Origin of the sequence: Streptomyces sp. DG2A-72 (genome assembly GCF_030499575.1) — a bacterium.
In the GTDB taxonomy this organism is placed as follows: Bacteria; Actinomycetota; Actinomycetes; order Streptomycetales; family Streptomycetaceae; genus Streptomyces.
The window spans coordinates 507615-619347 of sequence record NZ_JASTLC010000001.1; the positions used below are offsets into that span (position 1 = coordinate 507615).

At 70.4% G+C, this 111733-nt stretch carries 104 protein-coding genes and 16 pseudogenes (2 of these 120 only partly in view); 51 read left to right on the plus strand and 69 right to left on the minus strand.

Translation table 11 applies throughout. The features are described from left to right. Positions 1-493, plus strand: the 3' portion of a protein-coding gene (locus tag QQY66_RS02685) for an MBL fold metallo-hydrolase (RefSeq protein ID WP_301977392.1). The gene continues 254 nt to the left of window position 1, outside the view; 493 of the gene's 747 nt are visible here — the last part of the coding sequence; its start codon lies off the left edge, out of view; it ends in the stop codon at positions 491-493. Positions 494-503: 10 nt separating this feature from the next. After that, a complete protein-coding gene (locus tag QQY66_RS02690) occupies positions 504-1736 on the plus strand; it encodes a DUF4032 domain-containing protein (protein ID WP_301977393.1) in 1233 nt (410 codons plus the stop codon). A 1-nt stretch (position 1737) separates the two neighbouring features. Here QQY66_RS02690 and QQY66_RS02695 read toward each other — a convergent pair whose 3' ends face one another. After that, positions 1738-2610, minus strand: coding sequence for a universal stress protein (locus QQY66_RS02695; RefSeq protein WP_301977394.1), 873 nt, complete (start codon positions 2608-2610; stop codon positions 1738-1740). Positions 2611-2697: 87 nt separating this feature from the next. Between QQY66_RS02695 and QQY66_RS02700 the strand changes: the two genes are divergently transcribed. The 5 genes from QQY66_RS02700 to QQY66_RS02720 all read left to right on the plus strand — a co-directional run bounded on the left by QQY66_RS02700 (position 2698) and on the right by QQY66_RS02720 (position 9748). Then, entirely contained in the window at positions 2698-3054 is a 357-nt protein-coding gene (locus QQY66_RS02700; protein ID WP_301977395.1) for a VOC family protein, read from the plus strand. 123 nt (positions 3055-3177) lie between these two features. After that, positions 3178-4854 carry an FAD-dependent oxidoreductase gene (locus tag QQY66_RS02705; protein ID WP_301977396.1) on the plus strand — a complete coding sequence of 559 codons (1677 nt, stop codon included), beginning with the start codon at positions 3178-3180 and terminating at the stop codon, positions 4852-4854. After that, a complete protein-coding gene (locus QQY66_RS02710; protein ID WP_301977397.1) occupies positions 4851-6308 on the plus strand; it encodes an ATP-binding protein in 1458 nt (485 codons plus the stop codon). The genes QQY66_RS02705 and QQY66_RS02710 overlap by 4 nt, the downstream gene beginning before the upstream one ends. Beyond that, positions 6305-6658, plus strand: coding sequence for a UBP-type zinc finger domain-containing protein (locus QQY66_RS02715; protein WP_301977398.1), 354 nt, complete (start codon positions 6305-6307; stop codon positions 6656-6658). The genes QQY66_RS02710 and QQY66_RS02715 overlap by 4 nt, the downstream gene beginning before the upstream one ends. 147 nt (positions 6659-6805) lie before the next feature. After that, on the plus strand, positions 6806-9748 hold the full coding sequence (locus tag QQY66_RS02720; protein ID WP_301987127.1) for a helix-turn-helix transcriptional regulator: 2943 nt from the start codon (positions 6806-6808) through the stop codon (positions 9746-9748). Between the two features lie 259 nt (positions 9749-10007). Here QQY66_RS02720 and QQY66_RS02725 read toward each other — a convergent pair whose 3' ends face one another. The 3 genes from QQY66_RS02725 to QQY66_RS02735 all read right to left on the minus strand — a co-directional run bounded on the left by QQY66_RS02725 (position 10008) and on the right by QQY66_RS02735 (position 14299). Beyond that, positions 10008-11801, minus strand: coding sequence for a M4 family metallopeptidase (locus QQY66_RS02725; protein ID WP_301977399.1), 1794 nt, complete (start codon positions 11799-11801; stop codon positions 10008-10010). Between the two features lie 306 nt (positions 11802-12107). Continuing rightward, positions 12108-13445, minus strand: a complete 1338-nt coding sequence (locus QQY66_RS02730) for a sugar ABC transporter substrate-binding protein (RefSeq protein ID WP_301977400.1) — start codon at positions 13443-13445, stop codon at positions 12108-12110. After that, positions 13442-14299: a DUF4239 domain-containing protein gene (locus tag QQY66_RS02735; RefSeq protein ID WP_301977401.1), complete on the minus strand. Its 858-nt coding sequence runs from the start codon at positions 14297-14299 to the stop codon at positions 13442-13444. Before QQY66_RS02735 ends, QQY66_RS02730 begins: the two co-directional genes overlap by 4 nt. A 312-nt stretch (positions 14300-14611) precedes the next feature. Here QQY66_RS02735 and QQY66_RS02740 point away from each other — a divergent pair, with 312 nt between their 5' ends. From QQY66_RS02740 to QQY66_RS02765, 6 genes and pseudogenes are all read left to right on the plus strand, one after another. Further along, positions 14612-16048: a CAP domain-containing protein gene (locus QQY66_RS02740; RefSeq protein WP_301977402.1), complete on the plus strand. Its 1437-nt coding sequence runs from the start codon at positions 14612-14614 to the stop codon at positions 16046-16048. A 70-nt stretch (positions 16049-16118) separates the two neighbouring features. Continuing rightward, positions 16119-16793: an AIM24 family protein gene (locus tag QQY66_RS02745; protein WP_301977403.1), complete on the plus strand. Its 675-nt coding sequence runs from the start codon at positions 16119-16121 to the stop codon at positions 16791-16793. A gap of 54 nt (positions 16794-16847) precedes the next feature. After that, positions 16848-17165, plus strand: a pseudogene (locus tag QQY66_RS02750) (hypothetical protein); the annotation flags it as partial. Further along, a pseudogene (locus tag QQY66_RS02755) lies at positions 17162-18204 on the plus strand (polyprenyl synthetase family protein). The pseudogenes QQY66_RS02750 and QQY66_RS02755, both read left to right, overlap by 4 nt. Before the next feature lie 83 nt (positions 18205-18287). Continuing rightward, entirely contained in the window at positions 18288-19256 is a 969-nt protein-coding gene (locus tag QQY66_RS02760) for a threonine/serine dehydratase (protein ID WP_301977404.1), read from the plus strand. A 156-nt stretch (positions 19257-19412) separates the two neighbouring features. Then, complete coding sequence (locus tag QQY66_RS02765) at positions 19413-21047, plus strand: serine/threonine-protein kinase (protein ID WP_301977405.1); 1635 nt, start codon at positions 19413-19415, stop codon at positions 21045-21047. On the opposite strand, the gene QQY66_RS02770 is transcribed toward QQY66_RS02765, so the two are convergent. Then, a complete protein-coding gene (locus QQY66_RS02770; RefSeq protein WP_301977406.1) occupies positions 21039-22469 on the minus strand; it encodes a serine hydrolase in 1431 nt (476 codons plus the stop codon). The genes QQY66_RS02765 and QQY66_RS02770 overlap by 9 nt on opposite strands. A 163-nt stretch (positions 22470-22632) precedes the next feature. Between QQY66_RS02770 and QQY66_RS02775 the strand changes: the two genes are divergently transcribed. Beyond that, on the plus strand, positions 22633-23658 hold the full coding sequence (locus QQY66_RS02775; protein WP_301977407.1) for a hypothetical protein: 1026 nt from the start codon (positions 22633-22635) through the stop codon (positions 23656-23658). A 24-nt stretch (positions 23659-23682) separates the two neighbouring features. Here the strand turns inward: QQY66_RS02775 and QQY66_RS02780 are convergent, their stop codons facing one another. The 6 genes from QQY66_RS02780 to QQY66_RS02805 all read right to left on the minus strand — a co-directional run bounded on the left by QQY66_RS02780 (position 23683) and on the right by QQY66_RS02805 (position 30451). Next, a complete protein-coding gene (locus QQY66_RS02780; RefSeq protein ID WP_301977408.1) occupies positions 23683-24186 on the minus strand; it encodes a DUF6328 family protein in 504 nt (167 codons plus the stop codon). A gap of 90 nt (positions 24187-24276) precedes the next feature. Beyond that, positions 24277-25260 carry an aldo/keto reductase gene (locus QQY66_RS02785; protein ID WP_301977410.1) on the minus strand — a complete coding sequence of 328 codons (984 nt, stop codon included), beginning with the start codon at positions 25258-25260 and terminating at the stop codon, positions 24277-24279. Positions 25261-25431: 171 nt separating this feature from the next. Beyond that, positions 25432-26889 (minus strand): GH1 family beta-glucosidase, encoded by a 1458-nt coding sequence (locus QQY66_RS02790; RefSeq protein ID WP_301977411.1) that lies wholly within the window; start codon positions 26887-26889, stop codon positions 25432-25434. Between the two features lie 91 nt (positions 26890-26980). Beyond that, positions 26981-27922, minus strand: a complete 942-nt coding sequence (locus QQY66_RS02795; protein ID WP_301977412.1) for a carbohydrate ABC transporter permease — start codon at positions 27920-27922, stop codon at positions 26981-26983. 13 nt (positions 27923-27935) lie between these two features. Next, positions 27936-28865 (minus strand): carbohydrate ABC transporter permease, encoded by a 930-nt coding sequence (locus QQY66_RS02800; RefSeq protein WP_301987128.1) that lies wholly within the window; start codon positions 28863-28865, stop codon positions 27936-27938. Between the two features lie 272 nt (positions 28866-29137). Then, positions 29138-30451, minus strand: a complete 1314-nt coding sequence (locus QQY66_RS02805) for an extracellular solute-binding protein (protein WP_301977413.1) — start codon at positions 30449-30451, stop codon at positions 29138-29140. 283 nt (positions 30452-30734) lie between these two features. Here QQY66_RS02805 and QQY66_RS02810 point away from each other — a divergent pair, with 283 nt between their 5' ends. After that, positions 30735-31751: a LacI family DNA-binding transcriptional regulator gene (locus tag QQY66_RS02810; RefSeq protein WP_301977414.1), complete on the plus strand. Its 1017-nt coding sequence runs from the start codon at positions 30735-30737 to the stop codon at positions 31749-31751. A gap of 71 nt (positions 31752-31822) precedes the next feature. Here the strand turns inward: QQY66_RS02810 and QQY66_RS02815 are convergent, their stop codons facing one another. Continuing rightward, complete coding sequence (locus QQY66_RS02815) at positions 31823-32512, minus strand: ribonuclease H (protein WP_301977415.1); 690 nt, start codon at positions 32510-32512, stop codon at positions 31823-31825. Positions 32513-32558: 46 nt separating this feature from the next. Next, positions 32559-33356, minus strand: a complete 798-nt coding sequence (locus QQY66_RS02820) for a VOC family protein (RefSeq protein WP_301977416.1) — start codon at positions 33354-33356, stop codon at positions 32559-32561. 174 nt (positions 33357-33530) lie between these two features. On the opposite strand from QQY66_RS02820, the gene QQY66_RS02825 reads away from it, so the two are divergent. The 5 genes and pseudogenes from QQY66_RS02825 (at position 33531) to QQY66_RS02845 (ending at position 37245) form a co-directional block, all read left to right on the plus strand. Beyond that, positions 33531-34580, plus strand: a complete 1050-nt coding sequence (locus tag QQY66_RS02825) for a zinc-binding alcohol dehydrogenase family protein (protein ID WP_301987129.1) — start codon at positions 33531-33533, stop codon at positions 34578-34580. A gap of 246 nt (positions 34581-34826) precedes the next feature. Then, positions 34827-34931, plus strand: a pseudogene (locus QQY66_RS02830) (winged helix-turn-helix domain-containing protein); the annotation flags it as partial. Further along, positions 34927-35256 carry a response regulator gene (locus QQY66_RS02835; RefSeq protein ID WP_367666959.1) on the plus strand — a complete coding sequence of 110 codons (330 nt, stop codon included), beginning with the start codon at positions 34927-34929 and terminating at the stop codon, positions 35254-35256. The pseudogene QQY66_RS02830 and the gene QQY66_RS02835, both read left to right, overlap by 5 nt. A 76-nt stretch (positions 35257-35332) precedes the next feature. Continuing rightward, positions 35333-36235, plus strand: a complete 903-nt coding sequence (locus QQY66_RS02840; RefSeq protein WP_301977418.1) for an SGNH/GDSL hydrolase family protein — start codon at positions 35333-35335, stop codon at positions 36233-36235. A gap of 119 nt (positions 36236-36354) precedes the next feature. Beyond that, on the plus strand, positions 36355-37245 hold the full coding sequence (locus QQY66_RS02845) for an aminoglycoside phosphotransferase family protein (RefSeq protein ID WP_301977419.1): 891 nt from the start codon (positions 36355-36357) through the stop codon (positions 37243-37245). 50 nt (positions 37246-37295) lie between these two features. On the opposite strand, the gene QQY66_RS02850 is transcribed toward QQY66_RS02845, so the two are convergent. Beyond that, on the minus strand, positions 37296-37778 hold the full coding sequence (locus QQY66_RS02850; protein ID WP_301977420.1) for a VOC family protein: 483 nt from the start codon (positions 37776-37778) through the stop codon (positions 37296-37298). 123 nt (positions 37779-37901) lie between these two features. Between QQY66_RS02850 and QQY66_RS02855 the strand changes: the two genes are divergently transcribed. The 3 genes from QQY66_RS02855 (at position 37902) to QQY66_RS02865 (ending at position 40514) form a co-directional block, all read left to right on the plus strand. Beyond that, positions 37902-39110, plus strand: coding sequence for an epoxide hydrolase family protein (locus tag QQY66_RS02855; RefSeq protein ID WP_301977421.1), 1209 nt, complete (start codon positions 37902-37904; stop codon positions 39108-39110). A gap of 146 nt (positions 39111-39256) precedes the next feature. Continuing rightward, positions 39257-39910, plus strand: coding sequence for a ClpP family protease (locus tag QQY66_RS02860; RefSeq protein ID WP_301977422.1), 654 nt, complete (start codon positions 39257-39259; stop codon positions 39908-39910). A 1-nt stretch (position 39911) separates the two neighbouring features. After that, positions 39912-40514 carry a ClpP family protease gene (locus QQY66_RS02865; RefSeq protein ID WP_301977423.1) on the plus strand — a complete coding sequence of 201 codons (603 nt, stop codon included), beginning with the start codon at positions 39912-39914 and terminating at the stop codon, positions 40512-40514. 13 nt (positions 40515-40527) lie between these two features. Here the strand turns inward: QQY66_RS02865 and QQY66_RS02870 are convergent, their stop codons facing one another. Then, positions 40528-40914 carry a RodZ family helix-turn-helix domain-containing protein gene (locus QQY66_RS02870; RefSeq protein WP_301977424.1) on the minus strand — a complete coding sequence of 129 codons (387 nt, stop codon included), beginning with the start codon at positions 40912-40914 and terminating at the stop codon, positions 40528-40530. A 441-nt stretch (positions 40915-41355) separates the two neighbouring features. On the opposite strand from QQY66_RS02870, the gene QQY66_RS02875 reads away from it, so the two are divergent. After that, complete coding sequence (locus tag QQY66_RS02875) at positions 41356-42240, plus strand: RNA polymerase sigma factor SigF (protein WP_301977425.1); 885 nt, start codon at positions 41356-41358, stop codon at positions 42238-42240. A 27-nt stretch (positions 42241-42267) separates the two neighbouring features. Here QQY66_RS02875 and QQY66_RS02880 read toward each other — a convergent pair whose 3' ends face one another. Next, complete coding sequence (locus QQY66_RS02880; RefSeq protein WP_301977426.1) at positions 42268-42723, minus strand: ATP-binding protein; 456 nt, start codon at positions 42721-42723, stop codon at positions 42268-42270. Between the two features lie 42 nt (positions 42724-42765). Further along, a pseudogene (locus QQY66_RS02885) lies at positions 42766-43983 on the minus strand (DUF6777 domain-containing protein). Between the two features lie 158 nt (positions 43984-44141). Between QQY66_RS02885 and QQY66_RS02890 the strand changes: the two are divergent. Beyond that, complete coding sequence (locus tag QQY66_RS02890) at positions 44142-45401, plus strand: streptophobe family protein (protein ID WP_301977427.1); 1260 nt, start codon at positions 44142-44144, stop codon at positions 45399-45401. A gap of 80 nt (positions 45402-45481) precedes the next feature. On the opposite strand, the pseudogene QQY66_RS02895 reads toward QQY66_RS02890, so the two are convergent. The 4 genes and pseudogenes from QQY66_RS02895 to QQY66_RS02910 all read right to left on the minus strand — a co-directional run bounded on the left by QQY66_RS02895 (position 45482) and on the right by QQY66_RS02910 (position 49813). Further along, a pseudogene (locus tag QQY66_RS02895) lies at positions 45482-46454 on the minus strand (serine/threonine-protein kinase). Further along, entirely contained in the window at positions 46444-46929 is a 486-nt protein-coding gene (locus QQY66_RS02900) for a hypothetical protein (protein ID WP_301977428.1), read from the minus strand. Before QQY66_RS02900 ends, QQY66_RS02895 begins: the two are co-directional and overlap by 11 nt. A 57-nt stretch (positions 46930-46986) precedes the next feature. Beyond that, a pseudogene (locus QQY66_RS02905) lies at positions 46987-49287 on the minus strand (FHA domain-containing protein). A 115-nt stretch (positions 49288-49402) separates the two neighbouring features. Next, positions 49403-49813 (minus strand): hypothetical protein, encoded by a 411-nt coding sequence (locus QQY66_RS02910; protein ID WP_301977429.1) that lies wholly within the window; start codon positions 49811-49813, stop codon positions 49403-49405. A gap of 340 nt (positions 49814-50153) precedes the next feature. Between QQY66_RS02910 and QQY66_RS02915 the strand changes: the two genes are divergently transcribed. Next, positions 50154-50537, plus strand: coding sequence for a nuclear transport factor 2 family protein (locus QQY66_RS02915; RefSeq protein ID WP_301977430.1), 384 nt, complete (start codon positions 50154-50156; stop codon positions 50535-50537). Between the two features lie 71 nt (positions 50538-50608). Next, a complete protein-coding gene (locus tag QQY66_RS02920; RefSeq protein ID WP_301977431.1) occupies positions 50609-50896 on the plus strand; it encodes a DUF1905 domain-containing protein in 288 nt (95 codons plus the stop codon). 142 nt (positions 50897-51038) lie between these two features. On the opposite strand, the gene mgrA is transcribed toward QQY66_RS02920, so the two are convergent. Continuing rightward, entirely contained in the window at positions 51039-52031 is a 993-nt protein-coding gene (gene mgrA / locus QQY66_RS02925) for an L-glyceraldehyde 3-phosphate reductase (RefSeq protein ID WP_301977432.1), read from the minus strand. Positions 52032-52148: 117 nt separating this feature from the next. Between mgrA and QQY66_RS02930 the strand changes: the two genes are divergently transcribed. Then, the gene (locus QQY66_RS02930) at positions 52149-53036 is read left to right on the plus strand and encodes a LysR substrate-binding domain-containing protein (RefSeq protein ID WP_301977433.1); all 888 of its coding nucleotides are present in this window, start codon (positions 52149-52151) and stop codon (positions 53034-53036) included. 27 nt (positions 53037-53063) lie between these two features. Continuing rightward, positions 53064-53573, plus strand: coding sequence for a DUF664 domain-containing protein (locus QQY66_RS02935; protein WP_301977434.1), 510 nt, complete (start codon positions 53064-53066; stop codon positions 53571-53573). Here QQY66_RS02935 and QQY66_RS02940 read toward each other — a convergent pair. From QQY66_RS02940 to QQY66_RS02950, 3 genes are all read right to left on the minus strand, one after another. Beyond that, on the minus strand, positions 53561-54625 hold the full coding sequence (locus tag QQY66_RS02940; RefSeq protein WP_301977435.1) for an adenosine deaminase: 1065 nt from the start codon (positions 54623-54625) through the stop codon (positions 53561-53563). The genes QQY66_RS02935 and QQY66_RS02940 overlap by 13 nt on opposite strands. Positions 54626-54659: 34 nt before the next feature. Continuing rightward, the gene (locus tag QQY66_RS02945; RefSeq protein WP_301977436.1) at positions 54660-55052 is read right to left on the minus strand and encodes a VOC family protein; all 393 of its coding nucleotides are present in this window, start codon (positions 55050-55052) and stop codon (positions 54660-54662) included. Positions 55053-55169: 117 nt separating this feature from the next. Then, on the minus strand, positions 55170-56498 hold the full coding sequence (locus QQY66_RS02950) for an aspartate aminotransferase family protein (protein WP_301977437.1): 1329 nt from the start codon (positions 56496-56498) through the stop codon (positions 55170-55172). Between the two features lie 102 nt (positions 56499-56600). Between QQY66_RS02950 and QQY66_RS02955 the strand changes: the two genes are divergently transcribed. After that, on the plus strand, positions 56601-57527 hold the full coding sequence (locus QQY66_RS02955; RefSeq protein WP_301987130.1) for a LysR family transcriptional regulator: 927 nt from the start codon (positions 56601-56603) through the stop codon (positions 57525-57527). Positions 57528-57604: 77 nt separating this feature from the next. Here the strand turns inward: QQY66_RS02955 and QQY66_RS02960 are convergent, their stop codons facing one another. Then, a complete protein-coding gene (locus QQY66_RS02960; protein ID WP_301977438.1) occupies positions 57605-59134 on the minus strand; it encodes an FG-GAP repeat protein in 1530 nt (509 codons plus the stop codon). 609 nt (positions 59135-59743) lie between these two features. Between QQY66_RS02960 and QQY66_RS02965 the strand changes: the two genes are divergently transcribed. From QQY66_RS02965 to QQY66_RS02975, 3 genes are all read left to right on the plus strand, one after another. Next, entirely contained in the window at positions 59744-60112 is a 369-nt protein-coding gene (locus QQY66_RS02965) for a BlaI/MecI/CopY family transcriptional regulator (protein WP_301977439.1), read from the plus strand. Further along, a complete protein-coding gene (locus tag QQY66_RS02970) occupies positions 60109-61023 on the plus strand; it encodes a M56 family metallopeptidase (RefSeq protein WP_301977440.1) in 915 nt (304 codons plus the stop codon). The genes QQY66_RS02965 and QQY66_RS02970 overlap by 4 nt, the downstream gene beginning before the upstream one ends. Before the next feature lie 146 nt (positions 61024-61169). After that, positions 61170-62198, plus strand: coding sequence for a C40 family peptidase (locus tag QQY66_RS02975; protein ID WP_301977441.1), 1029 nt, complete (start codon positions 61170-61172; stop codon positions 62196-62198). Positions 62199-62467: 269 nt separating this feature from the next. Here QQY66_RS02975 and QQY66_RS02980 read toward each other — a convergent pair whose 3' ends face one another. The 4 genes and pseudogenes from QQY66_RS02980 to QQY66_RS02995 all read right to left on the minus strand — a co-directional run bounded on the left by QQY66_RS02980 (position 62468) and on the right by QQY66_RS02995 (position 64901). Further along, positions 62468-63052, minus strand: a complete 585-nt coding sequence (locus QQY66_RS02980; RefSeq protein ID WP_301977444.1) for an antibiotic biosynthesis monooxygenase — start codon at positions 63050-63052, stop codon at positions 62468-62470. Positions 63053-63221: 169 nt separating this feature from the next. Further along, positions 63222-63459, minus strand: a pseudogene (locus QQY66_RS02985) (multicopper oxidase domain-containing protein); the annotation flags it as partial. 651 nt (positions 63460-64110) lie between these two features. Continuing rightward, positions 64111-64659, minus strand: coding sequence for a hypothetical protein (locus QQY66_RS02990; protein WP_301977445.1), 549 nt, complete (start codon positions 64657-64659; stop codon positions 64111-64113). Beyond that, positions 64656-64901: a hypothetical protein gene (locus tag QQY66_RS02995; RefSeq protein WP_301977447.1), complete on the minus strand. Its 246-nt coding sequence runs from the start codon at positions 64899-64901 to the stop codon at positions 64656-64658. The genes QQY66_RS02990 and QQY66_RS02995 overlap by 4 nt, the downstream gene beginning before the upstream one ends. A 125-nt stretch (positions 64902-65026) precedes the next feature. Here QQY66_RS02995 and QQY66_RS03000 point away from each other — a divergent pair, with 125 nt between their 5' ends. Both QQY66_RS03000 and QQY66_RS03005 read left to right on the plus strand, forming a co-directional pair. Then, positions 65027-65614, plus strand: coding sequence for a TetR/AcrR family transcriptional regulator (locus tag QQY66_RS03000; protein WP_301977448.1), 588 nt, complete (start codon positions 65027-65029; stop codon positions 65612-65614). A gap of 161 nt (positions 65615-65775) precedes the next feature. After that, the gene (locus QQY66_RS03005; RefSeq protein WP_301977449.1) at positions 65776-66672 is read left to right on the plus strand and encodes a DUF5134 domain-containing protein; all 897 of its coding nucleotides are present in this window, start codon (positions 65776-65778) and stop codon (positions 66670-66672) included. Between the two features lie 66 nt (positions 66673-66738). Here QQY66_RS03005 and QQY66_RS03010 read toward each other — a convergent pair whose 3' ends face one another. From QQY66_RS03010 to QQY66_RS03060, 11 genes are all read right to left on the minus strand, one after another. Next, positions 66739-67617, minus strand: a complete 879-nt coding sequence (locus tag QQY66_RS03010) for a F510_1955 family glycosylhydrolase (protein ID WP_301977450.1) — start codon at positions 67615-67617, stop codon at positions 66739-66741. Positions 67618-67747: 130 nt separating this feature from the next. Then, positions 67748-68428: a DUF305 domain-containing protein gene (locus QQY66_RS03015; RefSeq protein ID WP_301977451.1), complete on the minus strand. Its 681-nt coding sequence runs from the start codon at positions 68426-68428 to the stop codon at positions 67748-67750. A 90-nt stretch (positions 68429-68518) separates the two neighbouring features. Beyond that, positions 68519-68992, minus strand: coding sequence for a hypothetical protein (locus QQY66_RS03020; protein WP_301977452.1), 474 nt, complete (start codon positions 68990-68992; stop codon positions 68519-68521). 398 nt (positions 68993-69390) lie between these two features. Then, on the minus strand, positions 69391-70812 hold the full coding sequence (locus QQY66_RS03025; protein ID WP_301987132.1) for an NADH-quinone oxidoreductase subunit N: 1422 nt from the start codon (positions 70810-70812) through the stop codon (positions 69391-69393). 5 nt (positions 70813-70817) lie between these two features. Continuing rightward, positions 70818-72326, minus strand: a complete 1509-nt coding sequence (locus tag QQY66_RS03030) for a NuoM family protein (protein ID WP_301977453.1) — start codon at positions 72324-72326, stop codon at positions 70818-70820. Positions 72327-72331: 5 nt separating this feature from the next. Continuing rightward, positions 72332-74182, minus strand: a complete 1851-nt coding sequence (locus tag QQY66_RS03035) for an NADH-quinone oxidoreductase subunit L (RefSeq protein WP_301977454.1) — start codon at positions 74180-74182, stop codon at positions 72332-72334. Then, positions 74179-74484, minus strand: a complete 306-nt coding sequence (nuoK, locus tag QQY66_RS03040; protein WP_301977455.1) for an NADH-quinone oxidoreductase subunit NuoK — start codon at positions 74482-74484, stop codon at positions 74179-74181. The genes QQY66_RS03035 and nuoK overlap by 4 nt, the downstream gene beginning before the upstream one ends. Further along, positions 74481-75044, minus strand: coding sequence for an NADH-quinone oxidoreductase subunit J (locus QQY66_RS03045; RefSeq protein ID WP_301987134.1), 564 nt, complete (start codon positions 75042-75044; stop codon positions 74481-74483). The genes nuoK and QQY66_RS03045 overlap by 4 nt, the downstream gene beginning before the upstream one ends. Before the next feature lie 13 nt (positions 75045-75057). Then, positions 75058-76002: an NADH-quinone oxidoreductase subunit H gene (locus tag QQY66_RS03050; RefSeq protein ID WP_301977456.1), complete on the minus strand. Its 945-nt coding sequence runs from the start codon at positions 76000-76002 to the stop codon at positions 75058-75060. Beyond that, a complete protein-coding gene (locus QQY66_RS03055; RefSeq protein ID WP_301977457.1) occupies positions 75995-77428 on the minus strand; it encodes a hypothetical protein in 1434 nt (477 codons plus the stop codon). The genes QQY66_RS03050 and QQY66_RS03055 overlap by 8 nt, the downstream gene beginning before the upstream one ends. Beyond that, on the minus strand, positions 77419-77769 hold the full coding sequence (locus tag QQY66_RS03060) for an NADH-quinone oxidoreductase subunit A (RefSeq protein ID WP_246884715.1): 351 nt from the start codon (positions 77767-77769) through the stop codon (positions 77419-77421). The genes QQY66_RS03055 and QQY66_RS03060 overlap by 10 nt, the downstream gene beginning before the upstream one ends. A gap of 139 nt (positions 77770-77908) precedes the next feature. On the opposite strand from QQY66_RS03060, the gene QQY66_RS03065 reads away from it, so the two are divergent. Next, positions 77909-78127, plus strand: a complete 219-nt coding sequence (locus QQY66_RS03065; RefSeq protein ID WP_301977458.1) for a heavy-metal-associated domain-containing protein — start codon at positions 77909-77911, stop codon at positions 78125-78127. A gap of 675 nt (positions 78128-78802) precedes the next feature. On the opposite strand, the gene QQY66_RS03070 is transcribed toward QQY66_RS03065, so the two are convergent. Then, the gene (locus tag QQY66_RS03070; protein WP_301977459.1) at positions 78803-79288 is read right to left on the minus strand and encodes an MFS transporter; all 486 of its coding nucleotides are present in this window, start codon (positions 79286-79288) and stop codon (positions 78803-78805) included. A gap of 43 nt (positions 79289-79331) precedes the next feature. After that, positions 79332-79496: pseudogene (locus tag QQY66_RS03075) on the minus strand (MFS transporter); the annotation flags it as partial. Positions 79497-79762: 266 nt separating this feature from the next. Between QQY66_RS03075 and QQY66_RS03080 the strand changes: the two are divergent. After that, positions 79763-80656, plus strand: a complete 894-nt coding sequence (locus QQY66_RS03080; protein ID WP_301977460.1) for a phosphorothioated DNA-binding restriction endonuclease — start codon at positions 79763-79765, stop codon at positions 80654-80656. A 29-nt stretch (positions 80657-80685) separates the two neighbouring features. Here the strand turns inward: QQY66_RS03080 and QQY66_RS03085 are convergent, their stop codons facing one another. The 7 genes and pseudogenes from QQY66_RS03085 to QQY66_RS03115 all read right to left on the minus strand — a co-directional run bounded on the left by QQY66_RS03085 (position 80686) and on the right by QQY66_RS03115 (position 87769). After that, positions 80686-81921, minus strand: a complete 1236-nt coding sequence (locus QQY66_RS03085) for an acyltransferase (protein ID WP_301977461.1) — start codon at positions 81919-81921, stop codon at positions 80686-80688. Between the two features lie 296 nt (positions 81922-82217). Then, positions 82218-82467, minus strand: a pseudogene (locus tag QQY66_RS03090) (TetR/AcrR family transcriptional regulator); the annotation flags it as partial. Positions 82468-82552: 85 nt separating this feature from the next. Continuing rightward, positions 82553-83473, minus strand: a complete 921-nt coding sequence (locus tag QQY66_RS03095; RefSeq protein WP_301977462.1) for a helix-turn-helix domain-containing protein — start codon at positions 83471-83473, stop codon at positions 82553-82555. Positions 83474-83511: 38 nt separating this feature from the next. Further along, entirely contained in the window at positions 83512-84555 is a 1044-nt protein-coding gene (locus tag QQY66_RS03100) for an ABC transporter permease (RefSeq protein WP_301977464.1), read from the minus strand. Then, on the minus strand, positions 84539-86083 hold the full coding sequence (locus QQY66_RS03105; protein WP_301977465.1) for a sugar ABC transporter ATP-binding protein: 1545 nt from the start codon (positions 86081-86083) through the stop codon (positions 84539-84541). The genes QQY66_RS03100 and QQY66_RS03105 overlap by 17 nt, the downstream gene beginning before the upstream one ends. A gap of 20 nt (positions 86084-86103) precedes the next feature. Further along, complete coding sequence (locus tag QQY66_RS03110) at positions 86104-87513, minus strand: amidase (protein WP_301977466.1); 1410 nt, start codon at positions 87511-87513, stop codon at positions 86104-86106. 31 nt (positions 87514-87544) lie between these two features. After that, positions 87545-87769: a hypothetical protein gene (locus tag QQY66_RS03115; RefSeq protein WP_301977467.1), complete on the minus strand. Its 225-nt coding sequence runs from the start codon at positions 87767-87769 to the stop codon at positions 87545-87547. Between the two features lie 70 nt (positions 87770-87839). On the opposite strand from QQY66_RS03115, the gene QQY66_RS03120 reads away from it, so the two are divergent. Then, on the plus strand, positions 87840-89021 hold the full coding sequence (locus QQY66_RS03120; protein ID WP_301977468.1) for a substrate-binding domain-containing protein: 1182 nt from the start codon (positions 87840-87842) through the stop codon (positions 89019-89021). Between the two features lie 461 nt (positions 89022-89482). Here the strand turns inward: QQY66_RS03120 and QQY66_RS03125 are convergent, their stop codons facing one another. The 8 genes and pseudogenes from QQY66_RS03125 to QQY66_RS03160 all read right to left on the minus strand — a co-directional run bounded on the left by QQY66_RS03125 (position 89483) and on the right by QQY66_RS03160 (position 93946). Continuing rightward, entirely contained in the window at positions 89483-89911 is a 429-nt protein-coding gene (locus QQY66_RS03125; RefSeq protein WP_301977469.1) for a hypothetical protein, read from the minus strand. Between the two features lie 2 nt (positions 89912-89913). After that, on the minus strand, positions 89914-90108 hold the full coding sequence (locus QQY66_RS03130; protein ID WP_301977470.1) for a hypothetical protein: 195 nt from the start codon (positions 90106-90108) through the stop codon (positions 89914-89916). 230 nt (positions 90109-90338) lie between these two features. Then, on the minus strand, positions 90339-90941 hold the full coding sequence (locus QQY66_RS03135) for a TetR/AcrR family transcriptional regulator (protein WP_301977471.1): 603 nt from the start codon (positions 90939-90941) through the stop codon (positions 90339-90341). Positions 90942-90989: 48 nt separating this feature from the next. After that, a pseudogene (locus tag QQY66_RS03140) lies at positions 90990-91682 on the minus strand (fumarylacetoacetate hydrolase family protein). Continuing rightward, positions 91675-92031: pseudogene (locus QQY66_RS03145) on the minus strand (catechol 1,2-dioxygenase); the annotation flags it as partial. The pseudogenes QQY66_RS03140 and QQY66_RS03145, both read right to left, overlap by 8 nt. 4 nt (positions 92032-92035) lie before the next feature. Beyond that, positions 92036-92523 (minus strand): annotated as a pseudogene (locus tag QQY66_RS03150) (acetoacetate decarboxylase family protein); the annotation flags it as partial. A gap of 2 nt (positions 92524-92525) precedes the next feature. Next, the gene (locus QQY66_RS03155) at positions 92526-93755 is read right to left on the minus strand and encodes an NAD(P)/FAD-dependent oxidoreductase (protein ID WP_301977473.1); all 1230 of its coding nucleotides are present in this window, start codon (positions 93753-93755) and stop codon (positions 92526-92528) included. Beyond that, positions 93752-93946 (minus strand): ferredoxin, encoded by a 195-nt coding sequence (locus QQY66_RS03160; RefSeq protein ID WP_301977474.1) that lies wholly within the window; start codon positions 93944-93946, stop codon positions 93752-93754. The genes QQY66_RS03155 and QQY66_RS03160 overlap by 4 nt, the downstream gene beginning before the upstream one ends. 322 nt (positions 93947-94268) lie before the next feature. Between QQY66_RS03160 and QQY66_RS03165 the strand changes: the two genes are divergently transcribed. Further along, positions 94269-95624 carry a glutamine synthetase family protein gene (locus QQY66_RS03165; protein ID WP_301977475.1) on the plus strand — a complete coding sequence of 452 codons (1356 nt, stop codon included), beginning with the start codon at positions 94269-94271 and terminating at the stop codon, positions 95622-95624. Positions 95625-95641: 17 nt separating this feature from the next. Then, complete coding sequence (locus tag QQY66_RS03170; RefSeq protein ID WP_301977476.1) at positions 95642-96928, plus strand: cytochrome P450; 1287 nt, start codon at positions 95642-95644, stop codon at positions 96926-96928. 162 nt (positions 96929-97090) lie between these two features. Here the strand turns inward: QQY66_RS03170 and QQY66_RS03175 are convergent, their stop codons facing one another. Further along, positions 97091-97225 (minus strand): hypothetical protein, encoded by a 135-nt coding sequence (locus QQY66_RS03175; RefSeq protein WP_301977477.1) that lies wholly within the window; start codon positions 97223-97225, stop codon positions 97091-97093. Between the two features lie 306 nt (positions 97226-97531). Here QQY66_RS03175 and QQY66_RS03180 point away from each other — a divergent pair, with 306 nt between their 5' ends. Both QQY66_RS03180 and QQY66_RS03185 read left to right on the plus strand, forming a co-directional pair. Further along, complete coding sequence (locus QQY66_RS03180) at positions 97532-97723, plus strand: pentapeptide repeat-containing protein (protein ID WP_301977478.1); 192 nt, start codon at positions 97532-97534, stop codon at positions 97721-97723. Between the two features lie 163 nt (positions 97724-97886). Continuing rightward, a complete protein-coding gene (locus QQY66_RS03185; RefSeq protein WP_301977479.1) occupies positions 97887-98471 on the plus strand; it encodes a GNAT family N-acetyltransferase in 585 nt (194 codons plus the stop codon). 89 nt (positions 98472-98560) lie between these two features. Here QQY66_RS03185 and QQY66_RS03190 read toward each other — a convergent pair whose 3' ends face one another. Next, complete coding sequence (locus QQY66_RS03190; RefSeq protein ID WP_301977480.1) at positions 98561-98956, minus strand: DUF6223 family protein; 396 nt, start codon at positions 98954-98956, stop codon at positions 98561-98563. Between the two features lie 283 nt (positions 98957-99239). On the opposite strand from QQY66_RS03190, the pseudogene QQY66_RS03195 reads away from it, so the two are divergent. Further along, positions 99240-100366: pseudogene (locus QQY66_RS03195) on the plus strand (sensor histidine kinase). After that, positions 100363-101022, plus strand: a complete 660-nt coding sequence (locus QQY66_RS03200) for a response regulator transcription factor (RefSeq protein ID WP_301977481.1) — start codon at positions 100363-100365, stop codon at positions 101020-101022. Before QQY66_RS03195 ends, QQY66_RS03200 begins: the two are co-directional and overlap by 4 nt. A 233-nt stretch (positions 101023-101255) precedes the next feature. Here QQY66_RS03200 and QQY66_RS03205 read toward each other — a convergent pair. After that, positions 101256-101500: pseudogene (locus QQY66_RS03205) on the minus strand (YciI family protein); the annotation flags it as partial. A 98-nt stretch (positions 101501-101598) separates the two neighbouring features. Between QQY66_RS03205 and QQY66_RS03210 the strand changes: the two are divergent. After that, entirely contained in the window at positions 101599-102636 is a 1038-nt protein-coding gene (locus tag QQY66_RS03210) for an acyl-CoA dehydrogenase family protein (RefSeq protein WP_301977482.1), read from the plus strand. Positions 102637-102639: 3 nt separating this feature from the next. Here QQY66_RS03210 and QQY66_RS03215 read toward each other — a convergent pair whose 3' ends face one another. The 3 genes and pseudogenes from QQY66_RS03215 to QQY66_RS50210 all read right to left on the minus strand — a co-directional run bounded on the left by QQY66_RS03215 (position 102640) and on the right by QQY66_RS50210 (position 104175). Then, positions 102640-103782 carry an LLM class flavin-dependent oxidoreductase gene (locus QQY66_RS03215; protein WP_301977483.1) on the minus strand — a complete coding sequence of 381 codons (1143 nt, stop codon included), beginning with the start codon at positions 103780-103782 and terminating at the stop codon, positions 102640-102642. 12 nt (positions 103783-103794) lie between these two features. Next, positions 103795-103958, minus strand: a pseudogene (locus QQY66_RS03220) (SfnB family sulfur acquisition oxidoreductase); the annotation flags it as partial. Between the two features lie 133 nt (positions 103959-104091). Then, entirely contained in the window at positions 104092-104175 is an 84-nt protein-coding gene (locus QQY66_RS50210) for a putative leader peptide (protein WP_356032329.1), read from the minus strand. 136 nt (positions 104176-104311) lie between these two features. Between QQY66_RS50210 and QQY66_RS03225 the strand changes: the two are divergent. Next, positions 104312-104494, plus strand: a pseudogene (locus tag QQY66_RS03225) (LysR family transcriptional regulator); the annotation flags it as partial. Between the two features lie 273 nt (positions 104495-104767). Beyond that, positions 104768-105208, plus strand: coding sequence for an SPW repeat protein (locus QQY66_RS03230; RefSeq protein ID WP_301977484.1), 441 nt, complete (start codon positions 104768-104770; stop codon positions 105206-105208). 66 nt (positions 105209-105274) lie between these two features. On the opposite strand, the gene QQY66_RS03235 is transcribed toward QQY66_RS03230, so the two are convergent. Beyond that, entirely contained in the window at positions 105275-106042 is a 768-nt protein-coding gene (locus QQY66_RS03235; RefSeq protein ID WP_301987136.1) for a metalloregulator ArsR/SmtB family transcription factor, read from the minus strand. Between the two features lie 269 nt (positions 106043-106311). Here QQY66_RS03235 and QQY66_RS03240 point away from each other — a divergent pair, with 269 nt between their 5' ends. After that, positions 106312-106575: a GlsB/YeaQ/YmgE family stress response membrane protein gene (locus QQY66_RS03240; protein ID WP_301977486.1), complete on the plus strand. Its 264-nt coding sequence runs from the start codon at positions 106312-106314 to the stop codon at positions 106573-106575. Positions 106576-106710: 135 nt separating this feature from the next. Here QQY66_RS03240 and QQY66_RS03245 read toward each other — a convergent pair whose 3' ends face one another. Continuing rightward, positions 106711-107667 (minus strand): NAD-dependent epimerase/dehydratase family protein, encoded by a 957-nt coding sequence (locus QQY66_RS03245; RefSeq protein ID WP_301977487.1) that lies wholly within the window; start codon positions 107665-107667, stop codon positions 106711-106713. Positions 107668-107796: 129 nt separating this feature from the next. Here QQY66_RS03245 and QQY66_RS03250 point away from each other — a divergent pair, with 129 nt between their 5' ends. Next, the gene (locus QQY66_RS03250) at positions 107797-108504 is read left to right on the plus strand and encodes a TetR/AcrR family transcriptional regulator (protein WP_301977488.1); all 708 of its coding nucleotides are present in this window, start codon (positions 107797-107799) and stop codon (positions 108502-108504) included. A gap of 26 nt (positions 108505-108530) precedes the next feature. Here QQY66_RS03250 and QQY66_RS03255 read toward each other — a convergent pair whose 3' ends face one another. Then, positions 108531-109307, minus strand: coding sequence for a GNAT family N-acetyltransferase (locus QQY66_RS03255; protein WP_301977489.1), 777 nt, complete (start codon positions 109305-109307; stop codon positions 108531-108533). Between the two features lie 40 nt (positions 109308-109347). Further along, the gene (locus QQY66_RS03260; RefSeq protein ID WP_301977490.1) at positions 109348-109731 is read right to left on the minus strand and encodes a MerR family transcriptional regulator; all 384 of its coding nucleotides are present in this window, start codon (positions 109729-109731) and stop codon (positions 109348-109350) included. Between the two features lie 60 nt (positions 109732-109791). On the opposite strand from QQY66_RS03260, the gene QQY66_RS03265 reads away from it, so the two are divergent. Then, complete coding sequence (locus QQY66_RS03265; protein WP_301977491.1) at positions 109792-110991, plus strand: MFS transporter; 1200 nt, start codon at positions 109792-109794, stop codon at positions 110989-110991. Positions 110992-111032: 41 nt separating this feature from the next. Further along, positions 111033-111518, plus strand: coding sequence for a nucleoside deaminase (locus tag QQY66_RS03270; protein WP_301987137.1), 486 nt, complete (start codon positions 111033-111035; stop codon positions 111516-111518). A 57-nt stretch (positions 111519-111575) separates the two neighbouring features. Here the strand turns inward: QQY66_RS03270 and QQY66_RS03275 are convergent, their stop codons facing one another. Beyond that, positions 111576-111733 carry the end of a chaplin gene (locus QQY66_RS03275; protein ID WP_301977492.1) on the minus strand. Its footprint extends 487 nt past the window's final position, so the window shows 158 of its 645 coding nt (coding positions 488-645); its start codon lies off the right edge, out of view; the stop codon is at positions 111576-111578.

The window sequence follows — 111733 nt, forward strand, 5'->3', positions numbered from 1 at the left end:
CGTCTACCTGCACGAGGCCGAAGTGCCGCACGCCCGCCGTGATTTCCTGCACCAGGTGTCCGTCGGCCAGGTCCTCGGGAACGGCTGGCGTCCGGGCGTCCTGCCGTGGGCCGTGCATGCCCTGCGGGTCGGCGGCACCGCCCATGTCCCCGTCGCCGAACCGCAGCCGTTCCCGGCGCAGGGGCCGCTCGACCTGCCCGGCCGCCCCGTCCCCGTACACACGCCCGGCCATACGCTCGGCCACACCGCCTACCACCTCCCGGGCACCGGAGTGGTGATCTCCGGCGACGCCCTGGTCAGCGGCCACCCCACCTCGCGCGCCACGGGGCCCCAGCTGCTGCCGGGCATGTTCCATCACGAACGCGCCCGCGCCGTGACCTCGCTGGAGACCCTGGAGGGCCTCGACGGCGACGTCCTGGTCCCCGGGCACGGGCCGGTGCACCGCGGTCCAGTACGTGAGGCGGCACGGCACGCACGGGAGCGCGCACTCTAGAGTTCTGGCCATGGCATTGCAGATCAGCGCGACCAACCCGGAGCACCCCGCGCTCCTCCTCGAGCTGCCGTGGGACGTGCCCCTGGAGAAGTGGCCCGAGGAGTACCTCGTCCCGCTGCCGCGCGGCATCTCCCGCCACGTGGTGCGCTACGCCCGGGCCGGCTCCGAGGTCATCGCCGTCAAGGAGCTGGCCGAACGGCCCGCGCTGCGCGAGTACGAGCTGCTGCGCGACCTGGACCGGATCGGCATCCCCGCGGTCGACCCCCTCGCCGTGGTCACCGGCCGCGCCGACAAGGACGGGGCGCCGCTGGAACCGGTGCTGATCACCCGGCATCTGGGCGGCTCGATGCCGTACCGCTCGATGTTCGAGACGACGATGCGCCCGGCCACCATGCACCGCCTCATGGACGCCCTGGCCGTGCTGCTCGTCCGGCTGCACCTGGCCGGGTTCGCCTGGGGCGACTGCTCGCTGTCCAACACGCTCTTCCGGCGGGACGCGGGCGCCTACGCCGCGTATCTCGTGGACGCCGAGACCGGTGATCTGCATCCGCAGCTCAGCAGCGGACAGCGCGACTACGACCTCGACCTCGCCCGGGTCAACATCAGCGGCGAGCTGCTGGACCTGGAGGCGTCGGGGGCGCTGCACCCGTCCGTCGACCCGATCGAGTTCGGCACCGAGATCTGCGGACGCTACCGGGACCTGTGGGACGAGCTGACCCGCACCTCGGTCTACCCGGCGGGCAAGTACCACTACATAGAGCGCCGGATACGCCGCCTGAACGAGCTCGGTTTCGACGTGGCCGAGATGCAGATCGAGCACAACTCCAACGGTGACACGGTCACCTTCGTGCCCAAGGTCGTCGACGCGGGCCACCACCAGCGCCAGCTGCTCCGGCTGACCGGCCTCGACACCGAGGAGAACCAGGCGCGGCGGCTCCTGAACGACCTGGAGAGCTGGATGGCCACCCAGGACGACTACGCCCCGGGCGACCCCCTCGGCGCCCGCCCCGAGGTGCTCGCCCACCGCTGGGTGCGGGACGTGTTCCGTCCCACCGTGCGCGCGGTGCCGCCGGAGCTGCGCGGCTCGATGGACGCGGCCGAGATCTACCACGAGCTGCTCGAACACCGCTGGTACCTGTCCGAGCGTGCCCAGCACGACATCGGGCTGGACACGGTGGTGGCGGACTACGTGAAGAACATCCTGCCCAAGACGCGCGAGACGCTGCAGCCGACAGGCGAGTGACTCACGCGGGCGGGACCACGGCCACCGGGCAGTCCGCGTGATGCAGGATCCCGTGGGCGACCGAGCCGATCCGTGCGCCGACGGCGGTACGGCGGGCCCGGCGGCCGACGACCATCAGCTGGGCCTGCCCGGCCACCTCCAGCAGCACCTGCCCGGCGCTGCCCATCTCCACGTGCTCCACCACCGGGACGTCCGGGAAGCGGTCCCGCCACGGCTGCACCGCCGCGGCCAGTGCCTTCTTCTCGTACGGCTCCAGGCCCCCGGCCTCGTCGAGCAGCTTCAGCGAGGCCGGGCTGTAGGAGAACACCGGCGGCAGCGTCCAGGCGCGTACGGCACGGACGGTCGCCCCGCGCGCGGCTGCCGTCTCGAACGCGAACCGCAGCACGGCGGCACTGTCGTCCGGGTCGCCCTGCTGGCCCACGACGACCTGACGGCCCGCGGCCTCGGCGGCCGGCTCGTCCTCCGCCCGTACGAGGACGACGGGACCGGTGGCCCCGGCGATGACCTGCTGTCCGACCGAGCCGAGCAGGAAGCCGACGACCCGGCCGTGGCCGCGCGAGCCGAGCACCAGCATCTCGGCGTCGGCCGCCGCGGCGGCCAGGGTGTCGACCGGGCCGCCTTCGAGGACGTCGGTCGTCACGTCGAGCTCCGGGTGCCGCTCGGTGACGGTCCGGGCGGCCTCCGCCACGGCCGTGCGCACCCATCCGGCCTGGCTGTCGGCGTCCCCGGCGTCGATCGCCTCGTGCGGCTGGAACCGCCAGGCGTGCACCACCCGCAGCGGCAGCCCGCGACGGACCGCCTCGCGGGCTGCCCAGGCCAGCGCGGCGTGGCTCTCCTCCGTACCGTCGACCCCTGCCGTGATCGGGCGTGTCATGCGGCTGCCTCCCTGTATTGCGGTCGCTGTATTGCGGTCGCTGTATTGCGGTCGCTTCGTCGGAACAGTCTTCACTACGCTGCCCGGATGGGCCTCGAATGGGAGCAAGTCAACGTCGACGCGGCCGACGCGGTTGCCCTGGGCCGCTGGTGGGCCGAGGCGCTGGGGTGGGTGGTGATCAACGATTCGCCCGAGGAGTTCGAGATCCGGCCGCGGGAGGACCGCCTGCCCGGGCTGATCTTCGGCCCGGTTCCCGAGGGCAAGACGGTCAAGAACCGGCTGCACCTCGACTTCCGCCCCGACGACCAGGAGGCCGAGGTCGCCCGTTTCCTCGCGCTCGGCGCCCGGCACGCGGACGTCGGCCAGACAGGCGAGGAGAGCTGGGTCACCCTTGCCGACCCGGAGGGCAACGAGTTCTGTGTGCTGAGCTCGCGGCGCCGCTGACGGGCTCCGGCCTCCCGCATGCCTGAGCGAAGCGGGACGATCGAACATACGATGGGCGGGAGCCGGCGCGGCGGGACGGGGTCGCCGTACCGCGAATCCGAACGCTCTCGGGGTGGGAGACGTATGGCACAGGCCGCCGACGCAGCGCGGACCGTCATCATGACCGTCGACGACGACCCGGGAGTCTCCCGCGCCGTCGCCCGCGACCTGCGGCGCCGCTACGGCGGTTCGTACCGGATCGTGCGCGCGGAGTCCGGCGAGTCCGCGCTGGACGCCCTGCGTGAGCTGAAGCTGCGCGGCGATCTGGTGGCCGTGATCCTGGCCGACTACCGCATGCCGCAGATGAACGGCATCGAGTTCCTGGAGCAGGCCCTGGACGTCTATCCGGGCGCACGGCGGGTGCTGCTGACCGCGTACGCGGACACGAACGCGGCGATCGACGCGATCAACGTCGTCGACCTCGACCACTATCTGCTCAAGCCGTGGGATCCGCCCGAGGAGAAGCTCTATCCGGTCCTCGACGATCTGCTGGAGGCCTGGCGGTGCAGCGACTACCGGCCGGTGCCCAGCACCAAGGTGGTCGGGCACCGCTGGTCGGCGCGTTCCTCGGACGTACGGGAGTTCCTGGCCCGCAACCAGGTGCCGTACCGCTGGTACTCGGCCGACGAACCCGAGGGGCGGCGGCTGCTGGCTGCCGCCGGTCAGGACGGGCAGCGACTGCCGGTGGTGATCACCGCGGACGGCACGCTCCTCGTCGAGCCGGACGCGCCGGAGCTCGCCGCCCGTGTCGGGCTGGCGACCACGCCGACGGCCGACTTCTACGACCTCGTCGTGATCGGGGGCGGTCCGGCCGGGCTGGGCGCGGCGGTGTACGGAGCCTCGGAGGGGCTGCGGACGGTGCTCGTGGAGCGGTCGGCGACCGGCGGGCAGGCCGGGCAGAGTTCGCGGATCGAGAACTACCTGGGCTTCCCGGACGGCGTCTCGGGGGCGCAGCTCACCGACCGGGCCCGGCGGCAGGCCGCCAAGTTCGACGCCGAGATCCTCACCGCGCGCGAGGTGACGGGGCTGGAGATCAGCGGCGCGGCACGGGTCGTACGGTTCTCGGACGGGTCGGCGATCGCCGCGCACAGCGTGATCCTGGCGACGGGAGTGTCGTACCGGCAGTTGCAGGCGCCGGGCACGGCCGATCTGACCGGGTGCGGGGTGTTCTACGGTTCGGCGCTGACCGAGGCGGCTTCCTGCCAGGGGCACGACGTGTACATCGTCGGCGGCGCCAACTCCGCCGGGCAGGCGGCGATGTACCTGGCCAGGGGTGCCAAGTCGGTCACCCTGCTGGTGCGCGGAACGGACCTGTCGGCGTCGATGTCGTACTACCTGACCCAGCAGATCGACGAGGCGCCCAACATCTCGGTCCGCACCTGCACCGTCGTGGAGGCCGCGCACGGTTCGGAGCGCCTGGAGCAGCTGACCCTGCGGGACACGGAGAGCGGGCGGACCGAACTCGTCGACGCGCAGTGGATGTTCGTGTTCATCGGCGCGGCTCCGCTCACCGACTGGCTGGACGGCACCGTGCTGCGGGACGAGCACGGGTTCATCCTGGCCGGGCCCGATCTCTCCCCGGACGGGCGGCCGCCGGCGGGCTGGGAGCTGGACCGGCCGCCGTACCACCTGGAGACCAACATCCCCGGCGTGTTCGTGGCGGGCGACGCGCGTGCCGAGTCCGCCAAGCGCGTCGCGTCCGCCGTCGGAGAGGGAGCCATGGCCGTGATGCTCGTCCACCGGTATCTGGAGCAGTCGTGAGCGGGCAGCCGATGCCGTGCAGCCCCGCGGAGATCGGTTCGCTGTTCCTGTTCGAGAAGCTGTCCGCCGATCAGCTCGGGCAGCTGTGCAGTGCGGGGCGGGTGGAGAAGTTCGAGCCCGGGCCCGTGTACACCGAGGGCGAGCCGGCCACCTGCTTCTACGTGATGATCGAGGGCACGGTGGTGCTCTCCCGCCGGGTCGGCGTCGACGACGTGGAGGTCACCCGCACCTCGCAGCGCGGGGTGTACGCGGGGTCCATGCAGGCGTATCTCGGGGACCGGGTGCGCCAGGTCTACAACAGCTCCATGCGGGTCACGGAGCCCACACGTTTCTTCGTGGTGCCCGCCGAGGAGTTCGCGGCCTTCATGCAGCAGTGGTTCCCCATGGCGGTCCACCTGCTGGAAGGGCTCTTCTTCGGCTCGAAGAACACCCAGCGGGCCATCGGGGAGCGCGAACGGCTGCTGGCGCTCGGGTCGTTGTCGGCCGGTCTGACGCACGAGCTCAACAACCCGGCCGCGGCGGCCGTACGAGCCACCGCGACGCTCCGGGAGCGGGTGGGCAAGATGCGGCACAAGCTCGCCGTCATCGCCCAGGGCTCCTACTCCCCCGAGGTCATGGCGAACCTCATCGACATCCAGGAACGCACCGCCGAACGCGTCGCCAAGGCACCAGTGCTGACTCCCCTGGAAGCCGCCGACCGGGAAGACGCCCTCACCGACTGGCTCAACGACCACGGCATCCCGGAGGGCTGGCGGATCGCGCCGACCTTCGTGCAGGCCGGTATCGACACCGACTGGCTCGACCAGATCGCGGCGGCCGTGGACGAGGAGATCCTGCCGAACGCGATCGGGTGGCTCAACTACACCGTCGAGACCGAGCTGTTGATGGACGAGATCAACGACTCCACCAACCGCGTCTCCCACCTCGTCGACGCCGCCAAGCAGTACTCACAGCTCGACCGGGCGCCCTACCAGGTCGCCGACGTGCACGAACTCCTCGACAGCACACTGCTGATGCTCTCGGGCAAGATCGGGGAGCGGATCAAGGTCGTCAAGGAGTACGACCGTACGCTCCCGAAGATCCCGGCGTACCCGGCGGAGCTCAACCAGGTGTGGACCAACCTGATCGACAACGCGGTCCACGCGATCAACGACGCGGGCGACGAAGGGACGTTGACCGTGCGGACGGCGCTCCAACACGAACGGTTGCTGGTGGAGTTCCGTGACACCGGGCCGGGCGTGCCCAAGGAGATCCGCAGCCGTATCTTCGACCCCTTCTTCACCACCAAGCCGGTGGGCGAGGGCACCGGGCTCGGCCTGGACATCTCCTGGCGGATCGTCGTCAACAAGCACCACGGCACGCTTCAGGTCGAGTCCGAGCCGGGCGACACGCGCTTTCAGGTGCTGCTTCCGCTGGTCGCGTCCGCGAACGACCTGCCCGAGGAGGCCGTATGACGAGCGACAACATGATCGACCCGACTGTTCCGCCCAGTGGCATGGGGTGTGTGGAGTGCGACGAGGTCGGCGGGTGGTGGTTCCATCTGCGGCGGTGTGCGCAGTGCGGGCACATCGGTTGCTGCGACTCGTCGCCGGCGAAGCATGCGACCGCGCATTTCCGGGAGACCGGGCATCCTGTGGTGCGTAGTTTCGAGCCGGGTGAGGAGTGGTTCTGGAACTATGCGACGTCCGAGATGTATGAGGCGGGGCCGGAGCTCGCACCTCCGGTGAGTCATCCGGCTGATCAGCCGGCGCCGGGCCCTGCCGGGCGGGTGCCGGAGGATTGGGCGCGGGTGTTGAAGGGCTGAGCGCCTACGAGCTCGGGGGGTTCTGTTTGGCGGCGGCTGCGGGTTGTTTGTGGCTGGTCGCGCAGTTCCCCGCGCCCCTTACGGGGCGGACCAGTCAGCCCTGGATTCAGAAGTGCTGTCAGTGGGTCGTGCCAGGATGGGATTGTGCTGCAGACCACCGCGTTTACCTCGCCCATCGTTGGCCGGGAGGATGAGCTTGCTCGTCTTTCCGGTGTGCTGGAGCGTGCCCGGGGTGGTGAGGCTCGGGCTGTTCTGATTGCCGGGGATGCCGGGGTCGGGAAGACGCGGGTGTTGGATGAGGTGTCGGCGCGGGCTGCTGGCGCTGGGATGACGGTGCTGACCGGGCATTGTGTGGATCTCGGTGACGTGGGGCTGCCGTATCTGCCGTTCAGCGAGGTGCTGGGGGTGCTTGCCGCTGACGAGCGGTTTGCGGCCGTGGTGGCGGCGCATCCGGCGGTGGAGCGGTTGCTGGGTGGCGGGTCGGACGACGGTGGGCGGGTGCGGCTGTTCGAGGGTGTGGCGGGGCTGCTGGCCGATCTGGCGGATGTCGCTCCGCTGCTGCTCGTGCTGGAGGATCTGCACTGGGCGGATCAGTCCTCGCGGGATCTGCTGCGGTTCCTGCTCAGCCGCGGCATCCTGCAGCGGGCCGCGGGCGGTGCGCCCACGCATCGGCTGGCGGTGCTCGCTTCGTACCGGGCGGACGATCTGCATCGGCGGCATCCCTTGCGTCCGCTGCTCGCCGAGCTGGTGCGGCTGCCCGCTGTCGAGCGGCTGGAGCTTCGGCCCATGGCCGATCCCGACGTGGCCCGGCTGGTGCGCGGGCTGCGGGAGCGTCCGGTGCCGGACACGACGGTCCGCCGGATCGTGGAGCGCGCCGAGGGCAACGCCTTCTACGCGGAGGAGCTGCTGGCCGCCACGGACGCGGAGGCGGGCGGGGTGCCCAGCGGGCTGGCCGATGTCCTCCTCATCCGTTTCGAGCAGCTGACCGACACGGCCCAGCAGGTGCTGCGTACGGCCGCCGTCGCCGGGCGGCGGGTCGAGCACGATCTGCTGCGGGACGCGGTCGGGCTCCCCGAGGACGAGCTGGAGTCGGCGCTGCGGGAGGCCGTGGAGCGGCAACTCCTGGTCTCCGGGGGCGGCGACACGTACTCCTTCCGCCATGCCCTGGCCCGGGAGGCGGTGTACGCCGATCTGCTGCCGGGTGAACGGGCGCGGCTGCACGGTGCGTTCGCCCGGCTGCTGTCCCGCCGGGGGCACCGCGCGGAGACCGCGGCCGAGCGCGCCCACCACTATCGCGCGAGTCATGATCTGGCCGAGGCCCTGGCCGCGTCGCTGGAGGCCGCCGACCACGCCCATCGGCTCGGTGCTCCCGCCGAGGAACTCCGGCACCTGGAAGCCGCGCTCGACGTGTGGTCGTCGGTGGACCCGGCCGCGCGGCCTTCCGGCGAGGGCATCGACAGGGTGACGCTGACCTTGCGGGCCTCCGCCGCGGCGGCGCACGCCGGGGAGACGCACCGCGCGGTCTCCCTCACCCGTGCCGCGCTGGCGGGCATCGGCCAGGACGCGGACTCCGAGCTCGCCGCCCGGGTGCGCTACACGCTCGCCGGGAACCTGATCAGCGTCGACAACCTGACGGCGGCGTTCGCGTACAGCAGCGAGGCGCTCGCTCTGATCCCCGCCGAACCCGCCTCGCGGACCTGGGTGTGGGCGGCGGCCACCCATGTGATGGCGGCCCGCCAGGTCGGAGAGACCGAGATCGCGCTGCGGGTCGCCCGCCAGGCGCTGGGCATCGCGGAGCAGTTGCGGGTGACCGACGCCCAGGCCGACCTGCTGATCTCGCTGGCCACGCTCGAAGGCGGCCGCCGACGCACCCCCGAAAACCGCGCGCGGCTGAAGGAGGCCCGGGAGCTGGCTCGGAGGTCGGGCAACGCGCCGGTGGAGTTGCGTGCCCTGTTCAACCTCGCCATGGGCTTTTTCGAGTCCGGCGATCTGGAGGAGTGCCTGCCCTGGCTGACCGAGGGCCTGGACCGCGCCCGCCGCGCCGGTCTGCTGTCCTCGCCGTATCCGCTGGAGATGCGCTATCTGCACCTGCTGGTGCTGTACACCCTGGGCCGCTGGGACGAGTGCCTGCGCGCGGCGGCGAGTGACGCCGCGGTGCTGCCGACGGCCGGCGGCTATACGGCGGGTCCCGCGCTGAACGTCGCCTTGGCGCGCGGCGACTTCAAGGCAGCCGACCGTGCGCGCGCCCTGCTTCAGGGGCCGTTCGACTGGATGGCCACGCTCGTCGCGGGAATCGTGCTGACGGACACCGCCGCGCTGCTCGGCGATGCGGACGAGGCCGTGGCGCAGATGCGGTCCACCGTCGCGGCGCTCACCGATGACGCGGGTACGCCGCCCGACGTGACGGTCCGGCTCGCCGCGCTCGCCCTGTCCGCCGTCGCCGACTCGGCCGTCGATCTGCGCCGCACCGGCGACGAGGCGGGGGCCCGCCGCCGGGCGCAGACGGCGGGCGAGTTGGTGGAGCTGGCGCGAGATGTGGCCGGGCACGGCGACGACGGCATTCCGCAGGGTCCGGAGGGGCAGGCCTGGCTGGCCCGGGCGGAAGCGGAGTGGGCGCGGGCCGTGTCCGGTCCGGACGCGGAGGCGTGGGGGAAGGCGGTGGCCGCGTTCGACTACGGCGACGCGTATGAGCGGGCGCGCTGCCGACTGCGGTTCGCCGAGGCCCTGTTGGCGGCCGAGCGGCGCGAGGAAGCGGCCGTCGAGGCAGGCGCGGCCCGGGAGACGGCCGCCGAACTCCGCGCCACGCCGCTGTTGGAGCGGGCGGACGCCCTCATACGCCGCGGCAGGCTGTCGGACCGGGACGACCACGGCACGTCCCTGCTCACCTCCCGCGAGCAGGACGTCCTGCGGCTCCTCGCCCTCGGCCGCAGCAACCGGCAGATAGGCGAGGAGCTGTTCATCACCGGCAAGACGGCGAGCGTCCACGTCTCCAACATTCTCGGCAAGCTGGGCGCCGCGAGCCGCACCGAGGCCGTGGCGATCGCCTACCGCCGGGGCCTGATCACCCCGGAGCCGACGGCATCCGGCTGACCAGCCCGGTCAGCCGACCAGCAGGGCCAGTTCGGTGCCGCCCAGCAGGAAGGCGCCGACACCGAAGTCCGCGGTGCTGTCGTACGTCACGGGCTGGCCGGACTCCGGGCGGTCGCCGACCTTCTGGACGTACCCGAGGAAGCCGTCGGGGTGGACGGCGGTGGTGCTGGATCTGTTTTTCCGTCGTCAAGAGAAGAAGCAGGCTTGGGGCCGTGGGACCCGGCAGCCGGGCGTGCGCCGCGCGGCTGCCGGTGTCGCGTCAGTGCCTTTCGGCCGGTGTGTTGGCCTTGGTCACGTTGACGGCGGCCCAGGCCCGGTTCACCGTCTTGTACTCCGTGCTGTTCAGCCCGTGGAGGTCCTTGGCCGCCTTCAGCGTCGCGGTGCGCGCGTCGTGGAAGTCGGTCGTGGAGACCATGTAGCGGGTCAGGGCGCGGTAGAAGATCGCCGTGGCCTTGGCGCGGCCGATGCCCTTGACCGGCAGGCCGTCGTAGGTCGGCGAGTCGTAGGTGACGCTGCCGATCTTCTTGCGGCCGCTGCCCTCGGCGAGGAGGTAGTAGGCGTGCGAGGACACACCGGACCCGGCGTGCACCTCGGCGTCGTAGACGGCCGGTGACCAGTAGTCGATCGCGCCCTCGAGCACGTCGAGGGAGGGGCGGTCGAGGCGGCGCAGGAACTTCTGGTCCAGGCCGAGCTTCTCGCCGACGAGGTAGTTGGGCGGGTTCTTGGGGTTGTTGGCGCTGAACTCCACGGCGGAGCCGAAGATGTCGGCGAGGGACTCGTTGAGGGAGCCCGGTTCGCCGTACTGATTGCCCTGGGCGTCCACGCGGGTGGGCTCCAGGCGGGCGGTGGCGTCGACGACGCCGTGGGTGAGTTCGTGGCCGGTGACGTCGAGGACGACGAGCGGTTTCTTGAACATCTCGCCGTCGCCGTCGCCGTACAGCATGCAGCCGCAGGAGGGGTCCCAGAACGCGTTGGCGACCTTGTTGCCGAAGTGGACCAGGGCGCGGGCGCCCTTGCCGTCGTTCTTGATGCCCTTGCGGCCGAAGGTCTTCTTGTAGAAGTCCAGGGTCTTGGTGATGCCGTACTGGGCGTCGACGGCGGCGCTGGCGCGGTTCGAGACGGTGCCGTTGCCCCACTTGTTGGTGGTGCTGGTGAACGTCTTGCCGCGGGCGAAGCTCGTCGGCTCCCCGCCCTTGGCGTCCCGCGTCTCGGTGCCCCAGCGGCTGGGGTCCTTGAGGACGTAGCTGGTGCGGGCGGTCCGGGTGGTGGTCAGGGCGACCTTGCCGGCGAAGAGGGACGTGCCGGTGCCGGTCGCCGGTGCCGGGTAGCGGGCCGCGCCCGGCGCGGGGGTCGCGGCGAGGCCGGTCGGCTCCGGGGCGGTGCCGGTGGCGGGGTCGAGCGTCTCGCCTCGCTCGCGCAGTGTGTCCACCAGGTCCGGCGACAGGAACTCTTCGCTGTCGGGCGTGTTGCTGCGGACCTTGCCGGTGCGGGCATCGATGACGACGGTCCGGGAGCCGCCGCCGTCCGCGGTGCCGCTGCCGCCGACGTGCACCTCGTAGGCGAGGGCCGACGCGCCACGGCGGGCGTCGACGACGAGTTCGACACTCTTCACCGACCCCTTGGCGACATCGGCGGCCTTCTCCTCCGCCTGGCGGCCGGTCACTTGGGCCTCGGAGGCAGCGGGCGCGACGCTGTGGTCCGCGGCCCGGGTGACACCGGCGTACTTCAGGCGCTCGGTGAGGTGGACGACGAGGTCGCCGCCGAGCACCGGCATCCCGCGGTGGGCCCGGACGAACCGCACGTGCCGTGCGCCCTCCGGGTCGAGCAGCACGTCCTGGGCGCGCAGTTCGTCGCCCGGTGCGACACCGGTGGCCCTCGCGTGAGCGAAGGCGGCGGCGCGGGCCGCGTCGACTATGGAGGAGGCGGAGGAGACGGAAGCGGAGGTGGGCTCGGTCCCCGTGACCGGGCCCGCGAAGGCCGTTCCGGTGAGCCCCGTCGCGGCGGTCGTCACGGCGACGGCGACCGCCAGGCTGCGTATGTGAGCTCTACGCACTTGAGGGTTCCTTCGTGCGAAGGCGGCCGGGGTCACCAACCGCCCTGAGGCATGGCGCAGTTGAGACGCCATGGGGGCTGGTCGGGCCCCCGGTGCACAACCCTTCCGGATGAGTCATGTCCATGTAAAGCATGAATCGTCGATTACACGCATTTCATGGCGATACCGCCCGCATCCGTACTGCTCAGTGATCGGTCGGCGGTCAACTGTGCGTCGACAGTGGAGAGGTGACGGGACGCACGGAGGTTGCCCGGCTTCGGTGTGACCGATGTCGCATCGACCGCGAGCGCGTCCTTCGCCGGCGTCTCAGTCCCGGTAGCCGCCGCCCTCGACCACGTCGTTCGCGAAGAGTTGGGCCTTCTCCAGCGCCTCGTCGACCGACTGCCGGCCGGCGATCGCCGCGGAGATCTCCTTGGCCACCCGGCCGCCGAGGCCCGCGTACTCCGGGATGCCGACGTACGAGGTTCCCGTCCACGGCTGCTTGTGCAGGCCGGGCCGGGTGAGGTTGACGGCGTTGAGCGCGTCCAGCGTCGGCTGCAGAAAGGCCTTGGCGGCCTTCCTGTACGGAGGAAGGCGGTACGTGGACAGCCGGCTGCCGGGTGGCACTCCGACCCAGCCGAGCCTCTTGCCGTAGAGCTTCAGATACCGCTTCGACGTGGCCCAGGAGGCGAAATCCCACGCGGCCTTCGGGTGCTTGGACGTGACGGGGATCGCCAGCGCCCAGGTCCACAGCCATCCCGAGCTGCCGGTGCGCATCACGGGCGCGGGAGCGTAGCCGAGCTTGCCGGCGACCTCGCTGATCCTGGGGTCCTCGAGACCACCGGCGAAGGAAGTGGTGTCGTACAGCATGGCCGCCTTGCCCCGCAGCATCGTCGCCTGGCACTGGGCGGGCCCTGCTTCGTGCGCCCGAGGCTCGCCGGAGCTACGGACCAGGTCCACGTAGAACTTCACCGCCCGCCTGGTTTCGGGGGAGGTGAATTGGGGGTTCCAATGCTCGTCGAACCACCGGCCGCCGAAGGTCAGGATCACGGTGTTGAGAGACACCAGGTTCAGCCAGACGGGACCGCCGCGCAGGCAGATTCCGGCGATTCCGCGCCGGGGATCGTGGAGTTCGGCCGCCAGTTCGGCGACCTGCGACCAGGTCGGGCGTTCCGGCATGGTCAGCCCGGCCTTGTCGAACAGGTCCTTGCGGTACATCAGGAAGGACGACTCCCCGTAGTAGGGCACCGCGTACAGGCCCTTTCGGTAGGACAGCGCCGTACGCACCACGGGAATGAAATCCTCTACGTCGTAGTCACCCCGGCTCGCCAGGACATCGAGTCGGGTGAGCCATCCTCGCGAGGCCCAGATCGGCGCCTCCCACGGGCCGATGGAGACGACGTCGTAGCGGCTCTCCTCGTCGGCGACGTCCTTGGACAGCCGATTCCGCAGCACCCTCTCGGGGAGAAAGACGAACTTCACACGGATACGGGGATGGGTGCGCCGGAAGTCGTCGACGAGCTTCTCCATATCGCGGGTGAAGTCGACGGACGCCACCGTGATCGTCGTGTCCTGCTCGTTCCCGGCGCAGGCAGCAGTGCCGAGCGCAAGTGAAGCGAGCAAGGCTCCCACGACGGGGATACGGGTGAGCCGTGTGATGTTCACTGCGGAAGCTGCTCCGAGCTGGCGAACGAAACGTAGTCGGCCACGTCCAGGAGGCAGCCCGGCACCCGCTCCCTGCTCGACACCCCGAAGTACGTGGTGATCTGCTCCTGTCCCTCGGGAGGCACTCCCATTCCTTGCGTCAGCGCGACCTTCCAATGCGTCAGGTCGATCGCGTTGCTGTCCTGGAGAGGGTGATCCAGCGCGATGATCAGGGTGATGAACAAGCCGATGAAGAACGACAGCAGGCCGGTCAGGGCCACATGGTCGATCATTCTGACGCCGACCAGCGCCCAGGTCGCCGCAATGGTCACGAACGCGCCGCCGAAGAGGACGAGATACAGCACCGGCAGCAGCCCGATGCTCACCTCGCCCTGCCGTTCACGGCGAAGGTTGTTGTAATCGTTGAAGGCTTCGAGGGTGACGGACTGCGCGTTCGACTCCTCTTCGTTCTGCGGTTCATAGAACATCAGGGATTCGAATACGGCGTCCAGCCGCCCTTGGTCCTCGACGATCTCGCCCCGCTGCTGTTGCGGCCAGACCTCGTTGATCACATTCTCGGCGTAGTTCCGCACCTGGGACTGAATACGGCATCTACGGCTGTTGGGAAACGCCTCACCGGCGCGATAGACCGTGGTGAGCTGCGAAGCCTCCTCATTGACAAGCTTCTTCACCTCCACATAGTGGTCGTACGCCCCCACGGCAACCAGCCCGATCAGCAAGGCGTAAAAGCCTCCGACGACTTCGACCAGGAATTTGACGCGTTCGTTGTGCTCGGGATCTTCGCCGAACCAATCGCGGATCCGGGCTCGTACGAGCAGGCCGCTGAGGCCGAAGGCGAGGAATCCGCCCACCATCAGCAGAGCCTGGGACCAGATCGGCACATGCGAGAACCAAGCAGGCATCCGCCGATCTCGCCCCCTGTCCGCCCTTCACACCCCAGTTCACATCCCACTGCGATGGTCCTCACCTGACCGCTGTCATCACCAGGGCGCGCGGGGCCGGCAAAGAGCAGTCACCACCCCACGGCACACACACATCGCGCATGCGTACGCCACCCAGCGCCACCTGGTACGACGAACGCCCCCGAGGGGGAACCCGCGGGCCCTGGTGGACGTTTCCCGGACAACCCCGACCGGGGCCGGATCCACGACCATCAGGGCGGCGTCATGAGCGAGTTGGTCCCCGGAGGCAATCTGCCCCTCCCGGGCGGCGCTGTGAGCGTCCAGGTGCCCGGCCCCTTCGACGTGTCCGCGCTCATCACCGACGACAGCGGGAAAGTCCGGGGCGACGCCGATTTCGTGTTCTACAACCAGCCTTCCGCACCGGGCGCCCGGCTGCACGGCCACACGCTCACCGTCGACCCGTCCGGCCTGCGCACCGGCGCCACCAAGGTCACCGTGGTCGTCAGCCCCGCCGACCCCGGCACTCCCCTGGGCCGCCTGCCCGCCCCCACCCTCCTGGTCACCGGTCAGGGCGGCCGGCTGATCGCCCGGTTCGCCCCGCCACGCCCGGGGCAGGAGACGGTGCTGCTGCTCGCGGAGATCTACCGGCGCGGCAGCGGGTGGAAGCTGCGTGCGCTCGGGCAGGGGTACGCGGACGGACTGGCCGGGCTCGCCCGTGACTTCGGGGTCGACGTCACCGAGGACAGCGCGGCCACAGCGGCGCCGCACGCCCGCTCCGGCGCGGCGCCCGCGTCGCCCTTCCCCGCGCCGCAGCGTCCCGCCACCGCACCACACCAACGCGCTGCCGCGCCGCCCACCCCTTCCACCACGCCACAGCATCCGTCCACCGCGCCCCGCCGACCCACTGCCGTGCCCTCCACGCCCGACCCCGACGGCTTCCTCGGCCTCGTCAACTCCGCCCGCGCCAGGGCCGGTTCACCCCCCGTCTCCCTCGACGCCCGCCTGACGTCCGCCGCGCGAGCCCACGCCTGCGCCATGGCCGCTGAAGGACAGCTCGGTGTCGAAGGCCGGGACGGTGTCTCCGTCTACCAGCGCGTCACCGCGACCGGATTCACCTATGTCACGGTCGGCGAGCACCTCGTCTCCGGCCCGCGCACGCCCGCCGAGTTCGTGGACTACTGCCTGGGTTCGAGGGAGCCCAGCCGCACCCTGCACGACCCGGCGTTCACCCACGCGGGCCTGGCGTACGTCACCGGGGGCCGCTCCGGCGACACGTACTGGACCGCGCTGTGGGCGAGGCCGCTGACGCCTCAGGCGCTGGCGCGGACGGCGGCCGACGTCGTCGACCTCACCAACCGGGAGCGTGCCGGGGCAGGTCTGCCGCCCCTGGCCGTCGACCCGGTCCTCACCGCCGCGGCGCAGGCACACAGCGCGGACATGATCGCCCGCGCGTTCTACTCGCACACCTCGCCCGACGGCAGCCAGCCCTGGGACCGGGCCGCCGCCGCGGGCTCCACCCGGCGCTCGATCGGCGAGAACATAGCCTGCGGCCAGCGCTCCCCGGCCGAGGTGGTGGAGGGCTGGATGAACAGTCCGGGCCATCGGGCCAACATCCTCAAGCCCACGTTCACCCACATCGGCGTCGGCTTCGCGGGCGGCGGCGCGGCGGGCACGTACTGGACGCAGCTCTTCGGCGCCTGACGGAAAGCCGTGGAAGACCCGTTGCCCCGCGATCTTGGCGGAAGGACCCGCTCCGGGAAAGGATGCCGATATGAAGGGTGATCTGTTTTCCAGCGAGCACATGGTCCAGCCCGCCGCGGCGCCGGGCATGACGATCGAGAACTCCAAGTGCATCAAGTACGCGGTGAACGGCGAGATGATGGCGCGTCAGGGCGCGATGATCGCCTATCGCGGCAACCTCCAGTTCGAACGCAAGGGCCAGGGCGTGGGCGGGATGCTCAAACGCGCGGTGACCGGCGAGGGGCTCCCGCTGATGGCGGTGCGCGGGCAGGGCGAGGCCTGGTTCGCGCACGAGGCGCAGAACTGCTTCGTCGTCGATGTGAACCCCGGTGACGAGTTCACGGTCAACGGCCGCAATGTGCTGTGCTTCGATGCCTCGCTGTCGTACCGGATCGCGACCGTGAAGGGCGCGGGCATCACGGGCGGCGGCCTGTTCAACAGCGTCTTCTCCGGACAGGGCAGGCTGGGCCTGGTGTGCGACGGAAGCCCGCTGGTCATCCCGGTCTCGCCGCAGTATCCGGTGTACGTCGACACGGACGCGATCGTCGGCTGGACGGCCGGCCTGCAGACCTCGCTGCACCGTTCGCAGTCCATCGGGTCGATGCTGCGCGGAGGTTCCGGGGAAGCGGTGCAGCTGATGCTGCAGGGCCAGGGCCATGTGGTCGTACGACCGAGCGAGCTGACACCGCAGAAGGCGCAGCACTGAGAAGTCCAGTGAAGTGATCTGCGCCTCACGGGCAACCTGGTCGGTCCTGCCGACGTCAAGCTGTCGAGCGCGCTGGCCTACAACCACAAGATGCGCGACAACGTCCTGTACCGCGCCGGGCGTTACACGCAGGCCCGGGATCTCTACGAGGAGGCGCTCGCCGAGTTCCGCGCCATGAGCGAGCCCCGCGAGGAGGCCCTGTCCCGGCTCGGCCTGGTCAAGTCGCTGGCGCACCTGGGCCGCGACCGTTCCGAAACGGCGGCCGAACTCGCCGAACTGGCCCGGGAGTTGGAGCGGACAGGGCTGCGGCACGCGCGGGAGATGGTGGCTCGGGCGCAGCAGGAGTTCGGGGTCGCGGAGGGCGTACGGTGACGGCGCACGGCTTGGCGGTGCAGTCACCGCCCTCGGCGGCCGAAGTCCTCGACCGCTGCCGGGGGTTGGTGCGCCCGGCGCTGCGGGAGGCCGTGGGCCGGCTGCATCCGTGGGTGGGCGAGATGGCCGCGTACTCCTTCGGCTGGTGCGAGGTGGGCGGCACTCCGGTCGTCGCGTCCGGCGGGAAGGGCGTCCGGCAGGCGCTGGCCGTGCTCGGCGCCGAGGCGGCGGGTGCGCAGGGGCGGGCCGGCGTGCCCGCAGCCGTGGCGGTGGAGCTGGTGCACATCTTCTCGCTGCTGCACGACGACATCATGGACGGCGACACGGACCGGCGCCGCCGCCCCACCGTGGAAGGCGTACGGCACGGGTCCCGCGGTCCTCGCGGGCGACGCGCTGTTCGCCCTGGCCGTCGGGACCCTTGCCGCCGTGCCGCAAAGACCGCAAGGACCGCAGACCGTACGCCTGTTGTCGGTCGCGCTCGGCGACCTGGTGCGTGGACAGGCGGACGACCTGTTGTTCGCCGCCCGGCCGTGGACGGGACCGGGGCGGGTGCGCCCGGACGAGTACCGGCGGATGGCCGAGCACAAGACGGGCTCACTGCTGGGCTGTGCGGCGGCGCTGGGCGCGGTGCTCGGTGGAGCCCCGCCCACGGCGGTCGCCGCGCTCGACCGGGTCGGCCGGCATCTGGGAATCGCCTTCCAGATCGTCGACGACGTCCTGAGGATCTGGGGCGATCCCGCGGTCACCGGCAAGCCCGTGCACGGCGACTGCGGGAGCGGAAGAAGACGTTCCCGGTGCTGGCCGCGCTGGACTCCCCGCTACCGCGGCGAGCCGGCTCGCCGCACTCCTCGAAGCCGACGGCGAGCCCGCCGAGGCGGCCGCGCTGATCGACGCGGCGGGCGGCCGGTCGGCGGCCCTGGCCAAGGCCCGCCGGCATCTGGTCGCGGCGGAGGTCGCGCTCACGGACGTACTTCTGCGGCGCGGCGCCGTCGACGAGCTGCGGTCATTGATCGACTTCCTGGTGCGGCGCGACCTTTGATACCGAGTTGACCTGCCGCCTCCTCTCGGGTCAGGGTTCGATGCGGACGCGGACTCAGTCACCCGCGCCGAAAGGTGATGGTCATGATCGGGATCACGGACATCGAGGCCGTCGAGGCCGCCGCCGCACGGATCGCCGGACACGTCGTCCGCACCCCCACCGTGCCCAGCCCGGGCCTGTCCGCGCTGCTCGGCGCCCCGGTCACCGCCAAGCTCGAACTCCTGCAGCGCACCGGGTCGTTCAAGGCCCGCGGCGCGACGGCGAAGCTGCTCTCGCTGAGCGAGGCCGAGCGGGCCGCCGGGGTCGTGGCGGTCAGTGGCGGCAACCACGGCATCGCGCTCGCGGTCATGGCCGCCGCCCTCGATGTGAAGGCCACGGTCGTGATGCCGCGCTCGGCGCCGGCCCGTTCCATCGAGATCGCCCAGGACACGGGTGCGTTGGTGCGGCTGACCGATGACATGGACGGCGCGTTCTCGCTGGTGACGCGGCTCAGGGACGAGGGGCTGACGCTGGTCCACCCGTTCGACGACCCGGTGGTGATCGCCGGACAGGGCACCGTAGGGCTGGAGTTCGCGGAGGACGCCGGAGAACTGACCGATGTCCTGGTGAGCGTCGGGGGCGGTGGGCTGATCGCCGGTGTGGCGGCGGCGCTGCGTGCGCGCCGGCCCGGCGTGCGGGTGTGGGGCGTGGAGACCGAGGGCGCGCAGGCGATGTCCGAGGCGCTGGCGGCGGGCGGACCGGTGCCGGTGGCGCTGTCGTCGATCGTGACCACGCTCAGTGCCCCGTCCGTGTCGCAGCTGACGTACGACCATGTGTCCGCCCTGGTCACCGAGGTGCTCGTGGTCCCGGACCGGGAGGCCGTGCAGGGCGTTCTCGACCTCGCCGACCACGCCAAGCTGTGGACCGAGCCGGCCGCCGGATGTCTGCTGCCCGCGGCCCGCCGGGTCCTGGAGCGGGTGGGCGAAGGGGCACGGCTCGGTCTGGTGGTGTGCGGCGGCAACGCGACGACCGGGGACGTGATGGAGTGGACGGAGCGCTTCGGTCTGCGCTGAGCTGAGTCTCGGTCGAATTCCTCGTCGAATACGGCCAGTTCCGCACACCTCGGGCACAAGCCGAAAGAAGGTCACCGGAGTTGCGGATTCGTTGAACGCACACCATTGCACCCGTCGTACCTCTGGGAAAGGTGAGAGCCAGGGGTTCAGCGAGGGATGACCATGGTCAAGGCGCACGTCTCCACGCACGAGTTGGTAGCCGGAAGGTACCGCCTGCTGGAGGTCCTCCATCGCGAGACGAACCGCATCTGCTGGTACGGCGAGGATGTCGAGGCCTCACGGCCCTGTCTCCTCACGCAGACGGTGCTCCCGGCCGACTCCGACGGGGAGACCGTGCGGCGGGCCACCGCCCGGGTGATCCGCATGTCCGAGACCATGGGGCTGCTGCGTCCGGGCAAGGTGGCCACGGTCGTCGACGCGATCGAGGAGAACGGCACCCTGTGGACCGTCACCGAGTGGATCGACGGCATTCCACTGGGGGAACTCCTCGCGCAGGAGGGCACGTTCAACCATGCACGGGCGGCGCGGATCGGCCTGGAGCTGCTCGATGTGCTGGAGGCGGCGCACGGCGAGGGCATCACGCACGGCGAGCTGAGTCCGGGGCAGGTGTTCGTGCGGGAGCAGGGGCCCCTGGTGGTCACCGGCTTCGGCCTGGCCGGCGCGACCCTCGTGCCACGCGTGACGGCACCGTCGTACGCCTCCCCGGAACAGGCCCGTGACGAGCGCATCGGACCGGCGGCCGACCTGTGGGCCCTGGGTGCGCTCCTCTACACGATGCTGGAGGGCCGCCCGCCCTTCCGTGAACGTGACCGGCCCGAAACGACGTTGAAGGGCGTCGACCGGCTTCCGCTGCGCACACCGCTGCGCGCCGGACCGCTCACCCAGCTGGTGCAGGGGCTGCTCCGCAAGAACTGCCGGGAGCGGCTGACCCGGCCGGTGGTCCGCGAGGCACTGGTCCGTGTCCTCAGCGAAGACCCCGAGATGGTCGCACGGTCGACGTCGCGGCCCCGGCTGCGCGGGGTGTACGCGGCGGCCCTGCACGCGCGTGAGGGGTGGAGCCGGCGCACCATGGTCGCCGGGACGGCGCTCGCCGTCGTCACCGTGTCCGTCGCCGTCCTCGCCGTGTCCCGCCAGGTCTCCGACAACGACAGCACGTCCGAGGCCGGTACGGCACCCCGGCCACCGGCTTCGGCGTCCGCCCCGGGGGAGCAGACCCCCTCGCCGTCCGTGACACCCTCCCCCTCCCCCACCCCCACCCCGACGCCGACACCCACGCCCACGCCCACTCCGACGTCGGCGTCCCCCTCCCCCACGGGCACGCCCCTGCCGCCCGGCTTCAGCCGCTACCAGTCCCCCAAGGGGTTCTCGCTCGCTCTCCCCCAGGGCTGGAAACCGCTGCAGACCACCCGCCAGGCCGATCTGGCCTACCGGGTCGTACTGGGCAAGGACGACGACCCTCGCACGCTCGCCGTCACCTACAGCGAGGCGGTGGGCCCGGATCCGGTCGCCGTGTGGCGGGACGACGTCGAGCCCGAGTTGAAGCAGGGCCACGACTACCGGCGGATCGGCGACATCCGCGCGACGACGTACCAGGGCCGCGAGGCCGCCGACATCGAGTGGCTCATCGATGTCGACGGCAGGCGCGTGCGCACCTTCGGGCGCGGTTTCCTCATCGGCGAGCACCGGGGCTTCTCACTGCGCTGGACGACCCCCGCCGCCGACTGGGACGACGCCGCCAACCGTGAGGCGCTGGACACCTTCCTGCGGACCTTCCGGGTGCCGTCAGAGTGAGGCGCGGGGTGCGCGCATCCTGCGCAGCGCACCCTGGTGCAGCGGCTGCATGAGCCACCGCGCGGTGAACGTGCCGTCGGTGAGCGAGCACGTGACGACCAGGTGGTGCGGTGTCTCCAGGAAGGCGATGTCCACGACGAGGGTGTCCGCTTCGCTCCACCCCCCGCTCACCGCGATGGGGACCGGTTCCTCGATGACGGTCCAGCCGTCGTTGCCGATCGGCACCTGCAGCGGCTGCCCGTCGTCGATCAGCGCCAGGTTCCGGCCCTCCGTGATGTGCACCGCGGTCAGTGTCGGCTGGGCCTCGCACACACCGCCGTGCGGCGTGAAGTCGACGGCGGACCAGGCCTCCGCACGCTCCGGCGGTGCGGGCTTGCCCGCGGCCGGCGGCAGTGCGAGCCGCGCCAGCCGCGCGGCGAGGGCGGTGTCGCGCTCCTCGTGGGCGGACAGCGGCGTGGGCCCGAACGCGGGCAGCAGATGGTCCCAGACCAGGTTCAGCAGCTTCTGCATCTGCTCGGTCGCCGCGGTCGTCGCGATCACCGCGTCGTGCTCCGGCAGCACCAGGCAGTACTGTCCGTACGCGCCATCGCCGCGATAGCCGTGCCGGGACATCCAGAACTGGAAGCCGTAGCCCTGCTGCCAGTCGGTCCCGCTCATCTCGAACTCGGCGGTGGAGATCTGCGCCCGCGTGGCCTCGGCCACCCACTCCTCGGGCAGCAGCCGTTCGCCCTCCCACACGCCGCGCTGCAGATACAGCTGGCCCAGCCGGGCGACGGCGTCGGTGGTGGCGTGCAGTCCGCTGAAGCCCAGCTCGGCCCCTGACCCGTCACGCAGCCACGCCGTCTCGCCGGTGCCGAGCGGATCGAACAGCCGGGGCCGCAGATAGTCAGTCAGCGACCGACCGGTGACGCGCCGCACGATCGCGCCGAGCGTGTACGTGGTGGGCTGGTTGTACGCGAACACGGTCCCCGGATCACGGTCCGGCGGCAGCAGCAGGAAGCCGCGCACCAGGTTCTGGTGGTCGAGGGCGAGAGCGGGGTACAGGGTGTCGGTCCCATGGCCGCTCGCCATGGACGCCACATGCCGTACGAGCATCGCGCGGCTGCGCGGATCGGTGATGTCGGCCTCGAACTCCGGGAAGTACGAGATCACCGGGGCGTCGAAGTCGAGCAGCCCCTCGGCGGCGGCGAGCGCGGCGGCCGCCGCCGTGAAGCTCTTGCTGAGCGAATAGAGGAGATGCGGGCGGTCTTCGGTGTACGGCGCCCACCAGCCGGACGCCACGAGGTGGCCGTGCCGCATGATCATCAGGCTGTGCGGCTCGATGTCCGGGGCGGCGTCGAGGGCGTCGAGGAAGGCGTGGACGCCGGATGCGTCGACGCCCTGGGCGGCGGGGGTGCTCAGAGGCAGGGGGCGAACACTCATGCCCGCATCCTCTCCCGGCCGGCCGTCATGATCGAGGGGTCGGCCGGCGAACGGGAGGAGAAACACACGGATCCGAGGCCGGGAAAAGCCTCGTCATGAGCCCCTATAGGCTTCCTGTCGCACCTGTTCCAGCCCCCGGCAACACCTTTCAGGAGAGTCACCCGTGACCCTGGCGACCGTCCCGTCCGAGACGTCCCCCGTGCCCCTGTCCGATCTCGTGGCGCGGGACGCCCGCGAGTTCGGGGTCTATGCGCGGACCGGAGGCTGGGCCTTCGGCCTGATGGTGGCGCGCAGCGTACGGCCGGGCGGTCAGGGCGCGGACGAGACGCCGAAGGTCTCCGCGAAGGAGTTCGCCGAGCTCGCTGGCTGTTCCGCCGACCGCGTCATGCGCTACTACAAGGCCTGGGACCGGGCCGCCGACGACGGTCTCGTCCCGCACTTCGAGGAGCTGGCGCCCGGCCAGGAGGTCGAGCTGCCCGACGCGGACGTCTGGCTCAGCTACTACGTCTCACGTAACGGCGCCGCCTCGGAGCGCGGCACCGCCATCACCGAGGCGGCCGAGGCCGAGGGCATCCGGCCGACGAAGGCCCTCGAAGTCGCGGAGAACCCCACCGCACTGCGCGCGGCGATCCTCGCGGACCCCTCCACCGCCCTGGCGGCCCGCCGGGCACTCCTGGACCGAGTCCGCGAAGACCCGGAACTCCAGGCCGAGTTGGCCCGTGACATCGTGCGCACCGACGACCTGAAGAAGGCCGTCGCCGCCGAGAGCAGGGCTGCCGACCGGATCGGATACGTCCGCCAGATCGCCGAGTCGGGCCAGATCAAGACCCCCGCCGGGCAGACCGTCGACGCGCCGGTCGACGTACGCCAGGAGGCCGAGCGGCATCTGTCCCTCATCGACGAGCTGGACGAGGCGGAGGACCCCGGCGAGTGGGCCGGCGAGGCCTACGACACCATGAAGTCCCTCGTCGCCGAGACCGTGGAGGCCGACCCCGAACTGCGCGTGCAGGAGCGGCGGACGAAGTTCTACAGCAGTCTCCAGCGGGCGACGAAGGTGTTCGAGGAGCTGACCTTCGACGACGCGCAGGACTTCTACGAGGACGACATGGTCCAGCAGCTGGAGGAGCTTCAGCAGGCGATCAGCACATGCATCGTGGCGCTGCGCGGGGCCCGTGGCGACACTGACTGATCACACCGGGTGACACGCGCGATCTCACCGTGACGAGTGGCGGTGCCGTGTCCACCACGGCACGCCGAACCAGCACAGCAGGTACCACGCCACGATGCCGGCGACGAGCCACGGCACGTAGTCGTCGTGGCCCGTCGCGACCCTGAGGATCAGCAAAACCGCGGCGGTCATCGTGGCCAGCAGCAGCAACAGGCCGACGAGGGTCAGCCGGGAGGCCCATTCCACTGCCTGCGGCTTGATGCGCCGACCGGACACGAGCCGGTGCAGGGACACCGGGCCGATCAGTGCCCCGGTCGAGGCGGCGCCCAGGACGACGGTGACGATGTAGATGTTCTCGTCCGTGGCGTCCAGATCCACGAACCTCGGGGCGAACACGACCGTCAGCAGAAAGCCGAACAGGATCTGCACCCCGGTCTGCGCGACCCGGACCTCCTGGATCAGCTCGCCCCACTTCCGGTCGGCCCGCTGCTCCGGGGTCTCACCGCGACCCCAGTCCTCGGTGTCCGCACTCTTTCCCGTGACCGACAAGGTTCCTCCCTGATCGATCGAACCCGCATCTGTCTCGGCCCCGAGTGCCCAGATTCGCGCGGTTCGATCGGTCAGGGCGGCACGCCCCTGCTACCAGCGGCTCTCCACCTGGTCCTTGATCCGGCGGTCGTAGAGATCCCGGATCGCGGTGAGCGTCTCGTCGGACAGCTCCGGCAGCTTGGCGGCGGCCGCGTTGGCGCGGGCCTGCTCGGGCGAGCGGGCGCCGGGGATGACCGTGGTCACGCCGGGCTGCCGGATGATCCAGCGCAGCGCCAGCTGGGCCGGCGTGTACCCCTCCGGGGCCAGCGCGGAGAACTCGGCCGCGGCCTCCACGCCCGTCTCGAAGTCGACGCCGGAGAACGTCTCACCCTGGTCGAAGGACTCTCCGTGCCGGTTGAAGGTGCGGTGGTCGTTCTCGGCGAAGACGGTGTCCTTGGTGTACTTGCCGGAGAGCAGCCCCGAGGCCAGCGGAACCCGGGCGATGATGCCGACGCCCGCCTCCCGCGCCGCCGGCAGCACCTCGGCGAGCGGCTTCATGCGGAACGGGTTGAGGATGATCTGCACGCTCGCCACGTTCGGGCGGGCGATGGCGGTCAGCGCCTCGGCGCAGGTCTCCACGCTCACTCCGTACGCGGCGATCCGCTCCTCGGCGACCAGCGTGTCCAGGGCGTCGAAGACTTCGTTGGTGGAGTAGACGGGCGTCGGCGGGCAGTGCAGCTGCACCAGGTCGAGGCGGTCGACGCCGAGGTTGCGGCGGGAGCGGTCGTTCCAGGCGCGGAAGTTGTCCAGGACGTAGTTCTCCGGGATCTGGTCCACACGGCGGCCCATCTTGGTGGCGACCAGGACATGCAGATCGGGGCGCCCGCGCAGGAACGTGGCGATGGTCTGCTCGCTGCGTCCGTCGCCGTACACGTCGGCGGTGTCGAAGAACGTTACCCCCGTCTCGGCCGCCGCCTCCAGCACCGCCAGGGCTTCCTTGTCGTCGACGTCTCCCCAGTCGGCACCCAGCTGCCATGTGCCGAGACCTACGACGGATACCTGCTGACCCGACCTACCGAATACGCGCTCGTCCATGGTGTCAGTCTGTCATCCGTGATCCGCGCACGCGGAGCGGGCCGGCCCGTCCCCACCCTGCATCCGAGGAGAGCCGCCACGCACCTGACGGCGGCGTGCCACCTCGTGCCGCGCCCGTTACGGTGCGCGGGACGGCGTGCGTCCCGCGCACCGTAACGGGTTGATCATCTGTCACTTCCCGCCGCTCTCCTCCAGCAGGGTGCCCGTGCGGGCCACGTCGGCGTACCACCGCGCGCTGGCCTTGGGGATGCGCTTGCCGGTCGGATAGTCGACGTAGACGGCACCGAAGCGCTTGCTGTAGCCGTAGCCCCACTCGAAGTTGTCCAGCAGGGACCACAGGAAGTAGCCCCGGACGTCGACGCCGGCCACGATCGCCCGGTGCACGGCCGACAGGTGGCCGTGGAGGTAGGCGATGCGATCGGGGTCGGCCACCTCGCCCTCCGGGTTGACGTAGTCGTCGAACGCGGCCCCGTTCTCGGTGATCATCAGAGGCATCGCGGGGAAGTCCGCCTTGAGCCGCATCAGCAGGTCGTACAGACCGCTGGGGTCGACCGCCCAGCCCATCGCGGTGGTGCTGCCCGGCGGCCGGTGGAAGGCGACGTTGTCGGCGCCCGGCCAGGGGCTGTGCTCGCTCATCCCGTGTCCGTCGGAACCGTGGCTGGCCTCGCCGGTGGCGGCGGAAACGAGGGTGGGTGTGTAGTAGTTGACGCCCAGGAAGTCCAGCGGCTGGTGGATCGTGGCGGTGTCACCGTCCCGTACGAAGGACCAGTTGGTCAGGCTCGCCGTGTCCTGGAGGAGATCCTGCGGGTACTGGCCTTCCAGCAGAGGGCCGGTGAAGACGCGGTTGGCCAGTGCGTCGATCCGGCGGGCCGCGTCGAGGTCCTCGGCAGCCTCGGTCAGCGCACGGACATGGTGAATGTTGAGTGTGATGGACGCCTGCGCGCGGGCGGGCAGTTCGGCGCGCAGTGCCTGAACGGCCTTGCCGTGGGCGAGGTTGAGATGGTGCGCCGCGCGCAGGGCCGCGACCGGGTCGGTGCGCCCGGGCGCGTGGACACCCGAGCCGTATCCGAGGAAGGCGCTGCACCAGGGCTCGTTGAGGGTGATCCAGGTCTTCACCCGGTCCCCCAGCGCACGTGCCGCCAGGGCCGCGTAGTCGGCGAACCTGTCCGCGGTGGCGCGCTCCGGCCAGCCGCCGGCGTCCTCCAACTCCTGCGGCAGGTCCCAGTGGTACAGCGTGACGACCGGTTCGATGCCCTTTTCCAGCAGTGCGTCGGTCAGGGCGCGATAGAAGTCGAGACCCTTCTCGACGGCCGGGCCGCGGCCGGTCGGCTGCACACGCGGCCACGACAGGGAGAACCGGTACGCGCTCACCCCCAGGTCGGCCATGATCGCGACGTCCTCGCGCCAGCGGTGGTAGTGGTCGGTGGCGATGTCACCGGTGTCGCCGTTGCGCACCCTGCCGGGTGTGTGCGAGTAGGTGTCCCAGATCGAAGGGGTGCGTCCGTCCGCGGAGGCGGCACCCTCGATCTGGTAGGCGGCGGTCGCCGTGCCCCAGGTGAATCCCTGCGGGAACCTGATGGCGGTGGTGTTCTCCGAGGCGGGCGCGACACGTCGGGTTGCGGTGGTCACGTGGGTCCTTCCAGATGTACTGCGGGGCGGAAGCGGCGAAGTGGGATGGCGGGCGTCGAAGGGCCGCGGCAGCGGGGGGACGGTGGGGCGCTCATCCCTTGACCGCTCCCTGCATGATTCCGCCGACGATCTGACGGCCGAAGACGACGAACAGGGCGAGCAGGGGCAGCGTGCCGAGCAGCGCGCCCGCCATGATCAGCGACTGGTCGCGCACGTATCCCGCGCTGAGCTGGGTGAGGGCTACGGGGACCGTCGGATTGGTCATGTCGAGCACGATGAACGGCCAGAAGAAGTCGTTCCAGGCGTGCACGAACGTGATCATGAACAGCACGGCCATGGGAGGCCGGGCGATCGGCAGCACGATGCTCCAGAAGATGCGCAGCGAGTGCGCACCGTCCACCCGCCCGGCCTCGACGAGTTCGTCGGGCAGCGCCTCGGACAGGTACTGCCGCATGAAGAACACGCCGACGGCGCTGACGAGCGTGGGGAAGATGACGGCGGGCAGCTTCTGGCCCCAGCCCAGTTCGGTGATCATCATGAACAGTGGTACGACGCCGAGTTGGGGCGGCACCATCATCGTGCCGATCACGAGCATCAGCAGGATGTTGCGGCCCTTGAAGCGGAGTTTGGCGAACGCGAAGCCGGCGAGGGTGGCGAACAGCACCGTGGACAGGGCGATCACCCCGGCCACGATCAGGCTGTTGAGCATGGCCTTGCCCAGCGCGGCGTCCTGCCAGGCCTTGCCGAGGTTCTCCAGGAGGTGAGGTCCCGGCAGGAACGGCGGAGGCGTCTGGGTGACGCGCGTGTTGTCGGTCGACGCCGCCACCATCGTCCAGTAGAGCGGGAAGAGCGAGAACAGCGCCGCGATTCCCAGCAGGATGTAGGCGACGGGACCCGCGTGGTGCTGACGTCCGGCACCCGGGTGCCGGAACAGTTGGCGGCGCCGTCCGCCGGACGGGGTGGCTTTGCGGGCCTTCCGCGCGGTCCCTGGGCGTGCGTCGGCCGTCTGGACCGGGATGCTGTCTGTGGTCATGGAAACCTCCCGGTCAGGCCTTGCGCGCCAGGACGCGCTTGACGACTCGTTGGACGACGAACACGAGGATGAGCACCAGGAACATCGCCCAGGCGACCGTGGCGGCCCGGCCCATCTGGTAGTTCTTCCAGCCCTCCTCGTACAGCAGCAGACCCAGCGTCTGGTACTGGTTGTCCGCTCCCCCGGTGATGCCGTTCGGGCCCTGGCCGAAGATCAGGGGCTCACCGAAGAGCTGGGTGGCGCCGATCGTGGACAGGACGATGGTGAACACGATGGTGGAGCGGATGCCGGGGACGGTGACCTTCAGGAACTGCTGCCACCGCGAAGCGCCGTCGATGGCCGCGGCTTCGTAGCGGTCGCGCGGGATCGCCTGCATCGCCGCGAGGTAGAGCAGGGCGTTGTAGCCGGTCCAGCGCCAGATGACGATCGAGGAAATCGCCGTCTGCGCGGCCCACTTGTTGTTCTCCCAGTCGATGTTGTCGACACCGACCAGGCTCAGCATCCAGTTGATCATGCCGAAGTCGCGTTCGAAGAGCATCGTGAACACCAGGGCCGCGGCACCGACCGACGTGGCGTACGGCGTCAGGGCGGCGACGCGGAAGAACGTCGAGCCGCGCAGCCGGTAGTTGAGCAGGTGCGCCAGTCCGAGCGCCATCAGCAGCTGCGGCACGGTCGACAGGACGCCGATGGTGAAGGTGTTGAACAGCGCGTTCCAGAAGCGGTCGTCGTCCCACAGCGCCGTGTAGTTGTCGAAGCCGACCCACTCCATGAGGTTCAGGGTCGACAGTTCTACGCGGTGCAGCGAGATCCACGAGGTGTAGATGAGCGGGTAGAAGCTGAAGGCGGCGAAGACGACGAAGAACGGGGCGACGAAGGCGTACGGCGCGCCCCGGACGTCGAGACGGTGCAGCAGCGTACGGCGCCGCTGACGCTCCGCGCCGATGCCGGGCGCACCGTCTGGTGGTGTCGAGGTGGAGATGGCCACCGGAAGGCGTCCTTCCTGGAGGGTGAGAGAGGCGAGCCGGAGCCCGGCGGCCCACACGGGCCTTGCGTGGGGCGCCGGGCGGCGGAGGCGCCCCAAAGGGGCGCGGGGCTGTATCAATATGCGGCTCCGCCGCGATGGGGGTCCCCCCGCTCGAGCGAAGCCGAGAGTGGGGGAGCGACCAGCCACGACGGACCCGCGGCCGACGCACCGGACTTCCAGCGAAGCGCCAGTCAGCCGGCGGCCTTCTCGATGCGCTCGTCAGTGGTCTTCCACGCCTCGTTCGGGCTCTTGTTCTGCGCCTCGATCAAGGTCAGACCCTGCGAGAAGATGTCCTTGATGGTGCCGTCCTTACGGCCGAGTACCTGCTCGTCGGGGATCTCCTGGGCCGCGGCGCCGAAGATCTGCCCGATGGGCGCGCCGCTGAAGTAGTCCGACTTGGCATCGACCACTTCGGGCATCTCCAACGCGGTCTGCGACGAGGGGAGGTTGCCGAGCTTCTTGAAGATGTAGGCCTGCTGCTCAGGGGCGGTGAGCCAGGCTACGAGCTCCTGCGCCTCCTTCTTGACGGGGCTCTTCTCCATGACGCCGAGGAACGCTCCGCCCCAGTTGGCGCCCTTGGGCGCCTTGGCGACGTCCCACTTGCCCTTGTTGTTCGGGCCCGCCTTCTCGCTGATGTGCGCGAGCATCCACGCCGGGCAGACGGTGCTGGCGAAGGTGCTGTTGGCCAGGCCGGGGTCCCAACCGGGCTGGAACTGGCGGAGCTTCGCGGTCAGATCGGACGTGGCCGCCTCGGAGGCCAGCTTCCACGCGTCCTTCACGACAGGGTTGGTGGCGTAGATCAGCTCGCCCTCCTTGTCGTAGAACTGCTGGGAGTCGCCGTAGATCATGGCGTTGAACAGCCCGCTGGAGCTGTCCATGAAGGCGACCTTGTCGTCCTTCGAGTTCTGCTTGAACCGCTTGCCCGCGTCGACGTACTTCGACCAGTCGCCCTCCCACAGCTTGGCGACCTCGTCGCGGTCGGTGGGCAGGCCGGCCTGCTCGAAGAGGTCCTTGCGGTAGCAGACCGCCATCGGGCCGATGTCGGTGCCGAGGCCGATGACCTTCTTGTCCTCGGTGGTGACCTGGCTCTGCTTCCACGGAAGGAAGTGTTCCGTCCCGGCCACACCGGCCAGATCGACGAACTTGTCCTTCTGCGTGTCGGACAGTTCCTTGGCCCTACCAATCTCTATGCCCTGGATGTCCTTCAGCCCGCTGCCGGCGGCCAAGTGGGTCTGCAGGGCGGTGTAGTAGGTCTGCTCGTCGCCCGCGACGTCCGCCTTGATGGTGACGTTCGGGTGCTCCTTCATGTACTTGTCGAGCAGATCGGTCTCCTTGAAGCCCATGACGCCGAACAGGCCCATGGTGATGGTGACCTTGCCGTCCTTCTTCCCCCCACCGGTCCCCCCGTCACTGCTGCCCCCGCAGCCCACGACCAGACCGAGAGCCGACGCGGCCGATACTGCGGCCACGACTCTCATACGCAACTTCCTTCGTAACTTGTCCATTTCGTCCTCCAAGCGGCGGCGCTGACGCACCGGAGTTCGAGCCCCACGGACCGCTCCGCAGGCACGATTTGTCCGGTGGGTACGTTCCCAAACAGCGATGGGAACGTACCCACCCAGGAGCCCGCAGCCTCGCCGCCGCGGAAGGCGTCTGTCAAGAAGTTGAATCCACTTCGTTGCGGAAAGATGTCGTGAGCCCGCGCTCGGACCCTGCGGGCGCTCTCCTCGGATCTGGCACAATGCGCAGGTGAAAGCCGTCCGGGCAGCGCCGAGCTAGGGAGGCGTCATGGGGGACAGACAACTCCCGACCATCAAGACCGTGGCCGCGCGCGCCGGTGTCGGACGCACCACGGTTTCACGAGTCATCAACGGCTCCGAGCTCGTCAGCGAGAAGGCCAGGGCCGCCGTGCTCGCCGCGATCGCCGAGCTGAACTACGTCCCGAACTCGGTTGCCCGGGGGCTGGTGACGAGCAGGACGAACTCCGTGGCCCTGGTGATCCCCGAGTCGGAGAGCAGACTGGGCTCGGAGCCCTACTTCTCGGCGGTCATCCGCGGGGTCAGCACTGCCCTCGCGGAGACCCGCACGCAGCTCCAACTGGTGCTTGTCCGCGACCAGGCCGAGCGGGACCAGCTCACCCAGTCGGTTGCGGAACGCCGTGTCGACGGAGTGCTCCTGGTCTCGGTGCACGAGCACGACCCGCTGCCGGGCCTGCTGGAGGACATGGGGCTGCCCACGGTGCTCGCCGGGCGCCGTTCCCCCGACGAGTCGCTCAGCCATGTGCACTCCGACAACGCGGGCGGGGCCGCGGCGGCCGTCGATCACCTCCTCACGCGAGGGCGGCGAACCGTCACCACCATCAGCGGACCGCTCGACATGGACGTGGCGCGCAGCAGGCTCCAGGGCTGGCGCGAGGCCCTCGATAAGGCGGGCCACGAGGCCACGGACCGGCTCGTGGCCTCGGCCGACTTCACCGAGGAGGGCGGCAAGGCGGCGATGCGTTCACTCCTTGAACACGTCCCCGAGCTCGACGCCGTGTTCGTCGCCTCGGACGTCATGGCGGCGGGGGCACTGGCGGAGCTGCGCAGGCGAGGGAGGAGCGTCCCCGGCGACGTGGCCGTGGTCGGATTCGACGACTCCATCATCGCCCGGCACACCAATCCGCCCCTCAGCACGGTTCGTCAGCCCGTCGAGGAGATCGGCAGCATGATCGCCCACATCCTTCTGGAGGAGATCGGCGATCCCGAGGAGCCGCGTCGGCGCGTCACGCTTCCCACTGAGCTCGTCGTACGCGAATCGTCATGAGTCCGGACGCCCCGGACGTCATCGACATCAACGAGACGATGAAGCCGTGGCAGGACGTGCGGCCGGTCTGATCAGGCGTCCGCCGTACGGCACTCCGGGTGGCCCCAGCCCTGCGCGTTCTTGGCGATGGGCTCCCCGGCGGCGTAGGAGCGGCCGCACAGGCAGCGGCCCGCGAACTTCGCCTTGATCGTGCGGGAGGAGCCCCCGCCCTTGCGCGGCCGGGCCGCGGCGGCGGCCTTGCGGCGCGGGGCGCCGGCGGCCGGAGTGTCGGGCGAGGGCGGCGGCTCGGGTGAGCCGAGGTCGCTGCCCGCGGGCTCCTGGACGATCGCGGCCTGGCTGGCGGCCCGGTCGGCGAAGTCGTTGAGCGGGTCGCCGTCGACCTGGTGGGCGGGGACGTAGCGGAAGTCGACCTTGCGGCCGTCGAGGAGTTCGTCGATGCGGACGACGAGATCCTGGTTGGCGACGGGCTTGCCGGCCGAGGTCTTCCAGCCGTTGCGCTTCCAGCCGGGCAGCCAGGTGGTGACGGCTTTCATGGCGTACTGCGAGTCCATCCGGATCTCCAGCTGCACGTCCGGGTCGACAGCCGTCAACAGGCGTTCCAGCGCGGTGAGTTCGGCGACGTTGTTGGTCGCCTTGCCGAGCGGCCCCGCCTCCCAGCGGCTCGGGGTCTCGGCCCCGTCGGCGACCACCCAGGCCCAGCCCGCCGGTCCGGGGTTTCCCTTCGAAGCCCCGTCGCACGCGGCCACCAGTCGTTCACGCATGTGCCGATCATGCCATGGACGGGCCGGGCCCTGAATGTGGTGTGGGTCAGACGTCGGTGAGCTTGGGCATCTCACCCTGGATGTTCGTGGTGTCGATCACCGAGAAGTTCGCGCCCTGCGGGTCGGTGAGGGCCGCGAACCGTCCGAAGGGGCTGTCCATCGGCCCGAACCGCAGGATCGCGCCGAGCTTGGTGGCCTTGGCGACGGCGTCGTCGCAGTCGGTGACAGCGAAGTAGACGTTGATGTACGGCGGCACCTCGGGCGGGAATTCCTCGGTCATCTTCATCCGGCCCAGGGCGGGGTTGCCTCCGACGTTGTAGACCCGGAAGTCCATCGCGTCGTCGTCCATCTGCTGGGACGTGTACGGGAAGACGGCGGGGAAGAACGTGTCCGACTTCTCGGGTTCACGGGTGAAGATCTCCGCCCAGCAGAACGCGCCCGGCTGGTCCATCGGCGCCTCGAACCCCTCGTGGGTGCCCGCCTGCCACACGCCGAACACGACGCCGCCGGGGTCGCTCGCCAGGCACATGCTGCCGAAGTCGCTCACCGCCATCGGCTCCATCACCACCTGGCCACCGTTGTCACGGATCTTGGCCGCGGTGGCGGCCACGTCCGGCGACGCGAAATACAGACACCACTGGGACTGGTCTTCCTGGCCGGGCATCGGCGGTACGACGGCGGCGACCGCCTTGCCGTCCACGTAGGCCTGGGTGTAGTTGCCGTACTCCGTCGCCTCTTCGCCGAACGTCCAGCCGAGGACGTCGCCGTAGAAGCTCTTCGCTCCCTCGACGTCGCTGAACATCGCATCGGCCCAACAGGGGGTTCCCTCAGGTTGTACCGCCATGACTGCGGCCCTCTCGGTGTGTTGGCTTGTCCGAATCGGGTGGGTTGGCTGTCCGGATTCTCACGCTAGCCACCCCTCGGCCGGACCGCGCGCCGAATGCGTGACTCCGTTCCAGACTGGAGGGGGACGGGGGCGGACTTCGGGCGGACGGGGTGCGGGATGGCGGACGGGACGATGCGGGCGTGGGCCGTGGTGCGGCCGGCGCCCGTCGAGGAGGGGCCCCTCAGGTTCGTGGAGAGACCGGTGCCGGTGCCAGGGGACGACGAGCTGCTGGTGCATGTGCGCGCGTGCGGGGTGTGCCGGACCGACCTGCACGTGGCCGAGGGAGACCTGCCGGTCCATCGGCCGGAGGTGACGCCGGGGCACGAGGTCGTCGGCGTGGTCTCGGCGGTCGGGGCGGCGGCGAGCGCAGCGAGATGGGGGTCCCCCCGGCCGAAGGCTGGGGGAGGGTTCGCGGTCGGCGACCGGGTCGGCGTGGCCTGGCTGCGGCGGACCGACGGCACCTGTGCGTACTGTCTGCGCGGGGCGGAGAACCTGTGCCCGCGCTCCGAGTACACCGGCTGGGACGCCGACGGCGGTTACGCGGAGTACACGACGGTTCCGGCCGCGTTCGCACACCGGCTCCCCGAGGGCCTCGACGACGTGGCGGCGGCGCCCCTGCTGTGCGCCGGGATCATCGGCTACCGCGCGCTGCGGCGGGCGTCGCTCCCGCCGGGCGGGCGGCTCGGGCTGTACGGCTTCGGCGGCAGCGCCCATCTGTGCGCGCAGGTGGCACTGGCCGAGGGCGCCACCGTGCATGTGCTGACCCGGGGTGCGGCGGCGCGGCGGCTGGCGCTGGAGCTGGGGGTGGCGTCGGCGCGCGGTGCGCACGAGGCTCCGCCGGAACCCCTGGACGCGGCGATCCTGTTCGCACCGGTCGGCGACCTGGTGCCGGTCGCGCTGCGCGCCCTCGACCGCGGCGGCATCCTGTCGATCGCCGGAATCCACCTCACCGACATCCCGTCCCTGCGCTACGAGAGCGAACTGTTCCACGAGAAGGAGCTGCGCAGCGTCACCTCCAACACCCGTGAGGACGCCCGGGAGTTCCTGGCACTGGCCGCCCGGCACGACGTCCACGCCACGACGCACGCCTATCCGCTGTCGGCGGCCGATCGGGCGCTGGCCGACCTCAAGCACGGCCGCTTCGACGGGGCGGCGGTGCTGGTGAACGACGTGGCGCGGTGATGGCGTACGCCCCCTACTCGCAGGGCGGCGATGATGTCCGGCCAGGAGCGTAGGGAGGCCGACCGTGTGGCGGGGCTGGAGATCGGCGTCGACGACTACCTGGTCAAGCCGTTCTCGCAGCGGGAGCTGGTGGCCCGGATCCGGGCCGTACTGCGCCGCTCGCAGCCTGCAGAGACACCGGAAGTCCTCCAGGTCGGGTCATTACGCGTCGACACGGGCGCCCGCCAGGCCACCGCCGACGGCACGATGCTGACGCTGCGCCCCAAGGAGTACGCGCTGCTGGAGGTGTTGGCCGGTGCTCCCGGGCGGGTGTTCTCGGCGCAGCAGTTGCTCGAACGGGTCTGGGGTGCCGCCTGGCAGCAGTCCGCGACCGGGCCACCATGTCACCGCCGTGCACACGGGCGCCGACGCGCTCACCGCCACACGGTCCGACCTGTCCGACGTCGTCCTGTGCGACCTGGGCCTGCCCGACATCGACGGCTACGCGGTCGCGCGGGGCGTGCGGGCCCGGCCGCACGGCAGGCGGATCCGGCTGATCGCGGTGTCGGCCTTCGGCCAGGGCACCGATCGCGCGCTGTCCCGCGCCGCCGGATTCGACACCCACTTGGCGAAGCCGCTGCCGCTCACCGATCTGCTGGACCTGCTGGACCTGCTGGACCTGCTGGAGCATCCGTGACATGTGTCTTCCCCCTCGGGCCGGGCTGTGCTTGCCTGGGGAGCCGCTTTTCCGTGTCCGGGGCGGGAGTTGCTGTATGCGGAGCTCGTGGATCGTGGGGGTGCTGCTGGCCGGGGTACTGCTCGGCGCGTGCGGGGATCCGGCGTCCGAGCCGGAGAAGGCACCGCCCACACCCTCCGCGCCCGGGGGCACTACACGACAGCAGGCGCCGGCCACACCGACGACGCCGATGAAGGCTCCCACCGTGCTCTACCTCGGTGACTCCCTCGCGATGGAGAACCAGAAGGTGCTGGGGCAGGAGCTGCGCAAGGACCTGGACGCCGAGTACACCAGCGCCCCGTACTCGGGCACCACGCTCTGCGACTACCTGGAGGGCACGGGCAAGCGCTCCCTCGTCCCGGACGCGCACAAGGCGGCCGCCCTGGTGCGTTCCCTGCACCCGGACTACGTGGTGCTGCAGTTCTGGGGCAACGCCTGGGGCTACACCTGGTGCATGGACGGGATCACGCACGCCAAGGCCCCGAGCACGTACTTCGCGCGGTACGCCGCCGACGCCGAACGCCTCACCGAACAGATCGCCGCGGCCGGAGGATCCGGGCGCCCGCGGATCGTCTGGGTGTTGCAGGGCCCGGACCCGATCACCCCCGACCGGGTCCGGCGCGTGAACGCCATCTACGAAGAGCGGGCCGCCACTTCGGGTGACGTCGTCGCCGACGCGGGCAGGACGGTCAGCCCGGACGGCGCCCGCTACACCTGGGCGAAGTACCTGCCCTGCACGCCGTACGAGCGCGAGCATCCCGACTACTGCACCCAGCCGGGCGGCGACCGGACCGAGCTGCATTTCGGCGACGACTATCTGCACTTCTGTCTGGCGCCCACGACGTCCACCCCGAAGCCGTGCCCGGTCCGCTCCCCCGGCATCCTGCGCATCGCCAGGGAGATCACTCGGGTGATCGGCGAACGAGCTCGGTCTCGATGAGCCGGTTGATCAGCCGGTTGAGACGACGGCGGGCGTCCGCGGTGGGCGCTGGGGCCGGGAGTCGGCCGCGCGTCGAAATCGTTGGACAGCAGGGGCCGTTGACCAGTGGGATGGCGCTCATGTGTGCCCAGAAGATACGTCCGGACGAAGTGGACATCGACGCCGCGCTGGTGAGCCGGCTGATCGCCCGGCAGTTCCCGGAGTGGGCGGGGCTGCCCGTGGCGCGGCTGGAGTCCTCCGGCACCGAGAACGCGATGTTCCGGCTCGGCGACGAGCTGGTCGTACGGCTCCCCCGGCATCCCGGTGCCGTCGCGGACGTCGAGCACGAGCAGCGCTGGCTGCCCCTGCTGGGGCCGCTGCTACCGGCCGCGGTGCCCGAGCCGGTCGGGCAGGGTGTGGCGGGCGACGGATTCCCGTGGGCGTGGTCGGTGTTCCGGTGGCTGGACGGGCGTAATCCGGCCGTCGACGCGCTCGACGATCCCGAGACGCTGGCCGGGGAGCTGGCGGCGTTCGTCGGTGCGCTGCGCCGTGTGGACCCCATGGGCGCGCCGGTCGGCTACCGGGGGATTCCGCTGGCGGCCCGGGACGCGCCGACGCGTGAGGCGATCGTCCAGCTGGCGGGCGCCGTGGACACGGACGCGGTGACGGCGCTGTGGGAGGCGGCCCTGCGGGTCCCGGAGCACACCGGGCCGCCCGTCTGGGCGCACGGGGACCTGTCACCCGGAAACGTGCTGGTGGCCGACGGGCGGCTGAGCGCCGTGATCGACTTCGGGACCCTGGGCGTCGGCGACCCGGCCGTGGATCTGATCGTGGCCTGGAATCTCCTGCCCGCGTCGGCCCGCCCCGTCCTCCGTCACGCTCTCGGTGCCGACGACGCCCAGTGGGCGCGGGGCCGGGGCTGGGCGCTGTCGATCTCGCTGATCCAGCTGCCGTACTACTGGGAGACGAACCCGCCGCTGGCGGCGAACTCACGGCATGTGATCAAAGAGATCCTGGCCGAGGCCGGGTAGCGGCGGACCGGCCGCCAGGTGCTCGGCGACCGGTCACCGCACTGTGTGCCCTACTCCCCCGCCGCCGCCTTCTCCAGGGCGGCGATGTCGATCTTGCCCATCTTCATCATGGCGCCCATCGCGCGGGTGGCCTTCTCCATGTCCGGGTCGGTGGTCAGCTCGATGAGGCGGTCGGGGACGACCTGCCAGGACAGGCCGTACTTGTCCTTGAGCCAGCCGCAGGGCCCGGGCTCGCCGCCGCCCTCGAGGAACTTGTTCCAGTAGAAGTCGACCTCTTCCTGGTCCGCACAGGCGATCATGAAGGAGATCGCTTCGGTGAACTTGAACTGCGGGCCGGCGTTGAGAGCCAGGAACCGCTGGCCGTTGGCCGTGAACTCGACGGTCATCACGGATCCGGCGGGCTGCATGGCGCCCTCGGTGTAGCGGGCGACCTTGCCGACGCTGGAGTTCTTGAAGATCGAGACGTAGTAGTGGGCGGCTTCCTCGGCCTGGTCCTCGAACCAGAGACACGTGGTGAATCCGTCGGTGGCCATGAGTACCTCCTGGGGCATGGAACGCGGTCACCTGTATCGACCGATCCTGCACCCGGAACTCATCGGCCGGGCGGCCGATTAATCCACGTGGCCGCTACACCGTCCCGGCATAGCATCGCGAGCATGACATCGACGCCCGCCGACGGCATCCGTCCCTTCCGTATCGACATCCCGCAGAGCGACCTCGATGATCTCCACGACCGGCTCGACCGCACCCGCTGGCCGGACATGCTTTCGGGGGTGGGCTGGTCGTACGGCGTCCCGCGCGACTATCTCCAGGAGCTCGCCCGGTACTGGCGGCACGAGTACGACTGGCGTGCGGCCGAGGCTCAGCTCAACGAGTGGCCCCAGTTCACGACCACCATCGACGGCGCGAACGTGCACTTCGCGCATATCCGCTCCCCGGAACCGAACGCCACGCCGCTGATCATCACGCACGGCTGGCCGGGCTCGATCGTCGAATTCCTGGATGTCGTAGGGCCGTTGACCGATCCGGCCGCACACGGGGGCGATCCGGCCGACGCGTTCCATGTCGTCGTACCGAGCGTTCCGGGGTTCGGGCTGTCCGGGCCCACGCCGGACACCGGCTGGGAGGCGGGGCGGGTCGCCGACGCGTGGGCCGAGCTGATGACGCGGCTCGGCTACGAGCGGTTCGGCGCGCAGGGCGGCGACTGGGGGTCGGCCATCTCCCGCGAGCTGGGCCGCGCGTACCCGGACCGGTTGATCGGCGTGCACCTCAATCTGCTGCCGGGCGCGCAGGCGACCCATGAACCGACGGCCGAGGAGCTGGACGCGCTGAGTCCCGAGGAGCGGGAGCGCACGCTCGCCTCCTGGCGCGGCTGGAGCGCCTGGTCCCGCGAGGGCACCGGGTACGCCATCCTGCAGTCCACCAAGCCGCAGACCCTGGCGTACGGGCTCACGGACTCCCCCGTCGGTCAACTCGCCTGGATCGTCGAGAAGTTCCAGGAGTGGACGGACTCGGCGGAGCTGCCCGAGGAGGCCGTCGACCGGGACCGGCTGCTGACCAACGTGATGCTGTACTGGCTGACCGGGACCGCCGGTTCGTCCGCCCGGATCTACTACGAGCGGGCGCACGCCCCGGCCGACCGGGCCGGAGCGCCCAGGCAGCCGTCGACCGCGCCGACCGCGCTCGCCCTCTTCCCCGCCGAACCGCAGATCGCGCTGCGGCACAAGGCGGACCGCACGGAGAACATCGTGCGGTGGACGGAGCTGGACCGCGGTGGGCACTTCGCCGCGATGGAGGAACCGGATCTGCTGGTCGAGGACGTGAGGGCGTTCTTCCGGCAGTTGCGCGAGAAGGGTGACGGCTGACCGTACGCGAGCAGGGCTCTGCCCACGGCGAATCTGCCGCGGGCAGAGAAATCCCCGGTGAGGGCGGTTCCGGGCCGAGAGTGGAGAGCGCAGGCCACTGCGACTCGACCCATCGACATCTCGACATCTCGACTAGGAGCGCGCCGATGTCTCCACTCATCGCCGGCCGGGGGCCGGACCTCATGCCACGGGCCGAGGAGGGCGACACCCCTCCGACCCGGCTCGACGACCACCTCGCCGCCCAACTGCTCGGTCAGCGGATCGTGTTGCTGGGCACCCAGGTCGACGAGGTCTCCGCCAACCGGATCTGCTCGCAACTGCTGATCCTGTCCGCCGAGGACCCGCGCACGGACATCAGCCTGTACATCAACAGTCCGGGCGGCTCGGTGTACGCGGGCCTCGCCATCTACGACACGATGCGGCTGATCCCGAACGATGTGTCGACGCTGGCGATGGGTTTCGCGGCGAGCATGGGCCAGTTCCTGCTCTGCGCGGGCACGCCCGGCAAGCGGTACGCCCTGCCGAACGCGCGGATCATGATGCACCAGGGGTCGGCGGGCATCGGCGGCACCACCGCCGACATCGAGATCCAGGCGGAGAACCTGGACCACAGCAAGCGGACCATGGAGCGGCTTCTGGCCGAGAACACGGGCCAGACACCGGAGACCATCGCCCGGGACGGCGACCGCGACCGCTGGTTCACGGCCGAGGAGGCGATGGAGTACGGCATGGTGGACCGGGTCCTGGAGTCGCTCGCCGACGTCCGCCCGGCCGCCTCGAAGCGACGGATGGGGCTGTGACATGGGGAACTACACGATTCCGTACGTCGTCGAGCGGACCGCGCACGGCGAGCGGTCCTCCGACGTCTTCAGCCGTCTGCTGTCGGAGCGGATCATCTTCCTCGGCACCGAGATCGACGACGGCGTGGCCAACGTCGTCATCGCGCAACTGCTCCATCTGGAGTCGTCGGCGCCGGAGAACGAGATCGCGATCTACATCAACTCGCCCGGTGGCTCGTTCACTTCGCTGATGGCGATCTACGACACGATGGCCTTCGTGCAGGCGCCGGTCTCGACGTTCTGCGTGGGCCAGGCGGCCTCCACGGCGGCCGTACTGCTGGCCGGAGGGGATCCCGGCCGGCGGTTCGTGCTGGAGCACGCGCGCGTGCTGCTCGGTCAGCCGGCCAGCGGCGGCAGCCGGGGCGCGATCTCCGATCTCGCGCTCCAGGCCAAGGAGATGGTCCGGATCCGTTCCCAGGTGGAGGAGGTGCTGGCCCGGCACACGCACCACGACATCGCGACGCTGCGCGCGGACATGGACCGCGACAAGGTGTTCACGGCCGAGGAGGCGGTGGCGTACGGGTTGGCCGACGAGGTGGTGAGCCGGCGCCTGGTGGGAGTCTGAGGCGCCGGTCCCGTCAGGCGGCCAGGCAGAGACCGTTGTACGACGACATGCCCGTGGCCCGGCTCCGAGTGAGCTCACTCTGCGCCAGCGAGAGCAGATCGCCGAGGCCCAGGCCGAGGGCGTGGGCGGCGGCCGCGAGGACCTCCGAGGAGGCCTCCTTGCGGCCGCGCTCCACCTCCGACAGATAGGGCATGGAGATACGGGCGGCGTCGGCCACGTCCTTGAGCGTCCGCTCCTGCGCGAGCCGCTCGCGCCGCAGCACATCGCCGATCAGGTCGCGCCAGAGAGGTTCCCTGGGTTCCTTGGGGGCGACGGGCGAGGTGGATCGGTCCGGCGCGGGGGCGACGGGCGCGAGGGGGCGGGCGGACGCTGGGCGGGCGCTGGTCTCCGGGCGTGTCACCGACGGGTGCTGGGACTGCGGACGCTCGGCTGACGGGCGCTCGACCTGCGGACGCTGGGCCGATGGGCCCTCGAGCTGCGGGCGTTGGGCCGCTGGGCGCTGGGCCGGCGGGCGCAGAGGGATCACGCGGGCTTGGTTCGGCGCTTGGTTGCTCACCTTCCCAGACTAAATTCCCTCGACTCCAGGGGAAGGGATCAGCATTCTGCCCTGGGTGGAATCGTCGAGACGGGGGTGGGCGGCGGACGTGCTGTGCGCACTCGACGACGCGCCCGGCAGGGGCTGTTGGCCTGTTCCTCGCCGCCCGCCGCTGAGCCCACCTGTCCCACACCACTCAATTTCCGCCGCACGGCGGCCCGATGGGCATGCGGTGTGCGGACCGGGGTAGTCGCTTGTGGAGGACCGAGCCGGAGTCTCAGGTGACCCGCGTGGGGAGAGGACGACATGGACACCGCCGTGATGCGGTCGGAGGCAGAGGTCGAACAGACCGCCGGGACCAGCACGGGGAACGGACCACTGCCGGACATCGAGAACCCGCGGACCGTGGCTCCGCGGGACGCGCGGGAGTTGTCCCGCCAGTTCTTCCAGCGCCTGTCGGAACTCGACGAGGGCACACACGCCCACCAGTACGCGCGCAACACGCTCATCGAGATGAACATGTCCCTCGTGCGGTTCGCGGCCGGCCGGTTCCGGGGCCGCGGGGACGACATGGAGGACATCGTCCAGACCGGGATGATCGGCCTGATCAAGGCCATCGACCGGTTCGAACTCAGCCGCGAGGTGGAGTTCACCTCGTTCGCGCTGCCGTACATCGTCGGTGAGATCAAGCGGTTCTTCCGGGACACCACCTGGGCCGTGCACGTACCGCGCAGGCTGCAGGAGCTGCGCGTCGACCTGGCCAAGGCACGCGACGAACTCGCCGGCCGGCTCGACCGGGAACCCACCGTCGCCGAACTCGCCACGCTCATGAACATCGACGAGGACGGGGTCATCGAGGCCCAGGTCGCCTCCAACGGCTACAACTCCGCGTCGCTGGACGCCGCGCTCACCGGCGACGGCCCGGAGGACGGGGAGGCGGTGCTCGCCGACTTCATCGGCGTCGAGGAGGACGGGCTGCGGCTCGTCGAGGACTGCCAGTCGCTCGCCCCGCTGATGGCCGAACTCAGCGAGCGGGACCGGCAGATCATCCACATGCGGTTCGTGGAGGAGGCCACGCAGGCGGAGATCGGCGCCCGGCTGGGCTGCTCCCAGATGCATGTGTCCCGGCTGATCAAGCGGATCATCGCGCGGTTGCGGCACGGCATGCTGGGCGAGCTCGGCTGCGCCTGACCCCGGGCCGCCAGGGGGCCAGGGCCGTCACTCGCAGCTCAGGCCCACCACGACGCGCACGCGCTTACCGACCGGCACGCGCTCGACGGCGACCTCCGTCGCCAGCGCGTGCACTATCTCCAGCCCGTGCCGGCCCACGCGCTCGGGATCCCGGGGGAAGCGCCGGGGCAGCGCGGCGCTGCTGTCGTAGACGCTCACCGTGACCGCGGCGTCCGTGCCCTCCAGGTCCAGGATGTACGGCCCGTCGCTGTGCCGGTCCGCGTTGGTGACCAGTTCGCTCACCACCAGGAGCAGAGCTCCCTCGGCCCGCTCGTCGATCTCGGCGCACCACTCGGTTCTGAGCTGATCGAGGAAGAACGCGGCGAAGGACCGCGCCTCGGCGATGCATCCCGGCTCGCCGGTGTAGTGCGCCGCCCGCCGTAGCGGTTCCACGGGCACGTCGAAACCAGTCGCTACCACTGCCCCGTCCAGGTTGTCGATCATGCGTTTCTCTCTCGGAAGCCGGGCTCGCCGGACGCTGCTGCATCAGTGCTCGTACCCCGAGTGGCGCGCGGCAGTCCCCGCAACCGCACAGCCGGTCAGCCGGCGGGCGCTTCCGGCGTGCTTCGTCGGGTCCGAGGCCGGCGGCGGCTGGGCCGGCTGGGCCGGCGGGGTCTCGGGGGACGGCGGTTCGACGCTTGTCTCAGGCTCCGAGGTCGGCGGTTGGGAGGGCGGGGACTCGGGGCTGGGGGTCACCGAGGAGGGGGCGCTCGACGTCGGCGGGCACGAAGTCGCCCCGTCGGCGGCCTTCGAGTCGCAGGGCGACGGCGAGGCCGGCGTCGACACGCTCACCGAGGGCGAGGGCCGGGCCGGCGGTTCGGTCTTCCGGTCCTTCTCGCCGGTGTCACCGCGGTGCCTGGCGAACCAGTCGCCGCGCTCGGGGTCGTACACGACGAAGATGGTGATGACCGTCGTCGCGGGCGTGACCACGACGACGTTGGAGGGCCGGTACGACGGCCAGGAGTCGCCCGTCTGCCGCGGCATCGTCCGCTGGGCGACCGGTGGGGTCAGCGGGTTGCCGCAGGCGCAGCGCACGCGGGGCACGCCGCGGTCGTCGGCGAGGACGGCGGTGCCGGACTGCAGGACGGCCTGGTAGCTGGTGGCGGCGCCGTCGCGGTAGCCGTGGTTGGTGACGCGGGTGTCCATGCGCAGCTGTACGGGGTGAGCGAGCGGAGATGGGCGGGCACGGCGGACGGGTCGACGCCGGCGACGGAGGCGAACGCCCGGTTCTTGTCCGGGTCGGCCCGCAGCGCCTTGATCCGCTTTTCCACGTCACAGCCGGCGACGTTGCGCGTGCCGCCCTACAGGCCGGGCGCCCCGCCGTCGACGCCGCGCACCGCGTTCGAGGGCGCCGGCTGGGTGGGCGAGGGGGAGACGGGTGGGGCCGAGCTGTCGGTCGCCGTCGACTCCGTGAAGGGGTCGGGGCCCGTCTTGCCCGCGGCCTGGAGGAAGACCTCGCTGTCCTTGCCCGAGCCGCCGTCGGAGCGGCTGAGGACGACGGCCAGGACGACGGCGGCCACCACGACGGTGGCCAGCACCGCGATCCGGGGCACCGACCTTCACCACGGCCGACCGGGTTCGGGCGTCTCGCCACCGCCGCCCGGCTGCGACGGCGGTCCCGGGAGGCGGCGGCTGGGAGGGCCCCGACAGCGGACCGGAGGGTGGTCCTGTGGGACGGTCTGAGGACGGCGGTTCGACGCTCACGAGCCCTTCTTCCCGACGTCAATTGTCAGTATCCGCGGGCGATTCCGCTATTCATCCGCAACATCCTCATTGTGTGCCCCGGTGCAGTGGCCCCCGCAAGCCGACGCGGACGGACCTCCCGGCGGGCGAGCCCACCGGCTCCTGCTTAGCGTGGCAGCGTGAGCGCTCGTACCCCCTCCGGCCTGGCGGTCGCCCGTCACGGCTGGGTCCAGGCCGTTGCCGTCGTGCTGGCCGGGCTGATCGCGATGGGAGTGACCGCCGCTCTGGGACTCTGGGCGGCCGGCGCGGCCGACCTGCCGGACGGCGCGTTCCCCCGGGTGGTGGCGGCGACGGTCGTCACGTCCGTCGGAGGGACCATCGAGCTGTCGGGCAACGCGGGGGACCTGGCCGACAGTTCGGCAGGGCTCACCGTGATCCCGCTGTCCGTCACGCTCGTCGGGGCCCTGGTCGTCGCCACCGGTTTCCTACGGCCGCTGCGGCACCGGGCGGTGGCAGGTGCCCGGGAGCTGGCGGGCTGGGCGGGCCGGATCGCCGCGCTGTGGGTGCTGGGTCTGCTCGGCCTCGCCCTCGCCGCGCGCCAGACCTTCACGATCACCCTCGGGGACGACACACTCGGGGAAATCGGCGACCTGTTCGGCGTCACGCCGAGAGTCGGCTTCGAGACCGATGTGCCGCTGACGCTCCTGTTCGGCCTGCTGTGGCTGGCCGGTGTGCTGGTGCTGGCGTTGCTGGTCGCACGCGGAGCACCGCTGCCGCCCCGGCTGCTGCGCTTCCAGGAGTCGGTGCGCCCGGCCGCGTACTCCATGGTCGTCCTGCTCCTCTCCTACGTCGCTCTCGGCCTCGTCATCGCAATCGTCACCGCCGCGACGCGCGGGCATGCCGCGGAGACCTTCGCCGTGATCCTGCTCGGCCTGCCGAACCTGGTCTGGCTCAGCTTCACCATCGGCCTCGGCGCGACCTGGGAGGGCCAGGTCGAGGGGCCGTTCGGGCTGCCGATGCCGCGTGTCCTCGACGAGGTGCTGCGCGGTCCGGATGTCTCCACTCTCAACCTGAGCACGCTCGCCGAGCAGGACGGGCGGGTGTGGTGGCTCGTGGTCGTCGACGCCGTACTGCTGCTGGCCGTCGCGTTCCTGATGGCGGCCCGCTCACCGCGCCGGATGCGGGCGTGGCAGCACGCGGTGCACCTGGCGGTCGCGCTCGCCCTCACGGTTCTCATGGTCTGCCTCGTCGGCCGGATCTCCGCGCACTACGGCCTGTCCGTACTCGGCATCGGCGACCTGGGCGGCGATCTCGGCGGGGAGCTGCTTCTGCGACCGGAGTTGTGGCCGGCGCTGGGCTTGGCGGTGCTGTGGGGGCTGGTCGCCGGTTTCCTCGGCGCGTTGCCGGCACGGCGGGTGCGGCGGCGGGGTCAGGCCTGACGCCGTTCTTCGTCTGCGGCACCGTCGTGGCTGGTCGCGCCCACGCGGCGGTAGCCGCACATCAATACAGCCCCGCGCCCCTACGGGGCGCTGCCAAACACCGGCGCGGCCCACCGCGGCGGCGGCTTCGCCGCCCTCAGATCGACCTCCGTCGCCGGGTGACCGGACTCCGGCCCGCCGCGCGTGGCGACACGCAGCGCGGTGACGAAGGCCAGGCACGTGTCGTACCGGTCGTCGGGGCGCTTGGCCAGCGCCTCGGCGAACACCGGGTCGACGAGAGGGGCGAGGTCCGGGCGGGAGTCTGTCAGCGGGGGCGGTTCGTCGTACTGGTGGGCCCACAGCAGCGCCATGTCGTCGTCGCGCCGGAAGGGCGGGCGGCCGGCCAGGCACTCGTAGACGACGCAGGCGAACCCGTAGACGTCGCAGCATGCGTCGACGGGCTTGCCGGAGATCTGTTCGGGGGGCGACGTAGTCGAGCGTGCCGACGAACTGGCCGACGGTGGTGAAGCCGGTCAGGGACAGCGACTTCTTCGTCAGGCCGAAGTCGGTGAGGTAGACGTGCTCGGGGTGGTCGCTGTCGGTGCCGCGGGAGACCAGGATGTTGCCGGGTTTCACGTCCCGGTGCACCAGGCCGTGCTCGTGGGCCGCGTCGAGCGCGGAGGCGATCTGGGCGGCGATGCGCAGGACGGTCGGGGACGGCAACTGGCCCTGACGGTCGAGGAGATGGCGTAGATCGCTGCCGGCCACGTACCGCATCGCGATGTAAAGGACGCCGTCCGTCTCGCCCGCCTCGAAGACCGGGACGATATGCGGATGGTCGATCGCGGCGGCCGCCCCGGACTCGTGGGTGAAGCGGCGGCGGAAGGTGTCGTTGCGGGCGAGTTCGGGGGCGAGGAGCTTGAGGGCGACGGTGCGTTCCAGGCGCAGGTCCCGGGCGCGGTAGACGACGGCCATGCCGCCGCGGCCGATCTCGCGCTCGATGCGGTAGCCCGCGACCTGCCTGCCGATGAGTTCGGAGGGGCGGCCGGAGAAGAGGCTCGTGTCACGTGCCATCGGGTGTCACCACCTGCGTGGGGGCGCGGTCGGCGGCGCGGGGCGCGTCGTCCGTCGCGAACGTGCTCGCCCGCGCCCCGTCCGCGTAGACCCAGCGCGCGTTCTCGACGTCGTACAGCCACACGTGCTCCCCGTCGACGACGATTCCGATGCGCAGCCCTTGTGTGCGGCTGCGGAAGGCCTCTCCGTCGAGGGCACCGGCGGCGAGTTCCCCGACCGCGGCGCGGTAGTGCGCGAGGGTCTGTTCGGCGTGGGCGAGCAGGGGGCGTGGGTCGTCGCCGCGGGTGAGCGGTCCGCCGGGCAGGGGTGGATCGTGGGGTACGGCGACCAGGCAGCGGCCGTCGACCCAGGCCGACCAGCCGTTGGCGCACAGGACGTGGCCCCAGTCGCCGCGCCGCTCGACGAGCTGGACGGGCAGCAACGGGCCGAGGGCCACGGTGGGCCGGGCGGGGTCGGGGGTCTCCCAGGCGGGCATGCCGTGCTGCGGGACGACGTGGGTGGGGCGGAAGCCGGGGGTCGCCGTGATGGCCGCCTACTTCCGCATCACGACGGGTTCGTGCCGGCGCAGCAGCCGGGACACCGCGTAGCCGAAGACCGCCGACAGCACGACCAGCATGCCCACATTGAGCAGCCACACGCCCGCCGTGTGCTTGAACAGGGGGTCGCCGGTCAGCTCGCCGGGCACGATCCGGGCGAGGCCCACGGTGCCGGCCATGGCGCCGAGCGCCCACCGGGAGGGCACGATCCACGACAGCTGCTCCAGGCCGGACACGCCGTGGAGTTTCAGCAGGGCGCCGCAGAAGACGACTTGCACGATCGCAAGCAGCACGAGCAGTGGCATCGTCACCTCCTCCTTGCGTACCAGCGCCGACACCAGCAGGCCGAGCATCATCGCGGTGAAGGCGAGCAGGGCGACGGCCACCGTGATCTCGATGAGCGGCGGCATCAACACGCCTTTTCCGCCGGGCGCGTTGAGGTCGACGCCGAGCAGTGCGACGAGGGTGAGCACCACCGCCTGGAGGACGGTGACCGTCCCCAGCACGACGACCTTGGACATCAGGTACGCCGATCTGGACAGGCCCACGGCTCGCTCGCGCTGGTAGATGACGCGTTCCTTGACGAGTTCGCGCACGGCGTTGGCCGCGCCGGTGAGAACGCCGCCGACGCACAGGATCAGCAGGGCGTTCATCGCCGTCTCCTGCGTCAGCTTGCTGCCCGCCAGTGCGCGGGCCATGGCGCCCATCACGAACGGCAGGGCGATCATGATGGCGAGGAAGGTGCGGTCGGCGCCGAGTGCCGCGGCGTACCGGCGGATCAGGGTGCCCAGTTGGGCGCCGCGGCTGCGTGGCCGGGGCGGCGGGGCGACGGCGACCGGGGCGGAGCCGTCCAGCAGGGGCTGCGCGGTCGCGTCGGTGATGTACCGGCGGTGGAAGGGCGAGACACGGAAGTCACCGGCCCAGTCCCGGTCGGTGTCCCGCTCGAACGCCTCGAAGGCCTCCGGCCACTGCTCGAAACCGAAGAAGGCGAGGGCGTCGTCGGGAGGTCCGTAGTACTCGTCCTGCCCCCGGGCGCGAACACCAGGAGCCGGTCGCAGACGTCGAGGCTCAGGACGCTGTGGGTGACCACGATGACCGTCCGGCCGTCGTCGGCGAGGCCGCGCAGCATGTGCATCACCGAGCGGTCCATGCCGGGGTCCAGACCCGAGGTCGGCTCGTCGAGGAAGAGCAGCGACGGCTTGGTCAGCAGCTCCAGGGCCACGCTGACCCTCCCCCAGTGCCTGAACGGCCTGGGGGGACCCCCATCGCTGCCCGCCGGACAGACTGTGCACGGGCTGCCGGGAGCGCTGCTCCAGGCCCAGTTCACGGATCACCTCGTCGACCCGGTCCCGGCGCTCGGCCTTGGCGGTGTCCTGCGGGAAGCGCAGTTCGGCGGCGTAGGACAGGGCGCTGCGGACGGTCAGCTGGGCGTGCAGGATGTCTTCCTGCGGGACGAGGCCGATGCGCTGGCGCAGTTCGGCGTAGTCGCGGTAGAGGTCGCGGCCGTCGTAGAGGACGGTGCCGTGGTCGGCGGGGCGCTGGCCGGTCAGGGCGTTGAGCAGGGTGGACTTGCCGGCACCGCTCGGGCCGACGACCGCGAGCAGGCACTTCTCCCCCACCGGGAACGACACATGGTCGAGCAGTGTCTTGCGGCCGCGGTCGACGGCGACCGCGAGGTCCTGTACGTCGAGGGAGACCTCGCCGGTGTCGACGTACTCCTGCAACTGGTCGCCGACCAGGCAGAACGCCGAGTGGCCGATGCCGACGATGTCGCCGGGGCCCATCGGCGCGCGAGTCACGGGCAGGCCGCCCAGAAAGGTGCCGTTGTGGCTGCCGAGGTCGACGATCTCGAAGGTGCCGTCCGGGAGGGCGCGCAGCTCGGCGTGCCGGCGCGAGACGACCAGGTCGTCGATGACCAGGTCGTTGTCGTCGGCGCGGCCGATGCGGACGGTGCGGGTGGGCAACGGCCGTACGGTGGTGGGCCGGCGGAAGGTGCCGGTGCGAGACGGCATGGAGACGGCGGAGGGGCGCTCCGGGGCCGGTGCGGCGGGCCCGACCAGGACGGCACGGGGGCCGTCGGAGGGGTTGCCGAAGCGGATCTCACAACCGGGGCCGACGTCCCCTGCCTGGATACGGCGGCCGTCGGCGTAGGTGCCGTTGGTGCTGTGCTCGTCCTCGAGGGTCAAGTGGCCGTCGTCGGCCCGCAGTACCGCGTGGTGCCACGAGACCCGGGCATCGTCGATGACGATGTCGCTCAGTGGATCGCGCCCGACGTGGTACTCGCGGCCCGGACTCATCACCGTGGAGCCGGTGTCGGTCTCCAGGACGAGTTCAGGCGCCGTCGGCGCGACGGCCGCTCCACCATGCCGGAATTCTATCGATTTGTTTACATATGCGCTCGACGCGAAGGCTTCAGGCGACCGGCGCGAACAGGGCCGCGGCGGTCCGCTGCATACGCAGGGCGTCCACGGACTCCGCCAGCAGCTCGTACTCGGTGGTGTCGTCGCTGACGGCCACCCTGATTAATCGACCCTCGGCCAACGCCTCGGCGATGAGTTCCTGCTGGTCCACGTCACGGCACCAGCCGCGGAGCACGGCGGGCACGTCGGCCACGGTGTCGCCGACGGGGACGAGCGCGCCGGGCGGCAGATGCTCGGCCTCGGGCTGCGGATCCAGCCGGTCGGCGATCCAGGAGGCACGGTCGCGCAGCCACCACAGGGCGAGGGCGAGCGTGGGAGCCCGATAGGTCCCTAAGGGCACTCCGATACGCCGACCGCCGCAGGTGCCGTACCCCGTGACATGGCACAGGAATTCGTCGTGCACGATCCACTCCCCGTTCGTTCCGCTCGCCGGTCGGCCGTTCCTCGCTTTCCTGCGGCTCTGGTGCTGTGCGCGGCTCATGCGCGGTGCGTGACGGATGCTGCGCCGACTGTGAAGGCCCTGAAGTCGAGTATGTTCACTACCGAATCACTGTCACCATGAATTTCCGGCCACTCTCCCGGCATATTCACCGCTGTTATTGGCCGAAAGGCGGCGGGCGCGGCCATTACCCGAGGGGTAATCGACGGTCTCCCCCGAGCCGGGCATGGTTGCGGTACCGGGTCAGCGCGACCGCGATCCGGCTCTGACCAGCAGGTACGACCTTGATGGAGGCTGATTCCGCATGTCCGCGAACACCGACCGTTACGAGAGTGCCGTCGCCCGTTACTTCGAGGCATGGAACGCCGTCGAGCCGGAGGAACTGGCCAAAGCGGTCGCCGCCGCCTGGACCACGGACGGCGGCTACACCGACCCGCTCGCCGACGTCAGCGGGCACGAGCAGATCGCGGCCGTGATCGCGGCGGCCCACGAACAGTTCCCCGGTTTCGCATTCCGCCTGCTCGGCGCCGTCGACGGGCACCACGACACGGCGCGCTTCTCCTGGGAGCTGGTGAGCGAGACCGACGGAGCAGCACCCGTCGCCGGATTCGATGTGATCACGCTGGACGCGGACGGCCGCATCCGGTCCGTGCTGGGCTTTCTGGACCGGGTGCCCGCCGGCGCGTGAGGCTCGCGATGAGTTTCTCCGCTCACGGTGGTCCTCTCCCTACGAGGACCACCGCGAGCGGAGGCAGCATCATGACGACGACCACCCAGCTGGACGAGGAATTCACCGCCGTCCTGCGCAAGAGCCCGAGCGACGGCGGCTGGACCTATCTCGTCTGGCCGCAGAGCGTCGAGTTCTTCGGCACCCGAGGGCTCGTCAAGGTCCGCGGCACGATCGACGGACACCCTTTCCGCAGCTCCTTCATGGCCCTGGGCGACGGCACCCACAAGCTGCCCGTCAAGGCCGAACTCCGCAAGGCCATCGGGAAGGGCGAGGGTGACACGGTGACCGTGCACCTCGACGAGCGGCTCAGCTCCTAAGCGGCCCTGGTGAATTCGGCGGTTCGGCAGCGCCCCGAAGGGGCGCGGGGAACTGCGCGACCAGCCACGACGGACCAGCAGACGACCGGCGACCTCACCGCACCTCCCGCGGAGCGCTCCGCGGCGTCGCGGCGGGAGGCGCTCAGGGCTTGACGAGCGCGTCGATCCGGGCCAGTTCGTCCGCGTCGAAGTCGAGGTTGCGGATGGCGCCGACGCTGTCCTCGATCTGCTGCGGGCTGCTCGCGCCGACGAGGGCGGACGTCACCCGGCCGCCGCGCAGCACCCAGGCCAGGGCCATCTGGGCCAAGGTCTGGCCGCGGGACTTGGCGATGTCGTCGAGGGCGCGCAGCCGGGCGACCAGTTCCCCGGTCAGCGCCTCGGATTTCAGGAACGGGCTGTCACCGGCTGCTCGCGAGTCCTCCGGGATGCCGTCGAGGTAGCGGCCGGTCAGCAGACCCTGCTCCAGCGGGGAGAAGACGATGGAACCGACCTGGAGCTCGTCCAGCGCGTCCAGCAGGCCCTCGCTCTCGGGGCGGCGGTCCAGCATCGAGTAGCGCGGCTGGTGGATCAGCAGCGGGGTGCCCAGCTCACCGAGGATGCGGGCGGCTTCACGGGTCTGCTCCGCCGAATAGTTGGAGACGCCCACGTACAGCGCCTTGCCCTGCTGCACCGCCGAGTGCAGGGCGCCCATCGTCTCCTCCAGGGGAGTCTCCGGGTCGGGGCGGTGCGAGTAGAAGATGTCGACGTAGTCCAGGCCCATACGGGCGAGGGACTGGTCGAGCGAGGAGAGCAGGTACTTGCGGGAGCCCCACTCGCCGTACGGGCCGGGCCACATCAGGTATCCGGCCTTGGTGGAGATGACCAGCTCGTCGCGGTAGGCCGCGAAGTCCGCCTTCAGGGCCTCGCCGAAGGCGCTCTCGGCGGCCCCGGGCGGCGGGCCGTAGTTGTTCGCCAGGTCGAAGTGGGTGATGCCGAGGTCGAAGGCGCGGCGCAGGATCGCGCGCTGTGTCGCGACCGGGCGGTCCGGACCGAAGTTGTGCCACAGGCCGAGCGACAGAGCGGGCAGCCTCAGGCCGCTGCGTCCGGTGCGCCGGTAGGGCATGTCCGCGTAACGGTCGGGGTGTGCGGTGTACAACGCGACTCCAGAGGGGTTGGCGCGGTTTCCTGACTACCTTTGTCCACTCTTTCGCGACCTGGGGGCATTGGTCCAACAGAAGAATCCGATGGAATTCAGCGGATAGGCTTCTCAGTCATGGAACTGCGCCATCTTCAGCACTTTGTCGCGGTCGCCGAGGACCAGCACTTCACCCGTGCCGCCGAGCGGCTGCTGGTGTCCCAGTCCGGCCTGTCCGCCTCCATCCGCGCGCTGGAGCGGGAGTTGCAGACGCCGCTGTTCGTGCGGACGACGCGCCGGGTGACGCTCACCCCGGCCGGGCGGGCGCTGCTGGTCGAGGCGGAGCGGATCCTCGCGCAGGTGCGGGCGGCCCATGAGGCGGTGGCCGCGGTGCAGGGTGTGCTGCGCGGCATGCTGGCGCTCGGGTCGGAGCAGTGCATCGCGGGGGTGCATGTGGCCGGGCTGCTCGCCGCGTTCCGGGGCCGCCACCCGGACGTGGAGATCTGTCTGCGGCAGGCGGGCTCGGGTGCGCTGGCGGAGGAGGTCGCGGCCGGGCGGCTCGATCTGGCGTTCACCGTCCGGACGGCGGGCGAGGACACCGATCAGCTGCGTGCCGTGCCCCTGACCAGCGAGCCGATGACGGTGCTGTGCCATCCCAGCCACCGGCTGGCGGCGGCCGGTACGGCCGTGACCCTGGAGGAGCTGGGCGGCGAGGTCTTCGTCGACTTCCACCCGGACTGGGGGCCGCGTCGCACCACCGACGCCGCGTTCGCCGACGCGGGCGTACGGCGGACGGTCGCCCTGGAGGTGAACGACGTGCACAGCCTGCTGGACATGGTCGACGAGAACCTGGGCATCGCCGTCGTACCGCGGCATTTCCGGCACAAGCGCGAGTCGCTGACGGCCCTGTCGGTGAAGGACACCGACGAGATCGTGTACGAGACGGTCGCCCTGCTGCCGCCCGCGCAGGCCACGAGCCCGGCGGCCCGGGCGCTGATGGCGTTGCTGGAAACAGAGGGCGCGTGACGGACGGCGATGCGCGATGGTGGAGCCATGCATGCCAAGGACATCCTCATCGACGCGTACAGCCGCATCCAGGAAGAAGTCCACGCCGCCGTCGAGGGTCTGGGCCCCGACGACCTCAACGCCCGGCCGTCCGTCGACGCCAACTCCATCACCTGGCTGGTGTGGCATCTCACCCGCGTCCAGGACGACCACGTCGCCGACGCCTTCGCGCTCGACCAGGTGTGGCTCACCCAGGACTGGCAGAAGACCTTCGGGCTCGAGCTGCCGCGCCACGACACCGGGTACGGGCACTCGTCGACCAAGGTCGCCAAGGTGCGGGTCGACTCCGGTGACCTGCTGACCGGCTACTACGACGCCGTGCACGAGCAGACGCTCGGGGCCCTGCGTGCGCTGGCCGCCAAGGATCTGGAGCGCATCGTGGACGAGCGCTGGGATCCGCCGGTCAGCCTCGGCGCCCGGCTGGTCAGCGTCCTGTCCGACGATCTGCAGCACGTCGGACAGGCCGCCTACGTCCGCGGGCTGCTTCAGAGCAGGTAGCCCGGCAGGACGACGTCCTCGATGAGGGCCTTGCGCTCGTCGAACGGGATGAACGCGCTCTTCACGGCGTTCACCGTGACCGTGCGCAGGTCCTCGACGCCCCAGCCCGCCTCCTCGACCAGCAGGGACATCTCCCGGGTCATCGTCGTGCCGGAGACGAGACGGTTGTCGGTGTTGAGGGTGACCCGGAAGCCCAGATCCTTCAGGGCCGTGATCGGGTGCTCGGCGATCGAGGTGGCGGCGCCGGTCTGGAGGTTGGAGGTCGGGCACATCTCCAGCGCGATCCGGCGGTCCCGTACCCAGCCCGCGAGCCGGCCGAGCTTGTCGTCCACGATGTCCTCCGTGATCCGGACGCCGTGGCCGATGCGCTGGGCGCCGCACACCTGGAGGGCCTGGTGGATGCTGGGCAGCCCGTGCGCCTCGCCGGCGTGGATCGTGAACGGGACGCTCTCGCGGCGCAGATGCTCGAACGCGGCGAGGTGGTCGGCGGGCGGGAAGCCGTCCTCGGCGCCGGCGATGTCGAAGCCGACGACTCCGGCGTCCCGGAAGGCGACGGCCAGGTCGGCGGCCTCGCGGACGCGGTCGAACATCCGCATCCCGCACAGCAGCGTGCCCACCCGGACCGGCGTGCCCGCGGCCGCCGCCTTCGCCATGCCGGCCGCCAGCCCCTGCTGCACGGTCTCGACGACCTCCGGCAGGGTCAGCCCGCCCTTGAGCATCAGCTCGGGCGCGTACCGCACCTCGGCGTAGACCACGCCGTCCTCCGCGAGGTCGAGGACGTACTCCTCGGCGGTGCGCAGCAGTCCCTCGCGGGTCTGCATCACCGCGAGGGTGTGCTCGAAGGTGGCGATGTAGCGGACCAGGTCACCGGAGTTCGCGGCCTCGAAGTACCAGGCGGCGAGCGCGTCGGGGTCGGTGGTGGGCAGGGTGTGGCCGACCTCGTGCGCGAGCTCCACCACGGTGGCGGGGCGCAGTCCGCCGTCGAGGTGGTCGTGCAGGACGGCCTTGGGGAGGCGGCGGAGAGCGGTGGCGTCTATGCGCGTAGATGACATGTGCGGTGGTTCCTCGACGTTCGGTTGAGCGGGGTCAGGCCGTGGGCTGGAGCAGGTCCCAGCGGTTGCCGTACAGGTCCTGGAAGACGGCGACCGAGCCGTACGGCTCATGCCGCGGCTCCTCCAGGAAGGTCACGCCCGCGGCGAGCATCCGGGCGTGGTCGCGGGCGAAGTCGTCGGTGTACAGGAAGAACCCGACGCGTCCACCGGTCTGGTCGCCGACCCGCCCGCGCTGGGCGTCACCCTTGGCGCGCGCGAGCAGCAGCCCGGTCCCCTGCGCTCCGGCACCGGGTTCGACCACGACCCAGCGGGAGCCGTCGGGGCGCGGCGTGTCCTCGACGAGCCGGAATCCGAGGGCCTCGATGTAGAAGCGGATCGCCTCGTCGTAGTCGTCGACGACGAGGGTGACCAGGGCGATGCGTCTCATCGGGGCCTTTCGGGGCGGGGTGCCGAGGAGTGGTTGACGCGAGAGGTTATACGTAAAACCTCCGGGGCGCCAATCGGCGCATTCGGGGGGGCGGGCGGCCCGATCGGCACGGTGAACTCAGAGTGCGGCGCAGGCGTCGCCGAGCGCCTGGTCCAGGATCGTCAGGCCGAGCGAGAGCTCGTCCTCGGTGGCGGTCAGCGGTGGCGCGACGCGGAAGACTCCGCCCATGCCGGGGAGTTGGACGATGTTCATGTGCAGGCCGAGTTCGAGGCAGCGCCGGGTGACCCGGGCGCCCAGTTCGTCCGAGCTCCGCTTCGACTCGCCGTCCGCGACGAGTTCGAGCCCGGCGAGCAGCCCCCGGCCGCGGATGTCTCCGACGACCGCGTGGCGCCCGGCGATGTCCTCGAGTCCCTGACGGAGGAACCCCCCGAGCGAACGGGCGCGTTCGTCGAGCTTGTCCTCGATCAGCACGTCGAGGACGGTGTTGCCGACGGCGGCCACGAGCGGGTCGGACACATGCGTGGTGAAGAACAGGAACCCGCGGTCGTACGCCTCCTGCTCGATCTCGGCGCTGGTGACCACGGCCGCGAGCGGGAGTCCCGCGCCGAGCGTCTTGGACAGGGTGAGGATGTCGGGGACGACACCGTCGCGCTCGAAGGCGTACCAGGTCCCGGTGCGGCACAGTCCGGTCTGTGCCTCGTCGAGGATCAGCAGCATGCCGCGTTCCCGGCACTTCTCCTGGAGAGCCGCGAAATACCCCTCCGGCGGCTCGATAATGCCGCCTGAGCTGAGAATCGGTTCTACGAGGCACGCGGCCAGGCTGCCGGTCGACTGGGCGTCGATCAGGTCGAACGCGAAGTCCAGCTGGCGGCGCCAGTCCAGCGAGCCGTCGGCCGTGGTGAAGTCCGGTCGGTAGGCGTTCGGCACGGGGATGGCGAAGTTGCCGGGCGCGGGCGGGCCGTAGCCCTTGCGGCCGGTGCTGTAGGTGGCGGAGGCGGCGGCCTGTGTCATGCCGTGCCAGGACCGTGCGAAGGACACGATCTCGTGCCTGCCGGTGACGAGCTTGGCCATCCGGAGGGCGGCCTCGTTCGACTCGGCGCCGGTCGTCAGCAGCAGGACCTTCTCCAACGGCGCAGGCAAGGTGTCGGCCAGCCGCGCGGCGAGGCCGACGACGGGGCGGCTGAGCATGCCGCTGTAGAGGTGGTCGAGGGTCGCGATCTGTCGCTGGACGGTCGCGACGATCTGGGGGTGGGAGTGGCCGAGGATCGCGCTCATCTGGCCGGAGGTGAAGTCGAGGATCTTCCGGTCGTCCGCGGTGAACAGAAAGCTTCCGGCGGCACGGACGATGATCTCGCGGGTGAACTCGCCGCCGTAGCGCACGAGATGCCGCTCGGCATCGGCCCAGAAGGCTTCGGTGGACGGGAGGGAGGTGGTCGAAGCAGCCATACCGTCGACGCTAGGTCGCGGTCGAGCGACACGTCCATCTCACAATTCCGGCCTTCCTGTTCGGTGTTTCCGCACAGCGCTCCGCACCACAATGACGGCGTGATGAACCCATGGAGGCTACGACTGCTGACCCAGCTGGACGCGCTGGGCACCGTCCGGGCGGTCGCCCAGGCCGCCAATCTGAGCCCGTCGAGCGTGTCCCAGCAGCTCGCCGTGCTGGAGACCGAGACACGAACCCAGCTGCTGGAACGGACGGGACGGCGGGTGCGGCTGACCTCGGCCGGGCTGATCCTCGCGCGGCGGGCCCGGGTGATCCTCGACCACATGGACGGCGTCGAGGCGGAGTTGCGCGGTTTCGGCGAGGAACCGGCCGGGCTGGTGCGGCTGGGCGCGTTCCAGAGCGCGATCCACACCCTGGCCGTACCGGCGGTGACCCGTCTGGCACGCGACCATCCGCACCTCGACGTCGAGCTGCGCGAGTTGGAGCCGCACGCCAGCATGCCCGCGCTGCGGGCGGGCGACGTGGACGTCATCATCACGACCACGGACTTCGACGAGCTGCCGTTGGGTCCGGACCTCGACCTCGTACCACTGGCCGCCGACCCGATCCTGCTGGTCGTCCCGCCCGGGCACCGCGCGGCCGGCCGTGGCCCGGTGGACCTCGCGGCCCTGGCGGACGAGCCGTGGGCGTTCGACATGCCGCAGTCGTACATGGCGAATCTCGCGCTACGACTGTGCCGTCAGGCACGGTTCGAACCGCGGGTGGTCTGCCGGTTCAGCAACTACATGATGACCCTCCAGCACGTCGAGGCCGGGTTGTCGATCGCGCTGCTGCCCGGCCTGGCGGCCGACCACAGCCGCTATCGCGTCGCCACCCGGGAACTCGCGACTCCTGTGACACGGAACATCACGGCGGCGATCCGCCGCGGCTCACCACCTCGCGCGGCGGTGCGCGTCGTGCTGGACGTACTGCGTGACCATCCGGACCCAGGAAGCGCCGAACTGCTCGGGCCACGCGATGTCCGGTAGTCGGACAGGATCACGCCCGGTCTGCCCGTGGCGGCGGAGCAGACCGGCCGGTGGTCAGCAGTTGGTGGGGACCGCCGCTACGGGGCGAGGGTCTCCCCGAAGCGGGCGTCGGGTGAGGGGGCGCTGAGTGTGGCGCCGTTGAAGGACCACGATCCGGTCGCGGCGGGGCCGTTGGCCGTGCCGGGAAAGACCCAGGCGGCGCCGTCGTTGGTGTCCTCGCCGGGTGCGGAGGCGATCAGTTCGGCCTTGCCGTCCTTGTTGGCGTCGATGAGCCGCAGGGCGCCGCCGAACCAGTCGCCGTTCTCGTTGTCACCGGGAACGGACGGTGTGCTCTGGCTGAAGCTGGCCAAGCCTCTCGGCGTGAGTCCTCCGGCACTCCCCCGCATCACCCACACCGTGCCCGGGTCGGTGAGGGTGTTGATGTCGTTGGCGGGAGCGCCGAGCGCGGCGTCGGCGTAGCCGTCGCCGTCGACGTCCGCCACGGTCACCGCACCGCCGAAGCGGTCACCGGTCTTGTCGTCGCCGGATGCGCCGATGGTCGTCTGGGTGAAGTGCTGGTCGGCATCCGAACCCTCCGGACCACGCAGACCGCTGGGTCCGCCGAGGAAGACGTCGACGGTGCCGCCGTCGAGGAACGCTTCGATCTGCTCGTGCCAGTCGGTGGGGGAACCCATGACGACGTCGGCGTAGCCGTCGTCGTTGATGTCACCGGTGGCGCCGACCGGGCCACCGCGCAGGCTGCCGCCGTCCGTCAGACCCTCGGAACCACCGCGAAGGTACCTGGCCTGGCCGAAGGTCTCGACGGGATTGAGCGATTCGGTGGTGGTGAAGGTGCCGAGCAGGACCAGGTCGTCGTCGTTGCCGCTGTTGTCGTAGTTGTCGTAGTCGCCGGAGGTGAGGCCGGTGGGGGTGAAGTCCTCCGACCACCTCCAGTTCACGGGAGTGGCCCGGACGGTGTGTCCGCCGTCGGCGCCGGCTTCGAAGACGTAGGTCTGCAGAGCCTTGCTGCTGACGAGCGCGAGTTCGGTGCCGGAGCCGTGGAAGCGGCCGGTGGCCAGGCCCAGTCCGAAGCGTCCGCGCGCCGTCGGCGTGCTGTCCTGCAGCGTGACCGCGCCGGTTGCCCGCAGCCCGTTCGCGGAGCCCCACAGCACGACCGCCGCCCCCGCGTCGACGGTGGTGCCGATGTCCTTGCCCGGCATGCCCACGACGAGGTCGGCGTAACCGTCGCCGTCCAGGTCCCCGGAAGCGGTGGTCCGTCCGAAGCCGTCGTCGGTCTGGGCGAGCCCCGGTACGCCGGGGGTGCTCATGCTGAACGTCGCCCGGCGCGTGGAGGACAGGCCGCTCGCCGACCCGTACAGCACGGCGACATAGCCGGCGCCCTTCTGCGCGCTGACCGTGCCTCCGGGGGCGGAGATCACGGCGTCGGGGTAGCCGTCGCCGTTGAAGTCGTCGTGGGCCGCCTGCGCGGCCGCGGGGGCGGCGGGCGCCGGAGCGGCCGTCGCGGTGATGGTGGCGCCGATCGTCAGTAATACGGTCGCCGCGGCAGGCCCGGACAGCAGGCCTCTTCGTGTAACGGAGGTTCTGGTGGTGGAACGCGTACTGCGCACGTCGTGGCTCCTGGGATCTCGGCGTGGCCGGTCGGGCGCGGAGTCGCGGGGGTGCGGCGGGGGCCCGTTCCCCGCTGCCGCGAGGTTGGACCGGAGACCGGGCACAAGGGTTGTGCTCGGTCGCACCCGAAAGAGCAGCCACCCCGGGCGTACGCACGCCCGACATCCTCTTCCCGCACGGGAGTTACCCAGGGGACGCATCCCGCACCGCGCCGCACCCGGGGCGCGGCCGTGCGGCGGGCTGACTGCAATCACGCGGAACATGGAGCCGGGAGAGGCCGACCTCACTCGACTCACCGACCCCTGCCGCGCCCTCCGGTATGTCGCCTGCGTGCCCCTCTTCCTCCGGGTGAGGCCACGGATCCAGGAGCGATCGGGAGTTTCCCGACTACCGCGCCACCGTCGGTACACGGAGTCGACTCCCAGCCACATGCAGGCGCGAGCGTAGACAGCCGATCTCGTGTCGCCCGCAACCGGACCATGACCAATACCGTCGCCACCAAGATCGGATAGAGGCGGGCGCCTCAGCCGTCGGCCGCATCGCCGAACATCACAGCGGAAGGCACGTTCTACTATGGCGCTGCGTATTGCAGTGGGAAGGGAGCGACGATGCGGCGGCTGGGGGATCTCGAGGCGGAGATCATGGACCGCTTCTGGCGGTGGCAGCGGCCGGCGACGGTGCGGGAGATCGTCGACGACATCAACAAGGAGCGCCCGCTCGCCTACACGACCGTGATGACCGTGACCAACATCCTCTACAACAAGGGCTGGCTGCTGCGCGGCAAGCAGGGCCGGGCCTGGCTGTACACGCCGGTCCGCAGCCGTGAGGAGTACGCGGCGGCGCTCATGGAGGACGCGCTCGGCGCGAGCGAGGACCGTCCCGTGGCCCTGGCCCACTTCGTCCAGCAGATGGGTCCCGACGAGATCAGCGCCCTGCGCAAGGCATTGCGCGCGGCGGGGCGGCAGGCCGAGTCGTGAACGCGGTGCCCGCGCTGCTCGGCTACGCGGCGGGAGTCGGTTTCCTCGCCCCGCGGCTGCTGCTGCACAGCGCCTGGCCGCACCGGGCGCCGGCCCTGGCCGTGGCCGTGTGGCACGGGCTGACCGTGTCGTTCACCATCGCTGTCGCGCTGGCCGCGCACCACCTCGCCAGCCCGACCGAGCACCTGCACGCCGACCTGATCGGCGTGCTGCATTCCTGCGGTCTGACCAACGCGACCGCCGCGCCCGACCCGACCATCATCGACCGCCTGGCGGTCGGTCTCCCGCTCTTGGCGGTGCTCCTCGTACTCGGCTGCTTCGTCTTCGAAGTGCTCCACGGCCGACGTGCCCGCACCCGTCACCGGGAAGTCCTGGACATGGTGGGCCGTCGCTCGCAGCACTTGCGCGCCACCATCCTTGAACACGAACTGCCCGCCGCCTACTGCCTCCCGGGACACAACCCGCGTGTCGTCGTCAGTGCGGGCGCCCTGCGGCTGCTCTCTCCCGGGCAACTCGATGCCGTACTCGAACACGAGCGTTCACACATCGCGGGCCGCCACCATCTGGCGCTGGCCGCCACGGAGGCGTTTGCCCGGGTCTTCCGACGACTTCCGCTCGCCCACCACGCCAGGGAGCAGACCGCAGTGCTCCTGGAGATGATCGCCGACGACCGGGCGCTGCGCCGCCAGTCTCGCGAGGTGCTGGCCTCGGCCATGTACGAGATGGCGGCGGCCAAGGCCGCCCCCGCGGGCGCGTTCGCGGTGGGTGGTCCGAGCGCCGTGGTCCGAATGCGGCGGGTGCTCATCCCGCAGCGGCGGCCGCATGTCGCGCTCCTTGGTTCGGTGACCGCCGCAGCGGCCGTGGTGCCGGTGCTCCCGCTGCTGTTCGGCTGCGTACCCATCATTGGATGAACCGGGCGCAAACGCCCCTCTTTCCCAGCGTGGATTGCGACTTCATCTACGAAGCTACTAAGTTTCTAGCGTATTTGATCGAGCCGACGGCACTGCGCTGGGAACGGTGCCTTGCCCGCGTGGGCACACAGAGGAGTTGTCGCAGGATGGGATCCCACCGCCGACCGAAGCCACCGAGCGGTCCCCGGCTCGCCGTACTGGCCGCCTCGGCGGGTGCGTTCTCCCTGCTGTCCACGGCACAGAGCCAGGCCGCACCGAAGCCCTCCATCGAGAAGGTGCGCGAAGAGGTCGAGGAGCTATACCACGACTCGGAGGCCGGCACCGAGGCGTACAACACCGCCCAGGGGAAGAAGGCGGTCCTGCAGAAGGCCGCCAACAGGGCACAGGAACGGGTGGCCGAGCAGCAGGCCGAGATCAACGAGATACGCAGCGAGATGGGCCCGGTAGCCGCCTCACAGTACCGAGACGGTGGCCTGGACCCGAGCGTGCGGCTCTTCCTGTCGGCCGACCCCGATGACTACCTGGAGCAGGTGGAGCTACTGGATCGTACGAGCTCCCGGCAGATCTCCCTGCTCAAGAGCCTTCAGCACAAGCAGCGGGAGCTCGCCCAGACGCGCGCCGAAGCGTTGAAGAAGCTTGAGGCGGCCCGCAGGGCCCAGGAGCAGATGAGCGAGAAGAAGCAGGAGATTCAGAGCAAGCTTCGCAAGGCCCAGAAGCTCCTGAACAGCCTCACCGCCGAACAGCGGGCCGAGCTCAAGGCCGCGGAGGCGGAGGCCGACCGCGCCTCCGGCAGCAGCGACAGCGCCGCCACCTACAACGGTCCCGCCAGCGGACGCGCCCGTACCGCGATCGAATTCGCCTACGCCCAGCTCGGCAAGCCCTACGAGTGGGGATCGACCGGCCCGAACTCCTACGACTGCTCCGGCCTGACCGGTGCCTCCTGGCGCGCCGCCGGCGTCTCGCTGCCCCGCACCGTCAACCAGCAGTACAACGCCGGCCGGCAGGTCGCCCGCTCCGACCTCCAGCCCGGCGACATCATCTACTGGTACAACAACAGCCAGCACAACGGCCTGTACATAGGCGACGGCAAGGCCATCCACGCACCGCGCACCGGCAAGAACATCGAGATCACCAATCTCGACTCCATGCCGTACTTCGCCGCCACGCGGCCCTGATGGCCGGATGGCGGGTTGTTGGCGCCCTGGTAGTGGATCACGTCGGCGGCCCAGGATGCCGATGCGGCGGCGCGCCGGGGTCACCGGGGTCCAGAGTGACGGGCCGCTACCTCCGTCAGGGTCGCGATCACATCAACACGTGACAGCCCTGTGCAGCGAATCTGCCCATGGCCGCGCCGGAGGTCCGGTCATCCGAGCGGATGAAGGCGCTCAGCTACGGTCCGTGCCGTAATCGATCCTCAGGTGGGCCGCGTATACCGAATGGCTGGCTAGGGTGAGGGCGCGGGATAGAGCCACAGCCGCAACAGTCGGCTGAGACGCGGCATCAGCACATAAGTCAGCGTCGGCAGCAGTACCGCCGGGAAGACCACAGCGCGCAGCGGCAGCGGCCAGTCGGTCGTGTAGGGCACGAGCAGCCACTGGACCAGCAGAACGAGCGGATACGCCGCGAGGAACGTGGTCAGCACCATCTTCCAGTGGGGCGGGGACTGCACCGTCGTGCCGGGCAGGCTGAACCACGTCTCCATCCCGGTGGTCGACTGCCGCTCGCCGCTGATCTCGGTGGCGATGTCCTCGATCCGTGCGTGCCAGTCCGCCCGCTCCCGGGACGTCAGCCACTGCGACAGCCGCTCCGGGCCGGCGAAGTGCACCACCGCGTGGAAGCGGTGCCCGTCCTCGGGGCGCAGCCAGGCGACCCCCTGGTTCCCCGGGAACCGCGACGCGCTGCGTGTGATGCCATGCGTCCACCGCTCGAACTCGGCTTCCTTTCCGGGGCGTACCTGCCAGGTGAAGACGGCCGTGACCGGTTCGGTGCACTGGGTGCTGTGGTCCGTACGGACGGCTCTGTGGTTCATACGGACCCGCGTGCCACGGACCGCGCCACTCATGCCCCGCGCAGGGAACCGTAAAGCTTCCGGGGCCCTGAAAGGAGCCCGTGACTCCGAGTAGACGGCCCGCCGCTCACGTCCCAGTGCCGGGGCCGGCCGAACAGGCCGACCCCGCTGCCAGACTCTGCGTTGACGGTCAGGCCTGGTAGGCGACCAGCGCCATCATGCCGACCTCCCCGTGGTACGCGTTGTGGCAGTGCGGCATCCACTGACCGGGGTTGTCGGTGCATCGGGTGCCACATCTCCGTGGTGTTGACGAAGTCGAGCCGAACCCGCTGCCCTTCTTCGATCGCAAGCGGATTCGCGGCCGGGTCGGCCATGTCGTACGCCTTGCCGTTGATGGCCCAGTTGTACTTGTCCATGCCGCCGGTCAGCCGCCATCGGCGCGCTGCCGGATCCCGTACGAACCAGGGCCAGGCGATCAGCAGGGCGTCGGCCTGCTGGTGAGACGGCTCCCCGGCATGACAAAGGCACGAGGAAGCCGTTGGGCACGGCCTAAATGCGCAGCTGAGAGAGCGGACAGGGCCGGGGGCGCCCGGTTCACTGTCCCAGCGGCCTTGGGCCCGGTAGCGGCAGCTCCAGGCACGGTGAGGCCCCACGGCACCGGGGTCTGTGTCGGTGGCGCCAGCTTCACGACCTCGAAGCTCGCGGTCGCGCAGTGCTGCATGGTCATGCCGGAGCAGGGCGGGCTGTCGGCACTGCTCATCGTCGGAACGGCGGCCGTGGTCGGCTCTGCGGCGCTGCCGTGCCCATGCCCGGACATGCCCGTCGCCGGTGCGGCATGGCTGCGCCATCACCATGCGGGGCGTCATCACGTGCGCGGCGGACGAAGGGTTCGAGCCGATCGCTGCGGCGGCGGTTTCGTGGTGGATCAGTACGGCAAGTGCCGCGAGGAGAGCGATGACGGCAGCTCGCGCCCAGCGGACGACGCCGTGCGAGCCACGGGTCGCCGGGGCCAGGCTGCCGGTGCTGTCATTCCCGGAACAGCCCCTGTCGCACTCCTCAGTGGTGGCGCCCTCGCCCCCTCACACCTGAGGCACGGACACCGCCCCCGGCGCGGTACGGCCCTCGCGCTGCGCCCGCCGCTCTCGCTGCCCGAACGGAGTGACGCCCCGCGGCTTGTACACCGCAAGGACCATGGCGAGCAGCAGCACGACCAGCGCAAGTACGGAGTGCAGGACAGGTGAGAAGTCACGCACCGAGGACAGCCCGACCTCCGGGTCGGCTGCCATATGAGCCATCGACCTGAAGGTCCCCATGTAGACCAGCAGTACGACGGTGGCAACCACGTTGATCAGGAGTTTGAACAGCACCCAGTAGTGCCGCAACAGACCCCAGGGCGTACCCAGCGACTGGACGATGCCGGTGAGCAGCGCGGCGAAGGACAGGGGGACAAGGGCGTACCAGGCGGCCGGCTCCATCACGAGGTAGACCCCGCGTACCGTCGCCGGGTCCTGGCCGGTCAGGCCGATCACCGACAGGGCGAGAAAGGCAACGACCGCGCCGAGCCACCCGACCGAGGACGTGACATGCACGAGGAGAGCCAGCTTGCGCAGGCGAGGCGGCATCGTCATCCGGTGCCCCCTACGGGCGCTCCGGTGGTTGCAGCGACGCCGACGAGCGCAGCCTGACCCCCGAGGTGACGGCCCGGACCATGGTTGCCCGGGATCAGCAGCATGACCACGACGAGAAGGACCACGACCAGCGCGACAAGCCCGGACACCTTCACCCAGCGCGGCGTTCCCCCGCTCGGGCCGCTGACGGAGGCCTCGTCGGTCTTGTCGCGAGCGTCCGGCTCCTGCGACGGATCCACCATGAGGGGTTCTCCTTGCCTCGGCCAGGCCTGGGCGGCGTGCCGTTCGAGCGACCTCAGATTTATCGATACACATTGTCGCTGTCAAATCATAGTGTCACATGCTCGGCATCGCGTACGCTTTCCGCGTGCCGAAGCTGTGGAACGAGACGATCGAGGCGCACCGCCGGGACGTGCGCGACGCCATCCTGGACAACACCGCCGCCCTGGCGACTGAGAAGGGCCCGCTGGCGGTGACGATGTCTCAGATCGCGGAGAAGGTCGGTATCGGGCGCGCCACTCTGTACAAATACTTTCCGGACGTCGAAGCGATCCTGCACGCCTGGCACGCGCGCGCGATCGCCGGTCACCTCGCCCAGCTGACGGAAGTCCGGGACCGCACCGACGGACCCGGCGCCCGCCTCGAAGCGGTGCTGGAGGCCTACGCCCTCATCACCCACGAATCACACGGCCACCACGACACGGACCTCGGCGCCTTCCTCCACCAGGACAGCGGCAACCACCTTGCCCACGCGCACCAGCACCTTCACCACCTGGTCCAAGAGCTGGTGACCGAGGCAGCACGGGCCGGCGACGTCAGGGACGACATCCCACCGGCCGAGCTCACGCGCTACTGCCTCAGCGCCCTCGCGGCAGCACGAACCCTGCAGTCCGAGACCGCCGTGCGGCGCCTTGTCACGGTCACCCTCGCCGGCATGCGCCCTCCACAGCACTGAGGCCCCCAGGGAAACTCCTCTCCGCTGAACGCCTCTTGGCTCCGCTACGTACTAAGGGCATCCGTAGACAGCAGCCAGAGGACGACGCACGTCGACGTGCTCGCGAATACCGCGCGGGCGACTGCCGGTCGACGCGGAGGGCACCAATGGGAAGTCCCGCTATGACTTGGACGCTGGCGGCGGTGGCCGCCCTCGTGGCCGGCATGAGCGCAGCCCGACTGGCCGCTGCCGACAGTGGAGAGGCCCGGTTCGCAGCCGGAGGCGACGTCCTCATGGCCGGCGGCATGGCCGCGATGTTCCTGCCCGCTACGGCCGCCAGTTTCGGGGACCACGGTCTGTGGTGGGTGACGGGGTTCAGCGCCGTCGGCTTCGGCAGCGTGGCCCTGGCCGTACGCCACGCTCGGTTGCACGGCTGGCGACAAGGCCGCCGCTGGGCGCATCACATCATCGGCAGTGCCGCGATGGTCATCATGACGCTGGCCATGCCGGGCACCGACTCCGGGCCGGTCCTGGCTCTGGGCGGGCATTCGATGGCCGGTACGGGGCATGGGCACGGGCACGGATCCGCCGGGACAACCCACGGCCACGAGATGGCGGGGATGGCCGAGGAGGCGGGCAGCGCGGGCCACTCCTCGGGGATGACTGGCCACGACATGACGACTGGCGCCACCGAAAGCGCCGCCGCGGGAGGATCGGCCTCTGCGTGGCGTGTCGTATTGATCGCCTTGGCCATCTACTTCCTGCTTTCGATCGTCGCGTCCGTATGGGCGCGGCTCCGCGGCACCGACCGGCGGGCGGGTGCGGGCCGCGGTGCCGGCAGGGGCCACTGGGCACGGCGACTTCTCGCCCTGCCCGACGCGATCGTGGTTTTCGTCGCGTCCCTGGCCCTCTCCGTCTGGGACAAGGCCCGCCTGGGAGGGACCAAGCGCCGGGCACATGCGGCAGGGGGCAACCGGAGCCGTCGTCGCCCGCCCGGCACATCACCGGGCGCGGCCCTGACAGCCCACATCGGCATGGGCGGCACCATGTGCGCCATGCTCGTCATGATGGCCGCCTGATCCCGTCTCCGCCCCCGGCGTGACGCCGCTCTGAGAGTCTCGCCGGGTTCTTCATGTTGCTGCGGCTCAGCCGATCACATGACCCCCGCCCGACGCCACGGCCAGGCGCTTCTTGAACGTCTTGCCGCCGTCCTTCGACTCGAACACCCCGGTCTGGGTGGCGGCGAGGACGTGCGCGGCGCTGACAGCGGTGAGCGCCTGTGGCTGCCCGCCCGGCAGGGTGGCGACCTTTTGCCACGTGGTGCCGCCATCCGTACTGCGGTTCAGGGCGCCGGAGGTGTCGATGCCATGGAGAGCGTCCTTCGCGGTCCAGGAAAGGAAGGCCATCATCACGGGCCGCTGACCATGGGTGAAGGTCGTCCCGCCGTCGCCGCTTCGGGAGACTCCCTCCGCGGTGGTGGCCAGGACGACGCCGGGGTCTGTGGGGCTGACTGCTATGTCCCAGGCTTCGAGCCGGGCCCCGTCCTTCCAGGAGACGCCGTCCTTGGTCGTGCGGACCAGGCCGTTGGTGGAGTCGTAGCCGTAGACCGTGCCGTGGGCGAAGTCCAGAGCGTGGAAGTCGGACTCGCCGGACAGGGACAGGGACTTCCAGGTCTTGCCCGCGTCGGCGCTCTTGATGAGCCCCTTGTTCCCGCCGGAGGTGGGGTGGCCGCTGGCGTAGAAGGTCTTCGCGCCGGCCACGGTGAAGCCCATGAAGTCGTCCCTGCTGTTGCCCACCAGCTCGGGCTCCCCCTTGGCATCGGGGGTGTAGACGCCTTCATGGGTGGCGACGTAGAGACGCTGGTCGGTCGGGTCCACACCGAGACCGTGGATGTGGCTCACGGTCGTCCTTGCACCGGCGGACTTGCCGGTCGGCTCCTCACTGTCTCCGCTGTCGGAGCAGGCGGCCAGGACAAGGGCGAGAGCCAGGGCAGTGGCTGCCACGGCGGCGGGGCGCTTGTTCATGATTCCTCGGGGGCGTAGGAGTGCACCGGAGCGGCGACGGTCGATCACGCTCGTGGCGACATGGGGAGAAGACCGCCCGGGCTCCTCGGGCCGCGCCTCGGAGCCCTGGGCGGTCAGTGGGTGATGCGGATCAGAGCCGGTCGAGGATCTTCTCGAACTTCTCGACCTCGGCGGACTGGGTCTTCACGACGTCGGCGGCGAGCTTCTTGGCCGTGGCGTTACGGCCGTTCTTCTGCTCGTCCTCCGCCATGGTGATCGCGCCCTTGTGGTGCTCGATCATCATCTCCGCGAACATCCGGTCGAACTCGGTGCCCTTGGCGGCCTCGATCTTCTGCATGTCCTCTTCGGACATCATTCCGGACATTCCAGACCCGTGGTCCATGCCACCGGACCCGTGGTCCATGCCGGGCATGCTCTCTTCGGCGGACTCCGGCTTGCCCCAGGCCTTCAGCCAGGACCTCATGGTCTGGATCTCGGGATCCTGGGCCTTCTCGATGTCCCCGGCCAGGGTCTTGATCTCCGCGTCGGAGGCCCGGCCGTCCGCGAGCTTGGACATCTCCAGAGCCTGCTCGTGGTGCGGGATCATCATCTGCGCGAACATGACGTCCGCGTCGTTGAAGGCGCCGGGCGCCGGGTTGTCAGCCGCCGTCGGGGTGGACGTGACGGAGGCGGAGCTGCCGCTCCCGTGGTCCATGCCCTCCATGCCGTCCCCGCCGCAGGCGGCGAGCAGCAGTCCACCCGCCGCCACGGCACTCACGATCGCGATACGGCGACGAAGGCGGCGGCGCAGGCCAGAGTTGTGCGCAGTCATGTGCGAGACACCTCGTTTGATCAGTTCTGTCAGTGGGTGGGGATACGCGCGGCGTGCGCGGGCATGACGAAACCCGCGCTGCGGTGCGGCCTATATCCGCAGCACTGACAGCTGAACGAGGAGAGGTCTGGGGCGTGGCGGGCTGGGGCGCAGCACGGCCATCGCTCGTGCGAGCAGTGCCGTCAGCTGTGCCTTCCGGCGAGCCGCCGCGCACAGGAACAACCAGAGCAGCCACCCGGTGAGCACCGCCACGCACACGGACAGCACGTCCATGCTGATCGTGGGCTCGTCCACCGCCGCCGACGACGCGGCCGGTGCCGCGGCCCCGTGGTCCGCCATCGCCTCATCAGGCCCGGTGGATGTCTGGTTGTCGGCAGCCCCATGGGCCATGCCGCCCTCGGGCGGGCCTACGACGGCATGGAGAGCGCCGTCTGTCGCCGAGCCCGAAGAGTGCTCCGGATGGCCCATCGTGTGCATGGCGAACACGCCGAATGTGAGCACGGCTACCAGCAGGAGGTACCCGAAGGCCCCGCCCACACGCAGCCGACTGCTCACACGCAACACGCCAGACATACTACTAAGCCGGTTCCTAGAACGGCGACCTGCCGACCGGGCCCCGGCAGGCTCAGGCGCATCGGCCGTCCCTGCCCGGAACGCGCTCTCCGTACGCCAGTGCTCCCATCCTCTGCTGGTATTCAGCGGCGTCGACCCGGCCATGCATCCGCAGGCCGACGAGCCACTGCTCCGCGGCAGCCAGAGCGGCCCGCCGCCCTCGCGGCCTCGCCAGGGCGAGGACACCGCGATTCCTCAGGCGTCACCAGCCGTGCCGTGTCGTAGACCACAACCAAGAGGATCACCGCGCCGATCAGTGCCGCCACCACCGCGGCCATGTCGCCTCACCAACCAGGATCGGTGACATGCGCGTACCCCGGCTCGGCAGCGATGACGCGCGACTGGGCCCGTCAGCGCGCGAGCGGTCCGCCCAGCATGTCCAGGACGGTCCCGCCGAGCACTCCGAGTACGACGGATGCGGTGGCCGCCCCGTAGGCGACGAGGGCCGCTGATCTTGACGTCGCACCCGGATCATCCGCGGGTCCGCGTGCGAGAAACGCTGGGGCGATCCAGCGCAGGTAGTAGAAGAGGGAAGCCACCGTATTGACGGCCGCGACGACCGCCAGCCATGCGTAGCCGCCGTCGAAGGCCGCGCTGAAGGCTTCCAGCTTGCCGAGGAAGACGGCGGTCGGGGGCGTGCCCACCAGGCCGAGCAGGCAGACGACGAGCGAGGCCAGCAGGGCCGGGTGCGTCCGCGCCAGGCCCCGGTAGTCGTCGATGGTGTGGGCCTCGGGAAGTGCGCAGACGACAGCGAAGGCGCCGAGGTTGGTCAGCGCGTACCCGGCCAGGTAGTACAGCAGCGCCTCCTGGTCGAGGTCGGTGCGCCCGGCGACGGCCACTGGGAGCAGGAGATAGCCGACCTGGCTGATGGTGGAGTACGCGAGGAGTCGTTTGACGTCCTGCTGGAAGAAGGCCGCCAGGTTGCCCAACGTCATCGAGGCCACCGAGAGCACGGCCACCAGGTCGGCCCACGGCAGGTCGGCGTCCGCGAGCGGCACGACGGCGAGCCGGTAGAACGCGGCCAGGGCTCCGATCTTGGGGATCGTGGTGAGGAAGGCAGCGACAGGCGCCGAGCTGCCCTGGACAGCGTCCGGCACCCAGAAGTGGCCGGGCACGCCGCCGGCCTTGAACAGGACACCGGCGAGCAGCGCGAGCGTGCCGACCGCCACCAGTCCCGCCGGGGCCTCGGCGAGTTCGGTGCGCAGCATGGGATACGCCGTAACTCGCCCGGCGGCGAGGAGGACGGTGATGCCGGCGAGCATCAGAACGCCGAGGAGCGCGCCGACCACATAGAACTTCAGGGCCGCCTCGGTTCCGGGGCCGTCCTTGCGGAACCCGGCGAGCGCGTAGGCGGGCACGCCGGCCAGCAGGTAGCCGGCGGCGAGGAGCAGAAGATCCTGGGCTCCGGCCAGCATCAGGGCGCCTGCGGAGGAGAGTTGGAGCAGGACGTAGAACTCGGTCTCGCGCGGGTCGCCGTACAGGCGCGGCATGGCGAGCGCGAGAACCAGCAGCGTGGCGCCGAGGATGACGATCCTGCTGGTGGCCGTAAGCGTGTCCAGGGCGAAGGACTCGCCGAAAACCGTCTCCACGGGCTTGGCCGCGGCAATCGCGGCGGCCACGATCCCCACGGTGCAGGCCGTTCCCGCCAGGGCCCCGGTCAGCCACTGGCGGCGGCGCGGCAGCCACGCCCCGAGCAGCAGACCGAGGACGGCGGAGGCGGCGAGCAGGACCTCGGGCAGGAGGTCGAGGGGGTTCTCGTTCATCCCGGTCATCTCGTTCATCGCGCGAGCAGCTCCAGCACGATGCGCGAGGCGGGTTCGATGACGTCGAGGACGAACCGCGGAGCGAGGCCGAGGACGACACCCAAGGCCAGCAGCGGGACGATCGCGAGCCCTTCGTGGAGGCGGATGTCGGGGAACGGCCGGTCCGCACCGGGCGCGGCGACCGGCAGCCGCAGCGGTCCGAGGAAGACCTGTTGCAGGGCACGCAGGAACAGGCCCGCGGTGAGCAGGATCCCGAGCACGGCCAGGCCGGTGGCGACCGGTTCCGGCCCCAGGCTCCCGGTGAGGATCTGGAACTCGGCGATGAAGCCGGAGAAGCCCGGCAGCCCGAGGGAGGCGAAGGCGGCGACGCCGGTCAGCGCGGCGAAGACCGGCGCCCGCCCGGCCACCCCGGAGTACGCGGACATCTCGTACGTACGCCCGCGCTCGTACAGCACGCCGGACAGCAGGAACAGCGCCCCGGTCAGCAGGCCGTGACTGACCATCTGGAAGACGGACCCGGTGACGGCGAGTCGGCGGGCCTCGTCCTGCCCGGTGCCGACCGCACCTGCCGCCCCGATGGCCAGGATGATGTAGCCCATGTGGTTGACGGAGGTGTACGCGACCATCCGTTTGAAGTCGGTCTGGGCGAGGGCGACCAGCGCGCCGTACAGCACGGAGACCACGCCGATGACGACGAAGACGAGGGCGTAGTCCCGCCAGGCGTCGGGCAGGACGGGCATGGCGATGCGCAGGAAGCCGTAGGTGCCCATCTTCAGCAGCACGCCGGCGAGGATCGCCGATCCGGCGGCCGGGGCGTCGGTGTGGGCGGGCGGCAGCCAGGTGTGGAAGGGCACGGTCGGGGTCTTGACCGCCAGTCCGACGGCCACGGCGAGGAGGACGAGAGCGCCGTAAGTGGTGCGTCCGGCCAATGGGTTGGCGCTGGTCAGCTCGACGATGTCGAAGGTGTGGGGCTCGGCTGCCAGGTACAGGCCGATGAAGCCCAGCAGCAGGGCGAGGGAGCCGATGAAGGTGTAGAGGAAGAACTTCAGCGCGGCGCGGGAGGCGCCCTTGTGTCCCCACCCGGCGATGATGAAGTACATCGCCACGATGGACAGGTCGAAGAAGACGAAGAACAGGATCAGGTCGAGGGCGACGAACAGGCCGAGGCACGTGGTCTGGAGGAACAGGAACAGGGCCGCGAACTCCCTGGGCCGTCGGGTCTGGCGCCAGGCGTACGCGGCGCAGGCGAGGAAGAGCACGCAGGTGACGGCCACCAGGGGCAGGGACAGGCCGTCGACTCCGACGTGGTAGCTGATGCCCGCACTGGGGATCCAGCGGGCCTGGGTCTCGTACTGCATGCCCCCGCCGTGCTCATAGCCCGCCCAGACGATCACCGTCAGGACCAGGTCGGCTGCGGCGGTCGCCACCCAGGCCGTCAGGAACAGGCGGCGGGGCGCGCTGCGCGGCACGCACAGCAGGAGGGCCGCCATGGCGGTCGGGAGCAGGACGATGGCCGTGAGCACGGCGGTCACCTCACGAGGACGAGGACGACGGCGAGGACAGTGAAGGCGGCGACCGCCTGAGCGAGGTACTGGTGCAACTGCCCGGTCTGCGGCCTGCGCGCCCAGCGGCCGAGCGCGCGGGCACCGCCCGCCACGCCCTCCACCGTGCCGTCGACGAGCCGCTCGGCCTGGGCGTTGGTCCACTGCGCCAGCCGGACCGACCCGCGGGCCGTGCCCTCGACGGCGCGGTCCAGCACCCGGTCGTCGAAGGCGGCAAGGGCGTGGGCGAGGCGCATGACCGGGCCTACGAGGAGGGTTCGTGCCGCGTTCTCCAGGCGCAGCCAGTCGGACGTCCAGGCAGTGAACCGGCGCGGGAAGGCGAGGAGTTGGGGTCCACGCATCCAGACCAAAGCGGAGACGGCCAGCGCGAGCGCGCCGGACAACCCCAACTCCCAAACCCGCGGGTCCGGTTGTCCCCCGCCGCCGAGTACCCGCCGGACCGCGTCACGTACGGGCGGGAAGGACGTGACGGTCAGGGCGGCGCAGGCGACGGCCAGGGTCACCAGCGGCAGCCGGGTCGCATACGGCAGCGGTTCCTCACGGTCGTCCGGCACGGGAGCGGGCTGCCAGACGAACCAGAGGGCCTTGGCGCTGTAGACCGCGGAGATCACCGCACCGGCCAGCCCGACTGCGTACAGCGCCAGGTTGTCTTCGAGGGCGCCGGCGAGAAGCACGTCCTTCGCCGCCCACAGCGCCAAGGGCGGGACCCCGGCCAGAGCCAGGGCCGCGACGCTGAAGGTGATCCCGGCCGTACGGTGCCGCCGGGCCGCGCCGCGCAGGGCGGGCAGCGCCTTGGTGCCGAGGATGGTCAGCCAGGCGCCCGCGACGACGAAGGCCAGGCTCTTCGCGGCGGCGTGCGCGATGAGTTGCAGGGTTCCGCCGGTTACCGCTCCGGCCCCGGCGGCAAGCACCATGAATCCGATCTGCGCGCAGGTCGAGGCGGCGAGCAGCTGCTTGAGGTCGGTCTGCGCCACGGCGACCAGGCCGAGCACCACCGCCGTCACGACGCCCGTCCACGCCACCACGGGCCCGCCCCACCCGGAAGCCGACAGCAGTGGCTCCAGCCGCAGCAGCAGATACGCCCCGGCCACCACCATGGTCGCCGAGTGCAGCAGGGCCGAGACCGGGCTCGGGCCCTGCATGGCCCTGGACAGCCAGAAGCTGAACGGCAGTTGGGCCGACTTGCCGAAGGCGGCCGCAATGACGCCGACGGTGATGACCGTGGACCAGACGCCGGTCGCGTCCGGGAGTTCATCGAGGGCGAGGGAGCCGACCTGCCCGCTCGCCCACGCCGCGCCGGCGGCCAGATAGAGGCCGAGGTCGGCGGCACGGGTGGTGAGGAAGGCCGTATTGGCGGCATCGCCGCGCTCGGGGTCGCTCCACCAGTAGCCGATCAGCGCCCAAGAGGTGGCGCCCATCACCTCCCATGCCATCAGCAGGACCGTCAGCGTGGTCGCGGTGACCGTCGTCAGCATCGCGCCGCCGAACAGCAGCATCAACCCGAAGAAGCGGGCGCGTGCCTCGCCCGGTCCGATGTCCGCGACGCTGAACAGGAGGACGGCCACGGTCACCGCCGTGACGGTGACGACCATGAGGCCCGACAGTCCGTCGACCGCGAGCCCGGCGGGAAGCCCTTCGAGCAGCGGTACCTCGACCCGAGGGTGCTCGAACGCCACCGCGACGGCGAGGCCGAGCGCGGCAACGGCCGTGCCGACCGCGACCGTCGGGGCGTACCGGTCCACCGGGCGGCCGACGACCGCCAGCAGCGTGCCCACGGTCAACGGCAGCGCGACGAGCGCCCACAGCAGCGCGCTCACTCCTTCAGCTCCGCCGCCATGTCGGTCATGTCGACCTCGCGGGATCGGAACAGCGCGGTGACGACGGCGAAGCCGATGGCCATCTCCACGGCCATGACCGTGACTGCCAGGACGACCAGCACCTGTCCGTCGGCCGCGGCCGGGGCGATGTAGTACCAGACGGCCGCCGCGCCGACGATGATGCCGCCCAGCATCAGTTCCAGCCCCATCATCAGCATCACGATCGACTGCTGGGTGAGCGCGCCGAACAGGCCGATGCTGAACAGAGCTGCGGCGAGCAGCAGAAAAAGCTCCAGGCTCATCGGCCCATCCCTCCCCCTACCGGGTCGTCGGCGGTACGCGCCTTGAGATCGTCGCCAAAGCGGTCATAGCGGCCCCGGCGCGTGGCCAGGACGACGGTCGCGACGATGGTGGCGAACAGGGCGAGACCCAGGGTCATCATGGTGAGCATCTGAGGGCCCATCAGCGACAGGCCCAGGTCCATGGTCGGATCGGCCGACGGCCTGCCACGCCGGGACGGCCACGGGGCGAGCAGGATTCCCGCGGCGAGTACGGCGAAGACCGCCGCGCAGATCACGGCCGCGCCCTTCTTGTTGTGGACCATGGTCATCGGCATGAGCCCGGCCGGGTTCATCATGTACATCACCATGAACACGGCCATGATGGCCATCTCGATGGTCATCATCAGCACGATCACGACCCCGAGGTAGTCCAGCCCGAGCAGCAGCACTTCACCGCCGACGCACAGCAGAGAGGTCAGCAGCGCGTACGTGGCCCGTGCCATGGAGTCGAACCGGAACACCATGATCCCGCCGGCCACCGCCAGCAGGGCCAGCACCCAGAAGATCGCGTCGTCATGCACGGCCATCACCTCCTCATCGGTTCAGGACGACGACGGCCACGAACAGGGCCTGAAGCAGCGTCAGCGGCACCAGCACCATCCACGCCGCCTCCATGTACCGCTCCATGCGCAGCACGGGCAGCAGCCGACGCCCGGCCACCAGCAGCGCCAGCACGGCCACGGTCTTGAGCAGCGTCCACGCCCAGCCCGGCAGCAGCGGGCCGTGCCCGCCGCCGAGGAACAGCGGCACGCTGAAGCCGGCGGTCACCACGAGCAGCATCCACCGGCCGCCCAGCAACACCAGCCGGTCCACGCCTGCCAGTTCGACGGCGGCGCCCCCGGCCGCGTCCCGCGCGAGCGGGTACGCGAACGGCCCCCAGAAGGCCATCGCGAGCGCACTCAGCAGGTAGACGACGAACGCGGCCGGCATCCACACCACGAACCACAGCCCGTCCTGGGCCGCGACCACGTCGCCCACCCGGAGCGACTCGGCCCCCAGCGCGGCCGTGGTGATGGCGAACATGTGCGGAAGTTCGTACGCCAGACCCTGCGCCAGGAACCGGTACCCGCCGATCAGCGACAGCGCCGAGTTCGGCCCCCAGCCCGCCAGCCAGACCGCCGCCCAGGCAAGCGCCTCCATCGCGTTGAACCACACGATGCCGACGGACGGATCGCTCACGGAACGGAAACCCCACGGCAGTACGGCACCTGCGAGCACCGCCGCCACCGGGACCAGCACCACGCCCAGCCTTCCGAGCAGCCGATCCGCGGCTGTCGTACGGCGCGGCTGCTGGACGAGCAGCCGCAGGGCTTCGCGTAACGGGGCCGTCGCGCGGCGCCCGGCCTCCCGGACGCTTCCGGCAGGGCCGCGCTCGGCAGCCCCGGACAGCACCGCGTCGAATCCGGCCGTGACCACGGCGGCCACCGCCAGGGCGACAGGGAGGATGACGGTCGCCCAGAGGGGCGCTGCATCAGGCATGGGCCGCTCCCGAGGCGGGCGTGAGCGCGAGTTCCTCGATGTCGGGATCCAGGCTGGCCACGATGATCCGTGCGCAGGCGAACTCCGCGCCGGTCAGCAGCTCCGGAAGGATGTCGAGCAGCGCCTGCGACGGTGGCTGCGCTCCGTCCAGGCGTCCGCGTGGGCCGGCGAGCTCGCCCGGCGTCAACGGCCGTTCGTCGTCGAGCACTTCGAGGCCGCACTCGATCTCGTCCAGCCACCTCCGCAGTCGGTCGTACGCGTCCCCGTCGGCGGCGAGGGCCGGCCCGGTCACTCCTGCCGCGCCCGCTCTGGAGGACGACAACTCCCCCAGCCCGGCGATCGACCAACGCAGAGTGCGTGACCGCCGCACTCTGCGCACTACCCCGCGCAGGTCGCCGCCGATCTCCTCGCGCGGTGCTCCCGACAGCAGCTCGTCCCGCAGCCGACGGCAGCGCACGGCGACGTCCTCCCAGCCGACGACAGCGAGGAGCCGCCCCGCACTGTCCAGATGCGCGGCACAGCGCCGACGCACCGCACTTCCCCTGGTGACCTTCTCGCCCTGCGCCGCCCACAGCCACGGCTGGTCCCAGAAAGGCAGTCGATGGCCGGGCGGTACATGGAGATGGTCGACCTCGACGTCCTGTACGACGTCGCCTTGCAGGGTGAGTCGGAGAACGAGCCCCGTTGGCCAGTCGGTCAGGCCGGGGCCGACCGGTACGTGCAGCTGATCGAGTCTCAGCTCGTCCCGGTCGTCGGCCCGTTCGGCCATCGGCAGGCCTGCCACGGCCCCCATGGCATGCATGTCGTGGCCCATGTGATCCATCTGGCCGGAATGGCCTTCATGCTCCATGTGGTCCATGTGCGGGGCATGGTCGTCGGGGTGGTGGTTCCCGTGACCCTCATGGCCGGAGTGACCCGCATGGCCGCCATGGCCGTGGCCCATGGCATGGTGCGGATGACCTTGATCGTCGGGTGCTGGAGGCGGCGAGCTGCCGTGGTGCGCCCCGTGGCCCTGATCATCACCGTGCCCTTGATGCTCCCCTGGCGCACGACCGCCAGGCTCACCCGCCGCGGCCCCCTGCTGGTCGTCTGCTTCGGCCTCGCGCGGAGTAGCCGCCCTGTCGGTCAGATCCCTCCGTGCCATCTCGAGCGCGTGCGCGGCATGCCCGGTCTCCTCGACCACGATCCGCACGGCCGGCTCCGGCATCGACCGCTCGATGTCGTCCAGCCACTCCGCGTCCCGTGACTCCGGGGAGCCACAGACGACCATCAGGTCGGCGGCGGCCGGGGCGTCCGCCACCGGCCACCCCCGCCGGCGTACCTCTGCCTCCACCTCCAGCCGGATGTCCGTCGATCCAGGCAGCGCGACCGCCAGGACCGCCGGGCGCTGCATCGCCGTACGCCGCAGAAGGCTTCTCAGGTCCACCGCAGGGCCCCCTCACGCCAGGCGTAGGCCACCGCAGCGAACAGGATCCCCAGGAAGAGGAACATCTCGACGACGGCTGTGGTGCCCACTTCAGAGACGACCTTCACCCACGGGTACATGAAGAGCATCTCCATGTCGAAGGCCAGGAAGATCATGGTGACCGCGTACCAGCGCACATGGAACCGGGAAACGGCGTGCTCGCCCGGCTTGAGACCTCCGGCGAAAGGGCCCGTTTCCAGGGGAGTCCGCGCTGCCGCCAGCCACAGGCCCAATCCGTAGAGGATCGCCAGCCCGGCCCCGACCACACCGAGAAGGACCAGCATCGGCTGCCATGCGTCCATCCCGCCCGACCTCCGTTCTCGGCGTCATACGGCTCCTAAGGACGTTAGTGGCCGGAAAACCTCCGGAACCACTCCCATCTCGGGGAGAGATTACCCCCTGGGGGTATCATTGGCACTCCTCTTGGGAAGGAGCAAGAACATGGTCCAGAAGGTGTACGACGTCAAAGGCATGACGTGCGACCACTGCGTCCAGGCCGTCAGCTCCGAACTCAACGGCCTCCCCGGAGTCGAGGACGTCCAGGTGGACCTGCCGTCGGGCCAGGTCACGGTGACCAGCGAACAGCAGCTGGATTCCGCCGCCGTCGCCGCAGCGGTCGACGTGGCCGGCTACGAGCTCGCCGGCGGCGAGAGCCAGTGAACCGGCGGGCAGAGCTGCTGCGCCGGGCAGTCGGTCACCCTGTCGTCAGGCTCACGACCGCGGCGCTTCTCCAGGCCGCGGCTTCCCGCCTCACGGATCCCGGAGCCGCCCCCGCGCGAACGTCCAGCGCGTGCGGCGCCGCTCGCTCGACTCGCTGAGCTGGTCCGGTGCACCGCGACGACGGCTGCTCAGCACCGCGCGGGCCGACACCGCCGACCCACCGGGCATCCGGCACCGGCACGCTGATGCGCCGCGACGGTAGCGGGGTAGGTGCCGAGTCGGCGCCCTGGCGAGATGACGGAGCGTATGAGCTACAGGGCCAGGGCGGGGCGAGGCGTGATCGGGCGCCTGTTGCTCCTCGCCCTCGGCCTGATGCACCTCCTCGCCCACGCGGGCGATACCGGCATCGGCCACGAACGCTTGCGCTGGCCACCGCGGCGGTCGCGTTCGTCGGGCTGTGCGGTATCGCCGCCGACATGGCCGCCGAGTCGGGCGGTGCCGGTCACAGCCACGGCGAGGAGATCACCGGCGAAACACAGACGGCGGAGGCGGACGGCAGCCATACGGAGGACGGACACGCTCACTGAGTCAGGGCGCCGGTCGCCGGGGCTGCAGCAGAGTGCGACCGCTGCGGCTCCCGGCACCGGAGGAAAGGTAAGGCCTTGTCGCCCTGGGTCAGTGCACGTGCTGGCCGCCGGTCGACTGCGGTTTGCCGCGCGGTACGAGGCCCAGGGCCACGACGGCGCTGACGGCGGCCGCCACAGCACACACCGTGAACGCGTCGGCGAAACCGCCCGCCGCGCCTCGCTCGAAGCCGGACGCCGCGACGGTGGAGACGACGGCGACGCCGATCGAGCCACCCACCTCGTGGAAGGTGTTGACGACTCCGGAGGCGAGCCCCGCCTCCCGGCGCTCCACCATGGCCAGCGCGGTCGTCGTGGCGGTGACGAACACCGCGCCGATGCCGAAGGAGGCGATCACGAAGCCGGGCAGGAGTCCGGCGTACACACTGCCCGTCTCCGACAACTGGGTCAGGTGAATGGTTCCGGCGGTGGCGACGAGCAGGCCCGCGACAGCGATGGGACGGCTGCCGATGCGGCCGACGAGCCGGGATCCGAGGTGGGCGCCGATGCCGGTGGCCACGGCGACGGGCAGGAACACCAGCCCGGTACGCAGCGGGCTGAAGCCGCGAACGTGACAGCCCGAACGCCTCGACCCCGCGCTCCCCAGCGTCGGCCGCGAGGTACGCCCGTACGGCCGGGTTGAACAGCGCCCCGGCCAGCCCAGTGGCCGCGGACGCGGCGAGCAGCGAATCCACCAGCCCGAGCGTCGCGAAACCGAGGGTGCGCAGCACACACCCGGCGACGATGCGGCGATTGTGCACGCATCCCTCTGTCACCTGCGCCGACCTCGTTTGAGCCGCCGTGTTCGCACGCGGCCCTCACCGGAGTCCGACGGAGGCCGCGCGCCTCAGGGTGCGTAGGCAAGGTCACCGGGGCAGCGATCAACCCTTGCGAGGTACCGATGTACCTGCCCTGGAGCGGCTGGTCCGGGCTCATGCCCGGCGCGTTGAGGACTCCGGCATTCGGTCGGGCCTCGTCCACCACCGGCAGACCGTCGCTACGATCACTGGCCATGGACTGGCTCGAGCGCACCGCGAAGCTGAGGCAGTGGACCAGAAGCGGGACGCGCGCGCCGCACAAACCGCTACTGCTGCTCTACGCCCTCGGTCAGTTCCAGGAGGAAGCCGACCGCGAGCTGCGGTACAGCGCGGTGGAGGAAGACCTGCAGCGGCTGCTGACCGAGTACGGTCCGCCCAACAAGACGACGCCCGCCTACCCGTTCCACCACCTGGTCAGCGACGGCGTATGGGAGGTACGTACCGACCGTGGGCCTGGCAGTCCAGGCAGTGGCCTGCGGGAGCTCCGCGAGTCGGGTGCCACCGGACGACTCGCGCCGGAACTCAGAGATGCCCTGCGACGCGAACCGCAACTGCTGCACCGCATAGCGCGATCGCTGCTCGACCTGCACTTCCCTCCCTCGCTCCACACCGAATTGTGCGAAGCCGTCGGCCTGGACCTGGAGCCGACGGAGACCGGTCGGCTCTCCCCCGCACGGAGGCGGCGTGACCGGCGGATGCGCGAGCTGGTGCTGACGGCGTACGAGTACCAGTGCGCCTTTTGCGGTTATGACGGCCGGATCGGCGCTGTGCCGGTCGGGCTGGAGGCCGCTCACGTGCGGTGGTGGGCGTTCGGCGGCCCAGACGACGTCGACAACGGACTGTGCCTGTGCTCGCTGCACCACAAGCTCTTCGACAAGGGTGTCCTCGGGGTCGACGACGGCCACCGCATCCTGGTCTCACAGCGATTCGTCGGCCACAGCCAAGCTTCCCGCGAACATGTCATAGCGCTTGCGGGCCGTCCGCTCGTCGGCCCACAGCCGGGCGCGCTCCCCGTCGCCGCCGGCCACCGCTCCTGGCACGCCAACCAGGTCTTCCACGGCGCTCCACGCCCTGCAACGCAGGCGTGAAGACTCTGGGCACAGGGGCACAGGGCTGATCAACGCGCCGAAGCGACGACCGGCTCCAACCTCCGTACGCGGAGCCGGTCGCGCCGCACCAAGGGCCGCTCGATGAGGACGTACGAGGCGAGGGCAGCCACGATCGTCGCCGCGACGCCGGCGGGGAGCAGCCGGTCGCCGTCCACACCGAGGTCGGAGAGCAGCCGGATGACGGGGTAGTGCCACAGGTACATCCCGTAGCTGAGGTTGCGTCCGACCCACGCCAGGGCGGGCATCGACAGCAGACGGGAGGGCCACGCCTGCGGGCACAGATCCAGCGTGGCCACGACGACGGCCGACAGAACGGCGGCGGCCAGCAGTCCGACCGTGTACCACACGGGGTTCCACCCGCTGGGTTCGGTGATCGGGATCTGCCAGGCGATCAGCCCCAGCAGTGCGAGCGCGGGCCAGCACAGCCGTGCCGCCCATCGGCGCAGCAGCGCCAGCCGGGGGTCGTCGGCGCGCAGCCGGGCCAGTACGACTGCCAGCAGAGCCCCGATGAGGAGCTGGTCGGCGCGGGTGTCGGGGCCGTTGTAGATGCGGTGCGCCGCCGTCGGATCCCAGAGCGCCAGCCGCCAGAGGACCGGCAGGATGCACAGCGCCGCGACCCAGACCAGGACCGTCCGCGCCGTCGTGTGCCGTAGCAGCACCAGCAGCAGGAGCGGCCAGGCCAGATAGAACTGCTCCTCCACCCCCAGGGACCAGGTGTGGCTCAGTGGCGCGGTGAGGTCGGAGTACGGCCCGGACTCCCCGGCCCGTACGAGATTGACCACCGAGACCGCGGCCAGCGCCGCCGCCATCCACGCCCCGTCGAACAGCGGTAGCGGAAGCGCCACGGACAGCAAGGCGGTGACCGCGCACATCACCAGCACGGCCGGCCCCAGCCTCAGCCAACGCCGCCGGTAGAACGGCCCCAGGCCGATGCGGCCGGTACGGGCGAACTCGGCTACCAGCAGCCGGGTGATGACGAAACCGCTGATCGTGAAGAAGACGTCCACCGCCACCGAGCCGCCAGGCACCCAGTCCGGCTCCACGTGATAGACGATCACCAACGCCACCGCGACCGTCCGCAATCCGTCCAGCCCCGCCACCCGCCCACCACGCAGCGCCGACGAGAAGCCCCGCCCACCGCCTCTTCGCCGTTCCGCCGACGACGCGAGCGGTGGCGGCGCCGCCTGCACGCCGGGGCTCTGCTCCGTGTCCTCGTCTGCCGTGCTCGGATGGGGGATGCTCATGACGGCGGCGCCTGCCCAGTTGCTCCGAGATCACACAAATTCTCAGGTTCCCCACAGGATCAAGGCAGCTTTCCGGCCGCCAGAGCCAGGGGCGGCGTCCGGCCCCCATAGGGCGTCGGCGAGACTCGCCCGGTGGCAAGCACGGACGAGACCGGTCGGGCCGCCCCGCACGCATCTGCAACCGACACGCCGCCAAGGGCTCGCGCTCTTCCTCGCCCTCGCGATCGAACCCGCCGTCGGCCCGATCGAGCTCAAGGCCCAGAGGCTGCTGGCCCGTCGGGCCCGGTGTCAGAGCTCGGGCGGCGGCGGGATTCGAGCAGCGGCTCGTACGGGAACACCCGCTTGGCTCGAGCGCGCTGGTGCTCAGCGACGTGCGGATCGTATGGGCAAGGCCTCGTCGATCAGCGCGTCGCGCGACCCGAAATGGTGCACGACGAGCCCGTGGGTGGTGACCCCGGCCTCTTCTGCGAGGGCCTCGCGCCCCTCGTCGTAGTGCAGGCGCTTGCGCAGTTGGCACCTTTGGGAGGCGTCCGCGGAATCGGTCATGCCCATGGCCCTACCTGCGAGACCAGCGCGGACGGGGCGGATCACGGGCAGTCTTCGCAGGGCAAGTGCCGGGTCGCAGGAGAGGTCAGAGCCTGGAGTTCATCCGCCGGTACGTCTGTGGGGGCTGACCGTACTGGGCCTTGAACGCCCGGGAGAACACGGAGGCGTCGTGGAACCCCCAGTGGCGGCCGATGGCCGCGACGCTGTGCGTGGCCAGGGCCGGATGCACGAGGTCGGCGCGTGCATGCTCGAGTCGGCGCTCACGCACGTACCGGGAGACCGTGGACTGACGCGCGGCGAAGATCTGGCGTACGTACCGTGCCGAGAGGTGGTGAATGGCTGCCAGGCGCTCGGCGTCCAGGATCTCGTCGGTCAAGTGCTGCTCCACGGACTGTGCCAGCAGATTGAACAGGCTGAGCATCCGCGTCGGCTCCTCGTCGACCTGGTGGTCCGAGATCACTCCCTGGATCAGTGCCACCACAGCGTTGCCGCACTGCTGCCGGGCCCGGGGCGACAACTCGGACTGCCGGGTCGCCAAGGTCGTGAGCGTGTCCGAGAGGAGACTGGAGCTGGTGAGCAGGCCGGGGATGCCGGCGGCGAGCATTCCCGACAGATCGACGAGTCGCAGGCCGATGGTGAACAGCGGGATGGTGACGACGAGATACTCGTGCGCGGCGGGAGCACGGACGGCGAACGGCTGGGCGCCCGCGTAGAAGGTGAACTGTCCTGGATGGAGGGTGACCGACCTCCCTGCCTGCGTGACGGTCAGTTCCCCTTCCAACGCCAGGCCGAGCGCGATGCCCGCCGACTGCGACAAGCGGTAGGACTCCGCCTCGGCCCGGTCGTCGCAGGAGAACATGCTGCATGTCAGCGTGCCCAGCGCGAAGGTGTCGGGACCGCGGACCACGCTCCGGGACCGGAGGATGGTCGTGGGTTCCCAATCGCCCCGGCGGAGTGCGTCCTGCGTGGACCCGTGGAGGATACGCTCCTGCACCGTCTGGCTCATCGCTCATCAGCCTCCTGGGCCCGGGAGGATAGTGGACCTCAGCTCCGGCTGCTACGTCCCGCGGCCAGGCGCGTAAAGGCCACGGCGGCCAGCAGCGCTGCCCCGTCGAACACTGGTCCCACCCATGCGGGTGCCCCGAGAAGAGTGAGGCCACTGACGCTCACCGCCACCACGAAGATGGCGACGACCGTTCCGGCCACCGACGGGCGCCCGAGTTCCAGCGTGATGGTGCTCAGCAGCACGGCGGTGAGCGCCGGGAAGAGCATGGTCATGCCGTTGTCGGAGGTCGCCGCGCCCTGGCGGGCGAGCAGCAGCACGCCGGCGATCCCGGCCACGGTGCCGGACACGACGAATGACAGCAGGCGCACCCGGGTCACTCGCACACCGACGAGAGCGGCGGCCCGCGCGTTGGAACCGATGGCGAAGAGCTGTCTGCCGAAGGGGGTATGGCCCATCACGAACCAGGAAGCCGCAGCGATCAACGCCGCCAGCACGGCGATCCGGGGAACCCCGAGCACCGGCAGCGATCCGAGATCCGTGAGTGAGGAGGGTATCCCGGACGTGATCTGCAGCCCTCCGGTGTAGGCGAAGATCAGACCGCCGAGCAGGGTGGCGGTCCCGAGTGTGGCGATGAACGCGTTCATGTCCAGCACGGCGATGAGGACACCGAGAATCAGACCCGCCGCGGCGCCGGACATGATCGCCACCAGTACGGCCAGCGGCAGCGGAAGGCCGACCTGGGACAGCAACGCTGCCGCGACGACCGAACAGGTCGCGGTCACGGCGCCGACGGAGAAGTCGAAATACCCGGCGGCCATCGGGAACAGCAGCGCGATCGCCACGGTCAGCCCGACGGCCTGGTTCGCCAGCATGGCCCGGAGGTTCTCCGGACTGCGGAAGGCCGCTCCCGACTCAGGCAGCACGGCAAACGTGATGATCATGAAGACCAGCACCATGACCAAGGCATAGCGCTGGGCGGTGTGCCGCCGTGAGCCCGCCCGTCCCACCCGCTGGGTCTCCTGGGGGTCGCGGACTTGTACAGGCGGCTCGACGCCGACGGACGACCTACTGTTCAAGGACATCGAGGTCACTCCGATCCTCTTGTGCCAACTGGGAAATGCGAGCTTCAGTGAGTTCTGGTCCGGACAGCACCGCCGAGGTTCGCCCCTCGTTCAGGACGACGACGCGGTCGCACAGCTCGGCGAGTTCCTCGGTGTCCGAACTCGCCACGAGCGCGGCGCTGCCGCCTGTGACCTGGGCGCGCACGAACCGGTGGATATCGGCCCGGGCCGCGGCATCGACCCCCTGTGTGGGCTCGTCGAGCAGCAGCAGCCGGGGCGTGCGGTGGAACCAGCGGGCGAGCACCGCCTTCTGCTGGTTGCCGCCCGAGACCGAGGCGAACGGTGCGTCGGCCGACGCGGCGCGTACGTCGTAGCGGGCCAGCAGCGCGAGCGCGTCGCTCCGCTCCCGCCTGCGGTCCATCCGCCAGCCGGACCAGTAGTCCCCAAGGCTGGCTGCGGAGACGTTCTCCCACAGCGGACGGTCCGGGAACGCGGCGTCACCGGCGCGGTCCTCGGGCACCAGAGCGATGCCCAGTGCGACCGCTTCAGCGGGGTTACGGATGGTGACCCCCTGCCCGTCGAGTCTGACAGTGCCGGCACGCACCGGCAGGTCCCCGAACAACGCCCGCAGCAGCGAGGTGCGTCCCGAGCCGACCCGACCGGCGAGACCGACCACCTCCCCTGCCGCCAGTTCGAGGTCTGCGCATCTCAGCGGGCCCGCCGTGAGCCCCTGGACCTGCAAGAGAGCCGGACCGGCAAGGCCGGCCCCGTCAGCTTCCCGTCGCGCCGGAGGTGCGACGGGCACACCGGTCATCGCCTCGATCAAGCTCGCCTGGCTTGCCCGGGACGCGGGGATGTCGACGATCACCGCGCCGTCGCGGAGCACGCTGATCTGGTCGGCGATCTCGAGCACCTCGCCAAGCCGGTGGCTCACGTAGATGATCGTCTGGCCTCGGTCCCGGCACTCGCGCAACGCCCGCAGCAGCACATCGACCTCGTGCTGCGGCAGGCTCGCGGTGGGTTCGTCGAGCACGAGGGTGATGAGACGGCCGCGATCGCTGTCGCGCAGGGCCCTCGCGATCGCCACCAGGGTCCGGTCGCTGGGCCGGAGCTCCCGCACCGGTGTGCGGGCGTCGACCCGGACCTGGGCGCGATCGAGCTGCTCCTGGGTGCTGCGATGCAGCGCCCGCCATCCGATGGCGGGGCCGTACCGCCGGGGGAACCCCCCGTCGAGGGCGAAGTTCTCGCTGACGGAGAGGTCGGGAACCAGTCCCAGTTCCTGGTGCACGAATCGTAGACCGGCTGCGCGTGCCGCCGCGGGAGAGTAGTCCCTGGTGTCATGGCGTGTGCCGTGCACTCGGATGGTGCCCCCGTGCTCGGCGCGGTGGATCCCCGCGAGGATCTTCAAGGTGGTGGACTTGCCGGAGCCGTTGCCACCCAGCAGGGCGTGGAGGGATCCCGCACGGACTCGGAACGAGACGTCTCTGAGCACGGGCACGCCGGTGAACGACTTGCTGATGCCGGACAGTTCGATGGCTGGTTCATCCATGGTCGCAACCCCCGGCCGGCTCAACGGAACGCGTCGGGAAGCGTCGTGGTCCATCCGAAGACCGACTCGACAGCACTGGCCAGGCGGATCAGGCACGCTTCGTCGAAGGGGGCGCCGACCAGTTGGGCGCCGACCGGGACGCCCGTGGCGGTCCGGTGCACGGGCAGGCTGATCGCAGGCAGCCCGGTCAGGTTGGCGAAGAAGGTGAAGGAGATCATCTGGGTCTCCGTCATCCGGAAGCCGGTGGGGTCGGCGTTCTTCTCCTGGACGACGGTGCCCACCGGCGGCGGCGTGCAGGCCATGGTGGGGGTGAGCAGGACGTCGAAGTCGTGTCCCCACTGCGCGTTGATCTGGCGGGACTCCAGATGCAGTCGCGCGACGCCCTGGGCGTACTCGGCACAGTTGCGGGACAGAGCCTGCGCGCGCAGTGCCCGCAGGTACGGCTCGGCCAACTCCGGGTCGTCGTACGGCGTCAGATGGAGTGCGGCCGGGATGACCAGGTCGAGGAACGCCTGTGTTGCCTCCAGAGAGAAGAACCGGGGCTCGACCGGCGACACGTCGTGGCCGAGGCCCTCCAGGGCGTGGGCGAGCGAGGTGGCCGCGGTGACGCACTCATCGTCCACGGGCACCCCGGTGGGTGCCGAGAGCAGCAGGCCGATGCGCAGCCGTCCGCTGTCCCGGCCGACTTCCTCAGCGAAGGGGCGCTCCGGCGCGGGTGCGTGGTACCAGCCGAGCAGGTCGGGCACCGACATCACATCAAGCAGTGCGGCGGCGTCCTCGACATGGCGGGTGATCGCACCGTCGGTCGCCGAATGCTCCCAGGCGGGGACACGCATCGGGACGCGTCCGCGGCTCGGCTTCAGCCCGACCAGTCCGCACGACGACGACGGCATCCGGATCGATCCACCGCCGTCCGACGCCTGTGCCACCGGCGCCAACCCCGCGGCGACCGCGGCGGCGGCGCCCCCGCTCGACCCTCCCGGGCTCAGCCGGAGGTCCCAGGGGTTGCGGGTCATACCGTAGCGCTGGTTCTCGGTGACCGACATCGGCCCCATCTCAGGGGTGTTGGTCCGTCCCATCAGCAGGAAGCCGGCCTGCTGCAAGCGGCCGATGCTCAGATCGGTTTCTGTGCGCGGGACGTCGGAGATACCCGCGGAGCCGAAGGTGTTCGGCTGTCCGGCAACGGAGTTGAGGTCTTTCACGGGAATCGGTATCCCGTGGAAGGCGGGCAGCTCCCCGTCCGACATGACGGCTGCTTCGGCTTCCTTCGCCGCCTGGAGCACCTCGTCGTCGTTGCGCCAGACGAACGCATTGACCCGAGGGTCGTACCGGTCCGTCCGACGCAGGTACTCCTGCGCGATCTCCACCGGGCTGACCTGCTTGGACCGGACGGCCTGAGCCAGACTCACTGCTGAGTCGAAGGGGTTCATCGGTCAAACACCTCCCATGTGTCGTGTGGCGTCAGAGTCTGACGACCAGCCCACCGGTCGCATTGACCGACAAGGCAAGGTTCTTGACTGTCACGGCACAGGCCGTCGCGGGTGCGCGGTCGCGGATCGGGAGTTCCGCCACGGTCAACGGGTTCGCCTTCCCGGTCAACCACTCGGCAGGGGACCGCCCCACACTGTCGAAACGCACCAGCCCCGGCTCGAGGCGCTGGGGCGCGGGCTGGACCAGCACATCCATTCTCAGGCGACCTTGGGGCGCCCCCGGTCCGGCAACGAGACCCATCGACCCCGGACAAGGACGATCGGCCATGAAACGCTACTCGATGTCCATCCCCCGCACCGCTGCGGCAGGCGCCTTGGCAGGGATGCTGGCCCTCACAGGCTGCTCATCAGATACGAGCGCGGCCACTGGGCCGTCCTCCGGCAAGCCCAACCAGAATTCGGCGGCGGCGGTCGCGGCCGCCACGGCCGCCGTCGAATCGGCCGTCAAGGGGATCGGGGGCCCCGTTCCCACGACCGGACCGCCCGCAGCAGCGGGAAAGAAGGTGTGGGTCATCTCGGCGTTCGAGCAGGTGCCCAACCTTTCCTCGCTCACCAGGCAGGCGCGGGAGGCGGGAAAGGAACTGGGTTGGAAGACGTCCGTCTGCGACGGACGCAACAACGCCAACGGCGCCTGGGCCGGTTGTGTGCGGCAGGCAGTCGCCGCCAAGGCCGACGGCATCGTCCTGGAGTCGGTCGACTGCGCTCCGGTGAAGGCTGCTCTGGGCGAGGCGAAGCAGGCGGGAATCAAGATCGTCGGCCTGACGGCGTTCGACTGCGACGATCCCACGCAGGGGGGCGGGAAGGCGATGTTCGACGCCAGTGCGAGCTTCGTCTCGTCCGTGCCGTCCACCGCCGAGTTCTTCCGCCAGCAGGGGAAACTGCGCGCGGACTGGTTGATCGCCAAGTCGCAGGGCAAGGCCAAGGTCCTGCACGTGGCGTTCCGCGGGGTTGCCTTGGGCGAGTACCTCGCGGAGGGGTTCGAGAAGGAGATGGCCACGTGTTCCGGTTGCACCGTGGCAGGCACGGTCGACATCACGCCACAGGACGTTCCGCAGATCCGGCAGAAGTTCGAATCGGCGCTGACCAAGCTGCCGCAGGTCGACGCAGTCGCGGTGGACGTCGACTTCATGGCGACGGCCGGTATCCAGGCCGCACTGGTTTCGGCGAACCGACCGGGTCTGTCGGTGGCCGGCGGTGAGTGTTCGCTGGACAGTCTGGGCTATGTACGCGAGGGCAAGGGTGTCCAGATGTGCATCGGATCCTCACTCGGCCGGCAGGCGTATGCGGCGGTCGACGCACTCAACCGGGTCTTCGCCCATGCTGCCCCGGCGCCGTCCGGTCTGGGCTGGCAGGTCGTCACTCGGGACGACAACCTGCCGAAGGCCGGCGAAGGGTACGAGGACCCGACCGAGTACCGGGCCGGGTTCCGGGCGCTTTGGAAGTCCTGAACGCCGTACTGGGATCCTGATCCGGGCTTCTGCGCGGGTGGCGAAGGTGGCATCCACCGTCGAATGCGCTCGTTTCCCGCGATGACGATGGACATGTGCCTGTTGGTCCATCCGTTCCATCCGCGTCCGGCGAGGCGTTCGAGTTTCTGGAGCGGATGAACTCGTGGCGCGGGGACATGGCCGGACATGGCCCTTGCCCTCGATGAGGAAAAACGCAGGTGCTCGTTCCCGGTGGCGTGGACAGATATGGCGCAAGTGGATGCGTTCGACGATGCCCGGCCGTGCCTCCGGCTCGTCCCGGTAGGCGGCGAACAGCTCGGGTTGCCGCGTCATCAGCCAGATGCCGTGGTTGATCAGGTGCCTGACGTCGAGGTGGCCCACGGCGAAGAACAGGAAGATGGTGTAGACGACTTCTTCCTCGGTCGTCCTGCCCTCGTCCTGCGCGGCGACGAAGGCGTCGATCAGGCCCTCGCCGGGGGGCCGCGCCTGTCGGCCACCAGTCGGCGGATGTGCTCGGCGAACCAGGCGAACGCCTCCGTGGTGGCGCGGGCCTCCTCGTCGTTGCCGCCGGGGCCGAGGCTCAGCCCGATCTCGTAGGTCTTGCGCTGGATGGCGTCCATCTCGGTCGGCTCGATGCCGAAGATGGGACAGGTGGTGTCGAAGGCGCACTTCAGAGAGGGGCCGTCGGCCGCGCCCAGGGTGCCGTCGCCCTTCTCGACCTCGTCGAGCACGGCCTCCACGGCGGCACGCATCACCTTGGACCACTCCTCGACCGCCTTGGGCGTGAACCAGCGGTTGGTGATCCGCCGCAGCCTCGTGTGGTCGGGGGCGTCGTTGCCGGGCATGGTGTGGTGGATCGGGGCGGCCGGGCCGAAGTCGAGCTGCTGCACGCTCAGGGTGGGGTTGCGGACCAGCCGGGCGACGCCTCGTAGCGGGAGACGACGTACAGACCGACCGGATGCCTGTGGACAGGGTGCTCCTGCCGCAGCCGCGCGTAGTACGGGTACGGGTCCGCACGGAAGCCGGGGTCACGGAAGGGCAGCAGATCCTCGGTGGCGGAGGCGGGTCCGGCGGTGGTGACGGTCATGTCGTGACACTCCTCGTACCGGGCGCGAGGCGGAGGGGAAGCTGGGGAGTGGAAGAGGGAGGGCGACGAGGGGCCCTACACCGCGAGAATTATCCAGTCGGATAATTCCGTCGATACTTCGCGCGCACGTAATCAACTCTTTACGCCGCCGGAAACAGGCGAGTCCCCGTCGACGGGCGACGGGGACTCGTCCTGACCTGCTGTTATGGCAGGGACTACCACACGGACGACTACTCTGCGCCTCCACGCTGCCGCGTCAGCAGCGACCGCAGTTCCTTCAGCGCGGCCTCGGTGACGTCCGGCTCGTCGAGGACCAGCTGGTGCAGTACGAGGCCCTCCAGAGCGGCGAAGACGAGCCGGGTCAGGGCAGGGCTGGTGCCTTCGGGCAGGCTGCGGGACAGTTCCCTCTCCGTGGCCTCGAAGTACTCGTCGTACAGCGCGCGGATCTGCGGCAGCAGCTCGGGCCTGCGCCGGGACTCGAGCATGAGCTCGTACTGGAATGTCTGCATGGCCGGCTCGCGGGTGACCATGTCCGCCAGTCCCGCCGCGAAGTCCGCGATGTCGCCCGTACCGGGTTCCAGAGAACTCGTACTCGCGCTGGTGCGTACCGCGTGTTCGAGGGCTGCCTCAATGAGCGCGTCCCGCGAACCGAAGTGGTGCACCACGAGCCCGTGGGTGACACCCGCCTCCTCCGCGACGGAGCGATAGGTGAGCTTCCGCAGCCCTCCTCGGGCCACGACGCGCACAGCGGCCTTGAGCAGGGCCTCGCGGCCGGTCCCGTAGTCCACGCGCTTGCGCGGCCTGGCGGGGGGCTTCGGGGAGGAATCGCTCATGAGCGCGACCCTACCCGTGCCTCGGGACCGGCAGACCGCCGCAGGGCGTCAGCGCTGCGGGGGACGGATGCCGCGGCACTCCCAGTCGCCGCCGGGCGCGGTGGACAGCACCTCCTCCGATTCGGTGGGCTGGGCGCCGACGTCGGTGCGGATGGAGGTGGGGCCGGTGACGATGTGGTTGGTGAGCCGGCCGAGGCCCTCGACCTCGACGATGTCGCCCGGCTGGACGGGGGCGGGAGTTGGCGGGGGTGCCGGACAGGAGGACGTCGCCGGGGTAGAGGGTGATGGTGCGGGCGATGTCGGCGACGAGGTAGTGCATGTCCCACTCCATCTCGTCGGTCGTACCGTCCTGGACCAGCTTTCCATTGACGTAGGTGCGCAGGCTCTTGCCGTGGAAGTCCCAGTTGGTGACCAGGCCGGGGCCGAGCGGGCAAAGGGTGTCGGAGCCCTTGACGCGGAGCATGGAGCCGGCGTCGGTGTCGTGGAGGCCGTAGTCGTGGGGCGGACGATGTCGCCCTGGTGGGAGTTGAGGGCCGAGGTCGGCTTGTGGAAGTAGGTGGGAGTGTCAGGGAGGTCGATCCCGAACTCGTCGACACGGCTGCGGTGGTCGAGGTGGACCGCGATGACCTTGGACGGCACCACCGGGGGCAGGTGCTGGGCGTCCTCGGTCTTGACGCGGCGGCCGTCGGCGGTGACCTGGACGGCGGCGCCGCCCAGGAGGATGCGGCGGTACTCAGGCATGGGCGGTCTCCCGGGAGGTCGTGGTCGGGCTGCCGGTCCAGCCGCCCTCCGGGCGGTCGAACCACAGGTGCACCTGGCCGGTGCCGATCGAGTTCTCGTACTCGCCGTGCTGTCGGGCCTTGGCGGTGCACGCCTGTTCGCCGAGGGCGCCGGCCATCATCAGGTAGTGGAAGAACTTCGCCTCCGGCTTGTACTTCCAGAACTCGTCCATGGTGTCGAGGACCTTGTCGTGGCGGCCCTCCTTGAACCAGGCGATGCGCTCCTCGTCGGCCGCACGGGCCTCGGGCGTGAAGATGTGCACCGGGTCGCTGGCCTCGTGGTCGCGGATCTCGCGCAGCGGCCAGAAGGTTGTGGGCCAGGCGCCGGCCGACGGCGGCGAGCGTGGCGCCGAAACGGGCCCCCGCCTCGATGCGCGGTGCGGGGCCGTACGGGTGCGGGCGGGTCTGGTGGATCGAGCCGAGCTTCTTCGGGTAGCCCTGGTGCAGCCCGCGCGCGATGGCGAAGTCCTTGTCGCCCCAGATGTAGACGCATCGCGAGTAGGTCTGTCCCCGGTACTGGCAGCGGACGACCGCGAACGCCTCCTTGTACTGGGAGAGCACGGGATCGAGCAGTTCCTCACGGGATGCCGAGCAGGACTGCCAGTCGGCCCAGATCAGCGCCACCGCGCCCGGGTCCTCGTCGGCGAGCTCCAGCGACCCGGGGAGCAGTTCACGCACGCGTGCCGGGTCGGTGCGGTACTCGACGGTGAGCAGGTCCCCGGAGTACCGCCAGGGAGGTGAAGGGATCAGCGATGAGGCCCCGCTCGCCGTCTTGGGAACAAGAATCCGTGGACGGTTTTCATGATCAGCAAAGTCCTTGGGCGGTGAGGGCGGGCTGCTTGAGCAGTTCGGCGCGGTATCGGGAGGCGGCGGCCGCCGCGGCCTGACCGCCGAGGGCGACGACACCGGCCAGCCGGCCACCGGCGTGGTAGCCGACGACGACATCACCGTCGAGGTCGCCGTCCAGGACCCGTACGTCCTCCCTGCCGAGTACCGGTGCGCCGAAGGACTGCAGGCGGAAGTCGTGCTGGTCGCTCCAGAAAGTGGGCAGCGGCGCGAACGGGGACAGGTCGTGGCCGGTGCCGGTCAGCTGGGCGACGAGGGTCTTCGCGGCGTGCTTGGCGGTGTCCGTGGGGATGCACCAGTGCTCGACACGGCGCGGTACGCCGTCGTAGCGGGCGTTGGGGAAGCGGGCGACGTCGCCGACGGCCACCACGTCGGGCCGTCCGCCGACGCGCAGGTGCTCGTCGGTGAGCACTCCGTCGCTCAGGTCGAGGCCGTTGCCGTCCAGCCACTCGGTGTTGGCGACCGACCCGACCGACTCGACCACCACGTCAGCGGGAAGGACGGTGCCGTCGTCGAGGGCGACGCCGGTGACGTGGTCGTCGCCGGTGAAGCCGGTCACGCCCGTGCCGAGGGCGAAGCGCACGCCGCGCTCTTCGTGGCGCTTCAGCAGGGCCCTGGCGAGGAGTTCACCGAGGGGGCCGACCATCGGCAATGGCAGCGGGTCGACGACGGTCACCTCGTGGGCGCCCAGAGCGATGGCGGTGGCGGCGACCTCGCAGCCGATGAAGCCGCCTCCGACGACGACCACGCGGGTTCCTGGCCTGGTCAGGGCCTGCCGCAGGCCCTGCGCGTCGTCGATGGTGCGGACCGTGTGCCGGCCCGCGAACGGGCCGGGGCAGCGCAGGCGCCGGGGCCGCATTCCGGTGGCGACGACCAGACCGTCGTACGAGAGCGCCTCGCCGTCGTCGAACTCGACGATGTTCTCCGCGAGCCGCGCGGCGACGACCTTGGTGCCCAGCCGCCACTCCGCGTCGGCCACGCTCGCCCGGGGGCGGAAGGAGAGCGACTCGAAGGCGGCCTTGCCGGCCAGGACCTCCTTGGACAGGGGCGGCCGGTTGTAGGGCATGTGCGGCTCGTCACCGACGAGCGTGATGGCTCCGGTCCAGCCGGCGGCCCGCAGTTGCTCGGCCGCGCGCAGGCCGGCCATGGAGGCGCCGGCCACGACGATGCGTGCACTCCTCGACGTCATGGTCGGGCCTCGATACGGATGGCCTGGAGCGGACACACGTCGGCGGCTTCCTCGACCTCGTCGCGCAGCGAGTCGTCGGGGTCGGGGACGTAGGCCAGGTGGCCGCTGTCGTCCATGGAGAAGACATCGGGGGCGGCGAAGACGCACTGGCCGTGGTCCTGGCACTTGCTCATGTCGACGACGACCTTCATGGCCGGTCCTCCTGAAAGTGAGGGCGTCGGGGCGGGGAGGAAGGGAGGAAGAGGGGCCCGACCGCCGTCGGATCACCGTCGGCCGGGCCCCGGCCAAGAGCCCGGTAACTGACCGGGCCTCTACTCATTTGGCTTCAAACAACATAGGAAGCCGCATAGCCCTGGTCAATACCTATCCATGCGGATAATTTTTCTCCTGCCCCTCTTGCGGGGCACTTGAAGCCCTCATACCGTTTGGCATCAAACAAGCCAAGTCCGTGTGCCCCACCCGTATCGGCCCGACTCCCTCGCCATCCACACCCGAGCGCCCGAGGAGACATCGGTGAGCGCAGACCCAACCCCCAGCCTCCGTCAGCACATGCAGCGGCTCGCCGCCGAGGGCATCGACGTGGTGCGCGTGATCTATCCCGATCTCATCGGCACCGACCGTGCACGCGACATCCTGCTGGACCACCTGCCGTCGGCCTGCGACCACGGCCTGGCCTTCTGCCGGGCCGTCTACCACACCAGCCCGCAGGGCGACGTGGTCCCCGTCTCCGGCGGTCTCGACGCCGGCCTGCCCGACATCACCGTGCGACCGGACCTGGACACCCTGGTCCCCCTCCCCTGGGAACCCGGCGTCGCCTCCTGCCTCGCCGACGTCACCGACCCGGCCACCGGCCTGCCCGCGCCCGAGTCACCCCGCGATCTGCTGCGCACCGTCCTCGACCGATGTGCCGGACACGGCCTGCGTCCGGTGGTCGGCCCCGAGCTCGAGTACTTCCTCTGCGACGAGGACCCGGCCTCCCCGAGCGGCTGGAAGCGTTACTCGGGGGCCACCGGCGTCGTCTACACCGCCGGTCTGCGCGCCGATGGCGACAATCACCTGCTCCGCACGCTGCGTCTGTTGCGGGACATGAACATCGGCGTGACCAGCGGAAACCACGAGTTCGACGGCGGCCAGTTCGAGATCAACCTCACCCACTCCGACGCCCTGTCCGCCGCGGACCGCGCCTTCCGCTTCAAGTCCGCGATCAAGGAACTGGCCCGGAAGGAGGGGAAACTCGCCACCTTCATGGCCAAGCCGTTCAACGACGCCGGAGGCTCCGGTTTCCACCTCCATCTGTCCTGCGACAACGATGAGGGCGGTAACACCTTCGACGATCCGGCCGGGCCGTACGGGCTGTCCGCCACCGCACGCCACGCCGTCGCCGGCGTCCTCGCCCACGCCCCGGCCCTGGCCGCACTGGCCAACCCGACCGTGAACTCCTACAAGCGCTTCGGCCCGGACACCCTCGCGCCGTGGCTGATCGACTGGGGCCTGGACAACCGCAGCGCCATGGTCCGCATCCCGCCCGAGCGCGGCTCCGGCGCCCGATTCGAACTGCGCCTCGGTGATGCCAGCGCCAACCCGCACCTGCTGATCGCGGGCGCGGTCGCCGCCGCGCTGCTCGGGGTTCTGACCGGCGAGGAGCCGCCCGCCCCACTGGAGGGGTACGGCTACGACACCGCCAGGGCGGCCGTGCTGCCCATGAGCCTGCCGGCCGCGCTGGACGCCCTGGAAGCGGACACGGAACTGACCGACGTTCTCGGCAAGGACTTCACCGCCTCCTTCCTCTCCTACAAGCGCAACGAAATCGAACGCTTCCAACGGCACGTCACCGACTGGGAGTTCACCGAGTACGCCTGCCACCTGTGACGACTGGGAGCCATACGATGACGACCGAGACCCCGAGCGCCGCCGTGAACGAACCGATGCCACTGGCGGACGTCAACCTCGCCGACCTGGACAACTTCACCGACGGCAGCACCCCATGGCGCATGTTCCACACCCTGCGCCACCAGGACCCCGTCCACTGGCAGCCCGAAGAGGCCCCCAACTCCGGCTTTTGGGCCGTGACCCGCCACGCCGACATCGCCCGCGTCGACCGTGACGCCGAGACCTTCACCTCCACGAAGTTCGTCAACCTCGAAGAAGTCGACGACGACCAGATCAAGACCCGCGCCTCCATCCTGGAGCTGGACGGTGTCCGCCACCGCGCGCTGCGCAGTCTGCTCCAGCGCCAGTTCGGCGCGAGCGTCATCAACAGCTACACCGACTTCCTGCGCGGCCTGACCGCCACCACGCTGGACGCGGCACTGGCCAAGGGGACCTTCGACTTCGTCAAGGAAGTCTCCGCCGACTTCCCCATCAACGTCCTCGCCCGCCTGCTCGACGTTCCGCAGGAGGACAACCAGCAGCTCATCGACTGGGGCAACCGCATCATCGGCAACACCGACCCCGACTACGCCGACGTCCTGCTGGACAGCGCGGAGAGCGAGCAGTACCGGCACCTGCCCTTCCGCTCGCCCGCCTCGCTGGAGGTCTTCGAGTACGGCCGTGAGCTGGCCAGGCAGCGACGCGGCGGCGACGGCACCGACCTGGTGTCGAAGCTCGTGAACACCACCCCGAGGGACGGCGTGCCGCTCTCGCCGCAGGACTTCGACAACTACTTCCTGCTCCTGGTCGTGGCCGGCAACGAGACCACCCGCCACACCATCACCCACTCCATGCTGGCCCTCCTCCAGCACCCCGGCCAACTGGCCCGCCTCAAGGACGACCCGTCCCTGATTCCGGTCGCGGTGGAGGAGTTCCTACGCTGGGCCTCCCCCGTCTACCACTTCCGCCGCACCGCCACCCGGGACGTCGAACTCGGCGGCAAGCGGATCAAGGAGGGCGACAAGGTCGTCATGTGGTACGCCTCCGGCAACCGCGACGAGGCGGCCTTCGGCAACCCGTACGACTTCGATGTCACCCGCGCCGACAACGACCATGTGACCTTCGGCAAGGGCAGCCCCCACCTCTGCCTGGGCAACCTGCTCGCCCGCACCGAGATCCGCATCATGTTCGAGGAGCTGATCCCGCGCCTCGCCGGCATCCGCCTCGTCGGCGATGTCCCGCGCGTCCGCTCCAACTTCGTCAACGGCATCAAGAAGCTGCCGGTCGAGGTGACCCTCGCCTGAACAAGGCCGGGGGCGGGGCACCGGTACGCCAGGAGAAGAACTCCTACGAGATCTGACGACGGACTACCGGCGCAGGACACCAGCGGGCCGCCCGCGAGGAGGCGGCGGCGTCGGCGAAGCGGGCGATCCCGAAGTCCCCGGTCTTCAGGGTGCGGTGGGCCGTCACGACAACGCGCCCGGTCCCCACCCGCTCATGCTCTGGGCAAGCGTTTCCTTCGTGGTCCAGTCGGTCATGACGACGCTGCCGCCGAGAGCCGCGTCGTAGTAGCCGACTTGGGACCGGAGGAAGTGCTCCATGAAGGCGTCGGGGTCATAGCAGGAGCTTGGCCGTGAAGTAGCTGCGGAAGAAGGCTGTCGCCGGTGCGGCCCATTGTCGTAAGCGCGATCGTCCTGGTGCCTCGTCTGCTCTACCCTCCGAGCTGCAGCAAGCTCAGTCTCGTCTGGCCAACGACGCGCGATCAACGATGCTTCACGGACCGGAGCACCCCACCCCGTCAGTCCCGATGTTCAGGCTGCGATGTGGGTCTTGGAGCGCCGTTCCAGGACCCCGGATGATCCTGCGCTCTACCTGTCGCGGTTAGATCTGGGCGGCATATCTCCGTGATGCCCGATGCCGACCTCCGGAGGGCTCTCCTCGATGGTGCGAGCCTCAAGGGCGCGAACCTCAGTCGCGCACACCTGCAGGAGGCCAGTCTGCGCCGAGCTGACGTTCGCGGCGCGGATCTGCGTGGCACCGGCCTCAGTGCCGAAGCGCGCCGTGAACTGGGAATTCTCGACGACGATCGAAGCCCGTGACAGGAGCCCGCCTATCCGTCCTCTCGCATCGCAGAGCGTTCCGGCGTGCCTGGAGTCGAACCCGGGAAGTGCGGAACGGGCAAGGGAAGCTTGTGCCCGCTGTTCGGCGCAGGCTCCCCCTGCATGGTTGACGTGCGCGGTCGGTGTCGGGCGATCATGATTCATGACTCGCGCTCTGTCGACACCGCCCGTCATCACCGCCGGCTTGCTCGCCAACTCTCCCCAACCCGTGCTCCCCGCCACCGGGGGCTTACAGCTGCGCCCCTGGGAGAAATCCAACGCACCCGCTTTCCTGTCTGCCTACCGGGACGGTGAGATCCGCCGCTGGCACACGCGTCGCCCCTCTTCCCAGGCTCAGGTGCGGGAATGGTTCGACGCGTACCGCCAGGACTGGAAACGGGAGAAGGGCGGCCACTGGGCGATCACCCGCGACAGCGGCGAGGTACTCGGCCGGATCGCACTGCGCGGCCTGGACTTCGACGACGGCATCGCAGGCGTGGCCTACTGGGTGCTCCCGGCCGCCCGCGGCGCCGGCGTGGCCTCGCGCGCCCTGGCGGCGCTCACCGCCTGGGCACTGAACGAGATCGGCTTCCACCGGCTGGAACTGGACCACTCGACCCGCAACCATCCCTCATGCAGGGTCGCCACCAAGTCCGGCTACCTCCTGGAAGGCACCAAACGCAGCGCCGCCGTGCACGACGACGGCCTACACGACATGCATCTGCATGCACGCATCCGCGGCGACTGAGCCTGCCCCATCAATCAGGAGGTTGCCGACCCGGACCGTCGTCTGTTTGGCGACGCTGCGCTGCCCGCCGGATGAGTGGGCGGTACTCATCAGGCGGACCCGAACTGCCGCTCGTGTTCGGAGCGGTCGGCGGTCTGCTCCGCGTGTCGGGAGCGGGTGAGAGCGCGTCGGCCGAGGGCCATGGCGATCAGTCCCAGTGGGATGGCCCCGATGGCTCCCACCATTCCGTTGCCGGTGCCGGGACCGCCGCTGGAGGTGGCCAGATGCAACGCCGCGAGGGCGGTGCCGACCAGCCCCACCGCCATGGCCGAGATGGCGCCGGTGCGTGCGTTGCCGGTGCTGATACGGCCGGCGGCGCGGGCCAGGGTCAGCCAGCCGATGGCCACGCCGATCAGGCCCACCCCGAGGGCCAGGTTGGCCCCGGTCCGTCCGTCGCCGATGACTCCGCCCTCGGCGGCCACCATCAGGGCATCTGCTGCGCTCATGCCGATCTCCTCCTTCTTGCGTGCTTCTTCCGTGCTTCTTCTTGCGTGCTTCTTCTTGCGTGCTTCTTCTTGCGTGGCGAATTGCGAGGTTCGCTGTGCCTTGAGCGTGCCCGCAGACCGCGCCGCCGGTCGTCCGGCGGGTGCGGTCTCTTCGGACTGCCATCGACGTGGCAGTTGACTGCCGCGGATGCGGCAGGCGGCGGGCAGATACCGCGGGTGCGGTAGCCGATCGCTCGTCCGCGGGCTGGACTCGCCCGCCGCGGCGTCCGGCTAGGGTGCGCGCATGGACACAGGGCGTTTTCGTGTCCCGGCCGGTGCCATGGACTGGGCGATCGCCGTCAGCGTGGCGGCACTGCTGCTGGGCACCGGGTTGTCCGGGCAGCACCCGACCGGGGAGCGCGAGCTGCTCGGCTCCGTGCTGCTGGCGGCCGGTGGTCTGGCGCTGGTCGCGCGTCGCAGGGCTCCGATTGCCGTGCTGGCTGTCACCGGCCTGTGCGCGGTGGGCTACGAGGCGGCGGGTTTTGAGGTGCTGGCTGTCTCTTACCTGGTCGCGGTGTACGGCGCGGTGCGAGCCGGGCACCGGGTCCTGACGGTGGCGGCATCCGTGGCCCTGCTCGTCGTCCTCCCCCTCACGGCACTTGTCTTCCGCGACGGGCCCGCGCGTGAGGCGTTCGCGCAGGCCCGGAACGTACTGGAAATCGCCTGGCTCATCGCCGCCTTTGCCGCCGGTGAGGCGCTGCGGCAGGCCGAGCGGCGGGCGGACGAAGCCGAGCGCACCCGGGAGGAGGCGGCGCGGCGCCGCGCCGACGAGGAGCGGCTGCACATCGCGCGGGAACTGCACGATTCGCTCACCCACCAGATCTCGATCATCAAGGTGCAGTCCGAGGTCGCCGTCCACGTGGCCCGCAGGCGGGGCGAACAGGTGCCGGAGACCCTGCTGGCGATCCAGGCGGCCGGCCGTGAGGCGACCCGGGAGTTGCGCGCGACCCTGGAGGCCCTGCGCGACGACGACACGACCCCGCCGCAGGGCCTCGACCACGTACCGGAACTCGTGGAGCGCGCCCGTTCGATGGGCCTGGACGCGACGCTGACGATCGAAGGTCAACGGCACGACGTGCCGGCCGCGGTGGGCCGTACCGCCTACCGCATCGTCCAGGAGGCGCTGACCAACACCGCCCGGCACGCGAGTGCCACCACCGCGACGGTCCGGATCGAATATCGGCCCGACGCCCTTGCCGTCCAGGTGGACGACGACGGCAAGGCCACCCCCGATGACGCCCCGGCCCCGGGCCTCGGGCTGCTCGGCATGCGCGAACGCGTCACCGCCCTCGGGGCCGGCTGCGCGCGCAGCCGCGTACCGAGCACGGCTTCACCGTCCAGGCCGAACTCCCCGTGGAACGAGGATCATGATCCGTGTCCTGCTGGTCGACGACCAGCCGCTCATCCGCAGCGGCTTCCGCGCGCTGCTCGACCTCGAGGAGGACATCGAGGTGGTGGCCGAGGCCGCCGACGGCACGGAGGGCTTGGCACTCATCAAGGAGCAGTTGCCCGACGTCGCGCTCATCGACATCCAGATGCCGGTCATGGACGGCATCGAGGCGACCCGGCGCATCGCCGCGGACCCCGCCCTGGCCGGTGTGCACGTCGTCATGCTGACCAACTACGGCATGGACGAGTACGTCTTCGAAGCGCTGCGCGCCGGTGCCGCCGGGTTTCTGGTCAAGGACATCGTGCCGGAGGACCTTCTGCACGCCGTACGGGTCGCCGCCCGCGGCGACGCCCTGCTCGCCCCGTCCATCACCCGCAAGCTGATCCACCGGTACGTCACCCAGCCCCTCCCCACCACCGGCGCTGCGCTTACGGAGCTGACCGGCCGGGAACGCGAAGCGGTCGCCCTGGTCGCACAGGGCCTGTCGAATGACCAGATCGCCGACCGCATGGTGATCAGCCCGATGACCGCGAAGACCCACATCAACCGGGCGATGACCAAACTCCACACCCGCGACCGTGCCCAACTCGTCGTCCTCGCCTACGAGTCCGGTCTGGTCACCCCGCGCAACCACTGACCTCCGCGCACCGGTTGCCGACATCACGGCGGCGGTGAAGAAACCCTGCACCACCGGACTGCCGCGCAGCCGATCGAACCTGGCCCCTCGCCAAAGAGGGTCCAGGTGCCCGCGGCCTGCGCGGTGATCGTGTCCTAGGTCGTCGGCGGAGTCGGCGCAAGCCTCCGGGGCGGCGTCAGCAGTAGAGGTTGCCGCCGGGTGGGACGCCGAGGATCGAGGTGAAGCGGTTGTGTCAGACAGATGCCGCCGAGCATCTCCTTGCCCTCGGCGTACGGGCCGTCGGTGACAAGGACGTCGCCGTCGCGGGGTCGCAGCACGGTGGAGGACTCCGGGCCGTGCAGTCCCCGGCGAACACCCAGGCGCCCGCCTCACGCAGCTCCCGGTGGAAGACATCGAGCCTCTTGCCGATCTCGGCGAGGATCTCCGGGGCGGGCGGCTCCCCCACCGGCTGCACCACGCTGAGCAGGTCGTACTTCATGACAGCCTCCCAGGCGTCGTCGCGTTCTCTCACCTCCTGCACGAACGGCAGGCCCCCGGATCGACACCCCGCGCCGCGGCACCGCGAGAATCTTGTCCATGACCACCGCACCCCACCCGCTCGTCGCCCGTGCCCGACAGCTCGCCGCCGACGTCCTGGCGCCTGAGGCAGAGCGCGTCGACCGGGAAGGCCTGCCGGTGAGCCACATCGAGGCGGTCAAGCGGTCCGGGCTGCTCGGGGTGAGCGCGCCCGAGCAGTACGGCGGCTCGGCCGCGCCCGCCGCGGTGGCCCGGGAGATCGCGGAGATCCTGGCCGGGGCGTGCTGCTCGACCTGGTTCGTGCAGACCCAGCACTACACGCCGGTGAAGCTCCTGGCCGACTCCCGACTGCCCGTCCGGGAGCGGCTGCTCAGCCCACTGGCGACCGGTGAGCTGCTCGCCGGGATCGCGTACGCGCACGTCCGCGCCTTCCCGAGGATCCCGGTACGGGCCACCGCCGAGCGCGGCGGCTGGCGCTTCGACGGCACCGTGCCCTGGTACACCGGCTGGGGTCTGAACGACGTGATGCTGCTCGCCGGTGTCACGGAGACGGGCGAGGTGGTGTTCGCGTTCACCGAGGCACGCGAGCAGCCAGGGCTGCGCCCGTCGGACCCGATGCGGCTCGCGGCACTCACCGCCGCCCGCACCGTGTCGTTGCGGCTGGCCGGGCTGTGGCTGCCCGAGGAGACGGTAGTGCTGCGCACACCGCACGAGAAGTTCGCGCAGATCGACCTGCCCCGCGCCACCAACACCAACCCGGCCGTCTTCGGGATCGCGTACGCGGCACTCGCCCTGCTCGACGCGGATACGGAGACGGCATCCGCTCTGCGCGCCCGCCTCGACGATGTGCGTGCTGAGGCGTACGCCCTCGCCGACCACCCCGTGCCGCACGAGCACATAGAGGAACGGCTGACCCTCAAGACACGGGCGTACGATCTGATGCGCGCGGCGACGACCGCCGCGATCGTCGCCGGAGGCGGACGCGCCATGGACCTGCGCAGCCCTGCCCAACGGCTCGCGCGCGAGGGGATGTTCCTGCTGGTGCAGGGGCAGACGGCCGGGGTGCGCAGGGCGCACCTCGACCGGCTGTCCGGCTGAGGTTCAGCTCGCGAACGGCACCGGCGCCGAGGAGGCCGCCCGTTCTCCGTACGGATGCCGCCACAGCCCCCGCCCGGCGAGCCGGGGCAGGACGCCCTCGCCGAACCAGTACGCCTCCTCCAGGTGCGGATAGCCGGAGAGGACGAACTCGTCGATGCCGAGGGCGTGGTACTCCTCGATACGCGCAGCGACCTCGTCGTGGCTGCCGACCAGGGCGGTGCCCGCGCCGCCGCGCACGAGCCCGATCCCGGCCCACAGGTTGGGGTGGATCTCCAGACCGTCCCGGCCGCCGCCGTGCAGCGCGAGCATCCGTTGCTGCCCTTCGGACTCGCTGCGGCCCAGCCCTGCCTGGACGGACCGTACGGTCTCCGCGTCGAAGCCCTCCAGGAGCCGGTTCGCCTCCGCCCAGGCCTGCGCGGAGGTGTCACGGGTGATGACGTGCAGCCGGATGCCGAAGCGCAGTGTGCGGCCCTGCTCGACGGCCAGTCCCCTGACCCAGGCGATCTTCTCGGCGACCTGGGCGGGCGGCTCGCCCCAGGTGAGGTACACGTCGGCGTGCCGGGCCGCGATCTCGCCGGCGATGGGTGAGGAGCCGCCGAAGTACACCTCGGGAACGGGATCCGGCACGCGGGCCAGCTTGGCGTCCTCGACCTGAAGGAACTCGCCGTTCAGGTCGACGGTCTTGCCGTCCCACAACTCCCGTACGATCTGCAGGAATTCACCGGTACGGCGATAACGGGCGTCCTTGTCGAGGAAGTCGCCGTAGGCCCGCTGCTCCTGACTCTCGCCCCCGGTGACGACGTTGAGGAGCAGCCGTCCGCCGCTCTGCCGCTGGAACGTGGACGCCATCTGCGCGGCGAGCGTCGGCGAGACGGAGCCGGGCCGGAAGGCCACCAGGAATTTCAGGCGCTCGGTGTTCTGGCTGACCATCGCGGTGGTCAGCCAGGCGTCCTCGCACCAGGCGCCGGTCGGCGTGAGCGCGCCGACGAAGCCAAGGTCCTCAGCGGCGCGGGCGATCTGGCTCAGATAGCCGACGGTCGGCGGCCGGTCCCGTCCGGATGCGGTGGCGGGAGTGCCGTGGCCGCCGCCGACGACATGGCGGCTGTCGCCGTTGGTGGGCAGGAACCAGTGGAACGTGAGGGACACCAGGATCTCCGATCAGAGCAGGCCGTGCCGGGGCGGCTTCGCGCCGTTGAGGGTGTACCGGCCGAGGTGCTGGATCTTCCAGCGGGCCGGTTCATACAGGTGTGAGTGCGTGCGTCACGCCAATGTCGGTGCACATTGAGGGAGTTGAGGGCGGACCAGGTTCTGGCGCCCTCGAATCGAGGATCTCCGCTGCGGGCATGCGGAACTCCTGTTGCGGCATGCTTTCGGGCACGCTGAATTCAATGAGTGCGCGGAAACGGAGAATTCAGGCGAGAAAAGGAGAAAGCGCGGCGGATCGCAGGGAGGTGATCAGGCCGCGGCGCAACAGGAGGCGCTGGAGACGCGTGCGAGGTCGACATGGCGTCGCCGCGTGAGGTCCAGTCGCATCGTCATGCCCTCGATCGTGGCAGCCGCTCATCGACGTCGTCAAGGTAAACCCGACGGGTCTCGTATCGCGGACCATTGAATTTCACGAACGTGTGACAGGGAAACCTTGAGCGGGCCGGGAAGTCGCCCGCATTCTGCTGCGGTGCGGACAGAACAGCCGGAATACATCACCGCCGTCCCCCGGTTCGGCTCGCTGCGCCGGGCGGTGGAGGAACTGCGGCAGCCCGCGTTGAGCGAGACCGTAGGGAATCTGGAACATGAGCTGGGCGTGGACCTGCTGGAGCACGAGCGGTCCGGGGCGACGATGAGCGCGGCGGTGCGCGAGTTCCGCGCCGCGCACTGCTCAGCGGCCGTCCTGGTGTGCCTACGGCCTGCTCGGCATGACGGTGCTGCCCCACTTCAGCGTGTGGTCGGATCCCCTTCAGCGATGCGGGGCGATCATCCACCGCCCGGGCGCTGGGCGACCACAGCCCGGACCACTACACACAAACCGGACCACTACACATAAAGAAGAAATAAGAGCAGAATGGGTGTACGCGGCGCTTACCGCACACCGCACCAGACGCGGTCAGGCCTGTGAAGTCAAAGGAGACGAGTCATGGCCAACGTCTCGCCCACCAGAGGTGACATAACCAGCCACCCTGATGCAACCGAAATGCGGGATCGCTACGCCCGCATGCTCGGCGGTCGCGATGTGGCGCTCGTGGACGGACCGGTGTTCCTGCTCGGTCTGTACTGCGCTGTATCCCCCTGGATAGTCCACTACACGAACAGCCAGCCCGATCTCGTGCCCCACAACCTCGTCATCGGCATCGCGATCGGCCTGCTGGCTCTCGGATTCACCCGCGCTCCGGAACGCATGTACGGCCTGAGCTGGGCCTTCTGCGCGCTCGGCGTGTGGATGATCATCTCGCCGTGGGTCGTCGGCGACAGCCCCGATGCCGGCGTCGTGTGGAACAACATCATCATCGGCGCCCTGGCCGTGATCCTCGGGCTGATATGCGCCGGTACGGCGGCGAGGAGCGCCCCGAGGCCATAGACACCGCAAGGAAGGAACGGGTATCCGGCCGGTCCGCGTCACGCGGACCGGCCTTCCGCTGCCCTCTCAGTGGCCGGGCACCGACCAGGGCTCCTGCGGCAGCGGGCTGCCGGTCTCCAGGAGCGACTTGAGGTTGGACAGCACCGCCGGCCAGCCGGAGGAGACGTCGGCCAGCTCGCCCTCGTCGGCGAGGTCCTCGTGGGTGACGGTGAGCTTGACGATGTCGGCGTGCGGCTGGATGTCGAAGGTGACCCGGGAGTGGGTGTCCTCCTGCCCCTCCTTCTCGGGATCGCCCCAGCTGGTGATCAGGCGGCGCGGGCGGTCGCTCTCGACGACCTTGCCGACGACGTCGGCGATGCCCGAGCCATCCGTGCGGACATGGGCCCAGCGGGAGCCGGGCTGCCAGTCGGACTCGTTGCGGTGGCCCCAGTAGGCGCCGGTCAGGTCGGCGTCGGTGAGGGCGTCCCAGACCTTCTCGGGCGTGCTTTCGATGTAGATGACGTACACATAGCTCGGCTTGTCGGCCATGGCTTCCTCGGCTCGTCGCTTCAGGGCGCCGAGCGCACGCAGGCGCGGGCGCTCGAATTTGTCGATCCACCGCTCCTGGATCTCATGGAGCGGGACCGGGTTGAGGTAGTGCAGCTTCTCCCGCCCCCGTCGCACCGTGCCGATCAGGTTCGCGGCCTCCAGGACGGCCAGATGCTGAGTCACCGACTGGCGCCTCATGTCGATGCGCTCGCACAGCTCGCCGAGCGTGAGCCCGTTGTCCTCGTGCAGCCGGTCCAGCAGCCGCCTGCGCGTGTCATCGGCCAGCGCCTTGAAGACCCGGTCCATCGCCGGGTCGCTGTCTGATCGCACACTCAAAGTTATGCAGGCGAATACCTGCATGTCAACCGGGCGAAGGTCCTCACGACCGGCAAGCACCGCCGCGGAGGGGCGACACACTCGCCGAGCTGACGTCGTCGTGGGTCGACCAGGACCCGGCACCGGACCGACGCCGACCCCGGACACCACGCCCCAGGCTTCGTGACGCCGGCGCGGACTGTCTCCGCCTCCAGGGGGCACTTGCTCAGCAACGGGGGTCTCGACAAAGAGGGGCGGAAATGGAGATCTCGGGCATCATCAGTGCCATTGTCATCGGCATCATCATTGGTGTCCTGGGGCGGCTGGTCGTCCCGGGTCGCCAGCGCATGGGAATCCTGTGGACGATCCTCGTCGGCATCGCGGCCGCACTGCTCGGTTCGGCGATCGCGAACGCGTTCGACGTGGCCGACACGGACGGCGTCGACTGGATCGAGTGGCTCATCCAGATCGGCCTGGCAGCGGTCGGCGTGGCCGCGATGGACCGGACGAAGGTCCGCCGCTGAGGGTCGGACCCAGGCAGGGAAAACAGTGCCGGGACGCGGCTGCTTCCTTCAGGCTGCCGTAGCCGCGTCCCACGCAACGACATGCTCCGGTACATCCACGGCAGAGGGCGGACACGGCCGCCGGCGACTCGCGCCTCACAGGCTCGCGAGCCACTCCCGGTACCAGGTCACCGTGGCGTCCACCGTCTCCTCGATCGGTGCCGGAGCCGCACCGAAGGCCTGCTCGAAGGCGGAGGAGTCCATGATCTGGGGCTCGGTGTGCTGGTAGAACATCTCCGCGTACTCGGCCATGAACTCCTCGTCGAACGGGCCGAAGGGGCGGGGCTCGTCGACCGTCACGATGTTCAGCGGGCGGCCCACCCGCTGCTCGATCATGGTGAGGATCTCGCGGGTGCTGACCGCCGGCGCCGTCGGCAGGTGCCAGACACGGCCGTCGCCCTCGGGGCGCTCGCCGAGGGTCGCGAGGCCCGCGGCCACATCGGCGATGCTCGTGTAACTGTGCGGCAGGTCGATGTCTCCGAGCCCGGGGACCTCACCGCCGGTGAGCGCCGCGGGGAACACCGCTCCGCCGAGGGTGGAGCTGATCACACCGGGTCCGACGAAGTCGGCGGATCGCCCGAGGACGACCCTGGCCCGGCCCTCGCGGTGCGCGGCGAGGTACTTCTCGTCGAGTTCGGCACGCATCCGGCCCTTACGGGTCGTCGCCTTCCACGGGGTGGCCTCGGTCATCACCGCTCCCCCGGTCTCGCCGTACGGATACAGCGTGTCGAGTACGACCAGCCGCGCACCGGAGGCTTCCACGGCACCGAGGACGGCGTCCTGGACGCGGGGCATCACCTCGACCTGGAGGTGATAGCCGACGTTGACGCAGTGGTACACGACGGCGGCACCGGCCATGGCCTCGCGCGCACCCTCGGCCGTGCCGACGTCGGCGGCGTATCGCTCGACTCCCTCGATCGCGGGTCCGTCGCCCTTGCGGTCGACGAGACGCACGGAGTGGCCGCGGCGTACCAGTTCGCGGGCGACCGCGGTTCCGGCAGGGCCGGAGCCGAGGACGGTGTGCAGGGCGCGGGGCTCCTGAGTGCCAGACATGATTGACCTCTTCATCGTGATTCACCATCGCTTCCGTTAGATACTGTAACTCTTTCGATTACCCATCACAAGAGTGGGTCACTCGGACCTTCGTTAAGGTGTGTCGCGACATCGAGAAGGGAGTCGGCCGTGGCCGGGAGCACACAGAGCCCGAGGGCGCGTTATCGCGAGCAGACGCGGGCGGAGATCAAGGAGATCGCGCTCCGGCAGCTGGCCGAGGGCGGCACGGGGGCCGTGGCGCTGACGCGGATCGCCAAGGAGGTGGGGCTGTCGGGACCTGCCCTCTACCGCTACTTCGACAGCCGGGACGCGCTGCTCACCGACCTGATCCGGGACGCGTACACCGATCTGGCCGCCGCCGTCACCCAGGCCGCGGACGCACTGCCCGCGACCACCTCACCGCGGGAGCGGCTACGGGCCCTGGCGACGGCGTGCCGGAACTGGGCGGTCGCGCAGCCGCACCGCTATCTGCTGATCCAGGGCACGCCCGTCCCCGGGTACACCGCGCCCCCGGAGACGGTCGACAGCGCGCGGGCGGTGCTCGGGCCGTTCCTGCCCGCCTTCGAAGGGGCCGAGCCGTCGTCGGCCGTACGACCCGTGGTGACGCAGATGAAAGCCTGGGCCGACACGGACACACCGGTATCGGAATGGGTACGCCTGAATGCGCCCGCCGTCGACCAGGGGACCGCCCTGGCCGGTGCCGTGCTCGCCTGGTCGCACATGCACGGGGTGGTCGGCCTCGAGGTGTCAGGTCAGTTCGACGGCATGGGTCATGACGGAGGCACCCTGCTCACGGCCCAAATGGACTCGCTGGCGGACACGTTCGGCCTGACCTGACCGCCCGACCTGACCGCCGAGGCGCTCTACGGCACGTAGACGTACGGCGTCGTGGTGCTCAGCGGCTGGAAGCCCAGACGTTCGAGGATCGGGCGGCTCTGACTCATGGCGTCGACCTGGAGATACCGGTAGCCACGGTCCACGGCGGCCCGCGCCCGGTGGGCGACGAGTGCACGGTAGATGCCACGGCCGCGCCACTCCTCGACGGTGCCGCCGCCCCACAGCCCCGCGAACCGAGTGCCGGGCACCATCTCCATCCGGGCCGCGCTCACCGGCGTGTCACCGGCGAGGGCGACGACGGCGACGATCGAGTCGGGGTCGTCCGTGAGCCGGGCGAGCAACTGGTGCCGCATCCGGGAGCCGTCCGTGCCGAAGGCCTTCTCATGCACGTCCGCCACGAGGTCGACGCCGACCCGGTCGGTCACGGGAAGGATGCGGATGCCCTCGGGCGGCTCGGCGTCGAGGGTCAGATCGGCGACCTCGCCGATCATCAGGGTCTCCTCCGGCTGAGCCGTGAACCCGGCGTCTCTGAGCCGCTGCCCCAGGTCGACGGGCAGGTCGTGGCCGTAGAGCTTCCACTCGAACTCGCGGCCGAGGCCGGAGAAGTAGGCGACCTGCTCGGCGATCGCCGCGTCCGCGCTCGCCTCGTCCAGGTCGGACCACACGACGCCGTTCCAGCCCTGCGGCGAGGACACCTGGCGCACCACGCGTCCGGCGCGCTCGACCCGGGCGTCGGGAGTGTCCGGCCGGGCACCCTCACGCATGTCCCGGTCGAACAGGGCGAGCACACCGACATGATCCATGTGCTCACTCCAGCACCGGGGTGCCCTCGTGGCAACCGCTTTACGGCTCCGATACGGCGGACATCCCGCTCACCGCGTCCAGATACGCGCTCAACCGGTCCCGGTTGCGGGCCAGGCAGTCGATCCGGGCCTGGATGCGGTCGATGTGGCCGCGCAGCAGCGCGGCGGTCTCGGCGGTGAGACAGGCGGAGGGCAGCAGGATCTCGTCGGGTCCGGAGAGGTACGGCAGGATCGCGCGGATCATCTCCGTGGTCAGGCCCGAGTCCAGCAGCCCGCGGATCTGCTGTACGTCCTGGACGGCCGGTTCGCCGTAGTCGCGGTAGCCGTTCTCGGTGCGCTCGGGGTGCAGAAGGTCCTGCTCCTCGTAGTACCGCAGCAGTCGCGTGGGGACGCCTGTGCGGCGGGACAACTCGCCGATCCTCATGGGCTCCCTCCAGAGACCGCCCTTGCCTTCACACTGATGTGAAGGTCCGAGCATGGTCGCATGTCCACCGCATCCCTGGTCAAGGGCACAGTCGTGCCCGCGCCCCTGCCATGGTCCGGGCTGCTCGCCCTGTCCACGGCCGCCTTCACCGCCGTCATGACCGAACTGCTCCCGGCGGGACTCCTCCCCCGTATGGCACCGGCGCTGGGAGTCACCGAGGCACACGTCGGATACCTCGTCACCGCCTACGCGCTCGCCTCCTTCGCCGCCGCGATCCCGCTCACCACGCTGCTGCGCGGGCTGCCACGCCGGCCGGTGCTCATGGGCGCGCTCCTCGGCTTCGCGTGCGGCAACGCGGTGGTGGCGCTGTCGTCGTCGTACGCCCTCACATTCGCGGCACGGCTCGTGGCCGGGGCGATGGGCGGCACCCTGTGGGCGATGCTCGTCGGGTACGCGTCCCGGATGGTGCCGGCCGAGCGGCGTGGGCGGGCGATCGCGATCGTGCTCGCCGGGATCACGCTCGCGCTGTCGCTCGGCGTGCCCGCCGGGACGGCGGTGGCCGAGGCGCTCGGCTGGCGCACGGCGTTCGGAGCACTGGCCGGGATCGCGCTGTTGCTGGCGGGATGGGTGCGGTGGCGGGTGCCCGGCTTCCCGGGTGAGGCGCCGGGCGCCCGGCTGCCTCTCGGGCGAGTTGCTGTGCTGCCGGGGATTCCGGCGATCTTGACCGTGACGTTGTGCCTGCTGCTGGGGCACCAGGTGATGTACACATACGTCGGCCCGTTCGCGGCGTACGCCGGGTTCGGCCGGACCGGGCTGGTGCTGCTGGTGTTCGGGGCGGCCACGGTCGCCGGGATCTGGGTCACCGGGCTGCTCGTCGACCGGCGTCTGCGGCCCACGCTGCTGGGCGCGCTCGCCCTGTGTGCGGCGGTGATGCCGGTGCTGGGCCTGGCGGCCGGTGCCCCTGTGGTGCTGCTGGTCTCCGTCGCCTTGTGGGGTGCCGCGTTCGGCGGGGCGCCGACGCTGATCCAGACCGCGCTGGTCGACGCCTCGGGTCCGGCCCGGGCTGATGTAGCCACCGCACTGCAGACGACGGTCTACAACGCGGGCATCGCGGCGGGTTCGCTCACCGGCGGTGTCGTCCTGGAGAACGCGGGCGCCCGGTCCCTGCCCTGGACCGCGCTGCCGCTGATGCTGGCCGCCCTCGCCACGGTGGCGCTCGGCCGACGGCACGCCTTCCCGGCCGCGCGCCGCCGACCATAGGCTTCGGTGTGAAGATCACGTCACGGGAGGGGTCGTACGCCATGGTCGTGAAGGACACCGAGCTGCCGTATCTGCGTCGCTGTGTGGAGCTGGCGGCCGAGGCGCTGGGGGCCGGTGACGAGCCGTTCGGCTCGGTCCTGGTGGACGCGGGCGGTGCGGTGCTCGCCGAGGACCACAACCGGGTGGCCTCCGGCGACCGCACGCGGCACCCCGAGTTCGAGCTGGCGCGCTGGTCCGCGGCGCACATGACCCCTCAGGAGCGGGCCGCCGCCACCGTGTACACCTCCGGCGAGCACTGCCCGATGTGCGCGGCCGCGCACGCCTGGGTGGGCCTCGGCCGCATCGTGTACGTCGCCTCGTCCGAGCAACTCGCCTCATGGCTGGCCGAGTCGGGCGTCCCCGCGCCTCCGGTGCGGACGCTGCCGGTCAACGAGGTGGCGCCCGGCGTGGCGGTGGCCGGACCCGTGCCTGAACTGGCCGAGGAGGTACGGGAGTTGCACCGGCGGTTCCACCGCGGGCGCGGCTGACACGCGGCCCCACCGATCACGGGCCCGGTGGGGCCGTCCGTCACCGGGACGTCCCGGTCAGTGAGCCGCCTTGGCGCGGAAACGCCGGTACAGGACGGCTCCGCCCAGCATCAGAGCGGCGCTGCCCGCAACCGCGGGGAGCGTCCCGTCGGATCCCGTGTCGGCGAGGGCTGCCACGGGGGCCCGTGGAGCGGGCGGGACCGCCTTGGGGGGAG

Bases quoted from the DNA above. Each gene is read 5' to 3' on its own strand.
- QQY66_RS02690 (WP_301977393.1), top strand. From the start codon at position 504: ATGGCATTGCAGATCAGCGCGACCAACCCGGAGCACCCCGCGCTCCTC.
- QQY66_RS02695 (WP_301977394.1), bottom strand. From the start codon at position 2,610: ATGACACGCCCGATCACGGCAGGGGTCGACGGTACGGAGGAGAGCCAC.
- QQY66_RS02700 (WP_301977395.1), top strand. From the start codon at position 2,698: ATGGGCCTCGAATGGGAGCAAGTCAACGTCGACGCGGCCGACGCGGTT.
- QQY66_RS02705 (WP_301977396.1), top strand. From the start codon at position 3,178: ATGGCACAGGCCGCCGACGCAGCGCGGACCGTCATCATGACCGTCGAC.
- QQY66_RS02715 (WP_301977398.1), top strand. From the start codon at position 6,305: ATGACGAGCGACAACATGATCGACCCGACTGTTCCGCCCAGTGGCATG.
- QQY66_RS02735 (WP_301977401.1), bottom strand. From the start codon at position 14,299: ATGGTGGGCGGATTCCTCGCCTTCGGCCTCAGCGGCCTGCTCGTACGA.
- QQY66_RS02740 (WP_301977402.1), top strand. From the start codon at position 14,612: ATGAGCGAGTTGGTCCCCGGAGGCAATCTGCCCCTCCCGGGCGGCGCT.
- QQY66_RS02745 (WP_301977403.1), top strand. From the start codon at position 16,119: ATGAAGGGTGATCTGTTTTCCAGCGAGCACATGGTCCAGCCCGCCGCG.
- QQY66_RS02760 (WP_301977404.1), top strand. From the start codon at position 18,288: ATGATCGGGATCACGGACATCGAGGCCGTCGAGGCCGCCGCCGCACGG.
- QQY66_RS02765 (WP_301977405.1), top strand. From the start codon at position 19,413: ATGACCATGGTCAAGGCGCACGTCTCCACGCACGAGTTGGTAGCCGGA.
- QQY66_RS02770 (WP_301977406.1), bottom strand. From the start codon at position 22,469: ATGAGTGTTCGCCCCCTGCCTCTGAGCACCCCCGCCGCCCAGGGCGTC.
- QQY66_RS02785 (WP_301977410.1), bottom strand. From the start codon at position 25,260: ATGGACGAGCGCGTATTCGGTAGGTCGGGTCAGCAGGTATCCGTCGTA.
- QQY66_RS02795 (WP_301977412.1), bottom strand. From the start codon at position 27,922: ATGACCACAGACAGCATCCCGGTCCAGACGGCCGACGCACGCCCAGGG.
- QQY66_RS02805 (WP_301977413.1), bottom strand. From the start codon at position 30,451: ATGGACAAGTTACGAAGGAAGTTGCGTATGAGAGTCGTGGCCGCAGTA.
- QQY66_RS02810 (WP_301977414.1), top strand. From the start codon at position 30,735: ATGGGGGACAGACAACTCCCGACCATCAAGACCGTGGCCGCGCGCGCC.
- QQY66_RS02815 (WP_301977415.1), bottom strand. From the start codon at position 32,512: ATGCGTGAACGACTGGTGGCCGCGTGCGACGGGGCTTCGAAGGGAAAC.
- QQY66_RS02820 (WP_301977416.1), bottom strand. From the start codon at position 33,356: ATGGCGGTACAACCTGAGGGAACCCCCTGTTGGGCCGATGCGATGTTC.
- QQY66_RS02825 (WP_301987129.1), top strand. From the start codon at position 33,531: ATGCGGGCGTGGGCCGTGGTGCGGCCGGCGCCCGTCGAGGAGGGGCCC.
- QQY66_RS02840 (WP_301977418.1), top strand. From the start codon at position 35,333: ATGCGGAGCTCGTGGATCGTGGGGGTGCTGCTGGCCGGGGTACTGCTC.
- QQY66_RS02845 (WP_301977419.1), top strand. From the start codon at position 36,355: ATGTGTGCCCAGAAGATACGTCCGGACGAAGTGGACATCGACGCCGCG.
- QQY66_RS02850 (WP_301977420.1), bottom strand. From the start codon at position 37,778: ATGGCCACCGACGGATTCACCACGTGTCTCTGGTTCGAGGACCAGGCC.
- QQY66_RS02855 (WP_301977421.1), top strand. From the start codon at position 37,902: ATGACATCGACGCCCGCCGACGGCATCCGTCCCTTCCGTATCGACATC.
- QQY66_RS02860 (WP_301977422.1), top strand. From the start codon at position 39,257: ATGTCTCCACTCATCGCCGGCCGGGGGCCGGACCTCATGCCACGGGCC.
- QQY66_RS02865 (WP_301977423.1), top strand. From the start codon at position 39,912: ATGGGGAACTACACGATTCCGTACGTCGTCGAGCGGACCGCGCACGGC.
- QQY66_RS02875 (WP_301977425.1), top strand. From the start codon at position 41,356: ATGGACACCGCCGTGATGCGGTCGGAGGCAGAGGTCGAACAGACCGCC.
- QQY66_RS02880 (WP_301977426.1), bottom strand. From the start codon at position 42,723: ATGATCGACAACCTGGACGGGGCAGTGGTAGCGACTGGTTTCGACGTG.
- QQY66_RS02900 (WP_301977428.1), bottom strand. From the start codon at position 46,929: ATGCCCGCCTGGGAGACCCCCGACCCCGCCCGGCCCACCGTGGCCCTC.
- QQY66_RS02915 (WP_301977430.1), top strand. From the start codon at position 50,154: ATGTCCGCGAACACCGACCGTTACGAGAGTGCCGTCGCCCGTTACTTC.
- QQY66_RS02920 (WP_301977431.1), top strand. From the start codon at position 50,609: ATGACGACGACCACCCAGCTGGACGAGGAATTCACCGCCGTCCTGCGC.
- QQY66_RS02930 (WP_301977433.1), top strand. From the start codon at position 52,149: ATGGAACTGCGCCATCTTCAGCACTTTGTCGCGGTCGCCGAGGACCAG.
- QQY66_RS02935 (WP_301977434.1), top strand. From the start codon at position 53,064: ATGCATGCCAAGGACATCCTCATCGACGCGTACAGCCGCATCCAGGAA.
- QQY66_RS02940 (WP_301977435.1), bottom strand. From the start codon at position 54,625: ATGTCATCTACGCGCATAGACGCCACCGCTCTCCGCCGCCTCCCCAAG.
- QQY66_RS02945 (WP_301977436.1), bottom strand. From the start codon at position 55,052: ATGAGACGCATCGCCCTGGTCACCCTCGTCGTCGACGACTACGACGAG.
- QQY66_RS02950 (WP_301977437.1), bottom strand. From the start codon at position 56,498: ATGGCTGCTTCGACCACCTCCCTCCCGTCCACCGAAGCCTTCTGGGCC.
- QQY66_RS02955 (WP_301987130.1), top strand. From the start codon at position 56,601: ATGAACCCATGGAGGCTACGACTGCTGACCCAGCTGGACGCGCTGGGC.
- QQY66_RS02965 (WP_301977439.1), top strand. From the start codon at position 59,744: ATGCGGCGGCTGGGGGATCTCGAGGCGGAGATCATGGACCGCTTCTGG.
- QQY66_RS02975 (WP_301977441.1), top strand. From the start codon at position 61,170: ATGGGATCCCACCGCCGACCGAAGCCACCGAGCGGTCCCCGGCTCGCC.
- QQY66_RS02980 (WP_301977444.1), bottom strand. From the start codon at position 63,052: ATGAACCACAGAGCCGTCCGTACGGACCACAGCACCCAGTGCACCGAA.
- QQY66_RS02990 (WP_301977445.1), bottom strand. From the start codon at position 64,659: ATGACGATGCCGCCTCGCCTGCGCAAGCTGGCTCTCCTCGTGCATGTC.
- QQY66_RS02995 (WP_301977447.1), bottom strand. From the start codon at position 64,901: ATGGTGGATCCGTCGCAGGAGCCGGACGCTCGCGACAAGACCGACGAG.
- QQY66_RS03005 (WP_301977449.1), top strand. From the start codon at position 65,776: ATGACTTGGACGCTGGCGGCGGTGGCCGCCCTCGTGGCCGGCATGAGC.
- QQY66_RS03010 (WP_301977450.1), bottom strand. From the start codon at position 67,617: ATGAACAAGCGCCCCGCCGCCGTGGCAGCCACTGCCCTGGCTCTCGCC.
- QQY66_RS03015 (WP_301977451.1), bottom strand. From the start codon at position 68,428: ATGACTGCGCACAACTCTGGCCTGCGCCGCCGCCTTCGTCGCCGTATC.
- QQY66_RS03025 (WP_301987132.1), bottom strand. From the start codon at position 70,812: ATGACCGGGATGAACGAGAACCCCCTCGACCTCCTGCCCGAGGTCCTG.
- nuoK (WP_301977455.1), bottom strand. From the start codon at position 74,484: ATGAGCCTGGAGCTTTTTCTGCTGCTCGCCGCAGCTCTGTTCAGCATC.
- QQY66_RS03050 (WP_301977456.1), bottom strand. From the start codon at position 76,002: ATGCCTGATGCAGCGCCCCTCTGGGCGACCGTCATCCTCCCTGTCGCC.
- QQY66_RS03060 (WP_246884715.1), bottom strand. From the start codon at position 77,769: ATGGACGCATGGCAGCCGATGCTGGTCCTTCTCGGTGTGGTCGGGGCC.
- QQY66_RS03065 (WP_301977458.1), top strand. From the start codon at position 77,909: ATGGTCCAGAAGGTGTACGACGTCAAAGGCATGACGTGCGACCACTGC.
- QQY66_RS03080 (WP_301977460.1), top strand. From the start codon at position 79,763: ATGGACTGGCTCGAGCGCACCGCGAAGCTGAGGCAGTGGACCAGAAGC.
- QQY66_RS03085 (WP_301977461.1), bottom strand. From the start codon at position 81,921: ATGAGCATCCCCCATCCGAGCACGGCAGACGAGGACACGGAGCAGAGC.
- QQY66_RS03095 (WP_301977462.1), bottom strand. From the start codon at position 83,473: ATGAGCCAGACGGTGCAGGAGCGTATCCTCCACGGGTCCACGCAGGAC.
- QQY66_RS03100 (WP_301977464.1), bottom strand. From the start codon at position 84,555: ATGTCCTTGAACAGTAGGTCGTCCGTCGGCGTCGAGCCGCCTGTACAA.
- QQY66_RS03105 (WP_301977465.1), bottom strand. From the start codon at position 86,083: ATGGATGAACCAGCCATCGAACTGTCCGGCATCAGCAAGTCGTTCACC.
- QQY66_RS03110 (WP_301977466.1), bottom strand. From the start codon at position 87,513: ATGAACCCCTTCGACTCAGCAGTGAGTCTGGCTCAGGCCGTCCGGTCC.
- QQY66_RS03115 (WP_301977467.1), bottom strand. From the start codon at position 87,769: ATGGATGTGCTGGTCCAGCCCGCGCCCCAGCGCCTCGAGCCGGGGCTG.
- QQY66_RS03120 (WP_301977468.1), top strand. From the start codon at position 87,840: ATGAAACGCTACTCGATGTCCATCCCCCGCACCGCTGCGGCAGGCGCC.
- QQY66_RS03130 (WP_301977470.1), bottom strand. From the start codon at position 90,108: ATGACCGTCACCACCGCCGGACCCGCCTCCGCCACCGAGGATCTGCTG.
- QQY66_RS03135 (WP_301977471.1), bottom strand. From the start codon at position 90,941: ATGAGCGATTCCTCCCCGAAGCCCCCCGCCAGGCCGCGCAAGCGCGTG.
- QQY66_RS03155 (WP_301977473.1), bottom strand. From the start codon at position 93,755: ATGACGTCGAGGAGTGCACGCATCGTCGTGGCCGGCGCCTCCATGGCC.
- QQY66_RS03160 (WP_301977474.1), bottom strand. From the start codon at position 93,946: ATGAAGGTCGTCGTCGACATGAGCAAGTGCCAGGACCACGGCCAGTGC.
- QQY66_RS03170 (WP_301977476.1), top strand. From the start codon at position 95,642: ATGACGACCGAGACCCCGAGCGCCGCCGTGAACGAACCGATGCCACTG.
- QQY66_RS03175 (WP_301977477.1), bottom strand. From the start codon at position 97,225: ATGGAGCACTTCCTCCGGTCCCAAGTCGGCTACTACGACGCGGCTCTC.
- QQY66_RS03180 (WP_301977478.1), top strand. From the start codon at position 97,532: ATGCCCGATGCCGACCTCCGGAGGGCTCTCCTCGATGGTGCGAGCCTC.
- QQY66_RS03185 (WP_301977479.1), top strand. From the start codon at position 97,887: ATGACTCGCGCTCTGTCGACACCGCCCGTCATCACCGCCGGCTTGCTC.
- QQY66_RS03190 (WP_301977480.1), bottom strand. From the start codon at position 98,956: ATGAGCGCAGCAGATGCCCTGATGGTGGCCGCCGAGGGCGGAGTCATC.
- QQY66_RS03200 (WP_301977481.1), top strand. From the start codon at position 100,363: ATGATCCGTGTCCTGCTGGTCGACGACCAGCCGCTCATCCGCAGCGGC.
- QQY66_RS03210 (WP_301977482.1), top strand. From the start codon at position 101,599: ATGACCACCGCACCCCACCCGCTCGTCGCCCGTGCCCGACAGCTCGCC.
- QQY66_RS50210 (WP_356032329.1), bottom strand. From the start codon at position 104,175: ATGACGATGCGACTGGACCTCACGCGGCGACGCCATGTCGACCTCGCA.
- QQY66_RS03230 (WP_301977484.1), top strand. From the start codon at position 104,768: ATGGCCAACGTCTCGCCCACCAGAGGTGACATAACCAGCCACCCTGAT.
- QQY66_RS03235 (WP_301987136.1), bottom strand. From the start codon at position 106,042: ATGGACCGGGTCTTCAAGGCGCTGGCCGATGACACGCGCAGGCGGCTG.
- QQY66_RS03240 (WP_301977486.1), top strand. From the start codon at position 106,312: ATGGAGATCTCGGGCATCATCAGTGCCATTGTCATCGGCATCATCATT.
- QQY66_RS03245 (WP_301977487.1), bottom strand. From the start codon at position 107,667: ATGTCTGGCACTCAGGAGCCCCGCGCCCTGCACACCGTCCTCGGCTCC.
- QQY66_RS03255 (WP_301977489.1), bottom strand. From the start codon at position 109,307: ATGGATCATGTCGGTGTGCTCGCCCTGTTCGACCGGGACATGCGTGAG.
- QQY66_RS03260 (WP_301977490.1), bottom strand. From the start codon at position 109,731: ATGAGGATCGGCGAGTTGTCCCGCCGCACAGGCGTCCCCACGCGACTG.
- QQY66_RS03265 (WP_301977491.1), top strand. From the start codon at position 109,792: ATGTCCACCGCATCCCTGGTCAAGGGCACAGTCGTGCCCGCGCCCCTG.
- QQY66_RS03270 (WP_301987137.1), top strand. From the start codon at position 111,033: ATGGTCGTGAAGGACACCGAGCTGCCGTATCTGCGTCGCTGTGTGGAG.